The organism is Nonomuraea sp. NPDC049504, from assembly GCF_040676845.1.
Lineage (GTDB): Bacteria > Actinomycetota > Actinomycetes > Streptosporangiales > Streptosporangiaceae > Nonomuraea > Nonomuraea salmonea.
In genome coordinates this window covers 110845-224686 of sequence record NZ_JBFAPT010000010.1, presented here as the reverse complement: position 1 = coordinate 224686, position 113842 = coordinate 110845, and the positions used below count along the sequence as shown (strand labels likewise).

The 113842-nt window shown below is 71.5% G+C and carries 103 protein-coding genes (1 of these 103 cut by a window edge); 57 read left to right on the top strand and 46 right to left on the bottom strand.

Features of this window, described 5'->3' with window-relative positions:
- A protein-coding gene (locus AB0K28_RS20975; RefSeq protein WP_345405625.1) for a peptidase inhibitor family I36 protein crosses the window boundary here: on the top strand, positions 1 to 412 show its 3' portion. It extends 14 nt beyond the left edge of the window; only the last 412 of its 426 coding nucleotides appear in the window; its start codon lies off the left edge, out of view; its stop codon occupies positions 410 to 412.
- 50 nt (positions 413 to 462) lie between these two features.
- Here AB0K28_RS20975 and AB0K28_RS20970 read toward each other — a convergent pair whose 3' ends face one another.
- Both AB0K28_RS20970 and AB0K28_RS20965 read right to left on the bottom strand, forming a co-directional pair.
- A complete protein-coding gene (locus AB0K28_RS20970; protein WP_345405622.1) occupies positions 463 to 1029 on the bottom strand; it encodes a dihydrofolate reductase family protein in 567 nt (188 codons plus the stop codon).
- Positions 1030 to 1129: 100 nt separating this feature from the next.
- Positions 1130 to 1996, bottom strand: a complete 867-nt coding sequence (locus tag AB0K28_RS20965) for an SDR family NAD(P)-dependent oxidoreductase (RefSeq protein ID WP_364372357.1) — start codon at positions 1994 to 1996, stop codon at positions 1130 to 1132.
- Between the two features lie 56 nt (positions 1997 to 2052).
- Between AB0K28_RS20965 and AB0K28_RS20960 the strand changes: the two genes are divergently transcribed.
- On the top strand, positions 2053 to 2637 hold the full coding sequence (locus AB0K28_RS20960; RefSeq protein ID WP_345405616.1) for a TetR family transcriptional regulator: 585 nt from the start codon (positions 2053 to 2055) through the stop codon (positions 2635 to 2637).
- Positions 2638 to 2701: 64 nt separating this feature from the next.
- Here AB0K28_RS20960 and AB0K28_RS20955 read toward each other — a convergent pair whose 3' ends face one another.
- The gene (locus AB0K28_RS20955; protein WP_364372354.1) at positions 2702 to 4993 is read right to left on the bottom strand and encodes a polysaccharide lyase 8 family protein; all 2292 of its coding nucleotides are present in this window, start codon (positions 4991 to 4993) and stop codon (positions 2702 to 2704) included.
- Between the two features lie 107 nt (positions 4994 to 5100).
- Here AB0K28_RS20955 and AB0K28_RS20950 point away from each other — a divergent pair, with 107 nt between their 5' ends.
- From AB0K28_RS20950 to AB0K28_RS20925, 6 genes are all read left to right on the top strand, one after another.
- On the top strand, positions 5101 to 5886 hold the full coding sequence (locus tag AB0K28_RS20950) for a FadR/GntR family transcriptional regulator (RefSeq protein WP_345405610.1): 786 nt from the start codon (positions 5101 to 5103) through the stop codon (positions 5884 to 5886).
- 115 nt (positions 5887 to 6001) lie between these two features.
- Complete coding sequence (locus AB0K28_RS20945) at positions 6002 to 7315, top strand: sugar ABC transporter substrate-binding protein (protein WP_364372351.1); 1314 nt, start codon at positions 6002 to 6004, stop codon at positions 7313 to 7315.
- Complete coding sequence (locus AB0K28_RS20940) at positions 7315 to 8259, top strand: sugar ABC transporter permease (RefSeq protein ID WP_364372348.1); 945 nt, start codon at positions 7315 to 7317, stop codon at positions 8257 to 8259. The genes AB0K28_RS20945 and AB0K28_RS20940 overlap by 1 nt, the downstream gene beginning before the upstream one ends.
- Complete coding sequence (locus AB0K28_RS20935; protein ID WP_345405598.1) at positions 8256 to 9083, top strand: carbohydrate ABC transporter permease; 828 nt, start codon at positions 8256 to 8258, stop codon at positions 9081 to 9083. Before AB0K28_RS20940 ends, AB0K28_RS20935 begins: the two co-directional genes overlap by 4 nt.
- Positions 9084 to 9111: 28 nt before the next feature.
- On the top strand, positions 9112 to 10311 hold the full coding sequence (gene manD / locus AB0K28_RS20930; RefSeq protein ID WP_364372345.1) for a D-mannonate dehydratase ManD: 1200 nt from the start codon (positions 9112 to 9114) through the stop codon (positions 10309 to 10311).
- A 96-nt stretch (positions 10312 to 10407) separates the two neighbouring features.
- Positions 10408 to 11166, top strand: a complete 759-nt coding sequence (locus AB0K28_RS20925) for an SDR family oxidoreductase (RefSeq protein ID WP_364372342.1) — start codon at positions 10408 to 10410, stop codon at positions 11164 to 11166.
- On the opposite strand, the gene AB0K28_RS20920 is transcribed toward AB0K28_RS20925, so the two are convergent.
- Both AB0K28_RS20920 and AB0K28_RS20915 read right to left on the bottom strand, forming a co-directional pair.
- Positions 11163 to 11555, bottom strand: coding sequence for a hypothetical protein (locus tag AB0K28_RS20920; RefSeq protein ID WP_345405589.1), 393 nt, complete (start codon positions 11553 to 11555; stop codon positions 11163 to 11165). The genes AB0K28_RS20925 and AB0K28_RS20920 overlap by 4 nt on opposite strands.
- Before the next feature lie 124 nt (positions 11556 to 11679).
- Positions 11680 to 12612: a transcriptional regulator gene (locus AB0K28_RS20915; protein WP_364372339.1), complete on the bottom strand. Its 933-nt coding sequence runs from the start codon at positions 12610 to 12612 to the stop codon at positions 11680 to 11682.
- A gap of 235 nt (positions 12613 to 12847) precedes the next feature.
- On the opposite strand from AB0K28_RS20915, the gene AB0K28_RS20910 reads away from it, so the two are divergent.
- Positions 12848 to 14026: an MFS transporter gene (locus tag AB0K28_RS20910; RefSeq protein ID WP_364372336.1), complete on the top strand. Its 1179-nt coding sequence runs from the start codon at positions 12848 to 12850 to the stop codon at positions 14024 to 14026.
- Here AB0K28_RS20910 and AB0K28_RS20905 read toward each other — a convergent pair.
- The 5 genes from AB0K28_RS20905 to AB0K28_RS20885 all read right to left on the bottom strand — a co-directional run bounded on the left by AB0K28_RS20905 (position 13968) and on the right by AB0K28_RS20885 (position 18863).
- Positions 13968 to 15437 (bottom strand): HAMP domain-containing sensor histidine kinase, encoded by a 1470-nt coding sequence (locus AB0K28_RS20905; RefSeq protein WP_364372333.1) that lies wholly within the window; start codon positions 15435 to 15437, stop codon positions 13968 to 13970. The genes AB0K28_RS20910 and AB0K28_RS20905 overlap by 59 nt on opposite strands.
- Positions 15434 to 16114, bottom strand: coding sequence for a response regulator transcription factor (locus AB0K28_RS20900; RefSeq protein ID WP_345405577.1), 681 nt, complete (start codon positions 16112 to 16114; stop codon positions 15434 to 15436). Before AB0K28_RS20900 ends, AB0K28_RS20905 begins: the two co-directional genes overlap by 4 nt.
- A gap of 90 nt (positions 16115 to 16204) precedes the next feature.
- Positions 16205 to 16723: a hypothetical protein gene (locus AB0K28_RS20895; protein WP_364372329.1), complete on the bottom strand. Its 519-nt coding sequence runs from the start codon at positions 16721 to 16723 to the stop codon at positions 16205 to 16207.
- Between the two features lie 11 nt (positions 16724 to 16734).
- Positions 16735 to 17874 (bottom strand): acyltransferase, encoded by a 1140-nt coding sequence (locus AB0K28_RS20890; protein ID WP_364372553.1) that lies wholly within the window; start codon positions 17872 to 17874, stop codon positions 16735 to 16737.
- A gap of 167 nt (positions 17875 to 18041) precedes the next feature.
- Complete coding sequence (locus tag AB0K28_RS20885; RefSeq protein WP_364372326.1) at positions 18042 to 18863, bottom strand: SGNH/GDSL hydrolase family protein; 822 nt, start codon at positions 18861 to 18863, stop codon at positions 18042 to 18044.
- Positions 18864 to 18962: 99 nt separating this feature from the next.
- Here AB0K28_RS20885 and AB0K28_RS20880 point away from each other — a divergent pair, with 99 nt between their 5' ends.
- A complete protein-coding gene (locus AB0K28_RS20880) occupies positions 18963 to 19955 on the top strand; it encodes a pyridoxal-phosphate dependent enzyme (RefSeq protein ID WP_364372324.1) in 993 nt (330 codons plus the stop codon).
- A gap of 5 nt (positions 19956 to 19960) precedes the next feature.
- Here AB0K28_RS20880 and AB0K28_RS20875 read toward each other — a convergent pair whose 3' ends face one another.
- Genes AB0K28_RS20875 through AB0K28_RS20865 form a run of 3 tightly spaced genes read right to left on the bottom strand, consistent with a single transcriptional unit; the run spans position 19961 to position 21986 of the window.
- A complete protein-coding gene (locus AB0K28_RS20875) occupies positions 19961 to 20755 on the bottom strand; it encodes an ABC transporter permease (RefSeq protein ID WP_364372323.1) in 795 nt (264 codons plus the stop codon).
- Positions 20752 to 21633, bottom strand: a complete 882-nt coding sequence (locus AB0K28_RS20870; protein ID WP_364372320.1) for an ATP-binding cassette domain-containing protein — start codon at positions 21631 to 21633, stop codon at positions 20752 to 20754. Before AB0K28_RS20870 ends, AB0K28_RS20875 begins: the two co-directional genes overlap by 4 nt.
- Positions 21630 to 21986 carry a hypothetical protein gene (locus AB0K28_RS20865; RefSeq protein WP_345405555.1) on the bottom strand — a complete coding sequence of 119 codons (357 nt, stop codon included), beginning with the start codon at positions 21984 to 21986 and terminating at the stop codon, positions 21630 to 21632. The genes AB0K28_RS20870 and AB0K28_RS20865 overlap by 4 nt, the downstream gene beginning before the upstream one ends.
- 56 nt (positions 21987 to 22042) lie before the next feature.
- Between AB0K28_RS20865 and AB0K28_RS20860 the strand changes: the two genes are divergently transcribed.
- Genes AB0K28_RS20860 through AB0K28_RS20850 form a run of 3 tightly spaced genes read left to right on the top strand, consistent with a single transcriptional unit; the run spans position 22043 to position 23573 of the window.
- Positions 22043 to 22201: a hypothetical protein gene (locus AB0K28_RS20860; RefSeq protein WP_364372317.1), complete on the top strand. Its 159-nt coding sequence runs from the start codon at positions 22043 to 22045 to the stop codon at positions 22199 to 22201.
- Positions 22198 to 22431, top strand: coding sequence for a hypothetical protein (locus tag AB0K28_RS20855; protein WP_364372314.1), 234 nt, complete (start codon positions 22198 to 22200; stop codon positions 22429 to 22431). Before AB0K28_RS20860 ends, AB0K28_RS20855 begins: the two co-directional genes overlap by 4 nt.
- Positions 22428 to 23573, top strand: a complete 1146-nt coding sequence (locus tag AB0K28_RS20850; RefSeq protein WP_364372311.1) for a hypothetical protein — start codon at positions 22428 to 22430, stop codon at positions 23571 to 23573. The genes AB0K28_RS20855 and AB0K28_RS20850 overlap by 4 nt, the downstream gene beginning before the upstream one ends.
- A gap of 157 nt (positions 23574 to 23730) precedes the next feature.
- On the opposite strand, the gene AB0K28_RS20845 is transcribed toward AB0K28_RS20850, so the two are convergent.
- On the bottom strand, positions 23731 to 24408 hold the full coding sequence (locus AB0K28_RS20845; RefSeq protein ID WP_364372308.1) for a TetR/AcrR family transcriptional regulator: 678 nt from the start codon (positions 24406 to 24408) through the stop codon (positions 23731 to 23733).
- Between the two features lie 98 nt (positions 24409 to 24506).
- On the opposite strand from AB0K28_RS20845, the gene AB0K28_RS20840 reads away from it, so the two are divergent.
- On the top strand, positions 24507 to 25361 hold the full coding sequence (locus AB0K28_RS20840) for an NAD(P)H-binding protein (protein WP_364372305.1): 855 nt from the start codon (positions 24507 to 24509) through the stop codon (positions 25359 to 25361).
- On the opposite strand, the gene AB0K28_RS20835 is transcribed toward AB0K28_RS20840, so the two are convergent.
- The 3 genes from AB0K28_RS20835 to AB0K28_RS20825 form a co-directional block, all read right to left on the bottom strand.
- Positions 25362 to 29543 carry a trypsin-like peptidase domain-containing protein gene (locus AB0K28_RS20835; RefSeq protein WP_364372302.1) on the bottom strand — a complete coding sequence of 1394 codons (4182 nt, stop codon included), beginning with the start codon at positions 29541 to 29543 and terminating at the stop codon, positions 25362 to 25364.
- Positions 29536 to 29871, bottom strand: a complete 336-nt coding sequence (locus tag AB0K28_RS20830) for a CU044_2847 family protein (RefSeq protein WP_364372299.1) — start codon at positions 29869 to 29871, stop codon at positions 29536 to 29538. Before AB0K28_RS20830 ends, AB0K28_RS20835 begins: the two co-directional genes overlap by 8 nt.
- Positions 29872 to 30082: 211 nt before the next feature.
- Complete coding sequence (locus AB0K28_RS20825) at positions 30083 to 30949, bottom strand: sigma-70 family RNA polymerase sigma factor (protein ID WP_345405520.1); 867 nt, start codon at positions 30947 to 30949, stop codon at positions 30083 to 30085.
- A gap of 82 nt (positions 30950 to 31031) precedes the next feature.
- On the opposite strand from AB0K28_RS20825, the gene AB0K28_RS20820 reads away from it, so the two are divergent.
- The 6 genes from AB0K28_RS20820 to AB0K28_RS20795 all read left to right on the top strand — a co-directional run bounded on the left by AB0K28_RS20820 (position 31032) and on the right by AB0K28_RS20795 (position 34907).
- Entirely contained in the window at positions 31032 to 31481 is a 450-nt protein-coding gene (locus tag AB0K28_RS20820) for a carboxymuconolactone decarboxylase family protein (RefSeq protein WP_364372296.1), read from the top strand.
- A gap of 62 nt (positions 31482 to 31543) precedes the next feature.
- A complete protein-coding gene (locus tag AB0K28_RS20815) occupies positions 31544 to 31810 on the top strand; it encodes a YciI family protein (protein WP_345405514.1) in 267 nt (88 codons plus the stop codon).
- 133 nt (positions 31811 to 31943) lie between these two features.
- Entirely contained in the window at positions 31944 to 32255 is a 312-nt protein-coding gene (locus AB0K28_RS20810) for a hypothetical protein (RefSeq protein ID WP_364372292.1), read from the top strand.
- Between the two features lie 293 nt (positions 32256 to 32548).
- Entirely contained in the window at positions 32549 to 33484 is a 936-nt protein-coding gene (locus AB0K28_RS20805) for an oxidoreductase (protein ID WP_364372289.1), read from the top strand.
- Positions 33485 to 33524: 40 nt separating this feature from the next.
- Positions 33525 to 34355 carry a toll/interleukin-1 receptor domain-containing protein gene (locus tag AB0K28_RS20800; RefSeq protein ID WP_364372286.1) on the top strand — a complete coding sequence of 277 codons (831 nt, stop codon included), beginning with the start codon at positions 33525 to 33527 and terminating at the stop codon, positions 34353 to 34355.
- Between the two features lie 93 nt (positions 34356 to 34448).
- Positions 34449 to 34907: a hypothetical protein gene (locus AB0K28_RS20795; RefSeq protein ID WP_345405499.1), complete on the top strand. Its 459-nt coding sequence runs from the start codon at positions 34449 to 34451 to the stop codon at positions 34905 to 34907.
- 49 nt (positions 34908 to 34956) lie between these two features.
- Here the strand turns inward: AB0K28_RS20795 and AB0K28_RS20790 are convergent, their stop codons facing one another.
- From AB0K28_RS20790 to AB0K28_RS20780, 3 genes are all read right to left on the bottom strand, one after another.
- On the bottom strand, positions 34957 to 36255 hold the full coding sequence (locus AB0K28_RS20790; RefSeq protein ID WP_364372283.1) for an AI-2E family transporter: 1299 nt from the start codon (positions 36253 to 36255) through the stop codon (positions 34957 to 34959).
- 214 nt (positions 36256 to 36469) lie between these two features.
- On the bottom strand, positions 36470 to 38296 hold the full coding sequence (locus AB0K28_RS20785; protein WP_364372280.1) for a sugar-binding domain-containing protein: 1827 nt from the start codon (positions 38294 to 38296) through the stop codon (positions 36470 to 36472).
- Between the two features lie 23 nt (positions 38297 to 38319).
- A complete protein-coding gene (locus tag AB0K28_RS20780; RefSeq protein ID WP_345405490.1) occupies positions 38320 to 39357 on the bottom strand; it encodes a LacI family DNA-binding transcriptional regulator in 1038 nt (345 codons plus the stop codon).
- Between the two features lie 183 nt (positions 39358 to 39540).
- Between AB0K28_RS20780 and AB0K28_RS20775 the strand changes: the two genes are divergently transcribed.
- On the top strand, positions 39541 to 40554 hold the full coding sequence (locus AB0K28_RS20775) for a DUF4331 family protein (RefSeq protein WP_364372277.1): 1014 nt from the start codon (positions 39541 to 39543) through the stop codon (positions 40552 to 40554).
- A 6-nt stretch (positions 40555 to 40560) separates the two neighbouring features.
- Here AB0K28_RS20775 and AB0K28_RS20770 read toward each other — a convergent pair whose 3' ends face one another.
- From AB0K28_RS20770 to AB0K28_RS20745, 6 genes are all read right to left on the bottom strand, one after another.
- On the bottom strand, positions 40561 to 41445 hold the full coding sequence (locus AB0K28_RS20770; RefSeq protein WP_364372274.1) for a carbohydrate ABC transporter permease: 885 nt from the start codon (positions 41443 to 41445) through the stop codon (positions 40561 to 40563).
- The gene (locus tag AB0K28_RS20765; RefSeq protein ID WP_355424502.1) at positions 41442 to 42296 is read right to left on the bottom strand and encodes a sugar ABC transporter permease; all 855 of its coding nucleotides are present in this window, start codon (positions 42294 to 42296) and stop codon (positions 41442 to 41444) included. The genes AB0K28_RS20770 and AB0K28_RS20765 overlap by 4 nt, the downstream gene beginning before the upstream one ends.
- A gap of 171 nt (positions 42297 to 42467) precedes the next feature.
- Positions 42468 to 43862 carry an extracellular solute-binding protein gene (locus tag AB0K28_RS20760; protein ID WP_345405481.1) on the bottom strand — a complete coding sequence of 465 codons (1395 nt, stop codon included), beginning with the start codon at positions 43860 to 43862 and terminating at the stop codon, positions 42468 to 42470.
- 152 nt (positions 43863 to 44014) lie between these two features.
- Positions 44015 to 46138, bottom strand: coding sequence for an alpha/beta hydrolase-fold protein (locus AB0K28_RS20755; protein WP_364372269.1), 2124 nt, complete (start codon positions 46136 to 46138; stop codon positions 44015 to 44017).
- Between the two features lie 184 nt (positions 46139 to 46322).
- Positions 46323 to 47339 carry a LacI family DNA-binding transcriptional regulator gene (locus AB0K28_RS20750; RefSeq protein ID WP_364372267.1) on the bottom strand — a complete coding sequence of 339 codons (1017 nt, stop codon included), beginning with the start codon at positions 47337 to 47339 and terminating at the stop codon, positions 46323 to 46325.
- 96 nt (positions 47340 to 47435) lie between these two features.
- Positions 47436 to 48476 (bottom strand): substrate-binding domain-containing protein, encoded by a 1041-nt coding sequence (locus AB0K28_RS20745; protein ID WP_364372264.1) that lies wholly within the window; start codon positions 48474 to 48476, stop codon positions 47436 to 47438.
- Between the two features lie 169 nt (positions 48477 to 48645).
- Here AB0K28_RS20745 and AB0K28_RS20740 point away from each other — a divergent pair, with 169 nt between their 5' ends.
- The 4 genes from AB0K28_RS20740 to AB0K28_RS20725 are packed head-to-tail and all read left to right on the top strand — an operon-like array spanning position 48646 to position 53409.
- Positions 48646 to 49953 carry a sugar ABC transporter substrate-binding protein gene (locus tag AB0K28_RS20740; protein WP_364372261.1) on the top strand — a complete coding sequence of 436 codons (1308 nt, stop codon included), beginning with the start codon at positions 48646 to 48648 and terminating at the stop codon, positions 49951 to 49953.
- A 30-nt stretch (positions 49954 to 49983) separates the two neighbouring features.
- Positions 49984 to 50883, top strand: a complete 900-nt coding sequence (locus AB0K28_RS20735) for a sugar ABC transporter permease (protein WP_364372258.1) — start codon at positions 49984 to 49986, stop codon at positions 50881 to 50883.
- Positions 50867 to 51763: a carbohydrate ABC transporter permease gene (locus AB0K28_RS20730; RefSeq protein WP_364372255.1), complete on the top strand. Its 897-nt coding sequence runs from the start codon at positions 50867 to 50869 to the stop codon at positions 51761 to 51763. Before AB0K28_RS20735 ends, AB0K28_RS20730 begins: the two co-directional genes overlap by 17 nt.
- Positions 51764 to 51786: 23 nt before the next feature.
- Complete coding sequence (locus tag AB0K28_RS20725; RefSeq protein WP_364372252.1) at positions 51787 to 53409, top strand: beta-xylosidase; 1623 nt, start codon at positions 51787 to 51789, stop codon at positions 53407 to 53409.
- On the opposite strand, the gene AB0K28_RS20720 is transcribed toward AB0K28_RS20725, so the two are convergent.
- Entirely contained in the window at positions 53406 to 54200 is a 795-nt protein-coding gene (locus tag AB0K28_RS20720; protein ID WP_364372249.1) for a FadR/GntR family transcriptional regulator, read from the bottom strand. The genes AB0K28_RS20725 and AB0K28_RS20720 overlap by 4 nt on opposite strands.
- Before the next feature lie 136 nt (positions 54201 to 54336).
- Here AB0K28_RS20720 and AB0K28_RS20715 point away from each other — a divergent pair, with 136 nt between their 5' ends.
- The 5 genes from AB0K28_RS20715 to AB0K28_RS20695 all read left to right on the top strand — a co-directional run bounded on the left by AB0K28_RS20715 (position 54337) and on the right by AB0K28_RS20695 (position 60487).
- Positions 54337 to 55596: an extracellular solute-binding protein gene (locus tag AB0K28_RS20715; RefSeq protein ID WP_364372246.1), complete on the top strand. Its 1260-nt coding sequence runs from the start codon at positions 54337 to 54339 to the stop codon at positions 55594 to 55596.
- 2 nt (positions 55597 to 55598) lie between these two features.
- Positions 55599 to 56495 (top strand): sugar ABC transporter permease, encoded by an 897-nt coding sequence (locus AB0K28_RS20710; RefSeq protein ID WP_345405446.1) that lies wholly within the window; start codon positions 55599 to 55601, stop codon positions 56493 to 56495.
- On the top strand, positions 56495 to 57322 hold the full coding sequence (locus AB0K28_RS20705; protein ID WP_345405443.1) for a carbohydrate ABC transporter permease: 828 nt from the start codon (positions 56495 to 56497) through the stop codon (positions 57320 to 57322). The genes AB0K28_RS20710 and AB0K28_RS20705 overlap by 1 nt, the downstream gene beginning before the upstream one ends.
- A gap of 35 nt (positions 57323 to 57357) precedes the next feature.
- Positions 57358 to 58449: a mandelate racemase/muconate lactonizing enzyme family protein gene (locus AB0K28_RS20700; protein ID WP_364372241.1), complete on the top strand. Its 1092-nt coding sequence runs from the start codon at positions 57358 to 57360 to the stop codon at positions 58447 to 58449.
- Positions 58450 to 58519: 70 nt separating this feature from the next.
- Entirely contained in the window at positions 58520 to 60487 is a 1968-nt protein-coding gene (locus AB0K28_RS20695) for a right-handed parallel beta-helix repeat-containing protein (protein WP_364372238.1), read from the top strand.
- Between the two features lie 190 nt (positions 60488 to 60677).
- Here AB0K28_RS20695 and AB0K28_RS20690 read toward each other — a convergent pair whose 3' ends face one another.
- Together AB0K28_RS20690 and AB0K28_RS20685 are read right to left on the bottom strand one after the other, a co-directional pair.
- Positions 60678 to 61985: an MFS transporter gene (locus AB0K28_RS20690; RefSeq protein ID WP_364372235.1), complete on the bottom strand. Its 1308-nt coding sequence runs from the start codon at positions 61983 to 61985 to the stop codon at positions 60678 to 60680.
- Positions 61986 to 62318: 333 nt separating this feature from the next.
- Positions 62319 to 63101, bottom strand: a complete 783-nt coding sequence (locus AB0K28_RS20685; RefSeq protein WP_364372232.1) for an MBL fold metallo-hydrolase — start codon at positions 63099 to 63101, stop codon at positions 62319 to 62321.
- Positions 63102 to 63188: 87 nt separating this feature from the next.
- Between AB0K28_RS20685 and AB0K28_RS20680 the strand changes: the two genes are divergently transcribed.
- The gene (locus AB0K28_RS20680) at positions 63189 to 63776 is read left to right on the top strand and encodes an ABATE domain-containing protein (RefSeq protein WP_364372229.1); all 588 of its coding nucleotides are present in this window, start codon (positions 63189 to 63191) and stop codon (positions 63774 to 63776) included.
- Positions 63777 to 63947: 171 nt separating this feature from the next.
- Here the strand turns inward: AB0K28_RS20680 and AB0K28_RS20675 are convergent, their stop codons facing one another.
- Positions 63948 to 65261, bottom strand: coding sequence for a PHB depolymerase family esterase (locus AB0K28_RS20675; protein ID WP_364372227.1), 1314 nt, complete (start codon positions 65259 to 65261; stop codon positions 63948 to 63950).
- Between the two features lie 479 nt (positions 65262 to 65740).
- On the opposite strand from AB0K28_RS20675, the gene AB0K28_RS20670 reads away from it, so the two are divergent.
- The 9 genes from AB0K28_RS20670 to AB0K28_RS20630 all read left to right on the top strand — a co-directional run bounded on the left by AB0K28_RS20670 (position 65741) and on the right by AB0K28_RS20630 (position 79903).
- Positions 65741 to 67213 carry an endo-1,4-beta-xylanase gene (locus tag AB0K28_RS20670; RefSeq protein WP_364372224.1) on the top strand — a complete coding sequence of 491 codons (1473 nt, stop codon included), beginning with the start codon at positions 65741 to 65743 and terminating at the stop codon, positions 67211 to 67213.
- A 319-nt stretch (positions 67214 to 67532) separates the two neighbouring features.
- A complete protein-coding gene (locus AB0K28_RS20665) occupies positions 67533 to 69563 on the top strand; it encodes an RICIN domain-containing protein (RefSeq protein WP_364372221.1) in 2031 nt (676 codons plus the stop codon).
- Between the two features lie 64 nt (positions 69564 to 69627).
- Positions 69628 to 71049, top strand: a complete 1422-nt coding sequence (locus AB0K28_RS20660) for a non-reducing end alpha-L-arabinofuranosidase family hydrolase (RefSeq protein ID WP_364372550.1) — start codon at positions 69628 to 69630, stop codon at positions 71047 to 71049.
- Between the two features lie 109 nt (positions 71050 to 71158).
- Positions 71159 to 72235 carry a LacI family DNA-binding transcriptional regulator gene (locus AB0K28_RS20655; RefSeq protein ID WP_364372218.1) on the top strand — a complete coding sequence of 359 codons (1077 nt, stop codon included), beginning with the start codon at positions 71159 to 71161 and terminating at the stop codon, positions 72233 to 72235.
- Between the two features lie 35 nt (positions 72236 to 72270).
- On the top strand, positions 72271 to 73326 hold the full coding sequence (locus AB0K28_RS20650; RefSeq protein ID WP_364372215.1) for a LacI family DNA-binding transcriptional regulator: 1056 nt from the start codon (positions 72271 to 72273) through the stop codon (positions 73324 to 73326).
- A gap of 62 nt (positions 73327 to 73388) precedes the next feature.
- Positions 73389 to 74399 carry a LacI family DNA-binding transcriptional regulator gene (locus AB0K28_RS20645; RefSeq protein WP_364372212.1) on the top strand — a complete coding sequence of 337 codons (1011 nt, stop codon included), beginning with the start codon at positions 73389 to 73391 and terminating at the stop codon, positions 74397 to 74399.
- Positions 74400 to 74494: 95 nt separating this feature from the next.
- Positions 74495 to 75259 (top strand): hypothetical protein, encoded by a 765-nt coding sequence (locus AB0K28_RS20640; protein ID WP_345405395.1) that lies wholly within the window; start codon positions 74495 to 74497, stop codon positions 75257 to 75259.
- A 100-nt stretch (positions 75260 to 75359) separates the two neighbouring features.
- Positions 75360 to 76688: an SWIM zinc finger family protein gene (locus tag AB0K28_RS20635; protein ID WP_345405392.1), complete on the top strand. Its 1329-nt coding sequence runs from the start codon at positions 75360 to 75362 to the stop codon at positions 76686 to 76688.
- Entirely contained in the window at positions 76685 to 79903 is a 3219-nt protein-coding gene (locus AB0K28_RS20630) for a hypothetical protein (protein WP_364372207.1), read from the top strand. Before AB0K28_RS20635 ends, AB0K28_RS20630 begins: the two co-directional genes overlap by 4 nt.
- A 143-nt stretch (positions 79904 to 80046) precedes the next feature.
- Here the strand turns inward: AB0K28_RS20630 and AB0K28_RS20625 are convergent, their stop codons facing one another.
- The 9 genes from AB0K28_RS20625 to AB0K28_RS20585 all read right to left on the bottom strand — a co-directional run bounded on the left by AB0K28_RS20625 (position 80047) and on the right by AB0K28_RS20585 (position 88696).
- Complete coding sequence (locus AB0K28_RS20625; protein WP_345405384.1) at positions 80047 to 80739, bottom strand: aspartate/glutamate racemase family protein; 693 nt, start codon at positions 80737 to 80739, stop codon at positions 80047 to 80049.
- Between the two features lie 13 nt (positions 80740 to 80752).
- Positions 80753 to 82114 (bottom strand): UDP-N-acetylmuramoyl-tripeptide--D-alanyl-D-alanine ligase, encoded by a 1362-nt coding sequence (gene murF, locus AB0K28_RS20620; protein ID WP_364372547.1) that lies wholly within the window; start codon positions 82112 to 82114, stop codon positions 80753 to 80755.
- Positions 82115 to 82119: 5 nt separating this feature from the next.
- Positions 82120 to 83076, bottom strand: a complete 957-nt coding sequence (locus AB0K28_RS20615) for a D-alanine--D-alanine ligase family protein (RefSeq protein ID WP_364372204.1) — start codon at positions 83074 to 83076, stop codon at positions 82120 to 82122.
- Between the two features lie 113 nt (positions 83077 to 83189).
- A complete protein-coding gene (locus tag AB0K28_RS20610; protein ID WP_345405375.1) occupies positions 83190 to 84416 on the bottom strand; it encodes a cytochrome P450 in 1227 nt (408 codons plus the stop codon).
- The gene (locus AB0K28_RS20605; RefSeq protein WP_364372201.1) at positions 84320 to 85645 is read right to left on the bottom strand and encodes a cytochrome P450; all 1326 of its coding nucleotides are present in this window, start codon (positions 85643 to 85645) and stop codon (positions 84320 to 84322) included. Before AB0K28_RS20605 ends, AB0K28_RS20610 begins: the two co-directional genes overlap by 97 nt.
- Complete coding sequence (locus AB0K28_RS20600) at positions 85642 to 86220, bottom strand: ATP/GTP-binding protein (RefSeq protein ID WP_345405368.1); 579 nt, start codon at positions 86218 to 86220, stop codon at positions 85642 to 85644. The genes AB0K28_RS20605 and AB0K28_RS20600 overlap by 4 nt, the downstream gene beginning before the upstream one ends.
- Positions 86201 to 86551 (bottom strand): DUF742 domain-containing protein, encoded by a 351-nt coding sequence (locus tag AB0K28_RS20595; protein WP_364372198.1) that lies wholly within the window; start codon positions 86549 to 86551, stop codon positions 86201 to 86203. The genes AB0K28_RS20600 and AB0K28_RS20595 overlap by 20 nt, the downstream gene beginning before the upstream one ends.
- A complete protein-coding gene (locus tag AB0K28_RS20590) occupies positions 86548 to 87000 on the bottom strand; it encodes a roadblock/LC7 domain-containing protein (protein WP_345405362.1) in 453 nt (150 codons plus the stop codon). The genes AB0K28_RS20595 and AB0K28_RS20590 overlap by 4 nt, the downstream gene beginning before the upstream one ends.
- Before the next feature lie 7 nt (positions 87001 to 87007).
- Complete coding sequence (locus AB0K28_RS20585; protein WP_364372194.1) at positions 87008 to 88696, bottom strand: hypothetical protein; 1689 nt, start codon at positions 88694 to 88696, stop codon at positions 87008 to 87010.
- A gap of 587 nt (positions 88697 to 89283) precedes the next feature.
- Here AB0K28_RS20585 and uppS point away from each other — a divergent pair.
- From uppS to AB0K28_RS20540, 9 genes are all read left to right on the top strand, one after another.
- Positions 89284 to 90006 carry a polyprenyl diphosphate synthase gene (gene uppS, locus AB0K28_RS20580; RefSeq protein ID WP_364372191.1) on the top strand — a complete coding sequence of 241 codons (723 nt, stop codon included), beginning with the start codon at positions 89284 to 89286 and terminating at the stop codon, positions 90004 to 90006.
- Positions 90003 to 91412 (top strand): oxygenase MpaB family protein, encoded by a 1410-nt coding sequence (locus tag AB0K28_RS20575; RefSeq protein ID WP_364372188.1) that lies wholly within the window; start codon positions 90003 to 90005, stop codon positions 91410 to 91412. Before uppS ends, AB0K28_RS20575 begins: the two co-directional genes overlap by 4 nt.
- Positions 91413 to 91729: 317 nt before the next feature.
- Positions 91730 to 91819 carry a potassium-transporting ATPase subunit F gene (locus AB0K28_RS20570; RefSeq protein ID WP_364372185.1) on the top strand — a complete coding sequence of 30 codons (90 nt, stop codon included), beginning with the start codon at positions 91730 to 91732 and terminating at the stop codon, positions 91817 to 91819.
- A complete protein-coding gene (gene kdpA, locus AB0K28_RS20565; RefSeq protein WP_364372182.1) occupies positions 91819 to 93468 on the top strand; it encodes a potassium-transporting ATPase subunit KdpA in 1650 nt (549 codons plus the stop codon). Before AB0K28_RS20570 ends, kdpA begins: the two co-directional genes overlap by 1 nt.
- Position 93469: 1 nt before the next feature.
- Positions 93470 to 95551: a potassium-transporting ATPase subunit KdpB gene (kdpB, locus tag AB0K28_RS20560; RefSeq protein ID WP_364372179.1), complete on the top strand. Its 2082-nt coding sequence runs from the start codon at positions 93470 to 93472 to the stop codon at positions 95549 to 95551.
- Positions 95552 to 96361 (top strand): potassium-transporting ATPase subunit C, encoded by an 810-nt coding sequence (locus tag AB0K28_RS20555; RefSeq protein WP_345405347.1) that lies wholly within the window; start codon positions 95552 to 95554, stop codon positions 96359 to 96361.
- A 1-nt stretch (position 96362) separates the two neighbouring features.
- On the top strand, positions 96363 to 98885 hold the full coding sequence (locus AB0K28_RS20550; RefSeq protein WP_364372176.1) for a DUF4118 domain-containing protein: 2523 nt from the start codon (positions 96363 to 96365) through the stop codon (positions 98883 to 98885).
- Entirely contained in the window at positions 98882 to 99577 is a 696-nt protein-coding gene (locus AB0K28_RS20545; protein ID WP_364372174.1) for a response regulator, read from the top strand. Before AB0K28_RS20550 ends, AB0K28_RS20545 begins: the two co-directional genes overlap by 4 nt.
- A 301-nt stretch (positions 99578 to 99878) precedes the next feature.
- A complete protein-coding gene (locus AB0K28_RS20540; protein ID WP_364372172.1) occupies positions 99879 to 100784 on the top strand; it encodes an NADP-dependent oxidoreductase in 906 nt (301 codons plus the stop codon).
- Positions 100785 to 100920: 136 nt separating this feature from the next.
- Here AB0K28_RS20540 and AB0K28_RS20535 read toward each other — a convergent pair whose 3' ends face one another.
- Together AB0K28_RS20535 and AB0K28_RS20530 are read right to left on the bottom strand one after the other, a co-directional pair.
- Positions 100921 to 101697 carry an SDR family oxidoreductase gene (locus AB0K28_RS20535; RefSeq protein WP_364372170.1) on the bottom strand — a complete coding sequence of 259 codons (777 nt, stop codon included), beginning with the start codon at positions 101695 to 101697 and terminating at the stop codon, positions 100921 to 100923.
- A 90-nt stretch (positions 101698 to 101787) separates the two neighbouring features.
- Positions 101788 to 102435 (bottom strand): class I SAM-dependent methyltransferase, encoded by a 648-nt coding sequence (locus tag AB0K28_RS20530; RefSeq protein WP_364372168.1) that lies wholly within the window; start codon positions 102433 to 102435, stop codon positions 101788 to 101790.
- A gap of 71 nt (positions 102436 to 102506) precedes the next feature.
- Here AB0K28_RS20530 and AB0K28_RS20525 point away from each other — a divergent pair, with 71 nt between their 5' ends.
- Positions 102507 to 103097: a TetR/AcrR family transcriptional regulator gene (locus tag AB0K28_RS20525; protein WP_364372166.1), complete on the top strand. Its 591-nt coding sequence runs from the start codon at positions 102507 to 102509 to the stop codon at positions 103095 to 103097.
- Positions 103098 to 103191: 94 nt separating this feature from the next.
- The gene (gene nhaA, locus AB0K28_RS20520; RefSeq protein WP_345405329.1) at positions 103192 to 104421 is read left to right on the top strand and encodes a Na+/H+ antiporter NhaA; all 1230 of its coding nucleotides are present in this window, start codon (positions 103192 to 103194) and stop codon (positions 104419 to 104421) included.
- A 15-nt stretch (positions 104422 to 104436) separates the two neighbouring features.
- Here nhaA and AB0K28_RS20515 read toward each other — a convergent pair whose 3' ends face one another.
- Both AB0K28_RS20515 and AB0K28_RS20510 read right to left on the bottom strand, forming a co-directional pair.
- A complete protein-coding gene (locus AB0K28_RS20515) occupies positions 104437 to 105816 on the bottom strand; it encodes a pyridoxal-dependent decarboxylase (RefSeq protein ID WP_364372164.1) in 1380 nt (459 codons plus the stop codon).
- Between the two features lie 173 nt (positions 105817 to 105989).
- Complete coding sequence (locus AB0K28_RS20510) at positions 105990 to 106373, bottom strand: VOC family protein (protein ID WP_345405325.1); 384 nt, start codon at positions 106371 to 106373, stop codon at positions 105990 to 105992.
- Between the two features lie 114 nt (positions 106374 to 106487).
- Between AB0K28_RS20510 and chrA the strand changes: the two genes are divergently transcribed.
- From chrA to AB0K28_RS20490, 4 genes are read left to right on the top strand one after another with little or no spacing between them, the layout of a single operon-like run.
- Positions 106488 to 107636, top strand: coding sequence for a chromate efflux transporter (gene chrA, locus AB0K28_RS20505; RefSeq protein ID WP_364372161.1), 1149 nt, complete (start codon positions 106488 to 106490; stop codon positions 107634 to 107636).
- 15 nt (positions 107637 to 107651) lie between these two features.
- Complete coding sequence (locus AB0K28_RS20500; protein ID WP_345405319.1) at positions 107652 to 108392, top strand: MarR family transcriptional regulator; 741 nt, start codon at positions 107652 to 107654, stop codon at positions 108390 to 108392.
- 44 nt (positions 108393 to 108436) lie between these two features.
- Positions 108437 to 108853, top strand: coding sequence for a MerR family transcriptional regulator (locus AB0K28_RS20495; RefSeq protein ID WP_364372159.1), 417 nt, complete (start codon positions 108437 to 108439; stop codon positions 108851 to 108853).
- A complete protein-coding gene (locus AB0K28_RS20490; RefSeq protein WP_364372157.1) occupies positions 108850 to 109329 on the top strand; it encodes a carboxymuconolactone decarboxylase family protein in 480 nt (159 codons plus the stop codon). Before AB0K28_RS20495 ends, AB0K28_RS20490 begins: the two co-directional genes overlap by 4 nt.
- A 157-nt stretch (positions 109330 to 109486) precedes the next feature.
- On the opposite strand, the gene AB0K28_RS20485 is transcribed toward AB0K28_RS20490, so the two are convergent.
- From AB0K28_RS20485 to AB0K28_RS20475, 3 genes are read right to left on the bottom strand one after another with little or no spacing between them, the layout of a single operon-like run.
- The gene (locus AB0K28_RS20485) at positions 109487 to 110371 is read right to left on the bottom strand and encodes a phosphotransferase (protein WP_364372154.1); all 885 of its coding nucleotides are present in this window, start codon (positions 110369 to 110371) and stop codon (positions 109487 to 109489) included.
- Between the two features lie 32 nt (positions 110372 to 110403).
- Positions 110404 to 111066: a response regulator transcription factor gene (locus tag AB0K28_RS20480; protein ID WP_364372151.1), complete on the bottom strand. Its 663-nt coding sequence runs from the start codon at positions 111064 to 111066 to the stop codon at positions 110404 to 110406.
- On the bottom strand, positions 111063 to 112250 hold the full coding sequence (locus tag AB0K28_RS20475; protein WP_364372148.1) for a sensor histidine kinase: 1188 nt from the start codon (positions 112248 to 112250) through the stop codon (positions 111063 to 111065). The genes AB0K28_RS20480 and AB0K28_RS20475 overlap by 4 nt, the downstream gene beginning before the upstream one ends.
- A gap of 192 nt (positions 112251 to 112442) precedes the next feature.
- On the opposite strand from AB0K28_RS20475, the gene AB0K28_RS20470 reads away from it, so the two are divergent.
- Together AB0K28_RS20470 and AB0K28_RS20465 are read left to right on the top strand one after the other, a co-directional pair.
- Positions 112443 to 112814, top strand: coding sequence for a DUF6223 family protein (locus AB0K28_RS20470; protein ID WP_345405304.1), 372 nt, complete (start codon positions 112443 to 112445; stop codon positions 112812 to 112814).
- A 75-nt stretch (positions 112815 to 112889) separates the two neighbouring features.
- Entirely contained in the window at positions 112890 to 113258 is a 369-nt protein-coding gene (locus AB0K28_RS20465; protein ID WP_364372144.1) for a DUF6223 family protein, read from the top strand.
- Positions 113259 to 113842 lie beyond the last annotated feature (584 nt).

The window sequence follows — 113842 nt, the reverse complement described above, 5'->3', positions numbered from 1 at the left end:
CACCACCGCCGCCCGCCTGCTGACCGGCCTGGCCGTCGCCGCCGCGGTCACGGCCACCGCGCTCCCCGCCCAGGCCGCGCCGCGCCTGGCGCTGCCGGAGGGCGTCTTCCGGCTCGCCGACGGCCAGCCCTGCCCGTGGGCGACGCTGTGCCTGTACCGGGACTACAACCGCAGCGGCCCCGCGTACGGCGTCCGCGCCGGCTACGACGTCGACCTGTTCGACCTGCCGATGCCCGGCGGCGTCGGCGGCCCGACGGCGGCGAACAACGTCTCCTCCTGGGTCAACCGCACCGGCTCCACCGCCGTCCTGGTCGATCTCCGGCGGCTCAGGATCAGGCTGCTCCTCCCCGGGCGGTCGATCGAGGAGCCGCCCGGCGACAACGACACGGTGGACTTCCTGCGCTGGCGCTGAGCCGCCCCGCGAGCCGCCGCCACCCAGGGACCGGCGGGCGGCGGCACCCCTCACCGCACGCGGTAGCGCATGTGGGCGGCGACGCCCCCGACGGGCGCGCCCAGGGGCTCCAGCTCGGCCCGCACGCCGCCGAACAGCGGCGTCCCCTCACCCAGCAGGAACGGCATGACGTGCAGGTGCACCTCGTCCAGCAGGCCCGCCGCGAGCAGGCTCCTGGCCAGGTCCGCGCCCAGCACCAGGACGTCCTTGCCGCCCGCGGCCTCCTTGGCGCGCCGCGCCGCCGCCTCCAGCCCGTCGAAGGAGAACCTGCCGCCGTTGTCGCCGGTGAAGTCCTCCTCGATCCGGTGGGTGACCACGAAGCCCGGCGCGTACGGCCAGGGCGTGCCGCCCCACGGGCGCAGGCCCAGCTCGAACGTGCGGCGGCCGATCAGGGCGGCTCCGACGGACGCGTCCACCTCCTGCCGGATCGCGAGCTCGGCCGCGCCGCCGGGGCCCTCGCCCGCCATCCACGCGTGCAGCCGCTCGCCGCCGTCGCCCATCGGCTCGTCCATCCGTACGTTGGGGCCGGCCGAGAAACCGTCGAGGGAGATCGACACGTCCAGCACGATCCTGCTCATGGTGCACCTTCTTCGCTCCGACCGGCGCCGCTTCTCGGCTCCGTCACCCTGTAGTCGGAGCCGTCCCAGCCGCCTCTACACGCCGGCCGAAGTTTTTTTCTCAGAGCGCGAGACTCACGGTCAGTTCCTCGCACAGCGCCCAGACGGCGTCCTGAGCCCGGCGGTCGAGCGCGGCGGCCGGCCAGTCCGTACGCCGGCACTTCGCGTCGAAGTACGCCCCGTTCACGCCCTCCACCTCGGGGCTCGACGCGAGGTGGATGCTGGAGCGGGCCGGTTTCGCCAGGTCGGCGAGGAGCCGGGGCGCGGCCAGGCGCAGGAGCGGGACGAGCGGGCGGTAGGCGTACGGGAAGCCGGCCGTGGTCATCGACCGGTTCATCGGGGTGTGGGCGTGGCCCGGGTAGGCGACGTTCACCGTGACGCCGGTGCCGGCCACCTGCTCGGCGAAGCGCAGGCTCATCGCCATCAGCATCGTCTTGGTGTGGTTGTACTGGCTGAACGTCCAGCCCAGGTAGCGGCGCTCGGCTTGCAGGTCGCCCGGGTCGATCGGGGTGCCGGGGATGCCGCCGGTGAGGTTGACCACCCGGCCGGTCAGCAGCGGCAGCAGCAGGCGGGTCAGCGTGTACGGCGCCAGCACGTGGGCGGCGAACGTGAGCTCCACGCCGTCCTCGGTGAGGGTGCGGCGCGGCGGGTGGGCGCCGACGTTGTTGACCAGCACGTCGAGGCGGTCGCAGCGGGCGGCCACGTCGGCGGCGAGCCTGGTCAGGTCGCGCAGGCGGGTGACGTCGGCGGCGATGGCCTCGGTCCTGCCGCCGATCTCGGCGGCGGCCTGCCGCGCCCGTGAGAGGTCGCGGCCGACCAGGATCACCCGGGCGCCCAGTGCGGCGAGGCCGCGTGCGGTCTCCTTGCCGATCCCGCCGGTGCTGCCGGTGATCAGGACGGTCTTGGGGGTTCCATCGCTTGAGAGCATGAGCCCAAATATGACACCGAGTGCCACACATGGCAACTGGTGTAGGGTGTGTGGTCATGGAAGGTCTGCGAGATCGCACCAGGCGTGCCGTCCGCGCCGAGCTGGCCGGGCGGGCGCTTGAGCTGTTCACCGAGCGCGGGTTCGACGAGACGACCGTCGACGACATCGCCAGAGCGGCCGGGCTGTCGAAGCGCAGCTTCTTCCGCTACTTCCCGGCCAAGGAGGACGTGCTGTTCGGCGGCGTCGAGGCGCTGGCCGAGCAGGTGGCCGCCGAGATCGCCGCGCGGCCCGCCGGCGAGGGGCCGTGGGAGTGCCTGCACGCGGTGCTGCGCGACTGGGAGGCGCGGATCAACACCCAGATCGAGGTGATGCGGCTGATCGAGGACACACCGGCGCTGCGTACCAGGCTGCTGCAGAAGCGCGACGAGGCGCGCGGCCGGATCATCGAGGCGCTGACCGGGCGCGGGGTGCCGGAGCTGGAGGCCGACCTGGCGGCGGCCGCGGCCGGGGCCGCGCTCGACACGGTGGCCCGCGAATGGCTGCGCACCGGCGGCTCCGCCGACAGGACCGCGCTGACGGACCGCGTCTTCACGATGCTCCGCCCCGCCTTCCTCGCCCCAGGCACGGATCGGCCGTCCTGAGCGCGCCTCACCGCACGGGCGCGCCCTTGCGGCGGCGTGCCTTCAAGGCCGCCTCCGAAGGCGGTCAGACGTTCAGGACCGCTGTGCGGGTGTGGCCGCGGGTGCCGGCGACCTCGACCTTGAGCGCGCCCTTCGACCGGCGCACGCCCCGGTCGGCCTTCCTGATCGACTTGATCCGCCAGGGCAGCGTGAGCTTGAGGTCGTCGGCGGTCCTGGAGGGGTCGGCGACGGCGAGGCGCACCTGGAACTGGTCGCGGCGCATCACCACCGCGCACGGCCCGTCGGCGCTCAGCGGGCCCTCGTCGGTCTCGACCGTCCCGGCCCGCCAGAACACGGCGGCCACCAGGTTGTCACGATAGATGGCCTGAACGGTGCCGGAGTTGGCGAGGATCTTGACACGGCCCTGGTAGGCGGCGGTCTGGTTGGCCGAGGCGTCGGGCAGCACGGCGTAGGCGTAGCGGGCCTTGCGCGGGTCCACGCCGTGGTCGAGCAGGATCGTCGTGTAGTGCCGGGTGACGGGCGTCGAGTCGCCGCCGGTCGTGGCGCCCTTGTCGATGTCGCGCCAGCGCCCGGTGCGCTTCTCGCGCAGCACCTTCGGCTTGGCGCCGTCGAGCAGCGCGTACCCGCCGACGCCGGCCAGGTGCACCCAGCCGTCGCCCTTGGAAAGGGCCGGGTGGGCGCCGTGGGTGTTGCGGTTCTCGACGACGGTCTCGACGCGGCGGCCGTCGGAGGCGGTGATGCCGGTGCCGAGCGCGATCACGGCGTCGTCGAGCAGGAACCAGGCCTTCTTGGCCCGCAGCGAGGATCCGTCGCCGATGAGCTTCATGACGGCCAGGCCGTACTCGCCGTCCAGCGCCACCCCGCCCGCCCACGGGGTCGCCGGGCGGCGGCGGGTGCCGTGGCGCAGGTCGCCGCGCTTGCGGCGGTCGACGGTCGTGCCGGGCAGCCGGTACGGGTCGATCGTCGGCCACAGCTCGTCGTTCCAGTGGGTGAGGTCGGCGGTGTAGAGGTAGGTCATGCCGTCGCCGGTGTACCAGCCGTGCAGGTTCTCCCTGTTCATGGCCTCGACGGCGCCGATCCGCCGCGAGCTCATGGCGATCGCGTACGCCCACGTGGGCCGCCGGTGCACGACCCGGTCCATGTCGGCGAAGACGTACGTGCCGGTGGTGCGCGGCCCGACCGGCACCGACGGATCACGCAGCAGGGCGTCCGCCCGCGCGATGCTCGCCAGCGGCGCGACCGCCTGGTACGGCACGGCCTGGTTACGGGTCAGCCAGCCCTTGACCAGGGGCCGCCACCGTTTCGCGTGCTTCTCGGGCGCCGTGTCCAGCAGGGTCAGGATGGCCTCGATCGTCTTCTGGCCCGAGTGGTGGTCGCGGTGGCCCTGCACGGAGATCTGCCGCCCGCGTACGCAGTCCATCATCAGCCCGTCGAAGACGAACGGCACGAAGGAGCGGTCCACGAGGTCGTACACCGCGTCGATGCGGCCGATCTGCCAGGGCGAGCGGGCGAGCATGGCGATCAGCCTGGCCACGCTCTCCAGATAGTCGACGCCGTAGCTGCCGGTGTAGGGGTAGATGTCGTGCTGGATGAACGACCCGTCGCGGTAGAACCCGTCGCCCGGCCCCCGGGTGAGGCGCAGCAGGTCGGAGACGGCGTCCTTGGCCTTCCTGACGAGCCGGGCGTCGTGGGTGAGCAGGCCGCGCATGGCGACGGCCATGGCCTTGCCGGCCCGGTTGGCGCCGGTCTCGATGACGCCGGGGTGACTGATGCGCCGCTCGGGGTCGGGGCACCAGCGGCGCAGCGGGCGCAGCCACCGGTCGAGCCGGTCCTTGGGCAGGCCGTCGTAGAGCAGGGCGCAGGTGTCGGTCAGGGCGCGGGGGACGCCGATCTCCCACCAGTACCAGTTGCTGCCGCGCCGGCCGATGCGCTCGTTGTAGGCGTGCTCGTACAGGAAGTCGAGCGCTTTGACGGCGGTCTCGGCGACCTGGGCGTCGTGGTGCAGGGCGGTGCCGGGGGTGGCCCAGCCGATCGCCAGCGTGCGCATGCGGTTGTAGGAGCGGTTGAAGTTGCCGCTGTTCGGGTCGCCGAGCGGCAGGTCGGGCCAGAGGCTGGGGCGACGCGCGTCGGGCTTGAGCTTGCGCAGCACGGCCCTGGCCGAGCCCTCGACGGCCCTGGTCTTGTCGGCGTACGCGGGGTCGTACGACGTGCCGGCCAGCAGGCTCACCCACCGGCGGCGGGCGGTGTCGAAAGCCGCCGCGTCCACCACGCTCGCCCCGGCTCTGCCCTCGAGAGCCAGGCCGGCCACGGCCGCGGCGCCGAGCAGAGCGGAGCGGCGGCTGAGCGGGTGGGTCATATGGGCCTTTCCGGGCAGCTTTCGAACGTAGCGATCATATGTCGTCATCAGGTCCGGCCGTTCCGGCTCCGTACGGGGTCAGGACGGCCTCCTGTATCCTCTGGTGCATGCCCGCCGACCCGCCAGCACCGATGGGCCAGGACATCGCACAGTCCTACCGGGGGCTGCTCACCGAGCGCATCGCACGCCAGCTGGAGCACGGCATCCGCTCCGGCGAGATCCAGGTGGGCTCCAAGCTTCCCTCCGAGCGTGAGCTGGCCGCCCAGTTCGGGGCCAGCCGCAACGTCGTACGCGAGGTGCTGCGCCGGCTGGAGGCCCAGCACCTGATCGAGGTGGCGCCGGGCCGTGGCTCGTTCGTCAGGGAGCAGACCTCCCAGCACGCCCGCCACTACGACGCCCTCTACCGCGCGGGCCGGCCGACGGTCCGCCAGCTCATCGAGGCGCGCATCCCGCTGGAGGTCGAGATCGTCGGGCTGGCGGCCGAGCGGGCCGACGAGGCGCAGCTCGCGGTCATCAAGCAGGCCAACGACGCGCTGCTCAAGGCCACCGACGTCGTCGACAAGGCCCATGCCGACCTCGACTTCCACGACGCGATCGCGCAGGCCAGCGGCAATCCGGTGCTGCGCATCATGCTGTCGTCGATCAGCGGCATGATGTTCGAGATGATGCTGCGCTCCCACTCCGACCCCGGCATCGGCGAGCCGGGCGTGCCGCACCACCCCGAGATCTACGCGGCGATCGCCGCCCGCGACGTCGAGCGGGCCCGCGACCACATGCGCGAGCATCTCACGCTGGGGCTGCGCACCTACGGCGCCGACCTCGACGTGAGCGTCGACGTGATGGCCAGGCAGCACATCGAGGCGCTGCTGAGCCAGGCCGCCCACCGCCGCTGACCTCCCCTGTCTCCCGTCACCGGGGGGTGGCGATCGGTGACGAGGGACTGCTATGGTCCGACTGGTCCTACCAGTTGGACCACGCAGAGGACGTACCGATGCAGAAAGCCGATCCATGAACGACCACCCCCTCAGCCGCCCTGTGAGCCGGCGGGCGTTCGGCAGGCTCGCCGCGGCGGCCGCCGTCTCCCTGGGCGGCACGGCGCTCGCGGGCTGCTCGTCCGGCGGCGGCAAGCCCTCGGCGAACACGCCGCTGCGCGTCATGGCGGTCAACCACGTCTGGTCGCAGGCCGTCGCGAAGCTGCTGCCCGAGTTCGAGGAGCGGATCGGGCGGCGGGTGTCGATGACGCTGCTCACCTCCGACCAGCTCGCCAACAGCTACAACGTCAAGCTCAACGCCTCGGCGGCCGACATCGACGTGATGATGGTCCGCGCGCTGCAGGAGCAGCTGCTCTTCGCGCACAACGACTGGCTGGCCGACCTCACCGGCCTGGTGACGGGCGACGCCGCCTTCGCCTGGAACGACTTCCTCCCGGCGACCCGCGAGCGCTCCGTCAGCGCGCGCAAGGTGCTGAGCGTCCCCGTGGTGACCGAGCGGCCCGCCCTCTACTACCGCAAGGACCTCACCTCACCGCCCGGGACGCTGGACGAGCTGATGGAGCAGGCGCTGCGCTTCGCCGGGCGCGGCGACGGGTTCTTCGGCTTCGTCGGCCGCGGCCAGCGCGCCGGCGCGGTCAGCATGTGGTCGAGCTTCCTGTACTCCTTCGGCGGCGACTTCACCGTCGACGGCCGCTCCGGCATCGCCACCCCCGAGGCCATCGCCGCGTACGAGTACTACGGCCGCCTGCTGGAGCAGGCCGGGCCGCCGGGAGCCACCAACATGAGCCTCGAACAGGCCATGCCGATCTTCGCCCAGGGCAAGGCGGCCTTCTACGTGGACGCCGACGCCATCTACACCAACTTCCTCGACCCCGAGATCTCGACCGTGCAGGACAAGGTCGGCTTCGCCCCCTTCCCCGCCGGGCCCGCCGGGGCGCGGCCGTTCAACATCCCGTCCTGGAGCCTCGGCGTCAGCCGGTTCTCCCGGCTGCGCGACGAGGCCTGGCAGTTCATCCGCTGGGCGGCAGGCCCCGAGATGGTCAGGCGCATGCAGGCCGACGGCATCCCCGGCGCCCGCCAGTCGGCCTGGTCCGACTCCGCCACGCTCGCCGCGTTCCCCGCCGACCTGGCCAAGGCCATGCGGCGGCAGGCGGAGATCGGGCTCGGCATCGACAGGCCCGACGTGCTGCAGGTGGGCAGGGCCCGCGACATCGTCGGCCGCCCGCTGGTGGCCGGCATCCTCGGCGAGCCGGTGGCGCCGGTCGCCCGGGAGGCGGACGCCGAGTTCGCCGACTTCCTCGTCCGCGACAACCGCCACAGGGAGGGCTGATGTCGGTCACCTCCGCCGCGGCACGCCGCCCCGCGACCGCTCGCGGCGCACGCCCGCAGCGCTCGTTCGAGCAGGCCAACCGGCGCCTGAAGTGGACGATGCTGACGCCGGCGCTCGCCTTCGTCGGCCTGATGATCGTCTTTCCGCTGATCTTCACGCTCAACCTGGCCTTCACCGACGCGTTCGGCGCGGTGAACGCCGGCAAGGGCTACGTCGGGCTGCGCAACTTCACCGACGCGCTCACCGACGTGCGCCGCTTCTGGCCGGCCGTCGGGCGCACCGCCGCCTTCACGGTGGGCGCGGTGATCATCGAGACCGTGCTCGGGCTGGCTCTTGCCATGCTGATGCGCAGGCCGTTCAGGGGCAGCAGGTGGGTGCGGACGATCCTCATCATCCCGCTGCTGACCACGCCGGTCGCGGTCGGCATCCTGTGGCTGCTCATCCTCGACCCCACCAACGGCATCGCCAACCACCTGCTGGCCTCCGTCGGGCTGCCGCCGCAGGAGTTCCTCGGCTCGGTCGGCCAGTCGCTGCCGGTCCTCATGCTGATCGACGTCTGGCAGTGGACGCCGATGATGACGCTGCTGCTGCTCGCCGGCCTCACCACGCTGCCGGCCGAGCCGGAGGAGGCCGCGCACGTGGACGGCGCGGGCCGCTGGCAGCGCTTCCGCTTCGTGGTGCTGCCGATGCTCTTCCCCACGCTGGCCACCGCCCTGATCCTGCGCGCCATCGACGCGCTGAAGACCTTCGACATCCTGTACGCCACCAAGGGGCCAGGCGGCGGCTCCGACTTCGAGGTCGAGACCCTCAACGTCTACGCCTACGGCCTGACCTTCGACTACCAGGAGTACGGCCTGGCCTCGGCCGTGCTGGTCCTGTTCACCCTCGCCATCGCCGGAGTGGTGGTCCTGCTCCGCCGCCGTCCGGGAAGGAAGTCCGCATGATCGCCGCCGGCTCCGGGCGCCGCGCCCTGCCGTGGCTGCGGGGCGCCCTCATCACGATCGTGTGCCTGATCTTCGTGCTGCCGATCGTGTGGTTGTTCGCCGCCGCGTTCAAGACGAACGTGCAGGTCACCGATCCCACGGTGGGCCTGATCTTCTCCCCCACGCTGGACAACTTCCGCAACGTCCTGGCCGACGGCGAGGTGGTGGCGGCGCTGCGCAACTCGCTGATCGTCGGCGTGGTCTCCACCGTGCTGTCGGCGATCATCGCGGTGCCCGCCGCGTGGGCGGTCGGCCGGTTCAGGATGCACCGCACCGGCTCGCTGGTGCTGGTCGCGCGGATCGTGCCGGCCATCTCGCTGCTGGTGCCCTGGTACTACCTGTTCGCGCAGGCCGGGCTGGTCGGCAGCTACACCGTGCTGGTGCTCAGCCACATGTTCGTCTCCGTGCCGCTGATCCTGTGGATCATGATCGGGTTCTTCGAGGGGCTGCCGATCGAGCTGGAGGAGGCCGCGCGTACCGACGGGCTGAGCGTCTTCGGCGCGTTCTGGCGCATCGCGCTGCCGCTGGCCGCGCCCGGCACCACCACCGCGTCGGTGCTGGCGTTCATCTTCAGCTGGAACAACTTCATGTTCGCGCTGATCTTCTCCGACGAGGACACCCAGACCGCGCCGGTGACCCTGTTCCACTTCATCTCCTACGCCAGCACCGACTGGGGCGGCCTGATGGCCGCCGCGTCCCTCATGACCGTGCCGGTCGTCATCGTCGCCGTGCTCGGGCAGAAGTACCTCGTCGCCGGGCTGACCGCCGGGGCCACCAAGGGCTGAGGCCCCCTCTTTCACGAAAGGCAGAGCATTGAAGATCGTCGACGCCAAGGTGGTCCTGACCAGCCCGGGCCGCAACTTCGTCACGCTGAGGATCGAGACCGACGAGGGCGTCACCGGCCTCGGCGACGCCACGCTCAACGGGCGCGAGCTCGCCGTCGTCAGCTACCTGACCGACCACGTCGTGCCGCTGCTGCTGGGCACCGACCCGCACCGCATCGAGGACACCTGGCAGTCGCTCTACCGGGGCGCGTACTGGCGGCGCGGTCCCGTCACGATGGCCGCCATCGCCGCCGTGGACGTCGCCCTGTGGGACATCAAGGCCAAGGTCGCCGGGCTGCCGCTCTACCAGCTGCTGGGCGGCGCGAGCAGGGAGCGGGTCCGCACCTACGGGCACGCCTCCGGCCGCGACCTGCCCGAGCTGTTCGACTCGATCAGGGCCCGCCTCGAACAGGGCTACCAGGCGATCCGCGTGCAGACCGGCGTACCGGGGCTCAAGCGGGTGTACGGCGTCCGGCACACCGTGGACACCGCCGCAGGGCCGCGTCCCGTGGTCGAGGACTGGGACACCGCCGCCTACCTGCGCAGCCTGCCCAAGGTCTTCGACGCCGTGCGACAGGAGTTCGGCCCCGACCTGCCGCTGCTGCACGACGCCCACCACCGCCTCACCCCCATGCAGGCGGCCCGGCTGGGCAAGGACCTGGAGCCGTACGACCTGTTCTGGCTGGAGGACTGCACGCCCGCCGAGAATCAGGAGGGCCTGCGGCTGGTGCGCTCCCACACCACGACGCCGCTGGCCATCGGTGAGGTCTTCAACACCGTCTACGACTACAGGACGCTGATCGGCGAGCAGCTCATCGACTACGTGCGCTCCGCCGTCACCCACTTCGGCGGCGTGTCACCGCTGCGCAAGCTGTTCGACTACGCCGCCCAATACCAGATCAAGACCGCCGTCCATGGGCCCGAGGACATCTCCCCCGTCGGCATGGCCGCCGCGATCCACCTGGACCTCGCCGTGCACAACTTCGGCATCCAGGAGTACGCCGGCTACACCGAGGCGACCGAGGCCGTCTTCCCGCACGCCTACACCTTCACCGACGGGCACCTGCACCCGGGCGAGGAGCCCGGGCTCGGCGTGAGCCTGGACGAGGAGCGGGCGGCGGCGCATCCGTACGAGGCGGCGTACCTGCCGATCAACCGGCTCCAGGACGGCACGATCCACGACTGGTGAGAGGATCAGGCAAGAACCGGCGAGGATCGATCTAGGGTTTCCCCTGGTCGCACCGCTTGAATGGAGTCATCCCAAGCAAGCGGTGAAAGGACCATCATGAAAGTCGCGATCGTCACGGGCGCCAGCTCCGGCATCGGCAGGAGCGCCGCGATCGAGCTCGCCAGGCGCGGCGCCGGCGTCGTCCTCACCTACGGCGGCAACGTCCAGGGCGGGCTCGACACCGTCGCCGCCATCGAGAAGGAGGGCGGCACCGCCGTCGCGCTGCCGCTCGACCTCGGCGACACGAGCACGTTCCCGGCCTTCCGCGAGAGCGTGGCCGCCGCGCTGCGCGACACGTGGGGCCGCGGCACGTTCGACGCGCTGGTGAACAACGCCGGTCAGGCCGAGGCGGCGCTGTTCGAGGACACCACCGAGGAGATGTTCGACCGGCTGACGCGGATCCTGCTCAAGGGCCCGTACTTCCTGACCCAGCAGCTGCTGCCCCTGCTCGCCGACGGCGGCGCGATCGTCAACACCGGCAGCAGCTCGACGGCGGCGGCCGGTCTCGAGCCCGGCTACTCGGTGTACGGCTCGATGAAGGGCGGCATCGACGTGCTGACCCGCTACATGGCCAAGGAGTTCAGCGTGCGCGGCATCAGGGTCAACTGCGTCTCCCCCGGCCCGACCCGTACCCGGTTCGCCGGCGACGCCTTCAGCCGCTTCCCCGAGCTGGCCGCGCCGCTCGCCGCGCGTACGGCCCTGGGCCGGATCGGCGAGCCCGGCGACATCGGCGCCATGATCGCCGCCCTTGCCTCCGAGGAGGGACGCTGGGTGACCGCGCAGGTCCTCGAGGTGTCGGGCGGATTCAACCTCTAGTAGATGCGGTACTTCTCGCCGCAGTTGTCGAACTTCCCGGCCCAGCAGGTGAAGGTGTAGACCTTCTTGATGCCCCGGCCGCTCCACGTGCCGACGACCTTGCCGTCCCACGCCTTGTTGAACTTGGTCCAGTGGCCGTTCTGGTACACCTCGAACCAGACCCAGCCCTTCTTGCCGCCGCGCTTGTCCACGCCGTACCACTTCGTGTAGACCTTGCCGTGCGACTTCCAGGTCTTGCCGAACGTGTACGCCTTGTGGTCGCTGGAGAAGACCTTCCCCCAGGACGTCCCGCCGGCGTGGGCCGTCGAGGCCTGGGCGGGGCTGCTCATCGCGAGGCCGGTGACGGCCATCGAACCGGCAAGGGCGGCGATCGCCAGGGTCTTACGCATTTCGGGTTCCTCCCCCGTCGTCGGTGTTCTTCGTTGACAGGGACATTACGGAGACCTGCGCGGATCAACTGTGGAGGAATCCACACAGCGCGTGTGATCGGCGCCACATGCCTTGTCCGGCTGGTCAGTGGCCTTGAGCACGGACGAGGACGTCGCCGGCGTCGGTGCGGTAGTACAGCACCGACCGCCCGGCGCGGCGGCGGCGGACCAGGCGGGCGTCGAGGAGCACCTTGAGGTGGCGGCCCACCGACCCCAGGCCCTGCCCGGTCAGCGCGACGAGCTGGGTGGTGCTCTTCGGGGTGGCGAGCAGCACCAGGACGGCGGCGCGGGCGGGCCCGAGCAGCCGCCCGAGCGCCTCGGGCACCGGATCGCCGTCCGGTTCGGCGAGGACGCCCGAGCACGGGTAGATGACGGCGTACGTGTGCGGCTCGTCCCACGTCACCCAAGCGCCACCCGGGGTGACGGGGACGAACAGCAGCCGCGCCCCCGACCGGATCGTCCTGGGCGGCCGGTCGTGAGCGTTGATCCGCAACCGTCCGTCGCCCAGCCACCGCATCCCGGGCCGCAGGTCGGCCAGTGCCGCGGCCCAGCCACCCTGGCCGAGCTGGGCCGTACGGGCGACGATGTCCGCCTCCATGACGCGGCGCCGCCGCACCCACTCGGGCTCGACGGCCCGCGCCCACACCCACTGCAGCAGGCCGGCCATGCGCTCGGCCAGATCGGTCCGGTCCAGCGCGGCCGGCAGCATGCCGTTCACCGCCACGGCCACGTCCGCCCTGGCGACATCCGGTGGGGTCCCACGCACGACGGCCAGCTCCTCGGCGAACGTCCGCGCCTCGGTGCTCGGGGGCGGGGCGCAGAAGTCCGCCATCCACGGCTGCTCGAGCGCACACCGTACGAGGAGTGCCGTGACGGGATCGAGCCGCTCGCGATAGGCAGGCAGGTGCTCGGCCAGCCACCGCCGCGCCGCCGGGTGGGTGGCCCGCCCCGAGGCGAGAAGGCACAGGCTCGCCACGGTCTCGGCCAGCGGCGACACCACGAACCTGCCCCCGGCCAACGTGTCAGCGTCAAGCTGCCACCACCCCACCGCCCCACCTCCCCGACCGAACACGCGGCCGACCCTCGTTCCACCTCCCCACAAGACCGCAACGACCGGCCGAGGGGGACCGTAGGCTGCCCGGCGTTTCGCCGCCCAGCGAAACCGTAAGCGGGGAGCACAGGCCGGCGGCCAACGTTTCGCCGCCCCGCGAAACTGTAACGCTCGCGCGAGCGGGGGCCGCAGGCTGCGCGGCATGCGTACTTATCGAGAACTGTTGCGCGCGCCCGAGTTCGCGCCGCTGTTCGCGGCGACCGCCGCGCACGTGGCGGCCTCGACGGTGAGCGGGCTTGCGCTCGGCGTGCTGGTCTACGGGGCGACGCGGTCGCCGCTGCTGGCCGCGCTCAGCATGTTCGGCCCGTCGCTGGCGCAGGTGATCGGCGCGGCGGCGCTGCTGTCGGCCGCCGACCGGCTGCCGCCCAGGGCCGCGCTGAGCGGGATCGCCCTGGTGTTCGGCGTGGGCACGGCGGTGCTGGCCGTCCCAGGGCTGCCGGTGGGGGCGCTGTTCGCGGTCGTGCTGGGGCTCGGGCTGGTCGCGTCGCTGAACGGCGGCGTGCGGTGGGGGCTGCTCAACGAGATCCTGCCGCGCGAGGGCTACCTGCTGGGCCGCTCGACGATGAACATGACCGCCGGTCTCCTGCAGATCTGCGGCTACGCGGTCGGCGGCGTGCTGGTGGCCGCCCTGTCGCCGCGCGGCGCGCTGCTGGCCGGGGCCGCGCTGTACCTGGCGGAGGCGGCCGTCGCCCGGTGGGGGCTCAGTGCCAGGCCGCCACGGGGCACGGGCCGTCCGTCGGTGACCGCGACCTGGCGGGCGAACGCGCGGCTGTGGTCGTCGGTGCCCCGCCGGTACGTGTTCCTCGCCCTGTGGGTGCCGAACGGGCTGATCGTCGGCTGCGAGTCGCTGTTCGTCCCTTACGCGCCCGAGCACGCCGGGCTGCTGTTCGCGGTCGCGGCGGCGGGCATGCTCGCGGGCGACGTCCTGGCCGGTCGTTTCGTCCCCGCCCGGTGGCGTGCCAGGCTCGGCGCCCCCATGCGCCTCCTGCTGGCCGCCCCTTATCTGGTCTTCGCGTTCCGTCCGGGCCTCACGGTCGCGGCGCTCGCGGTGGGCGTGGCCTCGGTGGGGTACGCCGCGAGCCTCCTGCTCCAGGAACGCCTGATGGCCCTGACCCCGGAGGAGCTGAGCGGCCACGCCCTCGGCCTGCACTCCTCGGGCACCCTCGCCATGCAGGGCGTCGGCGCCGCACTGGCGGGCGCGATCGCCCAGGTCACCTCGGCGACGACGGCCATGGCGGCGATGGCGGTCGTGTCGGTGGCGGTCACCCTGGCCCTGGCCGGCGGCCTCCGTCCGGCCCCTGCGACCATCGCGGCAGGGTGAGGGTCATGGTGGTGCCGCCCTCCGGTGGGGTGGTGGCGGTGAGGGTGCCGCCGTGGAGGCGGGCGTTCTCGGCGGCGATGGCCAGACCGAGGCCGCTGCCCTCGCTGCGGCTGCGCGCCGAGTCACCCTTGGTGAAGCGGTCGAAGACATGGGGCAGGAGGTCGGCGGGGATGCCGGGGCCGTCGTCGGTGACGATGACGGTCACCTGGCCGGGAGCCGACTCGACCCGTACGGTCACCGACACGTCGGGCCCGCCGTGCCGCAGCGCGTTGCCGACGAGGTTGGCGAGGACGACGTCCACGCGGCGCGGATCGAGCCGCACCCGCAGACCGGCCGGCAGGTCGGTGCGGACCTGCCCGTCCCAATGCCGCAGCGCCAGCGTCTTGCCGATCAGCTCGCCCAGGTCCACCTCGTCGAGGTGCAGCACGGCGGCGCCCGCATCGAAGCGGGAGACCTCGATGAGGTCCTCGATGAGGCGGGTGAGCTTGCGGGTCTCGTCGGAGACCAGGTGCAGCGCCTCGGCGGTGACCGGCGGCAGCCGTCCCGAGGCGGCGTCGGCGTCGAGCACGCCGGTTACCGCCGACATGGCGGCGAGCGGCGTACGCAGCTCGTGCGAGACGTCGGCGGCGAAGCGGCGGGCCCGCTCCTCCATCGCGCGCAGCGTGGCGGCGTCGGCCTGGAGCGTGGCCGCCATGCCGTTGAACGCCCGCCCCAGGTCGGCCAGCTCGTCGTCGCCGGTGACCGTGACGCGCGTGTCGAGCCCGCCCGCCGACATCCGTTCCGTGGCGGTACGCAGCCGGCGTACCGGCCGCAGCAACCGGCGGGCGGCGAGCAGCGCGGGGATGATCGAGGCCAGCGCGACGGGCACGGCGGCGGCGCGGGCGGCGGCGGCCAGGCCCTCGACGTCCTGCTGCTGGGAGGCGAGCGACATGGAGGCGTAGACGGTGAGCGGCGGCGGACCCTGGGGCCGGTCCGCCGCGGTGACCGGGACGGCGACGGCCAGCCACGGCGTCTCCCCGTGGTGGAACCGCTGGGCCAGCGCGGTCGCCGCCGTCGCCGCCTCGGCCCGCAGCGGCGCGGGCAGCGGCGGCGCCTCCCGTCCTGCGGCGACGAGCGCCCCGCCCCGGTACGACAGCGCCGTACGCCACCCGCGCGCCCCCGCCGCCCGGTCGAGCTGCACCGCCAGCGTCCGCAGATCCGCCGCCTTCGGCTCGGCCGGCAGGTCCGGCACCCGCGAGGCCAGGTGGGCGCGCAGCTCCTGCACCAGGTCGGCCTGGGCGCGCTCGGCGATCGCGTCCCGGCCCTGCCGGTAGGTCACGGCGGCGGCGGTCACCGCGCTGAGCGCCGAGACCAGCAGGAACGCCAGCACGAGCTGCGCGCGCAGGCCACGGGCGAGACGCGGGCGGATCACAGCGGCCCGAACCGGTAGCCGAACCCGCGTACCGTCTGGATGTAGCGGGGGCTGCGCGAATCGTCCTCGATCTTGGCCCGCAGCCGCATCACGCACGCGTCCACCAGCCGGTAGTCGCCGTGGAAGGCGTGCTCCCACACCTGTTCGAGCAGCTGCTGGCGGCTGAAGGTCTGCTCGGGCGCGGCCGACAGGAACAGCAGCAGCTTCAGCTCCGTCGGCGCCAGCGCCACCTCGGCGCCGTGCTTGAGCACCCGCAGCGCCACCCGGTCGATGAGCAGGTCGCCGTGCTCGGAGCGGGCGTTGCCGGTCGCGGCCTGCGTCGTACGCCGCAGCACCGCCCGCATCCTGGCCTCGATCACCTCGGTGCTGGCCGGCTTGATCACGTAGTCGTCGGCGCCGGCCTCCAGGCCCACCACCACGTCCACGTCGTCGTCACGGGCCGACAGGATCACGATGGGCACCTGGCTGAACGCCCGGATCCGCCGGCACGTCTCCAGCCCGCTCATGCCGGGCAGCATCAGGTCGAGCAGCACGATGTCGGGCGCGCTCGCGACCAGCTCGGCCAGCCCGTCCTCACCGGTGGCGACCAGCAGCGTCTCGTGCCCCTGGTGCCGCAGCCCGAGCCCCACACCACGCCGCACGGCCGGGTCGTCCTCGATCACCAGCACCCGAGTCACCACGCTCCCCCCGCCGTGCCGTTCCCGAACACCAGCATCCGCGTCACCACGTTCCTCCCGCCGCGCGGTTCCCGATCACCAGGGCGCCGGTCACGACGTCCCCCGCTCGCCGGCCGGGATCGCCGTGCCGTTCTCGTCGCATCGGACCTCCCACGGCCGGTCTCCCATGCCGGGCTCGTACACCTCGACGACGGGGTCACCGCCGGCGGCGGCCGTGCAGACGAGCTGGCTCACCGCCAGGTGCGGCAGGTCGCGTACCAGCCACGGCAGCCGCAGCTCCACCCGGCCGCCGGACGTCCTGGCGCGGACCTGCCCGTTCGTGGCGGGCACCTGGGAGGTCAGGCCGCGCGCCCGCTCGTCGGCGGTGGGGCCGCCGAGCAGCGCGTCCATCGCTTCCTGCACGCCACCGCCGGACCCTGCCGGACGCGACACCGGCCACGTGCCTTCGGTGGTGACGAAGTAGACCCGCATCAGCCGGCCGCTCTTCCCGGTCAGCCCGCCCTGGACCGGCTCGCCCGCGGGGCGCACGCCGGTGCCGGTGATCCCGCAGCCGGCCGCCAGCGCCGCCGCAGCGACGACGGCCGCGAGGCGGGCGGGCGTTCGCGGCATGTGTTCCCCTCTCATCCTTCGAGTCTGCTCACGTCGACGGTCCCCGCGCCGGGCTCCGGCTGGGGGATCGCCGCCCACACCGCCGCCGCGGCCGTGACGGCGGCGGCCAGTGCCGCCCAGCCGCGGCGGCCGGTGGTCCAGCGGGCGCGCCGGCGTACCGGATCCTCGACGACGGCCTTCGACACTACTGCAGCCGCCAGCGACAGCCCGGCGGCGACCGCCGTCCAGACCCAGCCGTCCAGCCACTCTTGACGGGGCAACAGCAGGTAGATCGGCCAGTGCCACAGGTACAGGCTGTAGGACAGCTCGCCGAGCCGGCGCGGCACGGCGCTGCCGGCCGCCCGGCCCGCCAGGCCGTCCGGCGCTCCGGCCAGCAGCACGATCAGCACGGCGCAGGCCAGCGAGTGGGCGAACATGCCGCCCTGGAACAGCCCAGGCGCCTGCTCCCCCGCCGTCACGACCCACGCGACGGCCAGCCCGCCGAGCAGCAGCGCGCACACCACGTCGACCCCCCTGCGCGGCAGGCGGGCCACGGCCTCGCGGACGGGCGCGGTCGCGGCGGCGGCGCCCAGCAGGAGGGCGAAGGCGCGGGTGTCGGTTCCCTCGTACGCACGCGTGGTGTCCACGGCCGCCCCGAACGTGACCATGAGCAGGAGCGACCCGAACGCACCGGCGAGCGTGACCACCGCGACCCGCCACCGCCCCTTCCCCAGCAGCGCCACGACCAGCGGCCAGACCAGGTAGAACTGCCACTCGACGGCGATGCTCCACAGGTGCGCGAACGGCCGGGTGCCGGAGGCGTTCCAGTAGCCGATCTGCTCGCCGATGTAGTGCCAGTTGACCACCTGCGCCAGCACCCACGGCGTGTCCTGCTGCACCGCCCTGAGCAGGTCGAGGCGTCCCACCGCCCAGGTGAGCAGCGGAACGACCACCACCAGAACGCCCAGCGCGGGCAGCAACCGGCGGGCCCGCCGCTCCCAGAACGCCCCCAGCCGGGGCCGCCCGGCCCCCTGCAACAGCAACCCGGTGATGAGGAACCCGGACAGCACGAAGAACAGGTCCACACCGAGAAACCCGCCACCCAGATGCCCGGCGTGAAACAGCAGCACGGCCACCACCGCGAACCCCCGCAATCCATCCAACGCACCGATGTGCGCCCGGCGCGCGATGGGTGCGGGATGGGAGGCGGCCGCGGTGGTGTGCCGGCGGCCGGGGGCGGGCGCGCCTTCAAGGGCGGGCGCGCCTTCGAAAGCGGGGGCGTCTTCAACGGCGGGCGCGTCTTCGGAAGCGGGCGCGCCTTCACGTGCCGTGTAGGGCATCAGCTGCAGCCGAGCTTGGTGAAGCGGTCGTCGCCGGTCCACGCCCCGGTGGCCCACTCGGCGGGTGCGGCCGGGGTGAAGCCGGCCAGCTCGCCGAGGCGCTTGGCGAACCAGGTGGCGAACGCGGCCGAGCCCTGCTGGCAGGAGTGGATGCCGTCCTTGGAGCGCTGGGCCTTGGCGGCGGCGTGGTCGGCGCCCCACAGCTCGGACGCGTCCAGGAAGCGGGCGTTGGTGCCGTCGGCGGCCTTGGCGGCCATCTTGGGAGCGCTCTTGATGGACGCCGCGTGCGGCTGGAAGAACTCGTCGATCTTGAACGGCGGCGCCGACACCAGCACCAGCCGGGCCCCGGCGTCCCCGGCCGTCCTGGCGAGCTTCCGGTAGGCGGTCAGCTGCTCGCGGGCGGTGCCCCAGTCGTACGTCGTGATCTGGTACGCGATCACGGTCGGCCGGAACGACGAGATGTGCTCCTTGAGCGCCTTCCAGGTGTCGCGAGCCGCCTTGGTGGTGACCGGATGGTCACCCGCGACGAGGTTGCCGCCGCCGTCCGACGTGGCGTTCTCGACCGTCACACCGGCGGCCTCCAGCGCCGCCCGCACGGCGGGAGCCTGCGCGCCCGCGATGGAGTCGCCCATCCAGAGCACCCGTACGCCGGTCTGGGAGGTGGCGGCGCTCTCGGCCCGGCCGGCCCGGTCGTCGGCCCGGTCGTCGGCCCGGTCGTCGGCCCGGTCGTCGGCTGAGGAGGCGGCGCCGCAGCCCCCGAGTACGGCGCCGGCGACCACGGCGAGGGCCAGACGTGCGAAGAGGTGAGAAGTGAGATCCATGGCCCTCAGGCAAACAGACGGATCACCGGCCGGGCCGCGTTGTCATCGTTCCATCACATAACGCGTGATCCGCCGTCACTTATGACAGACTCCGGCACCATGAGCGGTTTCGATCATGTCCGGCTCCGGCTCGACCGCGTCCGTGCGGCGGTGGGCGAGATCGACCCGGTGTTCCTGGACACGCCGGCCATGCCCTCCCCGTCGCTAAGCCGGGCGCTCGGCTGCTCGATGACGCTGAAGGTGGAGACGCTCAACCCCGTACGCAGCTTCAAGGGCCGCGGCACCGAGACGGTCGCCGCGGCGGCGGCGAGGGCGGGGGCGTCCCGGATGGTGTGCGCGAGCGCCGGCAACCTCGGCCAGGCCCTCGCCTACAGCGCCGCCCGCCGCGGGCTGGACGTCACCGTCGTCGCCGCCACCACCGCCAACCCGCTCAAACTCGCCCAGATCACGGCGCTCGGCGCCGACCTGCGGCTCACCGGCCAGGACATCGAGGACGCCAGGCTGCTCGCCCGCGAGATCGCCGAGACTGAGGACGCCTACTGGGTCGAGGACAGCCTCGACCTCGCCACCTGTGAGGGCGCCGCCACGATCGGCCTCGAACTCGTCCGCGACGACCCGGACCTCGACGTCCTCCTCGTGGCGCTCGGCGGCGGCGCGCTGGCCAGTGGCGTGGGCTACACCGTGCACGCCCTCGCCCCCGGCGCCGAGGTGATCGGCGTCCAGCCGTACGGCGCGCCCGCGATGTCCCTGTCGTGGCGGCGCGGGACGGTCGTCGAGACCGACCGCATCGACACGATCGCCGACGGCGTCGCCGGCCGCCGCCCGATCCCCGAGGTGCTGGACGATCTGCTCGTGGTCATGGACGACGTGCTGCTCGTCAGCGAGGACGCGATCAAGGCAGGCATGCGGGCCCTGTACGAGCACGCCGGCCTCGTCGCCGAACCCTCGGCCGCCCTCGGCATCGCCGCCCTCCTGGACCACCCGGCCCGCTTCACCGGCCGCCGCGTCACCACGGTCATCTGCGGCAGCAACACCTCCCCCACGGACTTCGCCCGCTGGGTCCTCGAACCCGCCGCGGACACCTTTCGCTGATCCGCTCACATGATGTCTCGCCGCAACGGGGCCGCGACGGCGATGGCGGCCGCGATCATGGCATAGCCGACCAAGACGCCACCACCGGCCGGCGCGGACAGCAGCTGGGCCGCAGAGGTGCCGGTCTGACTGGCCACGGCATCCGTCAGATAAGTGAAGCCGGTCAGCGCGGCAGTGGCGCCGCCCGGGAGATAGGGATAAAGCACTTTGATTCCCGGGACGAGCATCAACACGGTCTCGATCATGTAGAAGTAGGCGCCGACGACGACGAGGGCGGTCACCTGGTTGCGAAGCAGAGCGCCCACCGCCACGCCCAGCAGCGTGTAGACGGCCATGGTCAGCGCGATGCGGGCCAACAAGGCCGCGACCATGGCGGTCGGAAGACCAAGCGTGATGCCCTTGAGCATGACCGCCCCGAACAGAGCGCCGCCGGCCACGGCCGCGGCGATCGCGCCGTAGGCGAGCCCAGCCCCCGTGTAGACCCCCAGCTTGGCCACCAGCCAGGTCCAGCGTCTGGGAGCGAACAAGGTCGTGGTGGTGATGGTCCGGTGCCGATACTCCGAGGACACCGCGATGGCGCCCAGCAGAGCGGGGGCGAAGACGGTGAGGCCGAGCAGGCCCAGCAGCACGTGGGTGCCTTGGGCGGTGTCCAGTCCGGGCAGCGGAGGGGTGAAGTTCTCCGGCCCGACGAGGGCGAGCAGGCCCACGAGCGCTCCGCTGCCGAGCGCGGCCAGCAGACCCCACAGCCAGAGCCTGGTGCTGATCAGGCGCGTCCATTCAGCGGCGAGGAGCGCGGTCATCGGGAACCTCCGGTGAGGTGCAGGAACGCCTGTTCGAGAGTGGGGCGTTCGGGGGTGATCTCCTGCAGGGTGACGGCGTGGGAGGCGGCTGCGGTGGCGACCTCCGCGGCGCTGAGGCCGTGGATGCGCAGGAGGTCGGGTTGCGGATGTTCCACCCGGGTCCCGCGCTCCATCAGCCTGGCGGCGAGCAGGTCAGCTTGCGGGGAGCGGACCAGCACGACGGCTGTGCCGTACAAGCCGGTGATGGGTCCTGTGGTGACCAGCCGGCCGTCGCGGATCACCACCACATGGTCGGCCATGTGCTCGATCTCGCCGAGCACATGGCTGGAGATGAGGATGGTGCGGCCTTCGCCGGCCAGTTCGCGGACGAAGCGCCGTAGCCAGGCGATGCCTTCAGGGTCCAGGCCGTTGCTCGGTTCGTCCAGCAGCAGCACCGGGGGATCGCCGAGCAGCGCGGTGGCCAGGCTGAGGCGTTGCCGCATGCCGGTGGACAGGGTACGCGTGGGGCGATCGGCGAAGGCCGACACCCCGGTCACGTCGGCGACCTGCTTGACCCGGGACGTGCCGTACCGGCCCATGCGGGCGTAGACCCGCAGGTGGTCGCGGGCGGTGTGGGCGGGGTGGAAGCCCGCGCTGTCCAGCACGGCTCCAACGATGGCCGACGGGCGGGGCAGGTTCGCGTAGCGGCTGCCGCCGAACGTGGCGGTGCCGGAGGTCGGCGTGACCAGGCCCAGCATCATCCGCATGGTGGTGGTCTTGCCGGCGCCGTTCGGCCCCAGGAATCCGGTGACGTTCCCCGCTTCGGCCTCGAAACTGAGGTCGGTGACGGCGGTTATCGGCCCGAACGCCTTGGTCAGGCCATGTACCTCGATGTTCATGCCATCACCGCGATCAGCCGGCGCTGAAGCTGCTCGGCGTCCGGAACACTGAGGATCAGCTCGTCGTAGCCCGGCGCCCGGTTCTTCAGGGCGATCCGCAGGCCGGTGACCTCTCGTCGGGCGGCGACCAGACGCTTGACGCCGGTCAGGGACGTCCAGGTGCCGACCTTGATGACGCCGGAGACGAGCAGGCCGTGGTGCGTGCCCGTGGCAGCCGCGAGCGGCCGGTCGAGCAGGTGCACCTCGGCGATCTCCGCCAGCGGAACGCTCACCGCGCCGGTCCTGGTGAACAGCCGTGTCCACGGGGCGAAGCTGATGGTCAGCGTTTCCCGGTGAATCTCTACCTGCAGCATGACGTGTCCTCCATGACTATCTGTTCTATTAGTTGTATATCAGATAGAGTGATGGTGTGCAGCTGACCCTTGACCTCGACAGCGAGGTCCCGATCCACCAGCAGATCCGGGACCGGATCGTGGAGGCGATCGCCGAACGGCAGGCGCGAGAAGGCGGCCCGCTGCCCCCACGCGGCAACTCGCCGCGGATCTCGGCATCGACATCGATACCGTGAACAAGACCTACGACCTGCTACGACAGCAGGGCGTCATCCGGATCAACCGCAGGAGCGGCGCGGTCGTACGGCGCGATGCCGGCACCGGTCCGCCCGAGGCACCCTTCACCGACGACTGGGAGGAACACATGCGCGTGCTGCTGGCAGAAGCCACCGTCCACGGCATCGACCGGCAGGATGTGCTGCGCCGGTGCGAGGCTCTGGCGATCGCTTTCGAGGAGAGCGCGTGATCCCGCTCCTCGGCGCCGGCCTGATCCTCATCGCGCTGGTCACGTCCCTCATGCTGGCGCTTCCGGCGCTGGCCAGGCCCACACTGCCGTTCGGCGTACGCGTCGGCATCCAGCGGGTGGGCGATCCCGCCATCACCACTGCGCGGCGGTTCTACGCTCGCATGACCGGCCTGGTGGCCGCACTCGCCGCAGTGGTCTCGATCCTTGGACTGCTGATCACCGGATCTGCCGTCGCGATCGGCATCGCCACGACGGTGGTGATCGTCGTGGACCTGCTGTTGTTCTACCGCGCTCATCGCATGGTCCGCGCCGCCAAGCTCGCCGGCCGGTGGGCGGCCGAGCGGCGTCAGAGCGTCGCCGTGGACACCACCTTCCGCACCGACCCGGTCCGCGTGCCGTGGTCGTGGGGGTTGCCCGCTCTGTCCGTGCTGCTGCTCACCGCGGCCATCGGCTGGGCACGCTACGGCGGACTGCCCGCCACGCTGCCGTCATTTCTCGGGTACGGCACAGCCTCCGCCCAGCGTGAACCCACAACCGTGCTGCACGCCTTCCAACCGGTGATCCACCAGATCGTCGTCACCGTGACGGTCCTGGCCACAGTCCTGGCCGCGCTGCGCGCCCGCCCCGACCTCGATGCCGCCAGACCCCGAGGTTCAGCCCGCCGCTACCGCGTCTACCTGCGCGGCATCGCGGTGATGTCGTTGCTGTCCGCGGCCTGCCTGAACCTGGCTCTGTTCTTCGCGGCCCTGCAGCTGTGGGAGATCGTCACCCCCGCGATCGCCTGGCAGGTGGCCGTCTATGTCCCGCTCATCCTGCTGCTGGGCGGCTGGCTGATATGGGAGACCAAGGTGGGCCAGGCCGGGCACCGGCTCCCCGCCCTGCCAGGCGAGGAACTGGAGGACACCGGGGCCGGCCAGCGCGACGACGACCGCCACTGGTTCCTCGCCGGCACCGTCTACGTCAACCGCCGCGACCCGGCTCTGCTCGTGCACGCCCGTCTCGGCTCCTCCTCATGGACCCTTAATCTCGGCCATCCGATTGCCTGGCTCCTGCTCGGCGTCCTCGCTGTCGCCTTGATCGTGTTCGCGGGGCTGGCGCTGGCGGGCGTCGTTGATCTGCCGGAGAAGCACAGCCTCTTCTGATGATTCGCCGGTCCGGGCCTCCCTGCTGACGGGTGTCGGCGCTGGAGGGCGAGCGCCTGAAGCATCTGATCGGACGACGGTTACGGCCGCCTTCGTCGTGGGCTTCGTCTTCGGCTGCCGGTGCACAGTGGTGTCTTCGTCCGGGTGGTCGTCCACGTCAGCGGCGCAGCCACTCCTCGAGGAGGGCGGCCTCGGCCTTGGTGAGCGTGGACAGGGTTGGCAGCAGGGTGCGGAAGGTGGTCACCACGCCGGCCGGGTCGTCAGCGGGGGCGGGCTCGTCGGTGAGGATGGCGGCGGCGACGGCGTCGAAGGCGGCGTCGGACAACCGGAGGTCGCCCTGCTCGGGGGGCAGGCTCAGCAGCGTGTGGACGGTGCCGACGCCGGCCGCGTGGATGAGATGGACCGCGCGTTCCTCGCTCACCTTGAGCCGGCCCGCGGCGGCGATCGCGTGCACCCGCTCGGCCAGCACCCGCAGGCCCTCCGCCTGGGCCGGGGTGTCGCGCGGGCGGCTGAGCAGCAGCTTGAAGACGTGGGGGTTGGCCAGGCCGAAGCCGATCTGGGTGTCCCATCCGGCGCGCAGGTCGGCCACCGGGTCACCGGTGGGCGCGGTGGCCTGCTTGCCCGCCACGTGCTCGGCGAAGACGTGCTCGGCGGCGGCGTCCAGCAGGGCTTCCTTGTCGGGGAAGAAGCGGTAGAGGGCGGGCGGCTGCAGCCCGGCCTCCTGCGCCACGCGGCGGGTGGTCACCGCTCCCGGCCCGTGGTCGCGCAGCAGGCCGGCCGCCGTCGTCACGATGCGGTCGCGGGTGAGGTCTCGCCGCTGCTGGGTCTGCGCCATGCGAGCGATGATATCCGTACCACTGTTGTTGCCAATGGAAATATCAGTGTTAACGTTGTTCTCGTTCCACTGGAAACAGCCAGAACGGGAGTCCCTCCATGCTGATCGTCACGGGAGCCACCGGCCGCCTCGGGTCGAAGATCGTCAACCGCCTGCTGGAGCGCGTACCCGCGGAAAGGGTCGGGGTGAGCGTGCGGGACGTGCGCAAGGCCGCCGGCCTGGCCGCGCGGGGCGTACGTGTCCGGGCGGGCGACTTCACCGACCCCGCCACCCTTGAGCACGCGTTCGAGGGCGCCGAGCGCGTCCTGGTGATCTCCGCCGCCATCCGCGGCGACGCCGCCACGGCCGCCAACCTCGCCGCCGTCGACGCCGCCCGCGCGGCGGGCGTGCGGCGCATCCTCTACACCAGCCACCAGGCCGCCTCCCCCGGCTCGCTCTTCCCGCCGCAGAAGGTGCACGCGGCCACCGAGGAGCACCTCAAGCGGCAGGACATCCCCTTCACCGCCCTGCGCAACGGCTTCTACGCCTCCACCCTCGACCCCTACGTCGAGACGGCCCTCGAGACCGGCACGCTCGCCGTGCCGCAGGACGGCCCGGTGTCGTGGACCGCCCACGACGACCTGGCCGAGGCCGCCGCCCTCGCCCTGACCGAGGACGGCGCGTTCGACGGCATCACCCCGCCACTGACCGCCCCGCACACGCTGGACTTCGCCGACGTCGCCGCCATCGTCACCCGCATCACCGGCCGGCGCGTCGAGCGCGTCGTCGTGGACGACGAGGAGTGGGTGGCGGCGAGCGGGCTGCCCCGGCCGGTGGCGGAGTTCATGCTGACCATGTTCACGGCGTCCAGGAAGGGCGAGTTCGACGTGACCGGCCCGGCACTGGAGACCGCGATCGGCCGTCCGGCGACGTCCGTCGAGGAGGCGTTGCGGGCCGCTCTGAGCTCCCGCTGATCAGGCATCCGGGCAGACGGCGTCCGGCAGGTCGCGGGGCAGGCCGCGCCGCTCCTCGTCGTCGAGGTCGCGGCCGAGTACGCCGCACAGGTGGGAGCTCCACGACTCCGGGTCGAGCCGAATCACATCGATGTACTCGCCGCGGTCGCGCAGCAGCGCCCTCCCCTCGTCGGCCGACGCCCTGAACGCCTGCTTGCCGGCGAAGGAGTAGGAGGTGACGTCGACCTCGCCGGAACCGTTCACCCGCAGGAAGCGGACGGAACGTCCGAAAGCCAGGAAGAAGCCCGGATCGCCGTCGCCGTCCGGCCGCAGCACCCCGAGCTGGGATGTGCCGGCCTCCAGGGGCCCGAGCCCGCCGAAGATCTTGCGGGCACGCCGGCGGTCGGCGACCGACCACAGCTCGATCACCCCTCCGCTGGTCAGCACCATGGCGTAGCGTCCGCTGGGCTCGACCGTCGCGGTGACCAGGTCCTCTCCCAGGCGGATCCGCCGGTCGGGGTCCTCCGTGCCGGTCGCCAGGCGGACGGTGCGCAGGGTGTGGGCGGCGACGTCGGTGACCTGGACGTGGCCCGGCTCGTAGGACGACTGCACAAAGAAGCCGCCGAGGTCCTTGAAGGTGTCGCGGAGGTCGAAGGACTCGGACAGGCGGCGGCCGTCGCGGGCGTTCCAATGCTCGACCAGGCTGCCGGAGACCGTCACCAGCTCGTCGTCGGAGGTGAAGAAGAACGTCACCGGTTTCTCGTCGCGGCGAGCGGTGAACGCGCTCACCACCCGCAGGCCGGGCAGGGCGTACACGGTGATGTCCGCCGAGCCGGACACGTCGGCGACCAGCGTCTGCGACCGGTTGACGGCCAGCATGTGGTCCTTGGCGGCGGGCACGGGAGGGATGGGCGCGGTGCCGAGCGTCCGCCCTTCGCCTTCGACCTCTTGGACGACCAGCCGGTCCGCGGTCCCGCTCTTGGCTGCGCCGGCCCGGACCACGATGGCGCGACCGCCCTTGAGCAGCACCGGCGGGTTGTACGCGCCCAGCCCGGCGTCCTCGTGCAGCCGCTGGCCCGTCACGGCGGCCTGGGTGCGCTCGACGACGACGGGGGCGTCCGGCGGGCCGAGCAGCGGGCCTACCTTGCCGAGGGAGGAGATGTTCGGCCCGGTGAACCGTCGCGGGGGCGTGCCGGCGCTGAGGATCACCCACGCGCCGCTCCCCTCGTTGACCGCGACGCGATCGCCGGTCGCCGAGACGGCGGGCTGGTGACACACGCTGTAGGAGGCGGTGGAGACGTAGCGGATCAGTTCCCGCCTGTCGGCGACGCGGACGACCCGGTATACAGCCTTGTCGGCGTCGTACGGCTTCCTGCACACGGCCACCACGCTCCCGTCGGCCGAGACCGCGAAATCCTGATCACCCGCCGAGAGCCTGCCGCGTCCCTCCGGCCTGCGTACGGCTCCGCTGCGCAGGTCGAGCACCACCAGAGGGTCGCCGTCCCGCAACAGCGCACCGACGAGCGTGTGCTCGTCCGGGCCGAACCACAGCTGCCGAAGTGCGGGAAGGCGTGTCTCCTGGAGTCGCCGGGTCGCCAGGTCCCACACCTTCACCCGGCCATCGGAGTCCACGGTGGCGACCCGCCTGCCGCTCGGCGAGAAGGACACGATGCTGTGGCTGCCGTCCCTCCCCCCGAGGGTGAACTTCGCCAACCCGGCGCCGGGAAGCCGCTGCGCCGACCCCAGCACGATGTCGCGCCCGGTGAGGCGCACGTCGTGCCACTGCAGCGCGCCGGCGCCGTCCACCATGTACGCGATGCGCCTCCCGTCTCTGCTGACCAGCGGAAAGGTCAGGTTCCCCGGCAGGCCGAGATGCCGGCGCAGGACCTTGCCCCCGGCCTGATGGTGGAACAACGTCCCACGGCCGCCCGCGGAGACGCCGAACAGCAGGGAGCCGTCGGCGCTCACGGCCGTGTTCATGATCTGCCCCTGGAACCCCGACAGCATCCACGCGGTTTCCTTGAGCGCCTCGTAGCGCTGCAGCAGCGCGCTCACCGCCTCCTGCGTGGGCGCGACCCGGTAGGCGGCGATCGCCGCCAGGGCCGCCCGGCCCGGATCCTCCTCGACCATGTCCTCGATGGAGCTCGCCAGCACCCGTGACGTGTTCTCCTTCGCCCGTTCCGCGCTGACCTGTCCCTGGACGAGGCCGAAGGTGCCGAGAGCGACGATCAGCACGATCACCACTGCCCCCGAGATCCACGCCGCATGCGTCCTGCGCCGCATCGAGCGGAGCGCCTCACGGGACAGGGCCACGAACCGCCGCTGCTCCTGCGTCAGGTCGCCTTCCCGGCCGCCCGTCCACTGGTCGGTCGCGGTCAGCTGCGCGGCGGTCAGCAGCGGCCCGCCGCGTTCATGGCGGCGCAGGTCCTGCTCCAACTCGGCCTGCCCGATGAGGAACCTGCGGTCCTCGTCCACCTGGTCGCGCAGCGCGGGCCAGGCGGTGATCAGCGTCTCGTGGGCGAGTTCGGCGCTCTCCTGCTCGCCCTCGCCGCCGTGCAGCACCAGCAGCCGCGCGGCGGCCAGCTCGGTCACGATCTCCCACTGCCGCGCGTCCACCTCGTCGCGGGTGAGGCGGCGGCGCAGCAGAATCCCGCCGTCGGGGAGCATGCGGACGAGCTTGGTGAGCAGCCGCCGCGCCGCCTCCTCGTGTTCCTTCCTGCCGTCGAACAGCCGTTTCCAGGTCCGCTCCGCGTGCTGCCGCAGCGCGCCGGAGACGCCGCCGAGCTGCTCGTACGCCGCGTTCCGCAGGTGGCCGCTGTCCTGCCGGTCCCACAGCTGCTCCAGGACGAACCCCAGCAGCGGCAGGATGCCGGGCTCGTCGCCGGAGTCCTTGAGCATGCGGCTGACCAGGCCCGGTTCGTATGCCACGGCGGGCAGCCGGTCCACCGGCTTGGTGATCACCTCTTCAAGCTGGCCGGCGGACATGGGGGCGAGCGGCACCGTACGGCCGCCGAGCAGCGCGGAGCCAAGCCGGGGATGCCGCAGGACCGCGTCCACCAGGTCGGAGCGGAGCGTGACGAGCACCCGTACGCCGCCGGCCCTGGCGAACAGCACGTCGGTCAGCTCGTCGATCTCGGCCGGGGTGCGGTCGAGCAGCGCCTCGGCCTGGTCGAGGACGATGATCAGGTCCCCGGCCTTCCCTCGGACGCGGTGCAAGGTGTCGCCGAGCCCGTGGTCCCTGAGCCAGCCCTCGATCTCGCCGGCCGCGTGGGCGCCTCCGGCGGACAGCTCCGTGGCCAGCACGAACCGCATCGAGGAGATGTCCCCGGCGTTGAACACCAGCGTCTCGTACCCGTTCGCCCGGACCCTGGGCACCACGCCGGCGCGGGCCAGCGAGGACTTGCCGCAGCCAGACGGGCCGTAGACCGTCACCGTGCGGGAGGCGTACAGGGCGGTGATGACGGCGTCGATGTCCTCCTCACGGCCGAAGAAGACGTCGGCGTCGCCCTCCTGGTACGGCTTCAGGCCGCGGAACGGCGAGGGCGGGCGGATGACCGGGCCGAGCGCGGGCAGCTCGCGAACGATGGTCCTGGTGCGCACCGCGTACGCCTGCTGCGTCTCCCCCACCGGCTGGGCGGCCACCACGAGGCCGACCACCGCGTTGAGGGTGTCGTCCCAGACGGGGCTGCCGCTGAACCCGGGCCTGACGTGCACGCTCTGCCCGGTGGCCCGCGCCAGCTCCATCCAGCCCTCACCCGTGGGGCCGCCGAGCCGGCCCTCGAACCAGGTGCCGCCCGGCGCGTCGCGCGGAAACCCCACCACGCGCACCCGGCCGCCGCGTACGCCGTCGGGCTCGGCCATGGGCAGCGGCCGGGCGCCGGGGACGGGCTCGCGCAGGCGGAGTACGGCGAGGTCACCGGTGCGCTCGGCCCTGACCGGCACCCAGCTCTCGACCACGGCCTCCCACTTCGGCCGGGGGCCGCCGTCCGGCGGGGGCTCGGAGAGCGGGAATCCCAGCACGACCGGAGTGCCCTCCGCGAGGCTCTCCGACCTCGGCCTCCGCAGCGCGTCCGACACCACGTGGGCGCAGGTCAGCACCAGGTCGGGGGCGACGAGAAAGCCGGCGCCGCCCTCTTCGCCGACCTGGACGACCGCCGCGGCCAACGTGTCGTACAGGCTGCCCAACCATGCCGTATCACTCATCCGGTGCCTCCGGCCGCTCACCGCGTCTCCAGGTCAGGCTCACGGAGAAGTTGGCCTCGGTCGCCGTACTCGCAATCACGACATCCGCCTCGGCCGACAGCGACACCCCGAATTCCAGCACCATTTCGTCCGGCGGATTCTCCAGCCTTTGGAACCGCGTGACGAAACTGTCTGCGACCGGCCGCACGGTGTCGAGCATCCGCCCGAGCGAGCGCCCCGCCCGCTGCACGGCGCCGTCACCTCTGCCCACTCGGACGAGCGCCTCGTCCACCTCCCTGACCTGCACCCGGACCACGTCATCGCCAACGGGGACTTCCACCGTGTGCACAGGACGAACACTCACAGCATCCTCCAGCCGCCGGGGCCACACTTGTTTCACATGATGAGTTGACTGCGAAAGGCGCCGGTTGTATGGGCAAGTAAACAGCCGCTTATTCCGCCCGGCAATTGCCGCAGCTTAATCCAGAACCCATCGGCCTCGCAGGCGACTTACGGAATTTCTCAAACGCCTCCCACGAGCCGTTTTCGGGTATTCGCACTCAGGCCGATTTAGGCAAGTCGACTCGGGCGAGTTTCTCCGGGTCCGTAATGACGGAGATGGCGGTGATGCGGCCGTCGGTGACGGTGAAGGCCAGCAGGGACAGCGGGGTGCCGTCCTCGTGCCAGGCCACCACGCCGGGCAGACCGTTGACGAGCACCGCCCGGCTCGGGCCGACGCCTGCGGCCAGGCGGAGTCGGGCGCCGTTGGCCACCGCGGTGGCGCCGAGGACGACGACCGGGCCGCCAGGGGTGCCCACCGTCAGCTTCACGTCGGGGTCGAGGACGCGGAGCAGGCCCTCGAAGTCGCCGTCGCGCGCCGCCGCCAGGAAGGCGTCGACCACCACGCGCTGCTCACGTCCCGTGGCAGCGGGCCGCTCGGACGACTGCACCTTCCTGCGGGCGCGGCTGGCGAGCATCTTGGCGGCGGCGGTGGACTTGCCGAGGATGTGGCCGATCTCGTCGAACGGCACCGCGAACAGGTCGTGCAGCACGAACGCCAGCCGTTCGCCCGGCGTGAGCGAGGCCAGCACGACGAGGAGCGCGAGACCCACCGAGTCGGAGAGCGCCACGTCGTCCTCCGGTACGGCGCTGTCATCCACCACCACGGGCGCCGGGCCGTCGAGGAAAGTCTCGGGGTGGGACTGGCGCGAGCGCAGGACGTCCAGGCTGATGCGCCCGACCACGGTGGTCAGCCAGCCGGCGAGGTTGTGGATGGCGGCCGCGTCCTGGCGGGAGAGCCGCAGCCACGCCTCCTGGACCACGTCCTCGGCGTCGGCGTGCGAGCCCAGCATGCGGTACGCGACCGCGTGCAGCCGGTCGCGCTGCGCCTCGAACGTCTCGGCCACCGCCGGGCTGATGTGGGACATGTCGTTACCTTCCTCGGATCCGCTCCGTCATGGGGATGACGAGCCCGGAAGGGCACAGGTAACCGATGAAGGAGCAAGAGCCATGCAAGCACGTATGAACCGGACGCCGAACCAGGACGTGACCACCGCCGTCCAGCACCTCTACAAGGCCGTCCACGCGGGCGGCGCCGATGCGCGGGTGCTGGAGCTGGTGCACCTGCGGGCCAGTCAGATCAACGGCTGCAGCCCCTGCGTGTACGCCGGGGTCGTGTCGGCGAGGAAGACCGGGGAGAGCGACGAGCGCCTGCACAGCGTGGTGGCCTGGCGCGAGACGCCGTTCTTCACCGACGCCGAGCGGGCGGCGCTGGCGCTGGCCGAGGCGGCGACCCGCATCCAGGACGGCGCGCCCGGCGTGACCGACGAGATCTGGGACGCCGCCGCCGCGCACTTCGACGAGGACCAGCTGTCGTCGATCATCTTGCACATCGCCCTGACCAACTTCTTCAACCGGATCAACCACACGGTCCGGGAACAGGCCGGCAAAACCTGGTGAACGGGTAGAAACCCGCGCCGCCACCTCCGCCCCGAAGATCGTTCAGTACTAATCTGACGGCCATGGCGAGATTTGTGCTGTACATGGAGTTCAAGAACGAGGATGACCGCTTGAGAGCGCGCCCGGCGCATCGTGAGCATCTGCAGGCGCTGTTCGACCAGGGCCGGTTGATCACCGCGGGGCCATGGGCCGACGACAAGGGTGCGATGCACGTCTATGAGGTCGCGGACGAGGCGGAACTCCGGGAGATCTTGGACGATGACCCGTACACGGCGGTGGACGCGTACGACATCGCACTGCTGAAGGAGTGGACCCCGATCCTCCCGTGACGGGCGGCGTACTTCGTGTCAGGGCCGGGCGCCCGGCCCTGACACGAAGCAAGACCCATCAGTGCCGGCATGTGCGCTGACCGCCGGCACATGCTTACATGACTACGCACAGCCCGAACGGCCGAGGGGGTTCGTGAAAAGGATCATCCGGCTGACGCTGCTCCCGGCGATGATTCTCGCCCTCACCGCCTGCCAACCACGCGTCAGCAGGTGGGTGGACGTCGAAAACCGTACCGGTGAAACCGTGACGGTGAAGTGGGTCGGCGACACGACTCACCACCGGCGACTCCCATCCGGGGAGTCGGTCCAGATTCCCGTCGCGTCCGGTGGCTGCCTGCGCAACGGAGCCGAGGACACGATCATGGCCGAGACGACCAGCGGACGCCGCTTCACCTTCGGCCCACCCGCCTGCGAGGGCGGAAAATGGACGCTACCTGCCCGCTGACCCCCTGGAAGCCGAGCACACCTCGGGACAGTCCGTCGCCACCTGCTCCGGCAACCGCAACGCGACCGGCCACTCCTACCAGATCAAGAAGTACTGAGGCTCCCCGAGCGCAACGATCGCAGCCCGGGTGCAGGCCGTGAGCGCCGCATCCGGGCCCGCGACGGAAGAGAGCACTGATCGGCCGGTACAGCGGCACGGGATCGCGTGGGCGCTGGACTTTGCGGGTCACTACAAGATCGGGAATCGGGCATGCTCTCTCGTACGTACCGGTATCCCCCCGCGAGGTGACGAGCATGGGCATCCCCCGTTCTTGGAGCTTGACCGATATTTCCGACCAATCTGACCGCATCGTGGTCGTGACCGGCGCCAACAGCGGCATCGGGTACGTCACCGCGCGCGAGCTGAGCCGCCGTGGCGCGCACGTCGTGCTGGCCTGCCGCGATCCCGAGCGTGGAAAGGCCGCGCTCGGGCGGATGCGGGACGAGGTGCCCGATGCGCGGCTTGAGCTGCGCTCGCTCGATCTGGCGAGCCTGGAGTCCGTACGTGCCTTCGCCGCATCGTGGGATCACGACCGGCTCGACCTGCTGGTCAACAACGCGGGGATCGCGATGGTGCCGTACGCGCGGACCGCCGACGGGTTCGAGTCGCAGTTCGGCGTCAACCACCTGGGGCCGTTCGCGCTGACCGGGCTGCTCCTGCCGCACCTGCTCGCCGCGCCCGCCGCCCGCGTGGTCTCCGTCGGCAGCATGGCGCACCGGTTCGCCCGCTTCGACCTGGGCAACCTCAACGCGGAACGCTCCTACCGCTCGGCCTTCCACTACGGGCGCACCAAGCGAGCGGTCCTCTACTTCGCCATGGAGCTCCAGCGCCGCGCCGAGGCCGCCGGGCTGCGGCTGCGCAGCATGGCCGTCGAACCCGGCTTCACCAGGACGAACGTCATGACCGGCGGCGCCAACAGCACGCGCAGCCGGCTCTACTTGGCCACCATGCGCCTGGCCGAGCGCGCCGCCTTCCGCCCCGCGCCCGAGGGGGCCAGGACCTCCCTGTACGCGGCCACCGTCCCCGACCTGCCCGGCGGCTCGTACATCGTGCCCGACGGCCCCCTGCAGATCCGCGGCGAACCCACCCGCCGCACCCGCGAGCGCGCCCTGTACGACACCACCACGGCCGCCCGCCTCTGGGACCTGTCGGAACGCCTCACCGGCGTCACCTACGACCTCCCCTCGTGAACGGCTTGCCGCTCCCCGCCCGGGACGCTCCAATGAGGAGGTGACACGCGTCTTCGTCACCTACGCGGCCGGCCCCGACCTCGAACGCGCCCGCCGGCTGGCCACCGACCTGCGCGCGGCCGGCGTCACCGTGTGGATGGCGCCGGACAGCATCGCCCCCGGTACGCCCTTCGCCGCCGCCATCGACGCGGGGCTGGAGGGCAGCGACTGCTTCCTGGCGCTGCTCTCTCCGGCGTCGCTGACGAAGGAGTGGGTGAAGCTGGAGGTCGCCGCGGCCGTGGACCGGGCCGCGCAGGGCAAGATCAGGGTGCTGCCCGTCGTGCTGAGCCCGGTGGCGGTGCCGCCGCTGCTGTCGGTCTTCCAGCAGATCGACCTGACCGACTACGAGCGGGGGCTCGCGGCGCTCGGGGCGGCGATCGGCGTCCCGCTGCACACCCTGCCGCCGTCCGGCGATCAGCCTGCCGAGGCGCCGGGGCTGCGCAGGCCGGACATGGACGAGTTCTCCGCGACCGTCACCGGCGACCTGGAGAGGGGCGCCCGGCGCTTCGGCTACCTCGTCCAGCGCACGGGTGGCGGGCTGGCGTGCGTGGTGGAGGTCGCGCTGCTGCGCATCGGCGTCGCGGTGTGGCCGGACCCCTCGACGACCGAGGGGCACATCCTGGGCCAGGCCGAACGCGAGCTCCGTGCCAACGAGCAGCGGGTCGCCGTGGTGCTCGCCGTCCACCGGGGCCCGCACACCCGGATGACGCCGTACCAGCTGCTCGGCGCGGAGGCGCCGAACACGTTCCTGATGACCTGGAACGAGGCGGACGGCGCGGACGCGCTGGGTGCGTGCGTGGACGTCATCGTGCGGCATCTGGGCGGCGGCTGACGTCCGGCGCTTCGTCATCGTGCGGGAGCGTCCCGGGCAGCACGCGGCAGCGGCGCGCGCATCCTCCGCGCGGCAACGGGTAACGCTGAGTGCATGGCATACACACCCGATCAGAACCACCGCCGGCCGGACGACGCGGACGACCAGGCGGTACGCGCCGCCGGTCTGGTGTCGGAGGCGCTGGAGACGGTCGAGCGCGCACGGGGGCACCTCTACTCCTTCCACCAGCTCACCGGCTCCGCCCACGCGACCCTGCACGAGGCCGTGGGGCTGCTGCGCGAGGCCGGGCAGGACGAGCTGGCCAGGCTCCTCGCGGCCGAGCTGGTCGGCCGCGACGTGCTGCCCGGGCGCTGGACGTTCCAGATCGTGGAGGCGTACGACGACGACTACTACGCGACGTTCCGCGCGGTCGAGAAGGAGGTGCGGGACCGGCTGACGGGCGGTCGGCGGCACGTGTACGAGGCCGAGCTCAAACAGCGCTCCCAAGCCGCAGGGGAAGCCGCCGAGCTGGAGGCCCGCTCCCCGGTGGGCGGGGAGGCGAAGCTCACCTAGCGCCGCGCGGCTGCGCCGAGGCCCACCTGGCGCGCGGCTGCGCGGACGCTCACTTGGCGCCGCCCAGCGGGCGGGGCGGCGCGGAGCCGACGGCGGGCCGGGTGTCCTTCGCGCCCGCCGTGTCCGCTCCCGCCCCCGCTTCCGGCTCCGAGCCGGGTGGCGGGGGGTCGGCGGGGCCCTCGTCCTCGTCCAGGTACGCCTCCGGCACCTCGGGCATGACCGGCATCATCTCCTTGCGCGAGACGAAGGTGTCGACCAGCGACAGCAGCATGGCCAGCACCGGCACCGCCAGCAGCGCGCCCACCGCCCCGAACAGCTGCGCCCCCAGCAGCACGCCGGCGAAGGCGACCCCGGGATGCATGTTCACCGACCGGCCGCTGATGCGCGGCTCCAGCGTCAGGTTCTCCACCTGCTGGTACAGGATCCCCCAGGCCAGCGCCGCCACCCCGATCCAGGGGCTCGGCGAGGCCAGGCCGACCACCGTGGGCAGGGCGATCGCGATGTACGTGCCGATCGTCGGGACGAACTGCGCCACCACGCCCGTCCACACGCCGAGCGCCAGCCATGACGGCATGCCGATCAGCGAGAACACCAGGGTCGAGGTGCTGGCGTTGATGGTGGCGAGGATGAGCCGGGCGGAGACGTAGCCGCCGGTCTTGACCAGCGACACGTCCCACACGGTCAGGAAGACCTGCTGGACGCGGCCCGGCAGGAGCTGGGCGAGCCAGCGCCGCAGGCGGGGGCCGTCGGCGGAGAAGTAGAAGGTGAGCAGCAGCAGGGCGAAGGTGTTGAACACCGCGGCGGTGATCGTGCCCAGCAGGCCCAGCACGCCGCCGACCAGGTCCTGGGCGTAGGTGGCGGCTTGCTGCGGGGTGAGGTTGATGGAGCTGAGGATGGTGGAGATGTCGTAGCGCGTACCGAATCGGCCGTTGACCCAGTCGATCGCGCCGGTGACCACCTCCGGCAGCGCCCGGACCAGCAGTGCGGCCTGCTCGACGAACAGGTTCCCGAACAGGTAGAGGAACAGCCCGGCGAACAGCGCGAGGCCGATCATCACCAGGACGGCCGCGGCGCCGCGCCGCATGTGCCGCGACAGGCGGCCGACGGCGGGCTCCATCGCCAGCGACAGGAACCAGGCCATCACCACCACCACGACCAGCGATCCGGCGTCGGTGAGGATGAAGCGGATCAGGTACACCACGACGACGACCGCGACGACGGCGAACCCGACCCGCCACACGTTGGCGGGTGAGAGCAGCACCTGGACGCGGCGCGGCTCCCCGGGGCGCTCCTCGGCGCGGGACTCCCCGTGGCGGCGGGGGCCGCGCGGCTCTGCGGGCTTGGTCATGGCGTTCTCCTGACCGGACCTTGGTTTCACCACCAGTCTCTTCCCAGATCCAAGCTCCCATGCACGATCACCGCCATGGGTTCGCATCGGGGACCGGTGTGCGGGCCGGGGGGTCGCGATCGCCGCAGCGGGCTCAGCAGGCGGATGGGGCCCTCCGCTCCGTCGCGATCGCCGCAGCGGGCTCGGCGGGCGGGATGGGCCCCCGGCTCGGAGGTCAGCCCGCCGACGGGCGTTCCGCCTGTTCGATCGCGGCCGGGCGCTGCTGGGCGGCGCGGATGCGGGCCACGTCGAGCTTCGAGGTGCGGTCGAAGCGGTAGATGCCGTTCTGTTCCTGGAAGACGTCGGTGAGCTGCGTGTAGCAGTAGCCGAACATGCGGGGGTCGTCCAGCAGCATTTCGGCCAGCCCGGCGAAGCGCCGCTGCAGCTCCTCCTCGGTGGCGGGACGCTCGCCGTAACCCCAGGACGACTCGCCCTGCCGTACGCCGGGGTTCCACCAGATGCCTCCGAACTCGCTGCAGAAGTACGGCTGCCCCTGGTACGGCACCGACCACGGCGTCCCGTCGGCGTCGGCGTTGACGTACGGGCGGCCCTCGGCGAGCCCGTCCATCATCTTGCCGAACAGCTCGGGATCCTGCTCGTAGCAGTGCGAGTCGTAGACGTCGGCGCCGGGCACGCGGTGGGAGTAGCCGGAGGCGTCGAGGACGGGACGGGTGGCGTCGGCCGCCTTGGTGGCGAGGTACATGGCCTGGGTGACGTCGTCCAGCACGGTGATGCGGTCGTGCCACCGCTGCGCGGTCTCGTTGAGCGGGCACCAGCCGACGATGGACGGGTGGGAGTAGTCGCGCTCGACGGCCTCCAGCCACTGGGTGACGAACGACGCGGTCGGCTGCTGGTTGTCCCCGGGCGGGCCGCCGACGTCGGCGCCCCAGTCACCGAACTCGCCCCACACCAGGTAGCCCATCCGGTCGGCGTGGTAGAGGTAGCGCTCCTCGAACACCTTCTGGTGCAGCCGGGCTCCGTTGAAGCCGGCGGCCATGCCCAGCTCGATGTCGCGGCGCAGGGCCTCGTCGGAGGGGGCGGTCATCAGGCCGTCGGGGTAGTAGCCCTGGTCGAGCACGAGCCGCTGGAAGACGGAGACGCCGTTGATCAGGATGGCGTGCCCGTCGATGGAGACCGAGCGCAGCCCGGCGTAGCTTGCGGCGGTGTCGGCGACCGCGCCGGAGGCGTCGAGCAGGTCGATGCGCAGGTCGTACAGGTGGGGGTCCTCGGGGGACCACAGGCGTACCCGGTCGGAAGGCAGCGGCAGCCACAGCTCGGCGGCAAGGTCGAGGTCGGCGCGGACCTGCGCCTGGACGACCTCGCCCGCCGCGTCGGAGACCGTGACCCGCACCCGGTGCCCCGGCCGGTTGGCCGAGACGGGGACGGTGACGCGGAACGCGGACGCGGCGACGTTGGGCGTGATGCGCGGCCGGCCGAGGTGGACGTCGGGCACCGGCTCGCACCAGACCGTCTGCCAGATGCCGGTGGTGCGGCCGTACCACGGGCCGTGCCCCTCGTACGTGCGGACCTGCTTCCCGCGCGCCTGCGGTCCGGTGCGCGGGTCCCTGGCCCTGACGACCACCGTGTACGTGTGCTCGGGATCGGCCGCGGCGGCCAGGTCGCAGCTGAACGGCGTGAACCCGCCCCGGTGCCGGCCCGCCTCGACGCCGTCCACCCACACGGTGGCGTCGTGGTCCACGGCCTGGAAGTGCAGCAGCACCCGCCGGCCCGCCCACTCCTCCGGCACCCGCACGGTGCGGCGGTACCACACGGCCGGGTGGAAGTCGGGGTCGCCGATGCCGGACAGCGGCGCCTCGGGGCAGAACGGCACGACGATCTCGCCGGACAGGTCCCGTTCCAGCAGCCCGCGCTCCAGCCCTGAGTCGCCGGCGTCCCGCTCGAACTGCCAGGTTCCGTTCAGGCACTGCCACTCGGTACGGACGAACTGCGGGCGCGGGTACTCCGGGCGGGGCACTTCGGGGGTGTCGGGCACGATGCTCACTTTCTCGTGGAGGGTGATCGACGTCATGCGCTTCGGCGGCCCGCGGTGCTGGCGTTGACCGCCAGCCGCCAGGGCGCCTCCAGGTGGACGGGCTCGCTCGCGCCGCCCTCGACCCGTTCCAGCAGCCGGGTCACGGCCAGCTCGGCGATGCGCCGCTTGTCGGGCTCGACGGTGGTCAGGGCGGGGTTGGCGTACCGGCCCTCCTCGATGCCGTCGAAGCCGGCGACGGCGACGTCCTCGGGGACGCGCAGCCCGGCGGCGAGGACGGCGTGCACGGCGCCGATGGCGAGCAGGTCGTTGGCGCAGAAGACGGCGTCCGGCGGCTCCGGCAGGGCGAGCAGCTCCTCCATCGCGCGCCGGCCGTCCTCGCGCTGGTAGTGCCGCACGCGTACGGCCAGCTCGGGCCGGTAGGGCAGCCGGGCGTCGGCGAGCCCCTGCTCGTATCCGGCCGCGCGATGCACCGAGGTCTCCCGTCCGGCCGGCGCGTCGAGGGCGTCGGCCGGCGGCGGGTGCGGCACGCCGATGACGGCGACCCGGGTGCGGCCCAGCGAGGCGAGGTGGGCGGTGACCGCGCGGGCCGCGGCGGTGTCGTCGATGCCGACGTGGTCGACGCCCGGCACCCGCAGCTCCCCCAGCAGTACGGCGGGGCAGTCGCCGGCCCAGCGGCGCAGCTCGTTCCCGGTCAGGCCGATGGGGCTGAAGATGAACCCGTCGAACAGCGCCGACCGGTCGCGCCGCATGAGGATCTGCCGTTCGCGCTCGGCCATGCCCTCGGTGCCGTCGATGAGCACCGTGTAGCCGCGCTCTTCCGCCTGGTCGACGACGTGGCCGGCCAGCTCGGTGAAGTACGGCACGTCGAGCGGCAGCACGAGGGCGAGCAGCCGGGACCTGCCCAGGTTGAGGCTGCGGGCGGCGACGTTGGGCCGGTAGTCGAGCTCGTCCAGCACGCGCTGCACCTGCGCGCGGGTCTGCGGCGAGACGTGCGGGAAGTCGTTGACGACGTTGGAGACGGTACGCACGGAGACTCCGGCCAGCCGCGCCACGTCCCGCTGGGTGACCACGGCCGCCCACCTCCTCCAGAGACGCTCTTTGCCGCGTGGCAAAGCCCACTTTGCCACGCGGCAACATCGCTCCTCAAGACCCGGCAAGCGGCCGACTGCGGCTTTCGCCACCGTTTGCCACCTCTGACCTAGCGTGACAGGGAAGGTCTCGCGACGAACCAGCAGCCGCTGGGAGGGTCAGCCATGTCCAACCACTTCACCGGCCTCAGCCTCGGGCCGCCACTCGGCGACCAGCGCCTCGACCTGTGCGACCTGTACGCCTTCCAGGCGCCGGGCGACCCGGGCAGGACGGTGCTCATCCTCAACGCCAACCCCAACGCCGACGCCCTGCACCCGGACGCCGTCTACCGCCTGAACATCGACAACGACGGCGACTACCTGACCGACATCGCGTTCAGCTGGGTGTTCGGCGAGCCGGAACCGGACGGCTCCCAGACCTACAGCGTGTACCTGGCGACCGGCGAGCAGGCCCGCGACCCTGAGCCGGGCGGCACCGAGATCGTGAAGGACGCCCGCGTCTCGTTCGGCCCCGAGGCGAACGTGGTGACGGCCGGGCACCACACGATCGCGGCCGGCAGCCGCAGCGACGCCTTCTTCTTCGACTACGACGGCATCAAGAACCTGTTCGACACCAGCGGCAAGCGCAACTTCACCGCGCCGCACCTGGGCGGGACGTCACCGTGGACGGGCGTCGACTCCAACGTCACGGCGAACGTCTTCTCCATGGCCGTCGAGCTGCCCACCGACGCGCTGGCGCCCCGGCCCGAGCTGCACGCCTGGGGCCGGTGCAGCGTGCGGCGCGACGGCCGGCTCGTGCACGTGGACCGGGCCGGGCACCCGTCGATGAGCAGCTTCTTCAACACCGACGACACCAAGGAGGAGTACAACGCGAGCGAGCCGGCCGGCGACCGGGAGCGGTGGACCGACCCGTTCGTGCACCTGCTCGGCCACACCGGCGGCTACTCGCGCGAGGAGGCGATCGCCGCGATCGACGAGCACGGCCTGCTGCCGGACGTGCTGCACTTCGACCCGGCGAAGCCGGCCGCCTATCCGAACGGCCGGACGTTCACCGAGGACGTCATCGACATCCGCGTCGCGTTCCTCACGAAGAACGAGGCGCCGCCCACCGGCCTGAGCCCGCACACCGACACGCTCGACCGGTTCCCGTACCTCGGCGACCCGCACCCCGCGTCCTGAGAGCTCCTAGCGCAGGCCGCCGACGGACAGGCCGCCGCGCCAGTGGCGTTGCAGGACGAAGAACGAGATGACGAGCGGGATGATCGACACCAGCGCGCCGAGGATGATGAGGCTCCACAGCGAGGTGGTGCCCGCGTTGTTGGCCGAGGCGATGCCCTGCCAGAGCCCGAGCCCGACGGTGACGGGGAAGAGCCGGTTGTCCGACAGCATGGCGAGCGGCAGGAAGTAGTTGTTCCACGAGGCGACCGCCGACAGCAGCAGCACGGTGACCACGGCCGGCCGCATCAGCGGGAACGCGACCCGGAGGAACGTGCGGATCTCGCCCGCGCCGTCGGCGCGGGCGGCGTCCAGGATCTCGTTGGGCACCGCGTCGCGCGCGTAGACGTGCATGAGGTACACGCCGAACGGGTTGAGCAGCGACGGCAGGATGACCGCCCAGATCGTGTTGGTCAGCCCGAACTCGGAGAACATCATGAACGTCGGGATCACCAGCGCCGTCGCGGGCACCATCAGCGCGCCGAGGACGAGCGAGAAGCTGAAGCGCCGGCCCGCGAAGCGGTACTTGGCGAACCCGTAGCCGGCCATGACGGCCAGGACGGTCGCGCCGATGCCGCCGGCCAGGGCGTACAGGGTGGAGTTGAGTATCCACCTGGCGTAGATGCCGTTGTCGTAGGTGAACAGCTGCTGCAGATTGCCGAGGTAGTCGACGTTGCCCGAGAACCAGAGGGTGTTGCCACCGGAGAACAGGCCGGCCGCGTCCTTGGAGCTGTTGACGACGACCCACCAGAACGGCACCAGGAAGTACACGACCAGGAAGGCGAGCAGGAGGTGCAGGGGCAGGTTGCGGTTCGGCCGGCGACGGGTGCCGGCGGGCGAGCGGTCACTCGTCACAGGAAGGTCCTCCGCTTGCGGGTGAAGAACAGGAAGGCGTAGACGCCGGCGAAGATGACCCCGCCGAGGGCGAAGGAGATCGCCGATCCGTAGGTGAAGTTCGCCAGGCCGAAGGCCTGCTGGTAGGCGTACATGTTGGGGGTGAAGTCGGGGCCGATGGTGCCGGCCGCGAGCGAGCGCAGGATCTGCGGCTCGTTGAAGAACTGCAGGGTGCCGATGAGCGAGAAGACCAGGATGAGCAGCAGCGCGGGCGCGATCAGCGGGATCTTGATGCGCAGCGCGATCTGCCGGCCGCCGGCGCCGTCCATGCGGGCGGCCTCGTACAGGGCCGGGTCGATGCCCTGGAGGGCGGCGTACAGGATGATCATGTAGTAGCCGGCCCACTGCCAGGTGACGATGTTGACCAGGCCGTAGAAGATCAGGTTGCTGCTGAGGAAGTCCGGCGCCGTGGTGCCGAACAGGCTGAAGATGTCGGTCAGCGGGCCGAAGCTCTTGCTGTAGAGGAAGCCCCACATGACCGCGCCGATGACCGTCGGGATCGCGTACGGCAGGAAGATCATCAGGCGCGAGAAGCGGGCGAACCGCGAGGTGACCGAGTCCAGGATCAGGGCCATCACGAGCGCGACGATGATCTGCAGCGGGATGGAGACCAGCGAGAAGCGGATGACGAACCAGGTGCCGGACAGAAAACTGGGGTCGGTGAACGCCTTAACGTAATTGTCGAGGAAGACGAAGCTGGTGCCGCCGATCAACCGCTTCTGCCACAGGCTGAGATAGAAGGCGTAGCACAGCGGCGCGATGAGCAGCGCCAGGAAGACGAGCCCGAACGGCCCGACGAAGAGCCACCCCATCAGATGCTCGCGAAGGCGCACCTTGCCGCGACTGCTCGATTTCCTGTCCTTGGCGCTTGGCGCACTCTTCTCCATCATGAGGGTCATTTCTGGCTCCGGGAAAACAGGGGATGCGGGGAGGTCGGGTACGGGCCGGCCGCCGCGCGTGGGCGGCGGCCGGTTCCCGCGGCGTCACTGGACGGTGAAGCCTTGTTCCTTGGCGTAGCCGGCCACGTCCTCCTGCAGCTTGTCGGCGGCCTGCGCGGCGTTGACGGAGCCGTCGATGAGCGCGCTGACCTGCTTCGTCATGGCGTCGAAGTAGTACTGGCCGAACGGGCTGTAGGTGACGCCCTGGTAGGCGTTCGCCGCCGGGACGTACACCTCCTTGTTCGCCTGCTGGCCGTCGAAGAACTCCACCTTCAGCTCCTCGAACGCCGGGTCGTTCAGCGCCTTGAGGTTGAGCGGGAAGATGATCTGGTTGGTCCAGCCGTCGGTGAGCGACTCCTTGTCGGCGTAGAGGCCGTAGGCCACCTTCGCCGCCAGCTCGGGGTTCTTGGCCTGGGTCGTCACCGAGAACGCCGACCCGCCCCAGTTGACCTGCACCGGGTTGGCGGGGTCCCACTGCGGCAGCGGCGCCACCGCGAACTTGCCGGTGTCCTCGCCCTTGCCGACGCCGGCGCCGGTGAGGTAGCCGGGCGCCCAGGCGGCCGAGATGTACGTGGCGTACTTGCCGTTGATGACGCCGGAGATGTACTCGGGCGTGAACTGGTCCTGCGTCCCGACGAGGCCCTTGCTGGCCAGCCGGCCCCAGTACTCCAGCACGTCCTTGGACGCCTGGTCGTTCAGCTTGATGCCGATCGTGTCCTTCTGCGCCGGGTCGTAGGTGAAGGGCTTGGCGCCCTTCTGGATCTGCAGCGCCATGGTGAGCGCCGAGACGTTGGCGGCGAAGTCGCCGAACGCGGGGCCTCCCTCGTCCTTCACCTTCTGGGCCGCCTCCTCGTACTCGGCCCACGTCGTCGGCGGCTTGATCTTGTACTTGTCGAAGATGTCCTTGCGGTAGATCATCGCCAGCGGGCCGCCGTCGACCGGCACGCCGTAGATCGCGTCGCCGACCGAGACGTCCTTCCACGCGCCCTCGCCGTAATCGGCCTTGACGGAGTCGTAGCCGTACTGCTTGATGTCGACCAGCGCGTTCTGGATCTGGAAGGTCGGGATGCGGTCCATCTCGATCATGATGACGTCGGGTGCGCCGGTGCCCGCCGCGATCGCGGTCTGGAACTTCTCGTACTCGTCGCTGCCCTGGCCGACGTTGGTCCAGCAGACCTGGACGTCGCTGCTCTGCTTGTTGAAGTTGTCGACGACGAGCTGCGTGTTCGGATACCAGCCCCACATCGTGACGACCGGCAGGTCCTTCTTGGGGATGGTGTTCGTGCAGTTGCTCGCGCTGTTGCCGCCGCCATCGTTCGTGGCGGCCTTGGTCGCGTTCGCGTCCGTGCCACCGCCGCCGCCCGGGTCGGGAGCGCAGCCCGCGAGCGCGGTCGCGGCGGCGAGGAGGAGCGCCGCGGTGGAGAGCCGTGTCTTCTTCATGGTGTTTTCCTTGCGATCGCGGCGCACGCGGGGATTCGTGCGCCACCGGTGGGGCCGAGTGATCGGCGGACGGGGCACGGATGGCTCCCGTGCCCCGCCGCCGATCCTCATGTGAGCGCTAACACGGCTCTACCGGGGCAGAGCCGCCGGGCTCAGCGCTTGAACAGGCGGGGTGCCAGGTCGATGAGGTTCTTCTGCCAGACGTCCCAGCCGTGCGGTCCCGGGGTGACGCCGTCGAACTCGTAGCGGATCCCGAGGTCGTCCAGGGTGGCCAGGGTGGAGGCGAACCCCGGGTAGACGAAGTCCGTCTGGTCGCCGATGTAGAGGCGCAGCAGCTTGGTGCCGCTGTTGATCGCCTCGGCGTCGACGCCCGCGCCGCTGCCGAAGCCGGCCGAGAACGCCGCGATGTAGGCGAACCGTCCGGGGTGTGCCTTGAGCATGCCGAACGTCTGGCCGCCGCCCATCGACAGCCCGGCGAGCGCCTGCTGCGACGGGTCGTCGGAGATGTTGTAACGGGCCTTCGCCGCCGGGGCGATGTTCTCCAGCAGCTCGCGGTTGAAGTCGGAGACGTTGCCGTTGCCCATCACCACGACCATCGGCACGATCTTCCCGTCGAGGAAGTGATGGTCGAGGATCTGCTTGGCCCGCCCCATCTCGGTCCAGTCGGTGTAGTTCTGGCCACCGCCGTGCTGGAGGAAGAAGACGGGGTACGGCTCCGCGCGGTCGGGGTCGTAACCCGGCGGGGTCCACACCAGCGCGGTCCGCTCCTGGTTCGCGACCGTGCTCTGGTACGTCAAGGGCTCCACCTTGCCGCCCTGGCCCTCGGGAACGTCCGTGAGCAGGCGGGCCTGCTCGCCGTTGACGAGGAAGGTGCTCCAGGTCTGCTCGGTGGTGACCTTGGTCGGGTTCGACGCGTCCTTGAGCGAGACGCCGTCCACCATCAACTTGTAGTAGTAGAACCACGGGTCGAGCGGGCCGACGGTCCCCCGCCACCGGTCCCCCGCCTTGGTCAGGTGGATGCGCAGCCAGCTGCCACCGGGCGCCCAGTTCGCCCACACCTTGACCTGCTTGGCGGCGGCGAACTCGGTGGTGGTCTCGAACGTGACGAAGCCGTCGTCGGTCACGAACGGCGTCGGCGTCGTGCCAGGAGGCGGCGGGGCGAACTCGCCCTTCAGCCTTCCGTGCCCGTCGCTCGGGCCGTGGTCGCGGACGTCGCGGAACAGGCGCGGCAGGAAGTCGATCAGGTTCTCCTGCCAGGCATTCCAGTTCGCTCCCGCGTCGGGGTTGACCCCGTCGAACTCGTAGGAGACGCGGGCGCGGTCGAGCGCCTTGGTGAGCTTCACGGTCGCGTTGTACGCCGGGTCCGTCACGTTGCCGGTGTAGAGGCGCAGCAGCTTGAGGTGCGGCTTGTGCTTGCCGGCGGCCTCGGTCAGCAGGCCCGAGAACGAGCCGGCGTAGGCGTACTCGGCGGGGTGGCCGAGCGCGGCGCGCAGCGCGTTCGTCCCGCCCTCGCCCGCGCCGGCGATCGCCTGGTGGGCGGGGCCGCGGTGGACGCGGTAGCGGCCGGCGACCGCCTGCTGCAGCTCCTTGCCGGTCTCGCCGATCACGACCACCATCGGCTCGATGGCCTTGCGGGCCGACAGGTTGTCGAGGATCTGCTTGGCGCGGCCGAGGTCCAGCCAGTCGCCGGCGGCGGCACCCGCGGTGTCGAGGTAGAGCACCGGATACTTCTTGGCGCCCTTGCCGGTGTAGCCGCGCGGCGTCCAGACCAGGGCCGAGCCCTTGGCGTAGGCGAGGGTCTCGACCGTGCCGCCCTGCCCCTCGGGCACGTCCGCCAGCGGGGCGGCCTGCTCGCCGGCCACGAAGAACGTGCTCCACAGCGGCTTGGAGGCCACGGTGGTGGCGTTGGTCGGGTCCTTGACGCCCTTGGTCTCGTCGGCCGTGACCTGGTAGGCGTACAGGCCGGGCTTGAGCGGGCCGAGCACGCCGGAGAAGGCGTCACCGCGGCGGGTCAGCCCGAACTCCGCCCACGCGGCGGAGGGCCCGAAGTTCCCCTCGATGAGGACCGACGACACCGAGCCCCCGATGGCGGCCTCGACGGCGGAGACGGGAACGGTGAACGAGGCGTAGCCGTCCTCCGAGACGGCCAGCCACGGAGTGTCGGCGATCGCCGGTCGCGGGGCGAGCACCGCCACCGCGAGCGCGACGAGGGCCGCGGTGATCGCGGCGGTGAGCCGGAGCACGCGTGACCTGCCGTGATATTCTAAAGAAGGCATGCAAAAACTCCCTTGATGGCCGGCCACGGTTGCAGCCCGGGTGGTCGGCCTGATTCATGCGGTGGACTCTGTGTTGTGGGTGTTTCGCACCTCCATTCCGTCGTGGGATCCGCTTGCCCGCCTGACGCCCGTTGCCGCGGGTGTCAGGTGCGGCGTGACGCCACTACATCGCGTGGCTTCACGATCACATGGCGCTCCTCGGCGGCGCGGTCGAGCCGCGCACGATCAGCCGGGTCGGGAGCACGATCTGGCCGGGGCCGTCCCAGCCGCCGCGCACCAGCGCCTTGAGCATGCGCGCGGCCTCGAGGCCGAGCCGGTACACCGACTGGTCCACCGTGGTGAGCCCCGGCTGGGCCAGCGCCGACTCGGGGATGTCGTCGAAGCCGGCGATCGACAGGTCGCCGGGGACGCTGAGCCCCAGCTCCTTGGCGACCTCCAGGGTCTTCAGCGCCATCCCGTCGTTCGCCGCGAAGATCGCGGTCGGCCGGTCGGGCCGCGCCAGCAGCGCCCGCGCGAGCGGCGCCGCCGAGTCGGGGTTGAAGTCGCCCTGCGCGATCAGGGAGGGGTCGGCCGGTACGCCCGCCCGGGCCAGCGCCTTGCGGTAGCCCTCCTCGCGTGACCACGAGGCGGCCAGCTCGGCGCGGCCAGCGATGAACGCGATGCGCCGGTGCCCGAGGCCGAGCAGGTGCTCGACCACCGCGGTGGCGCCCTCGAAGTTGGCGGCCGTGACCGACGGCACCTGCGAGTCCTTCGCCGGGTCGATGGCGACGACCGGGATGCCGCTGCGGATCTCGCCCGAGGGCGTGACCACGATGCAGCCGTCGGTCAGCGTGCCCGCGAGGCGGGCCAGGTGCCGCTGCTCCCAGCCCTCCGCGTAGGTTCCGTACAGGTCGCTGTCGGCGTAGATGATCAGGTCGAGACCCGATCGGCTCAGCGCGTCCATCACGCCCTTGAGCACTTCGGCGGTGTAGGACTGGAAGCTGTGCGTCACCAGGCCGAGCACGTCGGTCCTGCTGCGCCGCAGGCTGGTCGCCACCAGGCTCGACTCGTAGCCGAGCCGCTCGATCGCGGAGCGGACCTGGGCGATGGTGTGCGCACTGACGCCGTACCGCCCGTTGACCACCCGGGAGACCGTCGTGGTCGAGACGCCCGCGAGCCGGGCGACGTCGCTCATGGTCACGGGCGAGCCGCCCAGGGCCATACCGCCTCACTAGGGGGAATCGTTATCGGTTACGTTTGCAGCAGCAACGTAAGCGATAACGTTCACAGAAAACAAGAGTAACTTTCGGCTACTTGATCAGGCGGGGGCCGGGCCCGTCGAGTCGCGAACGCTGAGGCTGGTCGCTAGCTGCAGATGCCGGGAGGCGGGCTGGACGCCCTCGGCCATGCCGAGCACCGTCTCCACCGCCATCCGGCCCATGCCCTCCAGGGGCTGGCGGACGGAGGTGAGGCGCGGCGTCGTCCACTGCGTCTGCGGCGTGTCGTCGAAGCCGGTCACCGACAGCTGCCCCGGCACGGGGACGCCCAGGTCACCCGCCGCGGCGAGCACCCCGACCGCTATCTCGTCGTTGCCCGCGACGATCGCGGTGGGCCGGTCGGCGAGCGCGAGCAGGTCGCGGCCGTGGCGCCGCCCCGCCTCGACGGAGAACGCCTCGTGGCGGACCAGCGCGCGGTCAGGGGTGATGCTGGCCGAGTCGAGCGCGGCCTGGTAACCGTGGAAACGTTCGAGCGAAGGGGCCGAACCCAGCGGGCCGCCGATCCAGCCGATCCTGCGGTGGCCGAGCTTGATGACGTGTTCGGTCGCGGAACGGCCGCCCGCCCAGTTCGTGGAGCCGATGCTGACCAGGCGTGACTCGGTGGTGTCGATGGGGTCGATCGTGACGATGGGCAGGCCGAGGTCGTCGGCGGCGAGCAGCACCGGGTCGGGCACGGCGACGGCCAGCGCGATCACGCCGACGACGCCCGACGCCTGCTGCTCCTCGACCCAGGTGCGGGCCGCCGTACGGCTGGTGCTGACCGGCTCGTCGGGCGGCAGGCGCAGCAGCAGCTCGGCCCGCGCGGTCGTCGCGGCCAGCAGGATGCCCTGCAGCACCGTTCCGGCGTAGCGGGACTCGACGATGTCGAGCACGGTGACCAGCGTGTTGTCGCGAGGCTGCTCGTGCCGGACCGCCGTCGGCTTGTAGCCGATCTCGGCCATCACGCCCAGCACCAGCTCGCGGGTCTTGGCGCCCACGTCGCTGCGCCCGTTGAGCACCTTCGAGGCCGTCGTCGGCGAGACGCCGGCCAGCCGCGCGACGTCGGCCAAGGTGACGCGCTCAGAACGACCTCGTCGTCCCATCAAGGCTCCTCCCGGGCTTCCAACGAAATTGTTTCGTAAACCTACCACGGCCCCGATCCCGCAGGATCAACCGTTGACATCGAACAGAAACGACACCTATGGTCCTCCGCAACACCGAACATGTTGCGAAATAATTTCGTAACCGGCTCAGGACGAGAGGCGAGACCCCATGCGGCTCTCCCGGAAGGTCAAACTCCTCTGCGCGGCACTCGTGCCGATGCTCGCGCTGACCGCGTGCTCGGGCGGCGGCGGACAGGCAGGCGCGGACGGCGGCGAACAGGTGAAGATCACCGTCTGGAGCTGGGACGGCACCGTCGAGCAGGCCGTGCCCGGTTTCCAGGCCGCGCATCCGAACATCAAGGTCGAGGTCGTCAACGCGGGCTCGTCACAGGACGAGTACAAGGCGCTCGACAACGCCATCCAGGCCGGCTCCGGCGTGCCGGACCTGGTGATGTTCGAGTATTTCGCGGTGCCGTACTTCGCGGTCCCCGGCAAGCTGGCCGACCTCGGCGAACTCGGCGCGGACAAGCTGAAGGCCGACTACGTGCCGGCCGCGTGGAACGACGTGACGGTCAACGGCAAGGTGTACGCGCTGCCGTCCGACTACGGGCCATCGGCGATGTTCTACAACGAGGCCACACTGAAGAAGGCCGGCATCGACGAGCCCCCGGCCACGTGGGACGCGTACTACGAGGCGGCCAAGAAGATCCGCGAGCTCGGCGACGACTACTACATCGCCCAGGACACCGGCGACATCTTCTTCCTGCTCTCGCTCATCTGGCAGGCCGGCGGCCGCCCGTTCAAGGTGGACGGCACCAAGGTGCACATCGACTTCACCGACCCCGGCACCACCAAGGCCGTGGCCTTCTGGCAGAAGATGCTGGACGAGGGCCTGATCAACACCAAGGTCACCGGCTGGTCGGACGACTGGAACAGGACCCTCAACGACGGCACCCTCGCCACCCAGACCATGGGCGGCTGGCTCACCTCCACGCTGCCCGAACGCGCGCCGAAGGCCGCGGGCGACTTCAAGGTGGCCCTGATGCCGCAGTGGCAGGAGGGCGAGAAGGTCGGCGCGGCGAACGGCGGCAGCTCCTTCGGCATCCCCGAGGCGGCCGAGCACAAGGAGGCGGCCTTCTCCTTCCTCGAATACTTCGCGCACGGCGGCGGCCTGCAGACCCGCGTCGACGCGGGCGCGTTCGTGCCGAACCTGTCGGTGCTGGAGAACGAGACCTTCACCGGCAAGGCCAACGAGTATTTCGGCGGCCAGAAGGTCGGCGGCGTGCTGGCCGAGGCCACGGAGATCGTCGCCGACGACTGGCAGTATCCGCCGTTCTTCGAGTGGGCGCGCTCGATCTACGGCGACCTCGCCTCGCCGTTCTACACCACGGGCAAGGGCTCGCTCGCCGAGGTGCTGGAGCAGTGGCGGCAACGCTGCATCCAGTACGGCAACGAGCAGGGCTTCCAGGTGGACTAGCGGGCCTGCTTCCAGGAAGGAACTCCGACTATGACCCACGCACCCGCGCCGGTGCGCAGGCGGGGCAGGCCGCAGACCGGGCTGGCGTTCATCGCGCCCTTCGCGGCGCTGTTCGCCCTGGTGTTCATCGTGCCCATCGCGTACGCCGCCTACCTCAGCCTTTTCCAGGACAAGCTGGTCGGCGGCAACGTCTTCGTCGGCCTGGACAACTACACCAAGCTCATCGCCGACCCACAGTTCTGGGACGGCGTGGGACGCGTCGTGCGGTTCACGCTCGTGCAGGTGCCGATCATGCTGCTCCTCTCGACGGCGCTGGCGCTCGCCCTCGACAGCCTGCGCCTGCACGGCGCCCGGTTCCTGCGGGTGACGATCTTCCTGCCGTACGCGGTGCCGGCGATCGTGGCGACCCTCATGTGGGGATTCCTGCTCGGCGTCAAGTACGGCCTGTTCGGCAGCCTCAACGACGCCCTCGGCACCGACTTCGACCCCTTCTCCCCCGGCACCACGCTCATCTCCATCGGCGTGATGGTGACGTGGGCGTTCACCGGCTTCAACATGCTCATCTTCTACGCCGCGCTCAAGGCCATCCCGCGCGAGCTGTACGAGGCGGCGGCGATCGACGGTGCGAACGAGTGGCAGATCGTGCGGGCCATCAAGCTGCCGGCGCTGCGCGGCTCGCTGGTCGTGACCGTCATCTTCTCGATCATCGGCACGTTCCAGATGTTCAACGAGCCGCAGATCCTGCCGACGATGGTCGCCAACAGCGGCGTCACCAGCTTCTACACGCCGAACCTGTACGCGTACAACCTGGCCTTCACCGGCTCCCAGCAGGGGTACGCGGCAGCGCTCGCGCTCGTCATGGCGGCGATCACGATCGCCGTCGCCTACGCCGTCCAGATCAGAGGGCTGAGGAATGCGACCGACCAGTAGCCTGCGGCCCTACCCGCGCCTCTACACCGTGGACAATCCGCGCAAGAGCAAGACCCTCACCTTGATGACCGGGCTGTTCACGCTGTACTGCCTGCTGCCGCTGGTCTGGCTGGTCATCAACGCGACCAAGTCGCAGGAGGACTTCGTCTCGACGTTCGGGCTGGCGCCGGGCCGCGAGTTCGCGCTGTGGGACAACGTCGTGCAGGTCTTCACCTACCAGGACGGCATCTTCTCCCGGTGGCTGCTCAACACCGTCCTCTACGTGGTCGTCGGCGCGACGGTCTCGACGTTCCTCGCCGCGCTCGGCGGGTACGCGCTGGCCAAGCTGCACTTCACCGGCAAGCGGGTGTTCCTCCTCGTCATCCTGGGGTCGATCTCGGTGCCCGGCATCGCGCTGGCGATCCCGCAGTTCCTGCTCTTCGCGGAGCTGGGCCTGACCGACACCCCGTGGGCGATCCTCATCCCGTCCTTCATCAATCCGTTCGGGCTGTACCTGATGTGGGTGTTCACGGCCGAGGCCGTGCCGACCGGGCTGCTGGAGGCGGCGAAGATCGACGGCGCCGGCGAGTTCAGGACGTTCCTGCAGATCGCGCTGCCGCTGCTGGCCCCGGCGGGCGTGACCGTGCTGCTGTTCTCGCTCGTGTCGATCTGGAACAACTATTTCCTGCCGCTGATCATGCTGAAGAACCCCGACTGGTATCCGCTGACCGTCGGCATCAACCAGTGGAACAAGCTCGGCTCGTCGGCCGGCAACGGCGCCCTGGTGCAGAACCTGGTGATCACGTCCTCGCTGCTCACCATCATCCCGCTGATCATCGCGTTCCTCTGCCTGCAGCGGTACTGGCAGTCGGGCCTGACCATGGGCGCCGTCAAGGGCTGACGCTCCCTCAAGAAAGAGAGATCATGACGAGATCCCTGCTGCGCATCGACGGGGAGCCGCGCGAGGAGAGCGCGTTCCCGCACGTCTGGAGCGCCTGCATCGGGGCCGGGCGGGCCAACGAGGCCCTGCGCGCGGACTGGCAGCGGCAGTTCGCCGAGGTGGCGGACACCCTCAAGGTGAAGTACGTCCGCTTCCACGGCCTCTTCCACGACGACATGTTCGTCTACCGCGAGAGCTACGGCGGCGGCTTCGGCCCGAACAGCCCGCTCCCCTCCCCGGTGCACACCTTCTCCTACGTGGACAAGGTCTTCGACTTCCTGCTGGAGCAGGGCGTGCGCCCGTTCGTCGAGCTGGGGTTCATGCCGCGCGAGCTGGCCACCCAGACGGAGACGCTGTTCTGGTGGGGCGCGCACTGCAGCCCGCCCAAGGACATGCGGCGCTGGAGCGACCTCGTCACCGCGACCGTCGAGCACTGGATCGGCCGGTACGGCCTGGACGAGGTGCGGCAGTGGCGCTTCGAGGTGTGGAACGAGCCGAACCTCGTCCCCCACTTCTGGACCGGCACCAAGACCGAGTACTTCGAGCTGTACGAGGCGAGCGTGCGGGCCATCAAGGCGATCGACCCCGAGCTGAAGGTGGGCGGCCCGTCCACCAGCGTCTTCGTGCCCGACGACCGCTACAAGGGCGAGGTCGAGGACCGCTCGGCGATGCTGGAGACGGCCGCCGCGACCGACGTGGACGCGCTCGACTGGCGGCCGGTGTGGATCGAGGACTTCCTGTCCTGGTGCGCGGAGCGGAACCTGCCGGTGGACTTCGTCTCGACCCATCTCTACCCCACCGACTACGCCTACGGCGCCGACGGCCAGGCGGTGCAGATCACCCGGTACGCCGACGCCACGTACGACGACCTGACCCTGCTACGGGCGCTGCTGCGCGAGAGCGCCTACCCGGACGCGGAGATCCACATCACCGAGTGGTCCACGTCGCCGTCGTCGCGCGACTTCATCCACGACACGGTGTTCGCGGCCACCTCCATCACCCGCTCCTACCTGCAGTGCGCGTCCCTGGCCGACTCCATCTCCTACTGGACGTTCACCGACGTGTTCGAGGAGGGCGGGGCCGGCATCGGACCGTTCCACGGCGGGTTCGGGCTGGTCAACGAGGACGGCATCCACAAGCCGACGTTCCACGCGTTCACCATGCTGGAACGGCTGGGCGACCGGCTGCTGCTCGCCACGCCCGACGGGGTGGTGACCCGCGACAGCCGCACCTCGGCCGTGTCGGCGGTGTTCTTCAACTATCCGGACGGCATGGGGCTGAAGGGGCTGAGTGCCCGCGGCACGTACGAGGCGACCCGCGAGCTGGCGGACGTCGGGCCGGGCCGCAGGATCCGCCACACGATCGAAGGGCTGGAGCCGGGCACCACGTTCCTCGTCGAGGTGCTGGACTGGGAGCACGGCAACGTCGCCGAGGCGTGGCACGCTCTCGGCGGGCCGCTCAACCTGTCGCCGGCGCAGCGCGACCACCTGCGCGCGGTGGCCGACGCGCTGCACGCGTCCACGCTGACCGTGCCCGGCGACGGCGTGCTGGAGCTGGACGTCGAGCTGGCGCCCTGGGCGGTGCTGTCGCTGCGGCAGTCCGCTTAGCGTTGCAGGCGCACCGGGGCGGTGGGGGCCTTGCGCCTGACCAGCCACGCCTCGGTGATGTGGGTGAACATCGCCGCGCTGGCGCCCTCGGGGTCGTGCGCGGCGATGCGCTCGTAGATACGGCGGTGGCCCTGGTTGGACGCCACGCACAGCGCGCGCTGGGGCTCGCCGAGGTAGCGGGCGGTGTTGACGACCTGGCTCTCCAGCGAGCGCACGACGCCGCGGGCGATGCGGTTGCCGGAGGTCTGCATGATCACGTCGTGGAAGGCGCGGTCGTGGTCGGCGTAGGTGACGTGGTCGCCCACCAGCTCGTCCATGCGATCGACCAGCGCGAGCAGGCGCCCGATGGTCTCGTCGTCGGCCAGCCGGGCGGCGAGGTAGGCCATGTCGGACTCGAGCAGGCGGCGCGTGACGACGAGGTCGTCGAGGATGGCCAGGCTCTCGTCCATGTCGATGGTGGCCGCGAGCACGAGCTCGTCGAGCATGTCCCACATCGTGGGCGGGGTGACGGTGGTGCCCGCGCCCTGCCTGACCTGGACGAGGCCCTTCTCCTGGAGGATCTTCACGGCCTCGCGGACGACCGTGCGGCTCACCGAGAACGTCTCGCACAGCACGGGCTCGGGGGGCAGCGGGGAGCCGGGCGGGTGGACGCCTCGCACGATGCGCTCCACCAGCTCCGCGGTCACCGCCTTGGCCAGGCTGGCCGGGCGGCGGACCCAGTTGGGCGGTCCAGTAGGCGGCCCAGTGGGCGGCACCGAGACGCTGCCGGGCGATTCCTGCGATGCCGTCATGTCCTCCTCCACGCTGCGCTGCCGCCGGGGCGGCGCCCCGCCAGTATAGGGCACCCCCGTTGACGTAATACGTCATACGAGTTACGTTTTCGGGCACTGCGGCCGGGGACGTCGGCCGCGCTCTGGGAGTGAAGCCATGAAGCAGCGAAGCCTTTGGGCTGCCGTCCTCGTCACCGGGCTGGCCTTGTCGGGCTGCGGCAGCGCCGCACCGACCCAGCCCTCGTCGAAGGGCGCACCGAGCAAGATCGTGGTCTGGGACTGGAAGTCCGGCGAGCCGGGCGTGGCGTCCTACCTGGAAAAGGCGAAGGCCGACTTCGCCGCGCGACATCCCGATGTCACCGTCGAGTTCGTGGCCCAGCCGTTCGACCAGTACTACACGCTGCTGGGCGCGGCGGCGCAGTCGGGCAAGGGCCCCGACGTCATGCTGTTCAACGGCGGCGGCCAGCTGCGCGACCGGGTGGACCTGCTGGTGCCGCTCGACGAGTACGTGGCCGCCGACCGGCAGCGGCTGGCCGGCTGGGACGCCTTCAGCAAGGACGGCAAGGTCTACGCCGCCCCGGTGACCTTGCAGGGCCACCCCATCTACTACAACAAGACGATCTACCAGAAGGCCGGGGTGGAACCGGCGAAGACCTGGGACGACTTCGTCACCGGCTGCGCCGCGATCAAGAAGGCCGCCGGCGCCGACTGCCTGGCGCTCGGCAACAAGGAGGGCTTCGGCATCCAGTTCTTCATGTCGGGGCTCGGGCCTGGCATCCTGACGCCGAAGGAGTACGACGACTGGATCGCCGGCCGGCGCGACTGGACGTCCCCGCACGTCAAGGAGATCTTCCGGCTCTGGAAGAAGGCCGGCGACGACGGCCTGAACAACGACGGCGCCAACTCCACCGCCCTGTTCAACGACGCCTTCGCGCTCTTCGACACCGCCAAGGCCGCGCACGTCATCGGGCTGATGTCGGACGTCGGCCACTGGAAGGACTTCGGCGAGTTCCTCGGCCCGGACAACGTCGGCGTGATGGCCGCGCCCGTGGTCACCGAGGGGGCCGAGCCCGTCCTGCCGTACGACGGCGGCATCGGTTACGGGGTCGCCAAGACGGCGAAGGATCCGGCGCTCGCCGCCGACCTCGTACGGTCGCTGACCTCGACCGCCGCGCTGACCGCCTTCTCCACCGGCGCCGGCGCGATCACCTCCGACACCACCATCGACGCCTCCGGCGGCGCGCCCGCGGTGGCCGCGATCGTGCCGCAGATCAAGAGCGGCAAGCCCGCGCTGCACGTCGCGCTGTCCAGCAAGGTCCTCGACCTGATGGGCCGGCTGTCGCAGCAGCTGCTGAGCGGATCGGCCGAGGTGGACGACGTCGTACGGCAGCTCGCCGCCGCGGACGAGGCGAGCTGATCGTGCCGATCGGAAACACGCTCGGCCTGCCCCGGGGGGCGCGGGCCGAGCGGCTCGCGCCCTTCGTCCTGGTGGCGCCGGCCGTGCTCATCATCGTGGCGCTGCGGCTGTGGCCGCTGGTGCTGGGCGTCAACTTCTCCTTCACCGGCGACGGCGAGCGCAACGGCACCCCCGTCGGCCTCGACAACTACGCCGAACTGCTGGCCGACCCGCTGTTCAGGACCGCGCTGGGCAACGTCGGGCTGCTCGTGCTGCTGCTGCCCGTCGCGGTGGCGATCCCCGGGCTGCTGGCCACCTTCATCTACCTGCGGGTGCCGGGACACCGGTTCTTCCGCAGCGTCTACTTCTTCCCCGCCGTGCTCTCCCCGGTGATCGTCGGCGCGATCTTCAACCTGATGCTCGGCTACGACGGCCCGCTGAACACCGCGCTGGCGCTGATCGGGCTCGGGCCGATCGACTGGCTCGGCGACCCCGGCCTGGCGAAGTTCACGGTCGTCGGCGTGCACGTCTGGGCGACGTTCGGGATGGCGCTGGTGGTCTTCCTCGCCGGGTACTCCACCCTGGACGCCGCGCTCCTGGACGCCGCCAAGATCGACGGCGCGTCGCTGCCCCGGATCATCTGGCACGTCATCATCCCCGGCCTGTCGCGCACCATCCAGTTCGTCGTCGTCACCACCATGATCGGAATGCTGACGTCCATGTTCGGCCTGCTGTACATCATGACCAGCGGCGGCCCGGAGGGCTCGACGTACCTGCCGGAGTTCTACGTGTGGATGCAGCAGGGGCAGATGAACCGCCCGGCGCTCGCCTCGGCGGCGTCCACGGTGCTGTTCCTCATCATGCTCGTGGTCGGAGTCGCGCAGGTGGCGCTGCTGCGCCGCGCGGGGAGTGAGGACTGATGCGCGGCCGGCGTCTCGGCCGGTGGGTGGCCGCCGTCCCCATGGCGCTGCTCGCCCTCGCCACCATCTATCCCCTGGTGTTCACCGCGAACGTCGCCATGAAGACCCGGCGGGAGTACATCCTCGACCGCTTCTCCCCCGCCGGCGGCCTGCACCTGGAGAACCTCACCGCGGCGTGGAGCAGCGTCGGCATGGCCCGCTACTTCGCCAACTCGCTGCTCGTGGTGACCGTCTCGGTGGTCCTGCTGCTGCTCATCGGGTCGATGGCCGGGTTCGCGCTCAGCCAGCTGCGCTTCCGCGGCTCGACGGCGTTGTTCCTCGGCTGCCTGGCGGCGCTGTTCATCCCGTTCCAGGTGATCATGGTTCCGCTGGCGCGGGTGATGGCCGACACCGGGCTCATCGACACCTATCCGGGGCTGATCCTCGCGTACGTCGCGCAGTTCCTGCCCTTCACGATCTTTCTGATGACCAGCCACTACCGGACGATCCCGGCGGACATCGTGCACGCGGCCCGCATCGACGGCAACTCCACCTACGGCGTCTACCGGCGGATCATGATCCCGCTCGGCGCTCCCGCGCTGCTGTCCGTCGGCATCCTGGACGCGCTGTTCTGCTGGAACGACGTGCTGATCGCGCTGCTCATGATGCCGTCGCCCGAGCACCGCACGCTCATGGTCGGCGTCACCTCACTGCGCGGGCAGTACTCCGACAACATCCCGCAGTTCGCCTCGGGCGTGCTCATCGCCGCGATCCCCGTGCTGCTCATCTATCTCTTCCTCCAGCGCCAGATCGCCGACGGGGTCACCGCCGGCTCCACGAAGGGCTGACATTGCGAATCTCGGGGTATCGGACACTGACCACGGTGCAGGCGTGGGGCCGCCCCGTCGGTGACGCCAACGGCGTGCACGCCGACGGGAACGTTCCCGTGCCGATCGTCCTGGTGGACACCGATGAAGGGATCACCGGCGTGGGCCTCGGCGCGCACGCCCACCTCGACGCCGTCTTCCCGGCGATCGAGGGCGAGGACCCGCGCGCCGTCACCGCGCTCCACGACCGCATGGTGCGGCGGACGTTCAAGGCCGGGCACGCGGGCGCGGTGTTCGGGGCGATCGGCGCGCTCGACACCGCGTTGTGGGACATCAAGGCGCAGGCGGCCGGCGAACCGCTGTGGCGGCTCCTGGGCGGGCGCGACCGGCGGATTCCCGCGTACGCGTCGGGCCTGGACATCGCGCTGACCGACGCGGAGCTCATCGCCGTGCACCAGGAGTACGCCACGCGCGGGCTGCGGGCGGCCAAGCTCAAGGGCGGGCTCGACATCGACCGCGACCGGCGGCGCCTGGAGCTCGTCCGCGAGGTGCTGACCGAGGCCGGGCACGGAGCGCGGCCCGCCCTGATGCTCGACGTCAACGAGTCCTGGACCCGCAAGCAGGCGGTCAGGCACGTCGGCGAGCTGGAACGCGCGCTCGACCTGGTGTGGATCGAGGAGCCGGTGCGGCGGTGGGACGCCGAGGGGCTGGCCGCCGTCGGACGCGGGATCCGCGCCTCGGTCGCCACGGGCGAGAACCTCACGGGGCTCGAACAGTACCGCCCGCTGCTGGCCGCGGGCGCGGTGGACGTCGTGCAGGCGGCCGCCGTCTGGGGGGTCACGCACTTCCTGCGGGTCTCCGCGCTGGCGCACGCCCACGACCTGCCGGTGAGCCCCATCGGCACCACGCCCGTCGGGCTGCTGCACGCGGCGGCCTCCGTACCGAATCACCTGGTCAGCGAGCTGCAGGACCTGCGGCCGCCGCTGGGCGTCTCCGTCGATCTGACCATCGAGGACGGCGCCTTCGTGCTCGGCGACGCCCCCGGCCTCGGCATCACCGTCGACGAGGGCGCGATCGCCACGCCCGCGCCCCGCTCGGACGGCACCCCCGACGTACGGCCGGAGCGGGCCGGGCTGCGGCTGCGCTGACCCACCCCTGATCGTCAGAAATCACGAATGAAAGGGAAACTTCGTGCGCCCATCGTTCAGGACATCTGTCGTGGCGGCCGCTGCCTTGATGACCGCCGGCGGGCTCCTCGCGAGCCCGGCCGAGGCCGCGCCCGCGCGGACCATCGTGGTCGCCCCTACCGGTGCGAAGAACGCCGACGACCAGGGTCCGGGCAGCGCCGGCCGGCCGCTGGCCACCCTTGAGGAGGCGCAGCGCAGAGCCCGCGCGGCCGCGGCCGAGGGCCGGCACGACGTCACCGTCGAGTTGCTCGGCGGCACCTACCGGCTGAGCGAGCCGCTGCGGTTCGGCGCCGCGGACTCCGGCAGGAACGGGCACGTGGTGACGTGGAAGGCCAGGCCAGGAGCGAAGCCCGTGCTGAGCGGCGCCCGCCCCGTCACCGGCTGGACGCCCGACGAAGACGGCGTCTACAAGGCGCAGGCCGGCGCCGGCGCCGACAGCCGGCAGCTCTACGTGGACGGCGCCCTGGCCCAGCGGGCCCGCGTCGACGTGCCGCGCGACGCCATCACGCTCACCGCGACCGGCTTCACCCTCGACGACCCCGGCCTGGCCCACCTCGCCGGCCTGCCCGACCAGCAGCGCATCGAGCTGCAGGCCAAGCTGTCGTTCACCAACCGGTTCGCGCCGGTACAGAGCATCTCCGGCACCACGGTCACCATGCAGCAGCCGGCCTGGGACAACAACACCTACGGCTACGACACCATCCAGTCGCCGCTGCGCACGCCCACCTTCTCCCTGCTGAACTCCCGGGCGTTCCTCGACGAGCCGGGCGAGTGGTACCTGGACCGCAGCGCCGGGACCCTCTTCTACAAGCCGCTCGCCGGGCAGGACCTGTCCCGCGCGCGGGTCGAACTGCCCCGGCTCGAGCGGCTGCTGGAGATCGGCGGCACGTACGACGAACCGGCCCGCAACCTGCGCTTCGAGGGGCTGCCCTTCACCGGCACGACCTGGCTGCAGCCCGGCACCTCGGAGGGATACGCCAACCAGCAGACCGGCGTGTTCATCGCCGGGGTCCAGGAACACCGGCCGGCCGACGCGTTCACCTCGTGCGACTTCGGCTGCAAGGGCTTCGAGGGCTCGCGCAACAACTGGTCGCAGACGCCCGCGGCGGTGCAGGTGTCGGCCGCGGAGAACATCACCTTCACCGGCGACACGTTCGTCAACCTCGGCTCCGTCGGGCTCGGCATCGGCAACGACGCCAACGCCCACGCCACCGGGGTCGGGCTGGGCGCGCACGGCGTGACCGTCAAGGACAGCACGTTCACCGCGAGCGCCGGTGGCGGCATCGTCGTCGGCGGCGTACGGCCCGACGCGCACCACCCCTCCGATCCGCGCATGGTCAACAAGGACATCAGGATCAGCGGCAACCGCATCTACTCCACCGCCCGCGAGTACCTCGACCAGGACGGCATCTTCGCCAGCTACGTCACGCGGCTGACCATCGAGCAGAACGAGGTCGCCGACCTGCCGTACACCGGGATCGGGATCGGCTTCGGCTGGGGCGCCAACGACCCGGGCGGCAGCCCCGAGTACATCAACCGGGGTCTGTACGACTTCCAGCCGATCTACGACACGCCGACCACGTCCACCGAGGTCCGCGTCGTGGGGAACCACGTGCGCGACGTCGTGCACACGATGTTCGACGCCGGCTGCATCTACACGCTGTCGGCGATGCCGCGCAGCCACATCGACCAGAACTACTGCGAGAAGAGCGGACAACCCGGCGTGTACTTCGACGAGGGCTCCCGGTACATGTCCGCCAGTGAGAACGTGTTCGTCGGCACCGCCGCCCAGTGGGCACACGCCAACAACCAGAACGGCAACCACACCGGCGACATCACGCTGACCGGCAACTACACCACGAACCCCGCCATCACGGGGCTGGTGGACGGCGAACGCGGCAACACCGTCCGCGACAACACCACCGTCACCGCCGACGACCTCCCGGCGGAGGCCAAGAGGGTCATCGACCAGGCGGGCCCACACGGCAAGACCCCCTGACCACCCGGCCGGCCTCGCTGCGAAGCGGGGCCGGCCACCCCGGTACCCGACGAAGGACCGGCCCTGACCAGCAGCGCCGAGACAGCCGGGGTGGGCCGAGACAGCCGGGGTGGCCGAGGCGGCCGGGGTGGCCAATCGGGCAGGGTGGGCCGATGACGCACCCACCGGGCGCGCCGTGGCGGGCCGGCGCTCACCGGCCGCGCGCTGCGGCGACCGTCGCCGGCACGACGGCCAGCGCCAGGATGCCGCCGCAGATGGCGAGGAAGGGGTAGCCCGCGACGGCGACGACGAGGCCCGAGGCCATGCCGCCGGTGGCGCCGGCGACGGAGACGAGGACGTCGGCCGAGCCCTGGGTCCTGGCGCGAACGGCCGGCGGGACGGCGTCGGTGATGATGGCGGTCCCGGCGATCAGGCCGAAGTTCCACCCCAGCCCCAGCAGGACGAGGGCGATCGCGAACGCGGTGGCGGAGCCGGCGGGCGCGGTGGCGGCGACGACCCCGGCGGCCAGGAGGACCGGCCCGGAGGCGGCGGCGACCACGAGGCGGCCGTAGCGGTCGACGAGCCACCCGGTCAGCGGCGAGGGCAGGTACATCGCACCGATGTGGACGGCGATGACGAGCCCGGCGGCAGCGGTGCCGTGTCCGTGGTCGCGCATGTGAACGGGCGTCATCGTCATGATCGCGACCATGACCAGCTGAGTGAGGGCCATGATCCCCGCACCCACCAGCACACCGGGACGTCGCCGCCCCTCCACCGGCCGCGACCCTCCATCCACATCGCCCTCAGCCGACGCGACGACACCCTGCGCCACCGGCCGCCACCCTTCAACCACATCGCCGTTGCCGGATCCGGCAGCACCCCCGGCCGCTGCGGGCGGCCGGTCATCGGCCTCGTCACCGTCTCCGTCCCCATCGCTGTCGCGTTCGGGCTTCAGAGCGCGGGCCAGCAGCAGGGGGTCGGGGCGGAGGTAGACGGCCAGGACGGCGGCGGCCAGCGCGTACGCGGCTGCGGCGAGGAGGAACGGTCCTGCCAGTGTGGGAATACCCAAAGACCGGGCGAGATCGCCGGCGGGGGCGGCGAGGTTGGGGCCGGCGACTCCTCCCAGGGTCGTGGCGACCAGCACGGTGGACACGGCGCGGGCCCGGTTGCCCGGAGCGGCCAGGTCGGCGCCGGCGTAACGAGCCAGCAGATTGGTGGCCGTGCCGGCGCCGTAGCAGAACAGGGCGAGGAGCAGCAGGAACGGGCTGCCGGCGATGGCGGCGACGACGACGCCAGCGCTGCCGGCGGCACCGGCCAGGTAACCGGCGGCCAGGCCGGGCCGGCGCCCGCGGGCCTGGGACACGCGCCCGACGGCGACGGCCGCGACCGCGGAACCGGCGGTGCCCACGGCACTGGGCAGCCCGGCGAGGCCGGTGGAGCTGAAGACGTCCTGCGCCAGCAAGGCTCCGACGGTCACACCGGCCGCGAGCCCGGCACCGCTGAGGATCTGCGCGGCCACCAGGACGATCAGGGAACGGCGCTGTACCCGGAGGCGGGAGACATCCCCGTTCCGAACAGGCGCGTTGGTTGTCACGATGAAGGCTCTTCTCAGAAAAGGACACGGGCCCAGAAGCCACCGGCGACGGTTCCGGCAAGCCAGACACTCACCCCGCCGACCCAGGACCAGCCGATCGGCCGGCTCGGCGGCGGTCCCGGCGAGCGGAAGTCACCCCCCACCAACCGGAGACCAGGCGATCAGCCAGGCTCGGCCGGGCTGGGGGCATCCCCACCAGCCCGGGACCAGGCGATCGGCCAGGCTCGGCCGGGCTCGGCGAGTCCGGCGGGGCGGGGGTCAGCCGCGCCGGCCCAGGTCCAGGTGGTCGGTCAGGCCGGCGGTGGTGAAGGCGGCGAGCAGGGCGTCGCGGCCCTCGGTGAAGTGGGCCCAGCCCTCGTAGTGGACGGGTACCACGCGGCGGGCGTGCAGGATCTCGGCAGCCGTGACGGCCTCCGCGCTGCTGAGGACGATCTGCTCGCCGCCGAAGAGGATGTCGAACCGGGGCGCCCCGGCGAAGAGGATGGCGGTGTCCACCGGGCGGTAGCGCTCGGCTACCTGTCTGACCGCGTCCAGCGAGGCGTTGTCACCACTCACGTAGACCGTGGGCAGCCCCTCGCCGGTCAGGACGAACCCCGTGACCTCGCCGAGGATCGCTTCGACCTGCTCGCGCGGGCCGGGCCCGTGCACGGCGGGCACGCCGGTGACGGTCACGGTGCCGCCGCCGGAACGTTCCACCTCGATCGACTCCCACTCGCCGAGCCCTCTGGCACCGCCTCCCAGGCGCCGGGCTCCCCCGGGCGTGGTGAGCGTGAGGGGGACGTCGGCGAGCAGCGCCCGCCCGGCGGCGTCCAGGTTGTCCGGGTGCTCGTCATGGGAGAGCAGGACCACGTCGATCGGGCCGAGGTCGGCCGGTGCGGCGGCGGAGTGGGCCGTCTTGGTCAGCCGGCCTCCCGGTACGTGGTAGTCACCGGGCGCGTCGAAGGTCGGGTCGGTCAGAAAGCGCAGGCCGCCGTAGTCGAAGAGGGCGGTGGGGCCGCCGATGACGCGGACGGGGAACGGCTCGGGGGCCGGATCGGTCATGTCGAATACCTCACGGATAGAAAGCGGTTCATCCGTGATGAAGGTAGAGGAGCCTCACGGATGAGCGCAAGCCGTACCATGAGAGGTATGAGCGAGACCCCGACCGCAGAGCCCGTCCTGCCGCCCGCGCCAGGGGCGGCCGACTACGTCGCTCTCGACTTCGTCAACAGCGCGATCGCGCTGCCGGGCGGGCAGTTCATCGACCTCCTCGGCACCCCGGCGTCGACGAATCAGTGGCTCGCCGAACGCGGCCTCGCTCCGCCCGACGCCGGGGTGCAGGAGATGTGCGCCACGCAGCTGCGCTCGCTGCGCGAGCACGTCAGGGCGCTGTTCGCCGCCCGGGTCGCCGGGCTGCCCGCGTTGCCCGCGGCTCTGTCCGCCGTCAACGACGCGCTGACCAGGGCGCCGACGGCCGCCCTGCTGTACTGGGACGAGAAGACCGGCCCCTATCGTGCGGCGCCGTGCCCCGTCAACGAGGTCCTCGACCACGCGCTCGCGGCCCTCGCCGCCGACACCGCCGACCTGCTCACGGGGCCGGACGCCGAACGCCTCACCGGCTGCGGTTCCACTCCCTGCAACCGCTACCTGCTGCGCCACGGCCGCCGCCATTGGTGTTCCACCCGGTGCGGAGACCGCGCCCGCGCCGCCCGCGCCTACGCCCGCCGCACCCGCTGACGCCCCTGATGCCGGCGGCTGCGGCGATGCCGGAGCGCGGGACGGAGCGCGGGACGGTCCGCGCTACCGCCGGACGTGAGGCCGGAGCGCCCGCGCCGGAAGTCGTCCTCTGCTTCCGGCGCGGGCGGGTCTGCGGCTACGGCCCCCAGCCGCGGGGCCGGACGGTGGCGGTCAGCTGTGGGTCCAGCGCTGATTGGCGCCGCCGTGGCAGGAGTAGAGCTGCAGGCGGGTGCCGTTCGCTGTTCCCTGGCCGACGGCGTCGAGGCAGAGGTTCGACTGGACGCCGGTGATGCTGCCGTCGGAGTTGAGGCGCCACTGCTGGTTGGCGCCGCCGTGGCAGGCGTAGATCTGGATGCGGGCGCCGTTGCCGGAGCCGGCCGCGTCCAGGCACTTGTTGCCGTAGACACGCAGCTCGCTGGACGAACTCTGCGTCCACTGCTGGTTGGCGCCGGTGTTGCAGTCCCAGAGCTGGACGGCGGTGCCGTCGCTGGTCGCGTTGTTCGGCACGTCGATGCAGCGGCCCGAGCCCACTCCCCTGATCTGCCCCTCACCCTCCGGGTCCGGTGGCGGGGTCGTGCCGTCGCCGTCGAGGCCGAAGAAGCGGATGGCGTGCGCGGCCATCCCGTTGTGCGGCAGGTCGTGGCCGGCGCCGTTGATCGTGTACGCCTCGACCTGCCCGGAGCCGTAGACGCGCCGGGTCCAGCCGGACTGCGGGCTGTCGGTGGAGGTCGGGGTCTGGCTCAGCCCGTGCACGTTGGTCCACTGGTCGATCTCCTCCTGCAGCATCGAGTACGGCAGGACGGAGTCGTTGGTGCCGTGCCAGGCCGTCACGCGCGGCCGGGCTCCGGTGTAGCCGGGGTAGGCGTTCCTGACCAGGTCACCCCACTGCTGCGGCGACTTGTCCCCGCAGCCGGCCGGGCCGAGGCACGCGTACGGCACGCCCGCGAACGGAGCGCCGGCCTTGAACACGTCGGGGTACGTGGCGAGCAGGTTGAGCGTCTCCATCGCGCCGGAGGAGAAGCCGGTGGCGAACACCCGCTCCGGGTCTCCCGAGTGGCGCTGGAGCACGTAGTTGACCATGGAAACGATCGAGACGGGGTCGCTGCCGCCGCCGTGCCGCAGCGCCTCGTTCGACCACACGTCGAAGCAGTTCGACATGCCGTTGGCGCTCTTGTTGGCCTGCGGGTAGATGACGATGAAGCCGTGGCGGTCGGCCAGGGAGGCGAACTCCGTCCCCTGGTGGAAGCCCTGGGCCCAGCCGTTGCACCCGTGCATCGCCACCAGCACGCCCGGCCTGGCGGCGGGACGGTCGGGGACATAGAGGTACATACGCAGGCCGCCCGGGTTGTTGCCGAAGTTCGTCACCTCGGTCAGCGCCGCCGCCGACGCTTGCGGGGCGGTCAGGGACAACGACAGCCCGGTCGCGATCGCCGCGATGAGCGCCACCAGGCCGGCACCGATGCCGGCGTACCTTCGCGTTCTCATGCTGCACGTCCTTTCTGGGGGCCGGACGCTTGCTGTTAGCGCTAACAAGGGGTGTCCCCGAGTGTCCTCGGGCCTGTTCGGTGGTGGCGCACGGAGCAAATCCGAGCAGAAACGTTGTGTCAAGAGTCCCCGTGCGGCCATGGGCCGCGCCGCAGGCGCTCACCAGCCACGATCGGGATCCGCGCCGTGAAACTTTCATTCCCATCGGCGGGCCGCCGAAAGTTTCAAATACGCTGATCAGGTGTTCCGGGACGATGTCACGGACACCGCGAAGACGCCCTGACCGAAACTTTCACTAAATCCTTGACAACTTTCGGAGCGATTCCCAGACTGAGACCGCACGACGATCTCCCCTGTCAGGAACGGTGGTGTGCGGCAGGGGGCGCCGTCACGACCGCCGTGGTGCGCACCGCGGCGTCGCTGCCGCGGGTGTCCCCCGCTGGCTTCCTTCCCCCCGACACGTACATGGAGGCTCAGGCATGGGCGAGAACGCCATGTCCCCACCCACCTTCCCGCCCGCGCCCGGCAGGCGCAAGCGGGCGCTGATCGCCGGCGTGGTGAGCGCCATCGCCGGGATCGGCGTGATCGCGGCCATGACGGCGCCCTTACCCGCGCAGGCGGCCGAGAGCACGCTCGGCGCGGCGGCCGCGCAGACCGGCCGCTACTTCGGCACCGCCATAGCCCAGGGCAAGCTCGGCGACGGCCAGTACACCTCGATCGCCTCGCGCGAGTTCGACATGATCACCGCCGAGAACGAGATGAAGATCGACGCCACCGAGCCCAACCAGGGGCAGTTCAACTTCAGCGGCGGCGACCGGATCTACAACTGGGCCGTGCAGAACGGCAAGCGGGTCCGCGGCCACACCCTGGCCTGGCACAACCAGCAGCCGAACTGGATGCGGTCGATGGAGGGCGGCTCGCTGCGCCAGGCCATGATCAATCACATCAACGGCGTCATGAACCACTACAGGGGCAAGATCTACGCCTGGGACGTGGTCAACGAGGCCTTCGCCGACGGCAACTCCGGCGGCCGGCGCGACTCCAACCTGCAGCGCACCGGCAACGACTGGATCGAGGTGGCCTTCCGCACCGCCCGTGCCGCCGACCCGAGCGCCAAGCTCTGCTACAACGACTACAACATCGACAACTGGAACTGGGCCAAGACGCAGGGCGTCTACAACATGGTCAGGGACTTCAAGGCGCGTGGCGTGCCGATCGACTGCGTCGGCCTGCAGTCCCACTTCAACAGCAACAGCCCGTACAACAGCAACTACCGCACGACCATCTCGAGCTTCGCTGCACTGGGTGTTGACGTGCAGATCACCGAGCTGGACATCCAGGGCGGCTCGGCCACCACGTACGCCAACGTCGTCAACGACTGCCTGGCCGTGTCGCGCTGCACCGGCATCACGGTCTGGGGCGTGCGCGACACCGACTCCTGGCTCGGCAGCGGCGCCCAGGCGCTGCTCTTCGACGGCAACGGCAACAAGAAGGCCGCCTATACCGCGGTCCTCAACGCGCTGAACGGCGGCGACACCGGGACGCCCGGCCCCGACCCGGAGGGTGAGGGGCAGATCAGGGGCGCCGGCTCGGGCCGCTGCGTGGACGTGCCGAACGCCTCGACCAGCGACGGCACCGCGGTCCAGCTCTGGGACTGCAACACCGGCACCAACCAGCAGTGGAGCCAGACCTCGTCCGGTGAGCTGCGCGTCTACGGCAACAAGTGTCTCGACGCCGGAGGCAGCGGCAACGGCGCCCGCATCCAGATCTACTCCTGCTGGGGCGGCGACAACCAGAAGTGGCGCGTGAACTCCGACGGCAGCATCACCGGCGTCCAGTCGAACCTCTGTCTCGACGCCGTCGGCCAGGGCACCGCCAACGGCACGGGGCTGCAGCTCTACACCTGCCACGGTGGCGCGAACCAGCGGTGGACCTACAACTCCGGGTCCTGACCGCGGCTTGAGCTCTCGTCCCGGTCCCGGACGGGCGGGTACCGGGACGAGACAGCCGCGCTCGTAACGTAACTCGATCAGCGCATGAAATTTTCATGACCTCGCTCCGCGCACAGCGGTCCTTCTGACGGCGTGAAACGCCAGGCAGGAGCGCCGCGCCCCGCCCGGCGGCGGGGCGTCCTTCGTTGACGTTCGTTGACGGCGGGCCGGACCGTCGGATGTACTCCCCGACAACGCACCCTGAGAAGGAGTGACATCTCATCATGCGGAGCGAAATGTTAGCGCTAACAGCCCGGTTGCGTACGTGCTGGAGGTCCCCGTGAGGCGTGCGCTCGCGATCCTCTCGGCCCTCACGCTCATCGGCGTGCTGCTGACGCCGACGACTGCTCAAGCGGCGACGGTCGACACCAACGCCTGGTACGTCCTGGTCAACCGCAACAGCGGCAAGGCGCTGGACGTCTACAACCTGGCCACCAACGACGGCGCCCGCATCACCCAGTGGAGCCGTAACAACCAGAACCAGCAGCAATGGCAGTTCGTCGACTCGGGCAGCGGCTACTACCGGATCAAGTCCCGCCATTCCGGCAAGGTCCTCGACGTGTCCGGCTTCTCCACCGCCAACGGCGCGTCCGTCGTCCAGTGGAGCGACCACAACGGCACCAACCAGCAGTGGCGGCTGGCCGACAGCTCCGACGGCCACGTCCGCTTCATCAACCGCAACAGCAACAAGGCCCTCGAAGTGCAGAACGCGTCGACCGCGGACAACGCGAACATCGTGCAGTACGACGACTGGGGCGGCGCCAACCAGCAATGGCAGCTCGTCAAGGTCGACGGCACCGACCCCGGCAACCCCGGTGACACCTACGGCAACCCCGTCGTCTGGCAGGACTTCGCCGACGGCGACATCATCCGGGTCGGCGACGCCTACTACTACTCGGCCTCGACCATGCACTACTCCCCCGGCGCGCCGATCCTGCGCTCGTACAACCTGGTCGACTGGGAGTACGCCGGGCACTCGGTGCCGCGGCTCGACTTCGGCTCCGGCGCGTACGACCTGAGCGGCGGACGGGCGTACGTGAAGGGCATCTGGGCCTCGACGCTCAACTACCGGCCGAGCAACTCCACCTACTACTGGATGGGTTGCATCGAGTTCAACCGCACGTACGTCTACACCGCCTCCGCCGTGGACGGCACCTGGACCAAGCGCTCGCAGATCAACAACTGCTACTACGACGCGGGCCTGCTCATCGACACCGACGACACCATGTACGTCGCCTACGGCAACGGCACCATCAGCGTCGCCCAGCTCTCCGCCGACGGGCTGAGCCAGGTGCGGGCGCAGCAGGTGTTCCAGACGCCGAGCAGCGTCGGCACCCTCGAGGGCGCCCGCTTCTACAAGCGCAACGGCTACTACTACATCTGGCTGACCAGGCCCGCCAACGGCCAGTACGTGCTCCGTTCCACCTCCCCGTGGGGCCCGTACGAGATGCGCCAGGTCCTGCTCGACCTGCCCGGTCCCATCTCCGGCGGCGGCGTGCCGCACCAGGGCGGGCTCGTCCAGACGCAGAACGGCGACTGGTACTACATGTCCTTCGTCGACGCCTACCCCGGCGGCCGGGTCCCGGCGCTCGCGCCGATCACGTGGAGCGGCGACTGGCCGGTGCTGCAGACCGTCAACGGACGCTGGGGCGTGACGTACCCGAAGCCGAACATCCAGACGTCCAAGACCGTGGCGTCCATGATCGGCCCCGACACGTTCTCGTCGGGCAGCCTCGGCCACCGCTGGGAGTGGAACCACAACCCCGACACCAGCCGCTACTCCACCGGCAACGGCCTGCGGCTGCAGACCGCGACCGTCACGAACGACCTCTACAACGCCCGCAACACGCTGACCCACCGCATCCAGGGGCCGCAGTCCACGGCGACGATCGAGCTCGACTACGCGCAGATGGCCGACGGCGACCGCGCCGGCCTGGCGATGCTGCGCGACCAGTCGGCGTGGATCGGCGTCCGGCGCGACAACGGGGTCACCCGGGTCGCGATGACGGACGGGCTGACCATGAACAGTTCGTGGCAGACGACCGGCACCGGTACGGAGGCGGCGAGCGCTCCCGTCTCGGGCGGCCGGATCTGGTTGCGGGTCACCGCCGACGTCCGGCCGGGGTCGGGCCGGCAGGCGCGCTTCTCGTACAGCACGGACGGCAGCACGTACGTGAGCCTCGGCCGGGCGTTCACGCTGAACAACGCCTGGCAGTTCTTCATGGGCTACCGCTTCGGAATCTTCAACTACGCCACCAGGTCGCTCGGCGGCGCGGTGACCGTGCGCCGCTTCGACCTCACCGCACCCTGATCGAACCCCCCTCTCGAGAAAGGCATGCTTCGTGAATCGCAGACTCCTGGCCGTCCTCGCGGCGCTGGGCTCGTTATTGGCGGGCCTGCTCGTCGCCCTACCGGCCCGCGCGGCCACCGTGGACACCAACGCCTGGTACATCCTGGTCAACCGCAACAGCGGCAAGGCGCTGGACGTCTACAACCTGGCCACCAACGACGGCGCCCGCATCACCCAGTGGAGCCGTAACAACCAGAACCAGCAGCAGTGGCAGTTCGTCGACTCCGGCGGCGGCTACTACCGCATCAAGTCCCGCCATTCCGGCAAGGTGCTCGACGTCTACAACTTCTCCACCGCCAACGGCGCGTCCGTCGTCCAGTGGAGCGACCACAACGGCACCAACCAGCAGTGGCGGCTGGCCGACAGCTCCGACGGCCACGTCCGCTTCATCAACCGCAACAGCAACAAGGCCCTCGAAGTGCAGGGCGCTTCCACCGCCGACGGCGGCAACATCGTGCAGTACGACGACTGGGGCGGCGCCAACCAGCAGTGGCAGCTCGTCAAGGTGGACGGCGGCACCGACCCCGGCAACCCCGGACAGTGCGACCTGCCGTCGAGCTACCGCTGGACCTCGACGGGGCCGCTGGCGCAGCCGCGGTCGGGCTGGGTGTCGCTCAAGGACTTCACCGTCGCCCCCTACAACGGCCGGCACCTGGTCTACGCGACCACGCACGACACCGGCACGCGCTGGGGGTCGATGAACTTCAGCCCGTTCACCAACTGGTCGGAGATGGGCTCGGCCAGCCAGAACGCCATGAACTCCGGCACCGTCGCGCCCACCCTGTTCTACTTCGCGCCGCGCAACATCTGGGTGCTGGCCTACCAGTGGGGCAGCTCGGCCTTCTCGTACCGGACCTCCACCGACCCCACCAACCCGAACGGCTGGTCGGGCGAGCAGCCGCTGTTCACCGGCAGCATCTCCGGCTCCGGCACCGGCCCGATCGACCAGACGCTCATCGGTGACGGCTCGAACATGTACCTGTTCTTCGCCGGGGACAACGGCCGGATCTACCGGGCGAGCATGCCCATCGGGAACTTCCCCGGCAACTTCGGCTCGTCCTCGACGATCATCATGAGCGACTCGACGAACAACCTGTTCGAGGGCGTGCAGGTCTACAAGCTGCAGGGCCAGAACAAGTACCTGATGCTGGTCGAGGCGATCGGCTCGCAGGGACGCTACTTCCGTTCGTTCACGGCGACCAGCCTGAACGGCACGTGGACGCCGCAGGCGGCGAGCGAGGGCAACCCGTTCGCCGGCAAGGCCAACAGCGGCGCGACGTGGACCAACGACATCAGCCACGGCGAGCTGGTCAGGGCGAGCGCGGACCAGACGTTCACCGTGGACCCCTGCAACCTGCAGCTCCTCTACCAGGGCCGCAGCCCGAACAGCGGCGGCGACTACGGCCTCCTCCCCTACCGCCCCGGCCTGCTCACCTTGCAGCGCTGAGGCCGTGAATCCAGGCCGGGGCCGCCCAGCGGCCCCGGCCTCCCGCTGTCATCGATGCCGCCGAAAACTAAGGTCCGAAGTCCCGAAAACTGCTGGCTAGACTTTCGGCATGAGCATGGTCGCAGGGCCACCCGACGACGGCGCCACGCAGCCACGGCCGCTGACCATCGCGCAGCTCGCCGAGCTGGCCCAAGTCTCCACGGCCACCGTCTCGAAGGTCGTCAACGGCCGTACGGAGGTCAGGCCGGAGACCCGCGCGCTCATCGAGCGGCTCATCCACGAGCACGGCTACCGGCCGCAACGGCGCCGCGCCCCCTTCGCGCCCCTGGTGGAGCTGGCCTTCGACACGCTCGACGGCGAGGCGCCCGCCGAGGTCGCGGCAGGCGTCGAACGGGTGACGCGCGAGCACGGCATGGCCGTGACGCTGTCGCGGCTGCGCTACGGCGACGACCGGGGCAGAGACTGGATCGAGGGGGTGCTCAGCCGCCGTCCCACGGGCGTGATCTCGGTGTTCTGCAGCCTCACCGGCACCGAACGCGAGCAGCTCGCCACCCGCGGCATCCCGCTCGTCCTGCTCGATCCGCGAGACGAGCAGCCGGCCGAGGTCGCCTCGGTGGGCGCGAGCGACTGGAGCGGCGGCCTCACGGCCACCCGCCACCTGCTCTCACTCGGTCACCGCCGCATCGCCGCCGTCGCGGGCCCCGCCGACGCCCTGGCCGCCCGTGCCCGCCTCGACGGCTACCGCACCGCGCTCGACATGGCCGGCCTGCCCGTCGACCCCGGGCTGATCGCCGGCCCAGGAGACGCCCCTGAGCGCCTCCTGCGGCTGCCGTCCCCACCGACGGCCATCCTCACCTGCGACGACGGCCAGGCCGCCGGGGTCTACCGCATCGTGCACCGGCTCGGCCTGCGCATCCCCGACGACGTCAGCGTGATCGGCTTCGACGCCCCGCTGGCCGGCCGGTGGATGGACCCGCCCCTCACCACGATCCGCCGCCCGCTCCCCGAGATGGCCGCGACCGCCGCCGACCTGGTCCTCGCCCTGGCCCGCGGCGATCGCCCGGTCCGGCACCGCGTCGAGCTGGGCACCGACCTCATCCTCCGAGGAAGCACCACACCTGCCGAACGTTACTGTCGAATCACCGAAAACAATCTTGACGCTCGTCGGCGGGGAGGCTTAGCCTGACGCCGCATGCTGCCGTACGCCGGAAGAGGGACAGATTGCGGCCACCCGCCGAGCGCCACCTCCCGATCATGGCCGACGTGGCCAAGCTGGCGGGCGTCTCCCAGCAGACCGTCTCCCGCGTGCTGAACAAGCACCCGAGAGTGCGCGAGGCGACGCGGGCGCGCGTCCTGCACGCCATCGGCATCCTCGGCTACCGCCGAAACCTGGCCGCGCGAGCGCTGGTCACCAGACGCTCCCACCGGCTCGGCGTCATCGGCTTCAACACCACCCTGTACGGCCCCGCCAGAACCGTCCACGGCATCGAACAAGCGGCCAGAGAAGCCGGCTACTTCGTCAGCGTCCTGAGCCTGCGCACCATCAACGCCCCCACCGCCATCAGCAGCCTGGTGGAGCAGGGCGTGGACGAGGCCATCGGTCACCTGGTCGAGCAGGGCGTCGACGGTGTCGTGGTGGTCGCGCCGCAGCACGCCGCCGCGCGAGCCCTGGCCGGTCTGCCTGCCGGCCTGCCCGCCGTGGCGATCGAGTACCCGCACCACGGCCACGTGCCCGTGGTCCGCGTGGACCAGGCCGAAGGCGCGCGGCAGGCGACCGCTCTCCTCCTCGCGCTGGGCCACGAGACCGTCTGGCACGTCAGCGGCCCGGACGGCTGGCTGGAGTCCGAGGGACGACGCGAGGGATGGCGAGCCGCCCTGTCGGCGGCGGGACGCGAGATCCCCGAGCCGCTGACGGGCGACTGGACGCCCAGATCCGGATACGTGGCCGGCGGAGAGCTGGCCCGCGTCCCCGACCTGAGCGCGGTGTTCGTGGCGAACGACCAGATGGCGCTCGGCCTGCTGCGGGCGTTCAGCGAGGCGGGGATCAGGGTGCCCGAGCAGGTGTCCGTGGTGGGGTTCGACGACGTCCCCGAGTCCGCGTACTTCACCCCCGCCCTCACCACCGTCCGGCAGGACTTCGGTCAGGTCGGCAGGCTGAGCATCGAGCTGCTGCTCGGGCGGATGGACGCGGCTCGGCCGGCCGCTCACGAGGTGCTGGTCGTCCCGCCCCAGCTCATAGCCCGCGACAGCACCGCCAGGGCGCGGAACGTACGCTGAAGGCCTGATCTTGGCGGGCCGGGACCGCCCTGGTTCGGGCTTCGCCTGGCTAGACTGCGGCCATGACCACGGAGTCGTCTCCACTCACCATCGCCCAGCTCGCCGAGCTGGCCGGCGTCTCCACCGCGACGGTCTCCAAGGTCGTCAACGGCCGTTCAGAGGTGTCCTCCGAGACCCGCGCCGCCGTCGAAGAGCTCATCCGCCGCCACGGCTACCGCCGCCAGCGCCGCCGCTCCACCCCCACGGCCCTGGTCGAGCTGGTCTTCCACGCCCTCGAGGGCGACTACCCCGTCGAGATCACCAAGGGCGTGGCGCAGGTCGCCCGCAAGCACGAGCTGACGGTGGCGGTCTCCGACGTCCACCGTGACAGCGCCGAGGGCGACGCCTGGCTGGAGGGCGTGCTGCGGCGGCGGCCGAGCGGCGTGATCGCGGTGTTCTCCGGCCTCACCCTGGCCCAGCACGACCTGCTGGCCCGCCGCGAGATCCCGCTCGTCCTGCTCGACCCCGCCGACACCCCCGGCGGCGACGTCCCGTCCGTCGGCGCGGGCAACTGGCACGGCGGCCTGACCGCCACCCGCCACCTCCTCGACCTCGGCCACCGCCGCATCGCCATCATCACCGGGCCCGACTCCGCCCTGTCCAGCCGCGCCCGCCTCGACGGCTACCGCACCGCCCTCGACATGGCCGGCCTGCCCGTCGACCCCGAGCTGATCGGCCGCGGCGACTTCCTCATCCAGGGCGGCCTGACCGAGGCCCTGCGCATGCTGCGCCTGCCCGACCGCCCCACGGCCGTCTTCGCCACCAACGACGGCCAGGCCATCGGCGTCTACCACGCCGCCCACCAGCTCGGCCTGCGCATCCCCGACGACCTGAGCGTCATCGGCTTCGACGACCTGCCCTCCGTCCGCTGGGCCATCCCGCCGTTGACCACGATCCGCCAGCCGCTGGCCGACATGGCCGCCGCCGCGACGTCCATGCTCCTGACCCTGGCCCAAGGCGAACAACTGGCGCAAACCCGCGTCGAACTGGCCACCGAACTCATCATCCGCGCCAGCACCGCCCCACCCGCCTGACCCGGCCCCGCGGAATGCGCCGGCGACGAGGCGGCTCCAGAGCGCATGCACATTTCCCGCACTGCCGGTGAGACCGCTCATGAGAAAGTGGAAAAGTGACCACGCCACCCACCAGTGATGAGGACGCCGAGGACCTTCAAGCGGTTCACGACCTATTGGGCGCTCAGGATGCCGGGAAAGACGCGCGGACTCTCCTGGGCGAGCAGTACGCCGCCATAAAGCACAAGGACCCCGATCCTCACCTGGACATCGACTATGTTCTGATCTCCATGGCGCTGCAGTGGGGCGCTGAGGCGGCCATCGCAGGGGTGATGGGAAACGCCATCTACGATGGCGCCAAGAGCGCCGTGCGCGCATTCGTGCGCAGGCGTCGCGGGGACCGCGACACGGGCCTCGATGCGGACGAAGCCAGAGCGTTCGCACTTTATGTACTGGCTTATCTGGTCGTATCCAAGAAGGCGGACTCGTCCATGTGGCGCGACTCGCCGCCTCAGCCGATCTCCATCGAGCGAGAGAACGGCCACTGGATCTGCCGCTTCGAAAAGCAGTCATTGACACGGCATCGGGAGAAGAAACGCCTGGCGCGGGACCGGATGCACGAAGCCATGTGGATCGAGGCGATCGAGCTCAGAGTCGCCGCGGCCCATCCGAGCATTCCCGACTCCCACTACAGAAGAAGCACAGAGTTGCGATTGGCGACGTCCGCGGAGGCGAGACTGGCCAAAGAGCGCCTTCTCGCGTCGACCTTCAGCACCCGGATAGACGAGCACGGTCTGGGGAGACGCCAGGAGACGGAGTGGAAGCAGGTGGGTGCCCCGATGCCGCCGCTTGCCGACCAGGGCGGTGGATGCGGGATCTAGTCAAGCCCCGAGCGGGCCGCCGGCGTTGATCGGGCAGCGTCCGAGATCGGCCTCGGGGCCCCGGTGGAATCTGTCGGTGGGGCGATCTATCGTCCCCGCCATGACTGCAGCGACGCAGGCGTACACGTACGCCGCGCCTTCCTCCCTTGTCGACGGTCGCCTCGGGCTGGCGACCTCCGGTGGCAGGGCCCTGTCCGGGCCCGCCCTCGCTCCGCGCTTCTTCAGTGGCGTGGTCACTCAGGCGGCTCCGGCCGCCGCGGCGCTGCTCGGCGTCGCCGATGTGGCGCTCGCCCGCTACCACCAGCCGCAGTCGCGGCCCGGCTGGGTACGCGACCCGGTCGTCACGTGCAACGGCGACCGGCTGCGCTTCGAGTCGTTCTCGGCCTGCGGCGGCGTCTACGCCCGGCTCGACCTGCTGGGCGGCGCGCTCGACGGCGAGGTGTTCGACCGGGGCACCACCAACGTCGACGTGAACGCGCCCCTGCGCGAGGCGCTGGCCCGCATCGGCGCGCGCGACCCGCTGCACCTCGGGGTGGGGCTCGACGAGCTGGTGGTGACCACGGGCGACGGCGCGGTGGTGGAGAAGAAGGTGCCGCTGCCCGAGCGCTGGCTGCGCGGCTTCGCCGAGGTGCAGGTGATCGCCTCGGGCATGGACCAGCGGGGCGAGCTGGCGGGCATGGCGGCGGTGCGGTTCCTGCGCGGGCTGCCCAAGCGCGGCACGCTGTGGGTGACGCAGGCGGGGCGCGAGCTGAAGGCGTCGGAGCGGCAGACGCCGGGGTCCGTACGCCTGGCCGGCCCCAACCGGCTCGCCACCCTGCTGCCGCTGCTGCGCTTCGCCAAGACCCTGCGCGTCTACGGCGCCGCCGACGCCGCGTCCAGCGCCTGGGAGCTGGAGCTGCCCGGCATGCGCTACACGCTGACCCTCTCCCCCGAGGGCTGGCGCGGCTTCTCCGGCGAGGGCGCGGTGCTCCACGACCTCGCCACCGACGAGGCCGAGAACGACGCCGACGTGGTGGGCATGCTGCTCAACTTCGAGCCCGAGGTCGAGATCGGCCTGCTGGCCGACCGGGCGGGCATCCCGGCCGACCGCGTACGCGCCGCGCTGACGCAGCTCGGCGTCGCCGGCCGGGTCGGCTACGACCTGGCGGAGGCCGCGCACTTCCACCGCGAGCTGCCGTACGACAAGGACAACGTGCTGCTGCTCAACCCGCGCCTGGCCAAGGCGCGCAGGCTGGCCGAGGCGGGCGCGGTGCGGCTGGAGGGCGAGCTGGCGACCGTGCGCACCTCGGGCGGCGAGCGGCGGGTGTCGCTGACGGACGGGTCGTGTACGTGCGAGTGGTGGTGGGACCATCGCGGCTCCCGTGGGCCGTGCAAGCACGTGCTGGCCGCCAGGATCGTCGCCCGCGCCGCCGTGGAGGTCTCCCGATGAGTCTCTGGACGGAGATCCGTACGCTGATCAGCGAGAAGCGGACCGCCCGGCTGGCGGACCGCCTGGTCGCGCTCACCGACGAGGAGCGCGCGGAGCTGGCGGGCCGGTTGCCCGGCCTGGTCAAGGAGCTGCGCGAGGCGTTGACGGAGAAGCTGCGCGCCGAACACCACGAGAGCCACGTGGACATGATCTCCTGGCAGGTCGCCGACGGGATCAGGATGGTGGCCGGTGGGCTGCTGCTGGCCGGGGTGGGGGTCATCGGCGGGCCCGCGGCGACGGTGTCGTGGGTGACCAGCCGCGACGTCAACCGCCGCTGGGCCCGCGACATCGACGTCGCCCAGGTGTGCCGGGTGGCCGCCCCGCGTTCGCCGGAGTGGCGTCGCGACGTCGCGGCCCGGCTGGCCCTGCGGGTGCGCCGTCCGGCCGATCGCATCGCGCCGCTGGCCGTGGCGCTGCTGCGCGCGTCCGGCGTCACGCCGCCCGACCACGACCCGCTGGTGGCCGCCTGGCTGGCCGCGCCGAGCGTGCCCAATGATCCCCTGCTGCCGGTGCTGCTGCCCCGGATCTTCACCGCCGACGGCGCGGGCCGCGTCCTGCGTGAGGAACGCCTGGATCCCCGCCCGACCCACTGGCTGGCCACCGCCGCGCGCGGGCTGCCGCGGCAGGAGGCGCTCGACGGGTGCGTGAGCCGCTTCCTGCGCGGCGGCGACGTCCAGGATCTGCGGTTCTTCGTCCGGCTGCACACACTGCTCGAACCGACGCCCGCCGAGTCCGCCGCCCGCCTGCGCGACTACCTGCGGCTGCTGCCGTCGGCGCCCGGCACGGTCGCCGAGCTGGCGGCCGGGCAGGTGCGCGCGGCGCCGCCGCTCGGCCACGCCGACCTGGTCGAGGCGGTGGAGGCGCTCACGTTCAGGGCGGAGGCCAAGCTCGCGGTCATGGGCCTGCGCTGGCTCGACGAGGGGCTGCGGGCCACACCCGACGCAGCCGGTGACTTCGTTCCGGCGCTGACGACCGCGTACGCGCACACGTCCTTCGAGGTGCGCAACCGCGCGGTGGAGCTGACGCTCAAGCATGCCGGGCTGTTAGCCGATCACGCCGAGGCCGTCGGCGACGGCTTCGAGCACCTGCCCGCCGACCAGCGGGCGCGGCTGGTCGCGCGGTTCGGCGGGGAGGTCCCGGTCGAGGAGCAGGAGCGCAAGGTGTTCCCGCCGCTGCCCGCGCCGCGTCAGGCGGAGCCGTTCCCCGCGCCGTCGATCCATCCGGACGCCGGCGAGTTCTGGGTGCGCAGGGAGTGTTGGCTCGCGGCCTTCGTCGCCGGGGTCGCCGACGACCGGGCCCGCCTCAGCGGCGAGCTCAAGCCGGAGGTCGAGCGCCGGCACTGGCATCCCAGGAAGGTGCTCGACGAGCCCGACCGCTGGCAGCTGGCGCTGGCGCGCGAGCTGGTGAGTCCCGGCAGCCTGCCGGAGGTGCCGCCGGTCCAGCCGCGGAAGGCCTGGGACAACTCCAGCCATTCCGTACGGGTACGCGCCATCCCGCGCGGCGAGGAGCCCCCGCCGGAGCCGCGTCGCCGGGCCAGAGGGTTCGCGGTGTTCGGCGGTTACCGTCCTGGCCGCTACCTTGACGACGACAGCCCGCTGCGCGTCATCGACATCACCTGGACCAGTGACGAGGGTCCGGGCGCCGCGGTGGCCCGCGAGCACGGCAAGGAGGTCGCCTTCAGCGGCGGCCGGGTCCACCTCGACTCCCCCGCTGGCCACCGGCAGCCGGAAGAGGAGGCTAGGTGGGACGTCCTCACCGGCCCGGCCCCCGCGGACGACGACGTGTTCTCCGGGCCGCCTGATCACCGCCACGCCTTACGGTCGCGGCCCGGCGTCCGCTACGACGCCTCCGATGAGGCCATGCCGTCCCACATCCTCGAAGACGTCTACGAGCGCATGGCCGAGCTGGGCGTCGCCCCTGACAGAATCGCGGCGATGCGCGCCGGGCAGCCGGTGCCCGTGCCGGCCCCGGACGAGCCGCTGGTCGAGGTGACCGTCTCCTACATGCCGGCCCGGCTGCGGTCGTTCATGCCGGAGGAGCTGCCCGAGCCGGAGGAGTGGCGTCGGGTCAACCGGCTGCCGCGTGGCGGCTCGGTCGCCCCGCTGCACGACTTCCTGCTGCACCGCTACGCCGAGCTTGCCGCGGCCCTGCGCGCCGACGCGTTGCCGCCGGTGCTGCTGGCCACGCCGACCTCGACGAGCGGTCACCTCGACCCCGGCGTGCTGGTCGATCGGCTGGCGGTCTGCGCCGCCGCCGGGGTGGAGCCGCTGCCCGCCGACCTGGCCCAGGCGCTGCTGCGGCTGCCGCGCGGAACGCACCCCGCGGCGGCCGCGCGGGCCGCCGAGATCGGCTCGGAGGCGGCGGGCTCGGCCGCCCGGTGGCTCGCCGAGGGCGGCATGACCGACCCCGAGTGCGGGCCGGTGTGGCAGCACATGGTCGGCGCGTCCATGGTGGACTTCGGCGACAGCGAGCCCGAGCATTTCACCGAGGTCAAGCTGCGGCCCGTGGTGCGGGTGACGGCGCCCAGCGGCCATCGGATGATCGACGAGGTGCTGCTGCGGGAGCCGGACTACTGGCGGCGGGACGACTTGCGCGGCCAGCTTCCCGCCTGGGCGGCGATGGTGCCCTCGCACCCCGAGATCGTGGCCGTCAGCGCCCTGCCCGCCCTGCTCCACGACTACTGGGGTGCGGGGCTGTTCCCCGCCGACGTCGCCGCTCTGGAGCTCTCGGACGGTCCCTTCGGCGAGGCCACGGGGGTGATCATCGCGTTCATGCTGGGCGGTGAGCTGCACGGCACGCTGCCGCTGGTCCTCTGCCTGGCCGCGCGGGGCACGCTGCCGTGCGAGGCGATCGGCCGGCAGCTCGCGCTGGTGCTGCGCCGCACCTGGCGGGAGACCAAGGCGGCCATCGCGGCGCTGACCGAGCTGGCCGAGGCCGGCGGTCACCACGAGGTGTGGCGCATCCTGCGGGGCCTGCTCCCCGAGCTGGTTCCCGGTGCGGGGACGGATCGGCGCATCACCGCCCACACCACCTGGGTCGCCTTCGCCGCCGAGGTGGCCGCGTGGACGGACGCCCGCGGTGAGATCCCGGTGATCGCCGGCCATGCCGGCACCCGCAGGAAGTCGCGCTTCGCCCACGAATGCCGCAACCTGCATGCCCTCCTCACCGCCCCCTGACCGCCTCAGGGCGCCCGCGCTCACGCGTGGCGCCCTGAGGTCAGCCCCGTCAGGAAGGGAAGGCGGCGCCCTGGGGCCGGCCCATCGAGGCGAAGGCGGCGACGGCCGGGGCCATCCCGCCAGAGCCAAGGCGGCCCCCGGCGTCAGCCCGACAGGGCGAAGGTGGCGGCGGCTTCGGCGTGGAGGCGGGCGGTGGGGAGCAGCGGGACGGTGGTGTCCTTCTCGGTGATCAGGAGCTCGATCTCCGTGCAGCCGAGGATGACGCCCTCGGCCCCGGCGGCGGCGAGCCCGTCGATGATCTCGGCGTAGGCGTCCCTGGACGCCTCGCGGATCACGCCGCGCACCAGCTCACCGAAGATCACGTCGTGCACCAGGTCCCGCTGCTCGCGCGGCGGGACGATCACCTCGAAGCCGTGGGAGACCAGCCGGTCACGGTAGAAGCGCTGCTCCATGGTGAAGCGGGTGCCGAGCAGGCCGACCTTGCGCATCCCCCGGGAGCGGACCTCGGCGCCCACGGCGTCGGCGATGTGCAGCACGGGCACGCCGGTGGCCCGCGCCACGTCGTCGCTGACCTTGCTGAAGGTGTTGCTGCAGACGAGCAGCACGCCGGCGCCGAGGTCCTCCAGCTTGCGGCCGGCGTCGGCCAGCAGGGCGCTCACCTCGTCCCAGCGGCCGGCGAAGATGAGGTCCTCGACGGTGGTGTAGTCGACGGACCAGATGAGGCTGTCGGCCGAGTGGCTGCCGCCGAGCCGCTCGCGTACCCGCTGGTTGATGATCTGGTAGTAGATGGCGGTCGATTCCCAGCTCAGCCCGCCGATGAGGCCGATCGCGCGCATGTGCGTTCTCCGTTCAGTGGGTGAGGGCGCGGGCGCAGGCGCCGAGCCCGATCTCGCTGGACGCCTTGACGAACACCACGTCCCCCGGCCGCAGCAGCTCAGTGGCCAGGGCGGCGGCCTCGGCGGGGTCGGCGACGGTGTGGACGTGCACGCCGCGGGATGCCGCGGCCTCCGCCATGGCGTGCGGGTCGCCCGCGCCGACCGCGATCAGCACGTCGAAGCCGAGCAGCGTGACGAGCGCGCCCACGTCGGCGTGCCGGGCGCGGGAGGCGTCCGCCTGCTGCCCCATGGCGCCGAGCACGGCGACGGTACGGCGGTCGCCGGCCAGGGCCCGGACCGCCCGCAGCCCGGCCCGCATGGACTCGGGGTTGGCGTTGTAGGCGTCGTCCACGACGGTGACACCGTCGGGCCGTTCGACGATCTCCAGCCGGCCGGCCGAGCGGCGGCGGGCGGCGGTCAGGCCGTCGGCGATCTCGGCGGCGTCCAGGCCGAGCGCGGTGGCGACGGCGGCGGCCGCCAGGGCGTTGGCGACCTGGTGCGCGCCGATGAGGTCCAGCTGGACCGGGGCCCGGCCGGTCGGGGTGATCAGGTCGAAAGCGGCACGTGCCCGCCCGTCCAGCCGCACGTGCTCGGCCCGCACCTCGGCCTGCGGCGCGCGCCCGTACAGCAGGATCGGCGCACGGGTACGACCCGCCATGCCCAGCACGTACGGATCGTCGGCGTTGAGCAGCGCGCACCCGTCGGCGGGCAGCGCCTCGACCAGCTCGCCCTTGGCCGCGGCCACGTCGGCGAGCCCGCCGCCCATGCGCTCCACGTGCGCGGCCCCGACGTTCAGCACCAGCCCGAGCCCGGGCGGCGCGATGCCGGTCAGATAGGTCAGATCGCCCTTCCTGCTCGCCCCCATCTCCAGCACCAGGTAGCGGGTGCCGGCGTCGGCGCGCAGCACGGTGAGCGGCAGCCCCAGCTCGTTGTTGAACGACCGGTCGGTGGCCACGGTCGGCCCGTGCCGTTCGAGCACCTGGGCCAGCAGGTCCTTGGTCGTGGTCTTGCCGACGGACCCGGTCAGGCCGATCACCGCCGGGCGGAGCCGCCGGAGCACGTGCCCGGCCAGCCGCCCGAGCGCGAGCTGGACGTCCTCGACGACCAGCGCGGGCACCCCGACGGGTCGCGCGGCGAGCACCGCGACGGCGCCGCCCGCGACGGCGGCACCGGCGAAGTCGTGCCCGTCCACGTGGGCGCCGGCCGTGGCGGCGAACAGCCCGCCCCGCCGCACCTCGCGGGAGTCCACCGCAGCGGGACCCGACACCACCGTCCCGGGGCGGGCCACGTCGTGCAGGCGCGCGCCGACGACCTCGGCGATCTCGCGCAGCGTCATGGGGATCACGCGCGGCTCCGCGCGAAGGCGAGGTCGATGAGGCGGCGCAGCATCTCCGGGTACGGGACACCGCTCGCCTCCCAGCACCTGGCGTACACGGACCGCGCGGTGAAGCCCGGCATCGTGTTGATCTCGCCGACGTACAGGCGGCCCGTCGCCTCCTCGTAGAGGAAGTCGACCCGGGCCAGCCCGTAGCCGCCGATCGCGCGGTAGGCGCGCAGGGACAGCTCGCGCATGTCGCCCGCGATCCGGTCGGGCAGGACGGCGGGGATGGCGGCGATCTCGGACCGGCCGAGGTACTTGGCCTCGTAGTCGAGCCAGTCGCCGGGCACGAGCAGCTCGCCGGGCACCGAGACGTCCGGCTCGTCGTGGCCGCCGAGCACGCCGCACACGAACTCCCGCGCGCTCACGCCCTGCTCGACGACCACCACCCGGTCGTGGGTGAGCGCCAGCTCCACGCCGGCGCGCAGCTCGTCCACGGAGGTGACGCGGGAGATGCCGATGGAGGAGCCCATGTTGGCCGGTTTGACGTACATCGGCCAGTCGAGCGGCTTCACCAGCGCCCACGGGTCGGTGGTGGCGCGCCACTCGCGGGCGGAGAACCACACGGACGAGGTGACCGGCACGTCCTCCGCGACGAACGCGCGCCGCATCGCGACCTTGTCCATCGCGACGGCCGAGGCCAGCACGCCGCACCCCACGTACGGCAGGCCGAGCGCCTCCAGGTGCCCCTGGACGACGCCGTCCTCCCCGTACGGGCCGTGCAGCACGGGGAAGACCACGTCCACCACGTCGCGCCGCAGCTCCACCGGCCACCGGCCGCGCCGGTCGATGATGACCGGGACAGGCTTGTAAAGGTCGGCGGGCAAGGCGTCGAGCACGGCCTGAGCCGACTGCAGCGACACCTCGTGCTCGGCGGACGGCCCGCCTCCCAAGACGGCCACGCGTACGCGTTCTGTCACGATCCATCAGCCTTCCTGCAGTGATTCGGAGCCGGCCCGGGGGCGGCTCCGAATCACTGTGGTGCGGCGATGTCCGCGCGCCGTCAGCGCGATGTCATGATCGTGTCACGGCGTCAGGACGGGTCGTCGAGCAGCAGCGGCAGCTCGCTCCAGCCGTGCGCGATGAACGACGGCACGTGCGGCGCCTCACCGCTCGGCTCGGCCAGGCGCAGGTGGGGGAAACGGGCGAACAGGGCGGGCAGCGCGGTGAGCGCCTCCTGCCTGGCCAGCGGCGCGCCGATGCAGCGGTGCACGCCGACGCCGAAGGCCAGGTGCTCCGCCTGGTCCCGGGCGACGTCGAACCGGTCGGCGTCCTCACCGTGCTGGGCGGGGTCGTGGTTGGCCGCCAGGTACGTGGTGATGATGGCGTCGCCGGCCGGGATCCGCGTACCGGCGATCTCGATGTCCTCGATCGCGAACCGCAGCGGCAGGTTGGCGATGGACGGCGCCCAGCGCAGCGTCTCCTCCACCGCCGCCTCCCACGTGATCTCCCCGGCCAGCACCCGGCGGAGCTGCTCGGGGTGGGTCAGCAGGGCGTGCACCGCGTTGCCGATCAGGTTGACGGTGGTCTCGTGCCCGGCGGCGATGAGCAGCAGCAGCGTGTCGCGCAGCTCGTCGTCGCTGAGCCGGTCGCCCTGGTCGCGGGCCTCGATCAGCTCCGTGGTGAGGTCGTCGCCGGGGTGCTCGCGCTTGTAGGCGACCAGCGCGGGCAGGACGGTGGCGATGCGCTGCAGGTTGGCCGCCGTCGCCTCGGGCGTGGCCGTGGTGTCCATGACCGCTTCCATGATCTCGGCCATGTCGGTCCGCATGTGCTCGGGCACCCCGAACAGCTCGCAGATCACCCGCATCGGCAGCGGATGCGCGTACGCCGACCGCAGGTCGACCGGCTGCCCTGGAGGCGTGGCGGCCATGTCGTCGAGCAGTTCGGCGATGATGCGCTCGATGACGGGCTGCAGCGCCTTGCTGCGGCGGGCGGTGAAGCTCGGCGCGATGAGCTTGCGCAGCCTGCGGTGATCGGCGCCGTACGTGCTGAGCATGTTGCGCACGCCGATCCAGCCCGCGATCCACATCCACTCGGGCCGGCCGCCGACCTCCTCCCACAGCCGCCAGTGCTGCTTGTCCTTGCTGACCAGCGGATTGAGCACGAGCTCCTTGAGCAGGTCGTGCCGGGTCACCGCCCAGGCGGGGATGCCGCCGGCGAGCTCTACGAGGACCAGGGGGCCGAGGTCGCGTAGTCGGCGGGACTCGCCGGGAAGGTCGGTTCCGAAGGGGTCGAGGGCGACGCGCTCTGCGCTGACCAAGGGGACTCTCCAGGCTGGTCGGGGCGGATGGGGGTGAAACTGACCGGAAGGGTGGCCAGCGAGCGGATGAACGGCCCCGGCCGCCACTCGAGCTCCTCGCGCGGCACGTCCAGCTCGAGGTCGCTCAGGTACGAGGTGAGCCGCTCGATGGCGGTCATGGCGATGAGCGTCGCCGGGTCGGAGGCCGGGCAGCGGTGCGCGCCGGCGCCGAAGCCCAGGTAGGAGCCGCCGTCGGAGCGCAGCTCGTCCGGTACGTGGGTCGGCTCGGTGTTCGCCGCGGCGTACGACACCAGGACCAGCTCGGCCGGCTGGATCCAGGTGCCGTGGAAGTCGACCGCCCGCGTGGTGAAGTAGGGGCCGTAGTTGGCCATGGCCGGCTCGGCGCGCAGCGCCTCCATGAGCGCGTCGTACGTGCTGAGCGCGCCGTTGGTCAGCGAGCTGTAGTAGCGGTCGTCGCTGACCATGCGGGAGATCGTGTTGGAGATGAGGCTCGCCATCGGGTCGAAGCCGGCGGCCAGCGTGACGACGAGCGCCTCGATGACCTCCTGCTGGGTCAGCCCGGCGGGGTGGTCGATGAACCACGAGGTCAGGTCGTCGCCGCGGCTGGCGTACTTCGACTCGATCAGCTCGATGATGTAGCGGTAGTAGTTCTCGGAGCCGCGCGCGCCCGCCTCGGGGTCGGCCTCCATCATGTCGTACAGGGCCGAGATGAGCGCGGCGCTGTCGGAGTCGGGGCGGCCGAGCAGCAGGTTGAACACGCGCAGCGGGATCGGCCTGGCGAACTCGTGCACCAGGTCGGCCGAGCCCTTGGCGGCGAAGCCGCGGATCAGCGAGTCGGAGACCTCGATCACCATGTCGCGCAGCTTGTGCGGCTGGATCATGCTGTAGCAGTCGATCACCACCCGGCGGTAGCGGGCGTGGTCGGCGCCGTCGGAGAACAGCACGTTGTCGCGGTGGGCGAGCATGCCGAGCGCGGCCGCCGCGCCGGGCGTGTCCGGCAGCCTGACCTGCCACGGGCGCGAGTCCTTGCTCCACGCGCCGTCGGCATTGGTCAGCACGTCGAGCGCGGCCTGGTAGCTGATCACCAGGTGCGCCTGGATGCCGGGGGCGATCTCCACGGGCGCGACGGCCCCGTGCCGCTCCCGCAGCCGCGCGTAGACCGCCTGCGGGTCGTTGGTGAACTCGGGCCCGTACAGCTTGCCCGCGTCGGGCAGATAACGCAGGGTCATGTCGACATCAGTTCCTTGATGTGTTCCACCAGCGCGATGAGGGAGGCGCGGGCGGAGACGGGGTCGCGGGCGTCGCACACCAGCAGCGGCGTGCGCGGGTCGAGGTCCAGGGCCTGCCGCAGCGCCTCGGCCGGGTACTCGGGCGAGTCGGGGAAGTGGTTGACGGCGACCGCGTACCGGATTCCGGCGTTCTCGACCAGGTCGAGCACGGCGAAGCTGTCGTCGATGCGGCGGGTGTCGGCGAGCACCAGCACGCCGAGCGCGCCGCGCGCCAGCTCCTCCCACAGCACCTGGAAGCGGGTCTGCCCGGGAGCGCCGAACAGGTACAGCACCACGCCGGGCAGGGTGAGCCGGCCGAAGTCGATCGCGGTGGTGGTGGTGGTCTTCTCGTTGACGCCGGTGAGGTCGTCGACCAGCGTGCCCGCCTGGGTGAGGACCTCTTCGGTGTTGAGGGGCTCGATCTCCGACAGGGCGCTGACCATGGTCGTCTTGCCCACGCCGAAGGGTCCGGCGATGATCAGCTTGACCGGGATGTGGTCGGCGCTGATCCGGCTATCAGAGAGCGCGGAGGCCACTGAGTACCAACTCCAAGATTTCTATGTCGGGTCCGTCCGCGCGCGGCGGATCCCGGGTCAGCAGCGTGCCGGAGGCCGCCAGCCCCGCCACCAGCAGCCGTACCACGCAGTACGGCAGGCCCAGGTGCGCCGCGCACTCATAGACGGACAGCGGGCCCTCCTCCAGGAGGTTCACCAGGTGAGAGCCCGGTGGGTCCAGCGCGCCGTGGACCGCCTCGGGGGCGACGTAGACGAGGGTCGTCCGTTCGACGCTGATGTGTTCTGGCACGGCCAGCTTGGCGGCGGCCATGAAGTCGGGGACGACACGCCGCCGCTGCCGTCCGGAGGTCATGCCGGGGCTTCCGGCGTCCTGGCGGCGCTGGCGTCGTTGAGCGCCTTGATGAGCTTCTGCACCTGGAGCTGCACCTCGTACGCGAGTGACCCGATCTGGACGGCGCCGGTGGCGGCCACGACGATGGCGGCGCGGTCACCGGCGGGAGCGAGGTAGTAGTAGCCGGTGCCCGCGGAGATGACGATGTCCACGACCTCGCCGTCGGCGCCGTTGCTGAGCCCCTCGCACAGGGCGCGGGCGGCTCCCAGCACCGAGCTCGTCATCGCGGCCGTACGCTCTCCCGCCTCGACGCTCACGTTGGCGGAACCGCCGAGGATGAGCCCGTCGCGGCTCAGCACCACGCCGCTGGTGACGCCGGGCAGCGCGAGGAGCGGTGACAGGACCCAGGAGACGTCGAGCGTCAGCGGCCGGCGGCGCGGGCGGGGGGTGGCGGCGGGGGTGTGGTCCATGGAGGGTTCAGTTCCCTTCGGTCGCGTCGTCGTGCTGAGACGGCAGCGCTTCGCGGCGGCCCGCTTCTGCGCCCGTCTGGAAGTCGCCCCACCGCTTCTGGGCCTCCTCGGGGGTGGTGAGCGGGGTGGTGGCGGGGCCCGTGGGGGCGCGCCGCGGCGTCTGGCGGCGGCGCTGCGGCAGCCCTGGCAGGCCGTCGATCCCGGTGTCCGAGAGGGCCGCCGGGCCGGTGCCCGGGTCGGTGCCCGGGTCGGTGGGCGCGTCCGTCAGGGAGGCCGTGCGCACCGGCCGCGGCTCGGGCGGCTCGGCCGCACGCATGGGGCGCGGCTCGGGCGGCTCGGGCGCGCGCATGGGGCGCGGGGCGATCGCGGCGGGCACCGGCGCCGCCTCGGGCAGGCGCTGCTGGTACGGCGACGTCGCGACGACGGCCCTGACCGGCTCGGGCGCGAGCACGGACGGGCGGGTGTTCTCCGGCATCTCCACCAGCAGTCCCGCGGGGACGCTCACCACGGCCTGGACGCCGCCGTAGGCGCTCTTCTTCACCGTGACCTGCATGCCGTACTGCGCGACCTGCCGGCCGATGGCGGCCCACCCGGTGTGGGGCGGGTTGCCGAGGTCGACCAGGCGTACGGAGTGCCGGCCGCTGAGCAGCCGCCCGGCGCGGGCGTACTGTTCCTCGTTGAGGCCGACGCCGGCGTCGTCGATGACGATGGCCGCGCCGGTGTTGGTCTCGTGGAGGGCGATGGTCACCTTGAGCGTGCCGTGGGAGTGGTGGACGGCGTTGGCGAGCAGCTCGGAGGTGACGAACAGGATCGGCTCGGCGGCCCTGGCGGCCACGCCGACGCGGCGGCGCAGGTGGTTGGCGGGCCCGTCGATGCGCTGGTCGAAGTTCTCGACGCGGGCGACGGCGCCGACCACGAGGTCGACGAGGTAGGTGTCGTCGCGCGACAGCCCGGCGGTGGCGCCACAGGCGATGCCGGTGGCCTGGGCGCGGCGGATGATGAGTTCGTTGAACATGTCGAGGCCGAGCACCTCGCGCAGCAGGTCGGTGTGCTCGTCGCCGCTGTAGCGCTGCTGGACGGACGACAGCAGGTCCTGGGCGCGCAGGGCCTGGGTCTGCACGCGCGACATCGCGCCGCGCACGATCGCCTGGGCGGCCTCGTCGATGCGTACGGACTCCTCGCGCACCGCGCTGGAGATCGCGTCGAGCACGGCGAGGTGCTGGCGGTCGATGTCGGTGCCGGCCAGCTTCGCGTTCTGCAGCCCTGGCACGGTGACGTGGGAGGCGCGCAGGTGGGAGACCAGGGCGGGGATGCGGGTGGTCAGCAGGTGGTCGGTCTCGGCGCGGGCGAGGTCGTGCTGGGCGCGCAGCTCGCGGGCCTCCTCGGCGGCCTCGCGGGCCTGCCGTTCGACCTCGCGGGCCTGCCGTTCGACCTCACGGGCCTGGTGCTCGGCCTCACGAGCCTGATGCTCGGCCTCCCTGGCCTTGTGCTCGGCCTCCCTGATCTGGCGTTCGGCCTCTCTGGCCTGGTGTTCGGCCTGCCGCAGGCGCTGCTCCCACTGGCCGCCCTCGCGGGACAGGCGTTCGTGCGCGCGCCGGGTTTCGGTCAGCTGCGCGCGGGTCTGCGCGAGCTCACGGCCGGCGCGGTTTCGGTAGATCAGCACGGCGGCGAGAGCGATGGCGACGACGCCTGCCACTATCGCGACGCTGACAAAATCTGACGGCATGACAGTCCTGAGCTAGGAGGAAAGGGCGAACCGGCGCCGTTCGCCCACCCAGTATTCCGGGGAGACCAAGATAGTCAAATAGCGTGGACGGCACTCATGAATGCCCATAAATGCCCTTAAAACGGGATGAAAAGGGCTTGGTAGCGTTCCCATGATCACGTTCCGTGACCGTTTCCGGGCTTACCGGCCTGACCTGCGGATATATCAAACCTGGCCCATTGGCCCGTAAGAACCTAATCTCCTGAAATGGCGACCCGGATCCCCTTCGCCAGCCATCTCGTGGATGAACGTCACTCCATCTTCACGTTGCGTAGTTGTTCGGGTCCTCGATGGAACAGGGCCGCGCCGAGCGAAGTCGTCGACGCCCTCAAGACTCTCGACCCGAACCTCGGCCCGGACCTCGGCCCGGACCTCGGCCCGGACCTCGGCACGACCCGTTCGCTCCATGTCGAACAGGATGCTCTTCGTGCCGAGCGGCAACCGGGACCTGCCACTCCCACCCACGAAGTGCATCGCTTAGAGTATTGGAACAGTAACGGTCAGCTATGGAGGTGGTCATGGCCGTACCGCGTCACGTGGCCTGCGTGATGGATGGGAACGGCCGCTGGGCCGAGCAGCGCTCGCTGCCGCGCACCGCGGGTCACGAGGCCGCCGAGGCCGCCGTCATGGACGTCATCGAGGCGGCCCGCGCCGCCGGCGTCACCTGGCTCAGCCTGTACGCCTTCTCCACCGAGAACTGGCGGCGCCCGGCGGGCGAGATCGACATCCTCATGCGGCTCGTGCGCCGCGCCATCCGCAAGCACGCGCCCGCGCTGCACACCCGCGGCATCCGCTGCCGCTTCCTCGGCATGAGCGACCCGCGCATCCCAGCCCCGCTGGTCCGCGACATCACCGACCTGATGACGCTCACCCGTGACAACACCCGCATGACGCTGACCGTCGCCTTCGACCACGGCGGCCGCCGCGACATCGTGCAGGCCGCCCGCTCGCTGATCAGGTCCGCGACACCCGCCGACGAGGTCACCGAGGCCGGCTTCGCCGCCCACCTGCCCTATCCCGACACCCCCGACGTCGATCTCGTCATCCGCACCTCGGGCGAGCAGCGCATCTCCAACTTCATGCTCTGGCAGGTCGCCTACGCCGAGTGGGTGTTCCCCCAGGTGCTCTGGCCCGACTTCCGCGCCGCCCACTTCGCCGAATGCCTCGACGCCTACCTGCGGCGCCGGCGCCGCTTCGGCGACGTCCACCCCACCACCGTCACAGGAAAGGGCCTTCGTTGAGCCACACCGACCCGCAGCAGGACGTCTTCGGCCCCGACTCGCTCCTGCGCCCCGTGACCTCCGAGGCGCGCTGGGGGCTCGCGGTGACCAGGGCCACCCTGCTGGAGGCCGCCCATCCGCAGATCGGCGCGGCGCTGATGGAGAACTCCACGTTCCTGACGCATCCGTGGCGGCGGCTGCGCAACACCGTCACGAGCGCGCGGCGGCTGCTCGACCCCGACCCGCGCGTACGCGACCGCGAGGCGGCCCGGCTCAACCGCCTGCACTCCCGCATGTCCGGCACCGACGCCCAGGGCCGCCCCTACGACGCGACCGATCCCGAGGCGCGCGCGTGGGTGGTGGCCACCCTGTTCGACTCGACGGTGACGATGTGCCGGCTGAGCGGCGACGCGCTCGGCGCCGACGCGATGCGCCGCCTCTACGACGAACACCGTACGTTCCTCGCGCTGATGGAGGGCACCGCCGACCACCTGCCCGCGACGCTGCCCGAGTTCTGGCCCTACTTCGACGACATCGTCGAGCACCGCCTGGAGAACAACGAGGCGGTCGGCGTCATCCTCTACCGGCTCTTCGCGAACGTGCCCGCTCCTCCCGTGCTGCGCGCCCACCCGGCGTTGTGGACGGCGGGCCGGGCCGTGGCGAGCCCGCTGGCCACGGCGATCACCATCGCCTCGCTCCCCGAGGCGTTCAGCAGGCGGGTCGCGCTGCCCGACCTGCCGGGCGCCCGCACGCTCATGCAGAGCGCCTACCTGGGCGCCGCCCTCGCCACCCGCCACCTGCCGGAGAGCTGGACGCGGGTGGACTTCTTCATGAACCTCCTGGACGGCCAGGGCGAAGCCCCGTTGGAGACCGTACGCAGGCAGGCCCGCAAGGCCGCGGCCCTCGTACGCCTGCTCACCCCTGCCGGCGACGACGAGGGCGAGCAGGTGACCCGCTCGGCCGACCGGTTCTTCACCGAGGTGCTCGACCAGACCGGCGACGGCTGCCTGCGCTGGCCCGACCTGGCCGCCATGGCGCGCGAGATCGCCACCCGGCTCGACCTCGGCGGGCAGGAGGAGGAGCGGCTGTTCCAGGCGTACGCCGCGTGGTGGTCCGAGCTGCAGGCCGCGCTCGACCGCGACGGCGACGGGCGGGTCACCCGCGAGGAGTACGCCGCCGCGGCGGCCCGCCTGCCCGGCACCGGCCTCATCAGGATCGCCGACGTGCTGTTCGACGTCACCGACACCGACGACGACGAGAAGATCGACGCCGGCGAATACCGCGACCTGTTCCGCACGGCCTTCCACCGCGACCTGGCGGGCAGCGGCGACGCCTACTCGCGCAGCGCGTTCGTCCGGCAGTTCGTCTCCTTCATGTCCGGTCAGCAGCACTCCAGCGCCTACACCTCGCTGTTCACGTCCGGATAGAGTCGCGCGCCGGTTTCGTCCCGATCAGCCCGGCCGCCCCTGAGGACGTCGGTGACAAGCCCGGCGCCTGGTACCCGCGCGACCCTCCAGCCGTAGGCGTAGCGAGGCCGTCAATATCCGCGCCATAGCCGTATGAATCCCGTCAAGAACGGCGAAACACCCATATTTCCGACGTTTGCTTGATCTGCGCCGCTCATCCAGGGGCGGCGCTCTGATCATCCGAGCTGAGGAGTGGGGATGGCCGACGTCATCTTCGTCGCCATGACGATCGCGATCTTCGCGGTCTTCGGGCTGGTCGTACGGGCGGTGGAGCGGCTGTGAGCGCCGTCGACGCCACCGGCCTCATCGTGGCCGGCGCCCTGGTGGTCTTCATGGTCGCGGCCCTGCTGTTCCCGGAGCGCTTCTGATGGCCGCCACGCTCTTCGCCGGCTCCCTGATCGCCGCGCTGGCGCTGGCCTGGAAGCCGCTCGGCGACCACATGTACCGCGTCTACGCGACGTCCCGGCACACCGCGGCCGAGCGCGGCGTCTACCGCCTGCTGGGGGTCCGCGCGGACGCCGAGCAGAGCTGGCCCGTCTACGCCCGCGCCCTGCTGGCGTTCTCGCTGGTCTCGGTCCTCGTCGTGTACGGCATGCAGCGCCTGCAGGACCGGCTGCCGCTGAGCCTCGGCATGGAACCGGTGACCGGCCACATCGCCTGGAACACCGCGATCAGCTTCGTCACCAACACCAACTGGCAGGCGTACGCCGGCGAGTCCACCATGGGACACCTGACGCAGATGGCCGCGCTGGCCGTGCAGAACTTCGTCTCGGCCGCGGCCGGCATGGCGGTCGCGGTCGCCCTGGTACGCGGCTTCGCCCGCCGGGAGTCGGCCACGATCGGCAACTTCTGGGTGGACCTGGTCCGCGGCACGCTGCGCATCCTGCTGCCGCTCGCCTTCGCCGGCGCGCTGGTGCTGGTGGCGGGCGGCGTGGTGCAGAACCTCTCCGGCGTCCAGCACGTGACGACCCTGACCGGCGGCACGCAGGCCATCACCGGCGGGCCTGTCGCCTCCCAGGAGGCCATCAAGGAGCTGGGCACCAACGGCGGCGGCTTCTACAACGCGAACTCGGCCCACCCGTTCGAGAACGCGACGAGCTGGACGAACTGGTTCGAGATCGTCCTGATCCTGGTGATCCCGTTCGCGCTCACCCGTACCTTCGGCCGCCTGGTGGGCCAGGTCAGGCAGGGGTATGCGATCCTGGCGGTGATGGGGGTGCTCGCGGTGGCGAGCGTGCTGCTCACCAACGTCTTCGAGCTGTCCGGCGCCGCCACCGTGCCGCAGGCGGCCGGCGCCGCGATGGAGGGCAAGGAGCTGCGCTTCGGCGTTTCAGGCTCGGCCACGTTCGCCGCCGCCACCACGCTCACGAGCACCGGCGCGGTGAACTCCTTCCACGACTCCTTCACCCCGTTCGGCGGCATGATGACGCTCCTGAACATGATGCTGGGCGAGGTCGCGCCCGGCGGGGTCGGCGCGGGCCTGTACGGCATGCTCGTGCTGGCCGTCATCACGGTGTTCGTCGCCGGGCTGCTGGTCGGGCGCACCCCGGAATACCTCGGCAAGCGGATCGGCGCCCGCGAGATCAAGCTGGCCTCGCTGTACTTCCTGGTCATGCCGGTGCTGGTGCTGTCCGGCAGCGCCGCCGCGCTGGGCTCGGGCGAGGGGCGAGCGGGCATGCTGAACGCCGGCCCGCACGGCCTGTCCGAGGTCCTGTACGCCTTCACCAGCGCCTCGAACAACAACGGCTCCGCCTTCGCCGGCCTCACGGCCGGCACCCCCTGGTACGACGTGGCGCTCGGCCTGTGCATGGCCTTCGGCCGTTTCCTGCCGATCGTCCTGGTGCTGGCCCTGGCCGGGTCGCTGGCCGCGCAGGCGCCCGTCCCCGAGGGCGCGGGCACGCTGCCGACGCACCGGCCGCTGTTCGTGGGCCTGCTCATCGGCGTCACCGTGATCCTGGTCGCCCTCACCTTCCTCCCTGCCCTCGCGCTCGGGCCCCTCGCAGAAGGGCTGTCCTGACATGCCAACCTCTGTGCTGAAGGGCGGCCTGCTCGACCCCCGTCAGCTGGCCGCCGCGCTGCCGGACGCGCTGCGCAAGCTCAACCCGGTCACGCTGTGGCGCAACCCGGTGATGTTCGTCGTCGAAGCCGGCGCGGCTCTCACCACCATCCTCGCCGTCGCCGATCCTTCGTTCCTCGCCTGGGCGATCGTGGTGTGGCTGTGGCTGACCGTGCTCTTCGCCAACCTGGCGGAGGCGGTCGCCGAGGGCCGCGGCAAGGCGCAGGCGGCCACGCTGCGCCAGGCCAAGGCCGGCACCCGGGCCCGCCGGCTGCGCAGCCCGCACGACCCCGGCACCTGGGACGTCGTCCCGGCCGCCGAGCTGCGGCCCGGCGACCACGTGATCGTCGAGGCCAGCGAGGTCGTCCCCGGCGACGGCGACGTCGTCGAGGGCATCGCCAGCGTGGACGAGTCCGCCATCACCGGCGAGTCCGCCCCGGTCATCCGCGAGTCGGGCGGCGACCGCTCCGCCGTGACCGGCGGCACGAAGGTGCTGTCCGACCGCATCATCGTGCGGATCACCCAGAAGCCCGGCGAGAGCTTCATCGACCGGATGATCGCGCTGGTCGAGGGCGCGAACCGGCAGAAGACGCCGAACGAGATCGCGCTCAACATCCTCCTGGCCGCGCTGACGATCATCTTCCTCGTCACCACCGTCACCCTGCAGCCGGCGGCCGTCTACTCCGTCGCCGCCAACCCCGGCGTCCCCGGCTCCCTCGCCATCGGCCGCGACGGCGTCACCGGCGTCGTGCTGGTGTCGCTGCTGGTCTGCCTGATCCCGACCACGATCGGCGCGCTGCTGTCGGCCATCGGCATCGCCGGCATGGACCGCCTCGTGCAGCGCAACGTGCTCGCGATGTCGGGCCGCGCGGTCGAGGCGGCCGGCGACGTGTCCACGCTGCTGCTGGACAAGACCGGCACCATCACGCTCGGCAACCGGCAGGCCGCCGCGTTCGTCCCGGTGGACGGGGCCGGCGAGACCGAGCTGGCCGAGGCGGCGCAGCTGTCCAGCCTGGCCGACGAGACCCCCGAGGGCCGCTCGATCGTGGTGTTCGCCAAGCGGCGCCACGGCCTGCGCGAGCGCCCTCCGGGCGAGCTCGCGCACGCGACCTGGGTGCCGTTCACCGCCCATACCCGCATGTCCGGCGTCGACGTGGACGGCCGCCAGGTGCGCAAGGGCGCCGCCGCCGCGGTGCTGGCGTGGGTGCGCGAGACGGGCGGCCGCCCGTCCGGCGAGGTCGGGCAGGTCGTGGACGGCATCTCCGCCTCCGGCGGCACCCCGCTGGTGGTCGCGGAGGCCGGCCGCGTGCTCGGCGTGATCCACCTCAAGGACGTCGTCAAGGAGGGCATGGGGGAACGCTTCGCCGAACTGCGCCGCATGGGCATCCGCACCATCATGATCACCGGCGACAACCCGCTGACCGCCGCGGCCATCGCCGATGAAGCCGGCGTGGACGACTTCCTCTCCGAGGCCACCCCCGAGGACAAGCTCGCCCTCATCAAGGCGGAACAGCAGGGCGGCCGCCTGGTCGCGATGACCGGCGACGGCACCAACGACGCCCCCGCCCTGGCCCAGTCAGACGTCGGCGTCGCCATGAACACCGGCACCTCCGCCGCCAAGGAGGCCGGGAACATGGTGGACCTCGACTCCGACCCGACCAAGCTCATCGAGATCGTCGAGATCGGCAAGCAGCTGCTCATCACGCGGGGCGCGCTCACCACGTTCTCGATCGCCAACGACCTCGCCAAATACTTCGCGATCATTCCGGCCATGTTCGCCGCGGTCTACCCCGGTCTCGACGCGCTCAACGTCATGCGCCTGTCCAGCCCGCAGTCCGCGATCCTGGCCGCGGTGATCTTCAATGCGCTCGTCATCGTCGCGCTGATCCCGCTGGCGCTCAGAGGCGTCAGATACCGGCCGTCCAGCGCGTCCAAGCTGCTCAGCCGCAATCTGTACGTCTACGGCCTCGGCGGCGTCGTCGCGCCGTTCTTCGGCATCAAGGCCATCGACCTGCTCGTCAGCCTCCTTCCAGGGATGGGTTAAATGGAACGTATGCCCAGCTGGGTTCGCCGGCACGTGGCCGCGCTGAGAGCGGTGGCCGTTCTCAGCGCGCTGCTCGGCGTCGTCTATCCGCTGGCCGTCACCGGCGTCGCGCAGGCGCTGTTCCACGGCCGCGCCAACGGCTCGATCGTCACCGCGCACGGCAGGGCCGTCGGCAGCGCGCTCATCGGCCAGTCCTTCACCGGCGCCGGCGGTGAGCCGATCCGCGCGTACTTCCAGTCCCGCCCGTCGGCGACCGGCTACGACCCGGCCGCGAGCGGCGCCTCCAACCTGGGGCCCGAGGACGTCGTGGACGCGGGCAGGCCGTCGCTGCTGACCCTGGTCTGCGCCCGGTCCAAGGCGGTGGGCGAGCTGGAGGGGGTCAGCGGCGCGCGTCCGTACTGCACGGCGGACGGGGTCGGCGCGGTGCTCAAGGTGTTCCCCGGCCGGGTGGTGAGCGTCAACCAGGTCTGTCCGGCCGTCCCGTTCGTGCGCACGTACCAGGGGGTGACGGTGGAGTGCGCCAGGAGGGGCGAGGACTACGCGGCCGGACGTACCGTCCCCGTCCGCGGTGACGTGACCGCCGTGCGGGTGCCGGCCGACGCGGTGACGGCGAGCGGCTCCGGCCTGGACCCGCACATCTCCGTCGCCTACGCCGAGCTTCAGGCGCCCCGCGTCGCCAGAGCGCGCGGGCTCCGCCTTGCCGAGGTCGAACAGCTCATCAGGCGGCACACCATCGGCCGGGCGCTGGGCTTCATGGGCGAGCCCGCCGTGAACGTGCTCGCGCTCAACCTCGCCCTCGACGGGAGGTGACATGAGGGGACGGCTGCGCATCTACCTCGGGGCGGCGCCCGGGGTCGGCAAGACGTACGCGATGCTCGGCGAGGGCCGCCGCGCGCGCGAGCGCGGCAGGGACGTGGTCGTGGGCCTGGTCGAGACCCACGGCAGGCCCCGTACCGCCGCCCTGCTGGAAGGGCTGGAGGTCGTCCCGCGCAGGCGTGTCGTCCACCGCGGCGCCACCTTCACCGAGCTGGACGTGGCCGCCGTGATCGCGCGCCGGCCGGCGGTGGCGCTCATCGACGAGCTGGCCCACACCAACGTGCCCGGCTCGAAGAACGTCAAGCGCTGGCAGGACATCGACAAGCTCCTGGACGCCGGCATCGACGTCGTCTCCACCGTGAACATCCAGCACCTGGAGTCGGTCAACGACGTCGTCCAGGAGATCACCGGCGTGCCGCAGCGCGAGACAGTGCCGGACGAGGTGGTGCGCCGCGCCGACCAGATCGAGCTGGTCGACATGTCGCCGGAGGCACTGCGCCGCCGCATGGCGCACGGCAATGTGTACGCGCCCGAGAAGGTCAGCGCCGCCATGGCGAACTACTTCCGCGTCGGCAACCTCACCGCGCTGCGCGAGCTGGCGCTGCTGTGGGTGGCGGGCAAGGTGGACGAGCAGCTCGACCGCTACCGCGCCGACCACGGCATCGAGGGCACCTGGGAGACCCGCGAACGCGTCGTGGTCGCCCTCACCGGCGGCCCCGAGGGTGACACGCTCGTCCGCAGAGCCGCCCGCATCGCGGCCCGCACCAAGGGCGCCGACCTGCTGGCCGTCCACGTCACCAGTTCCGACGGGCTGGCCGGCGCCGACCCGGCGAACCTGGCCAGGCAGCGCACGCTGGTCGAGGACATGGGCGGCAGCTACCACCAGGTCGTCGGCGACGACGTCCCCCGCGCGCTGCTCGACTTCGCGCGCGGCGTCAACGCCACCCAGCTCGTCCTGGGCGCCTCCCGCAGAGGACGGTTCGCGCAGATCCTCTCGCGCGGCGTCGGCGTGGAGACGACCTCGCTGTCCGGCTCCATCGACGTGCACCTGGTGCCTCACGAGGAGGCCAAGAAGGGCCGCAGGCGGCCGGAGCGTGCCCGCGCCGCGCTCACCCGTACGCGCCGGCTGGCCGGATGGGCCGTGGCGCTGGCCGGGATGCCCGCGCTGACCGCCGCCCTGTCGCCGTTCCGCGGCGTGCTCTCGCTACCCAGCGAGATCCTGCTGTTCCTTTGCCTCGTCGTCGGCGTCGCCCTCGTCGGCGGCATGTGGCCGGCGATCGTCACCGCCGTCGGCGGCTCGCTCCTGCTCAACTGGTTCTTCACCTCGCCCACCGGGCGGATCACCATCGCCGCGCCGGAGAACCTGTTCGCCCTGGTGGTGTTCGTCCTGGTCGCGGCGGCCGTCAGCACGATCGTGGACCTGGCGGCCCGGCGCACCCGGCAGGCCGCACGCGCGGGCGCGGACGCCGAGGTGCTGTCCGCACTGGCCGGTCACGTGCTGCGCGGCGAGGCAGCGCTGTCCTCGCTCCTCGGACGGCTGCGCGAGACCTTCGGGCTCGACGCGGTCACCCTGCTCGAACGTGCCGGCGACCGGCAGGACCCCGGTGCCTGGCGCATCGTCGCCACCTCGGGCGCCGCCCCCTGCACTGCGCCCGCCATGGCCGACACCGACGTCGCCGTCGGGGAGGACCTGGTCCTCGCCGCCCGCGGCCGGCTGCTGGACGCCAGCGACAGGCGGGTGCTGGAGGCATTCGCCGCCGAGGCCGCCGTCGCGCTGCGCCAGGAACGCCTCCAGGAGGCGGCGGAACGGGCCGAGCCGCTGGCCGCTGCCGACAAGATGCGCACCGCCCTGCTGGCCGCCGTCAGCCACGACCTGCGCACCCCGCTCGCCGCCGCCAAGGCCGCCGTCGAGAGCCTGCGCAACGACGAGGTCGCCTGGACGCCCCAGGACCGCGACGAGCTGCTCGCCACCGCCGACGAGTCCCTGACCCGGCTGCACCGGCTGGTGGAGAACCTGCTCGACATGAGCCGTCTGCAGGCCGGCGTCCTCGGGTTGTCGCTGCAACCCGTCGCGCTCGAGGAGGTCGTGCCCCGCGCCGTGGACGACCTCGGCGCCCTGCGCGACCGCATCGAGGGCGACCTCGCCGCCGACCTGCCCGACATCGTGGCCGACCCCGCCCTGCTGGAGCGGGTGCTGGTCAACCTGATGGCCAACGCCGTACGCCACAGCCCGCCCGAGCACAAGGTGCTCATCACCGGAAGCAGGCACGACGACAAGGTGGAGATCCGGGTGATCGACCGCGGCCCCGGCATCCCGCGCGCCGACCGCGAGCGCGTCTTCCTGGCCTTTCAGCGACTCGGCGACCGCGACAACGACACCGGCGTCGGCCTCGGGCTCGCGCTGTCGCGCGGCCTGACCGAGGCCATGGGCGGCGCCCTCACCCCGGAGGAGACGCCGGGAGGAGGGCTGACGATGATGGTGAGCATGCCCGTCCACGACGCGGTGGAGCCGTCATGACCAAGATCCTCGTCGTCGACGACGAGCCGCAGATCCTGCGCGCCCTGCGCATCAACCTGGTCGCCCGCCACTACGAGGTCGAGGTCGCCGCCGACGGCTCATCGGCGCTGCGCCAGGCCGCCCGATGGCACCCCGACCTCGTCATCCTCGACCTCGGGCTGCCCGACATCGACGGCACGGACGTCATCCACGGCCTGCGCGGCTGGACCCGCGTGCCCATCGTCGTGCTGTCGGGCCGCGCCGACAACCAGGACAAGATCGACGCCCTGGACGCCGGAGCCGACGACTACGTGACCAAGCCGTTCAGCATCGAGGAGCTCTTGGCCCGCATCCGCGCCGTCTCCCGCCGCGCCGCGGTCCACGACGCCGCCCAGGACGCCGAGCCGGTCACCGTCCGCATCGGCGAGCACGTCGTCGACCTGGCCGGCAAGACCGTCTCCGGCGGGCTCCGGCTCACCCCCACCGAATGGCACATCCTGGAGATCCTGCTGCGCAATCCCGGCAAGCTCATCTCGCAGCGCTACCTGCTCACCGAGGTCTGGGGCGGCCAGGCCGTCAAGGAGACCCACTATCTGCGCCAGTACATGGCCCAGCTGCGCAAGAAACTCGAACCCGACCCCGCCCACCCCCGCCATCTCATCACCGAACCCGGCATGGGCTACCGCTACACCCCGTCGGCTTCTCGGCCGTGAACGACCGAGCTCGCGGCTCCTCACCGTCGACGGCTTCGACGGTCCGGTCCGCGTCAGGCAGCGTGACTCACTGCCCAGCCGCAGTGCGAGCACTGCTGTGAGGTGTGGACCGTGTCGCGGAAGGCTCAAGGCATAGCTGAAACTCCACACTGTTGGCGGCAATGGCATCGCCGGGGCCCCAGGACTGCAGGATCCCCTTACTGAACCCGGAGCCATCACCGCACAGGGCGCCGGTCTGCCACCGGCGCGAAAGGGGCCACCGTTAATGTTGGACGTTCATCGGACAGTTTGGGAGTTGGGTATGCGTGCTCTTCAGATCGACCGCTTTGGAGATCTCGATGTGTTGGCGCTGGTCAACGTACCGGAACCGCAACCGGCCGATGGCGAGGTGCTGGTGCGGGTCATCGCCTCGGCCATCAACCCGGTCGATGACAAGACGAGGGAAGGGGCCATCGGTGAGGGCACGCCACCGTTGCCGATGACGCTGGGCTGGGAACTGGCGGGGATCGTCGTCAACCCGGGCACGAGCGGGCTGTCCGTCGGCGAGCGGGTGTTCGGCATGTCGCATCAGCTGGCGACCGGGCGGGGGTCATGGGCCGACCTCGTCGTCATCCCGGCTGCCTCCATCGCCCAGGCGCCCACGTCGGTCAGCCTCGTCGAGGCGGCGACCCTGCCCCTGCCGGGACTGACCGCGTTGCAGACCATGGACTGGCTGCGGGTCGGCCAGGGAGACAAGTTGCTGGTGGCAGGCGCGGCAGGAGCCGTCGGCGGACTGGCAGTGCAACTCGCGTGTGCTCGCGGAGCGCAGGTGGACGCGCTGGTGTCCAGACAGGCGCACATCAAGGTGGTACAGGAGCTGGGAGCCGACCACATCACCGCCGACAGGACCACCCTGCCGGTGGGCGGCTACGACGCCGTCTTCGACACCTTCGGCGCCTTCGTCACCGACGCCGTGGCCGATGGCGGCAGGTACGCCTCGATCGCCACCCAAGCCGGGCCCGTACCCGACCTGTCGCATCGTCGGGTGCGCACCACGGTCAACCAGGTACGCGAAGACGGCCGCGGGCTCGCCGAACTTGCCGCAGCCGTGGACGGCGGGCGACTGAAGATCCGGGTAGACGCGCAATACGCCATGCAGAACGTGAAAGCCGCGCACGAGCATTTCCAGCGGGGGAGCTTGAAGGGCAAGGTCGCGCTGATCTTCTGAACGGGCCGTCCCGGGAAACGATCAACCTCAAGGCGGGAAGCGATCTCCTCCACCTGCGTCTGGCCGTTTCTGGTGCCAGGAGGTAGGGCTTTGACGATGGAGCGAGGTCATCCGCGAGCTGGCTCCATCATCACGCTCAACCGTGGGCGGGCAGGCCGCCGACGGCGCTGAGGGTGGTGCCGTTGACGTAGCTGGCGGACGGGGAGGCGAGGAAGGCGACGGCCGCGGCGATCTCCCCGGCGTCCGCGAGGCGTCCCAGGGCGACCGACCGTCCCGCGGCTTCGAAGGCGTCGCCGAACGCGGCCGTCCCCTCCGTGCGAGTGGGACCGGCCGCGACGGCGTTGACCCGGACGCCCGCCGGGCCGTACTCCGCCGCCCAGGTCCTGGTGAGGGATTCCAGGGCGGCCTTGGTGGCGCCGTAGACGCCGGTGCCGTGGCCGGGGGTGGTGGCGGCGCCGCTGCTGACGTTGACGATCGCGCCGTGCCCGCGCTTCGCCATGGCGGGGGCCAGGGCCTGCACGAGCAGGTAGGGGGCGCGCAGGTTGACCTCGACGTGCGTGTCGAAGGTCGTCTGGTCGGTGTCGGCGGTGTGGGCGAAGTGGAACACGCCGGCGTTGTTGACGAGGATGTCGACGTCCCCGGCGCGTTCGGCCAGCGCCGTCACCTCGGCCGGCCGGGTGAGGTCGGCGGGTTCGAAGCGGGCCGAGCCGCCCGCCTCCTCGATCCGGCGCAGCGTGGCCTCCGCACGCTCGCGGTCGCGGCCGTGCACGATGACGCGGGCGCCGCGCCCGGCCAGGGCCAGGGCGGTGGCGCGGCCGATGCCCGCGGTGGCTCCGGTGATCAGCGCTGTCCGGCCGGCGAGGTCGGCGGCTCCGGTGACCGGTGCGGTGGGGCCGGCGAGGTCCTTGTTCACTGTGGCTTCCTGTCGGTAGGGGTTGCTCAGTGACCAGGGTCGGGGCGGCGGCGCGTGGTCCGCAAAGCCGTTTGCCGCATCGGCAAAGCGCTAGGGGCGGCAGCTGATCTCCATGCCGTCCTCCACGGGGAAGGCGACGGAGACGTAGCCGTGCGCGGGGTCGCGGACGTAGGCGAGATAGTCGGCCATGCTCGCGAACGTGATGTCGTCCGCAACCACGAGCGCCCCCGGGGCCAGGCGGTCTTCGAGCAGCCGCAGCACCGGCAGGCACAGCTCCTTCCAGCCGTCGAGCAGCAGCAGGCCGATCGGTCCCGGCACCTCGGCCAGCGTCTCGAAGGCGTCGCCGGGCAGGATCGTCACGTGCTCGGCCAGCCCCGCCTGCTCCAGGTTGGCGCGGGCGGCCTTGACCTTGACGTCGCTGAGCTCGGTCGTCCAGACGTGGCCCGTGCCGTTGTCGGCGACCGCGGCCGCCAGGTGGAGGGTGGAGATGGCGTACGAGGTGCCGAACTCGACGATCGTCTCGGGGCGGCCGTTGCGCGCCAGCGCGTACAGCAGCCGGCCGCCCGCCCTGGAGATCGGCATGTACTCCCCCGCCAGCGCGTCGGCACGCTGCCGCGCGGTCGCCTCGGCGTACGGGATGTCGAGCGGCCAGGGGGCGGGGTCGGCCTCTTCGCGGTCGGCCGCAGTGAAGAGGCGGTCGAGGAGTCGCGCGGTTTCGGGCTTCGTCAAGGTGTTCATGGCGCCTACCGTAGACTCACCGTTGCGTCTAGACAACCTGCTAAGGTCGGACGCGTCGAAGGAGGGAGCCCATGGGCGGCACCGCGCAGAAGCACCGCGGCAACCGGTACGGCCGCAGCGAGGAGGCGCGCCAGAGCGTGCTGGAGGCGGCCGACGACCTGCTGGTGGAGGTCGGCTACGCGCGCCTGACCATCGAGGGCATCGCCGAGCGGGCGGGCGTGGCCAAGCAGACGATCTACCGCTGGTGGACGTCCAAGAACGACATCCTCATGGACGCCTTCGTCCAGGACGCCGCCGAGGCGCTCATCCCGTCCGACACCGGCGACCTGCGGCATGACCTGCGCACCCACGCCCGCAACGTCGCCGCCTTCCTCACCGCCTCCGACGCCGGCGCCGTGTTCCGCGCCCTCACCGCCCAGGCCCAGCACGACCCGGCGCTCGCCGCCCGGCTGCAGGCCGAGCACCTCGGCAAGCAGCGCGGCCACGACCGGCTCCCCTTCGAACGCGCGCATATCCGGGGCGACCTCGACCCCGGCGTGGACATCGACCTGGCCGTCGACCAGATCATGGGGCCGATCTACTACCGCGTCCTGGTCACCGGCGAGCCCGTGACGCGGGAGTTCACCGACACGCTGGTGGACGCCGTCCTCTCCCGGGGCTAAGCGATGTTTGCGTAGTTTGATAGGTTTTAGGTGGTGTGCCGGGAAGTCTGGTCGGCGAGCGTACGTCCTGTTCCCCGACCACGAGCGGAGCTTCATGCCCGGCACCTTCACCACGCCATCTCGTCCTGCCCGGAACCTGTTCTACCGTTCCGAGGCCCGCCGCATCGCCGGCATCCTGCGCAAGGAGACCATCGGCGGCGCGCTGCTGCTGGCCGCCGCACTCGTCGCGCTCGTCTGGGCCAACTCGCCGTGGGCGCAGACGTACGAGGACCTGCGCGCCTTCGAGGTGGGCCCCGCTACGCTGCACCTCGATCTGGACCTGGCCACGTGGGCCGCGGACGGCCTGCTGGCGATCTTCTTCTTCGTGGCGGGCCTGGAGCTGAAGCGCGAGTTCGTCGCGGGCGACCTGCGCGACGTGCGGCGGGCCGCGGTGCCGGTGGCCGCCGCCGTCGGCGGGGTCGTCGTGCCCGCGCTGGTCTACCTCGCGATCGCCGGCGGCTCTGGCGGCGCGCAAGGCTGGGCGATCCCGACCGCCACCGACATCGCGTTCGCGCTGGCGGTGCTGGCCGTGATCGGCCGCTCCCTGCCGGAGGCGCTGCGGACCTTCCTGTTGACCCTGGCCGTGGTGGACGACCTGATCGCCATCGTGGTCATCGCCCTCTTCTACACCGCACACCTCGCGGTGCTGCCGCTGCTGGGCGCCCTCGTCCCGCTGGCGGTCTTCGCGGTGCTGGTACGACGCGGCGTACGGGCCTGGTGGCTGCTGCTGCCGCTCGCGTTCGCCACATGGGCGCTGGTGCACGCCTCCGGGGTGCACGCCACCGTGGCGGGGGTGCTGCTGGCGCTGACCGTTCCCGTCGCGGCGCACTCAGGCGAGAACGCGACCGGGCTCGCCGAGCACTTCGAGCACCGGTTCCGCCCGGTCTCGGCCGGGGTCGCCGTGCCCGTGTTCGCGTTCTTCTCCGCCGGGGTGTCGCTGGGCGGGCTGAGCGGGCTGGCCGGCACGCTGACCGAGCCGATCGCCGCCGGCATCCTGGCCGGGCTGCTGATCGGCAAGCCCCTTGGCATCCTGGGCGCGACGTGGCTGGTGGCCAGGTTCACCCGCGCCACGCTGGACGAGGGGCTGGGGTGGATCGACATGGCGGGGCTCGCCGTGCTGTCCGGGATCGGGTTCACGGTGTCGCTGCTGATCGGCGAGCTGGCTTTCGGTGCGGCGGAGGTCGCGCAGGTGAAGGTGGCCGTGCTGACCGGGTCGGTCGCGGCGGCGCTGGTGGCCATGGTGATCCTGCGCCTGCGCGCCCGTACGCACGCCGCCGCTCGCTAGACCCGGCCGGCTGGCTCAGCCGGCCGCGCGTTCCAGGGCCTTGGCCGCGCGGTCGACGTCGGCCTCGGTCGTGCGCCAGTTGGAGAACGCCGCCCGCAGGGCCGGAACGCCCGCGTACTCGGTGGTGGTGACGAACGCCTCGCCGGACTCCGCGACCGAGCGGGCCACCTCGGCGGCCCGCTCGGGGGCGTCGGCGAGGGTGAAGCAGACGACGTTCAGCCGGACCGGGGCCAGCAGCCGGTACGCGGGCATCGCGGCCAGGCGCTCACCGAGGCGGGCGGCGAGCGCGATGTCCCGCCGGACGATCTCGGCGTGGCCCTCCCGCCCGTACGCCGCCAGCGTGAACCAGGCCGCCAGCGCCCGCAGCCGCCGCGAGTTCTCCGGCGTGAGGTGCAGGAAGTCGGGCCGGTCGCCGAGCGAGCCGAGGTAGGCGGCCGAGTTCTGGAAGACCCGCGCTTGGAGGTCGCGGCGGCGGGTGAACTGCGCGGCGCTGTCGTACGGGACGTTCAGCCACTTGTGCAGGTCGAGACAGATCGAGTCGGCCTCTCCCAGGCCGTCCACGAGGTGGGCGTGGCCGGGCGAGAGCGCGGCGAAGGCGCCGAAGGCGGCATCCACGTGCAGCCAGAACGGGTACCGCTCGCGCAGCGCGGCGATCGCCCGCAGGTCGTCGTAGTCGACGGTGTTGACCGTGCCGGCGTTCGCGACCACGATCGCGGGCTCGCCGTCCAGCTCGCGCAGCGCCGCTTCGAGGCTCTGCACGTCCACCGCCTCCCTGCCGGGCAGCACGCCGACCCTGCGCAGCGCCGCACGGCCGAGCCCGAGCATCGACAGCGCCTTGCCGATGCTGGAGTGCGGCGTCCCGGACAGCACCCGCACCGGCCCCAGCGCCGCGAGCCCCTGATCGGCCACCGAGACGCCGCGCCGCTCCCCGACCCACTCGCGGCCGATGGCCAGGCCGGTGGCGTTCGACATGGTGGCGCCGCTGACGAACGCCCCCTCGTGCGCGCCAGGAAGCCCGAACAGGTCGCGCAGCCAGCCGACGGCCTCACGTTCGAGGTCGGCGACCGAGGAGTCGACACCGCTGTCGGCGTTCTGGTCGTAGGCGGCCGTCAGCCAGTCACCGGCGAGCGCGGCCGGCGTACTGCCACCGACGACGAACCCCAGGTACCGGGGACCGGCACCACCCGAGAACCCGGCTGCCCAGCGCCGCTCGAACACCTCCAGCGCACCCCTCGCCCCGGCTCCGCGCTCCGGCAGCGCGACCGGCTCGCGCGGGCCGGGCGGCGGCCCGACCGGCCGCTCCCCCAGCCCCGCCAGGAACCGGGTGGCGTGCTCGCGAGCCTCGTGCAGCAGGCCGGGCAGGTCGGCGAGATCGTCCCTGAGTCGTGGGTGCATGGAGCCAGCGTAGAGAGCGCGGCCTAGGCGCGGCCCCGCGGGTGAGAAGTCAGCCCGCACCACCCACGGACGCGTGCGAGCCCGTGCAGGCCCAGCACCCGCCAGAGCGATAAGGGGGCCCTCGTCACCCCCGCGCCGGCGTGAACGGGCGTGCCTCTGCGCGGGCCGGTGGTTCAGTGCGGGGTGGCGGGCTCGAAGAGTTCGACGAGGTTGCCGGAGGGGTCTTCGAGGAGGATCTGCCGGCCGCCGGGACCCGAGACGACCTCGCTGCGGAACGACAGCCCGGCGGCCCGGAGCCGGTCGATCTCCGCGTCCAGGTCCTCGTAGAGGAGGTGGACGCGGTTACGGCCGGGCGGGGTGCCCTCGGGGGTGGCGCGGGCGCCGGAGCTGGGCGGGCCGGACAGCAGGAGCCGCAGGGGGCCGCGTACGACGTCGGCGAAGGCGGGCGCGACGGCGGTGCGGACGGTGAAACCGAGGTGCGTCGTGTAGAAGTCGACGGCGGCCTGGACGTCGTCCACGAGGTAGCGGACGCCGGCGTACTGGTCGGATGTGGCCATGATGGGAGCCTCCTGTCGCGGCGGCGTCGCTACCCGGGGGCCGCCGTGAGGCGATGGTACATCAATCTGGTTTGATGTACCCGTACAAGCGAGGGCGAGCGGAAGGACGGCGGGGTGGACGATCGCCAGGGCGGCGCGGCGCGGGAGGTGGCGCTGCTCTTCCTCAAACTGGGCACCATCGCGTTCGGCGGCCCCGCCGCGCACACCGCGATGATGCGCGACGAGCTGGTACGCCGCCGCGGCTGGGTCACCGACGAACGCTTCGCCGACCTGATGGGCGCCACGAACCTGATCCCCGGCCCCAACTCCACCGAACTCGCCATCCACCTCGGCCACGACCGCGCGGGACGGCGCGGCCTCATCCTGGCCGGTGCCTGCTTCATCCTGCCCGCCGCCCTCATCGTCACCGCCCTGGCCTGGGCCTACGTCACCTACGGCAGGACCCCGGCCGTCGAGGGCATCCTGTACGGCATCGTCCCCGTGGTCATCGCCATCATCGCCCACGCCCTGTTCGGCCTGCTCAGGGCCGTGATCAAGTCCTGGTGGCTCGCGGCGGTGGCGGCCGGGGCGCTGACGGCGTACCTGCTGGGCGTCAACGAACTCCTCATCCTGGCGGCGGGCGCGCTCCTGGCCGCGGCCGCCCACCTCCCGCGCCGCCCCGGCGGCGTGCACGGCCTGCTCGGCGTCCCCATGCTCGGCGTCCCCATGCTCGGCGCACCCGTCTTCCCCGACCCCACCGGCGGCCAGCTCGCCCAGCTCTTCCTCACCATGCTCAAGATCGGCTCGGTGCTGTACGGCAGCGGCTACGTCCTGCTCGCCTTCCTGCGCGGCGACTTCGTCGACCGGCTCGGCTGGATCACCTCCGCCCAGCTCATCGACGCCGTCTCCATCGGCCAGGTCACTCCGGGGCCGGTCTTCACCACCGCCACCTTCATCGGCTACCTCGTCGCCGGCCCCATCGGCGCGTTCCTCGCCACCGTCGCCATCTTCCTGCCCTCCTTCGTCTTCGTCGGCCTGCTCACCAAGATCACCCACCGGCTCCGCGCATCCCGGTGGACCTCCGCCCTGCTCGACGGCGTCAACGCCACCGCGCTGGCGCTCATGGCCGGCGTGTCGTACCAGCTCGCCCGCACCGCCCTCATCGACGTGCCGACGGTGGCCATCGCCGTGATCAGCCTGGTGCTGCTGTGGCGTACCCAACTCAACAACGCCTGGCTCATCGCGGGCGGCGCCGCGATCGGCATTCTCATCAATTTGATTTGATGTATCGTGGTGAGAGTGAGCGACACTCTCTCGCCGCCCGAGGTCCTGCGCCTGACCGGGCATCCGGTGCGGTGGCGGCTGCTGAACGAGCTGGCGCGCAGCGATCTGCAGGTACGTGAGCTCACGGCCCTGGTAGGCCAGAAGCAGAGCCTCACCTCGTACCATCTGGGCCAATTGCGCACCGGCGGCCTGGTCACCATGCGCCGCAGCTCGGCCGACAAGCGCGACACGTACTACAGCCTCGACCTCGCCGCCTGCCGCACCCTGCTCATGCAGGCCGGCGCCGCGCTGCATCCCGGCCTTCGCCTGATCCCCGCCGCGCCGCCCCCGCCCCAGGTCGGCTCCGCTCCCCTCCGCGTCCTGTTCCTCTGCACGGGCAACAGCTCCCGATCGCAGATGGCCGAGGCGCTCCTGCGGCACCTGGCGGGGCCGCGGGCCGAGGCCGCCAGCGCGGGCAGCGCCCCCAAACCGCTCCATCCCGACGCGATCCGTGTCATGCACGAACGCGGCCTCGACATGAGCGCCCACCACCCCAAGCACCTGGGCGAGTTCACCGGCCGCCGCTTCGACCGGGTGATCACCCTGTGCGACCGGGTCCGCGAGGTATGTCCCGAGTTGCCCGGTGCTCCCGAGACGACGCACTGGAGCCTCCCCGACCCGGCGGCCCCTGATCAGGGCGGCTACCCGGCATTCGTCCGTACGGCCGACGACCTCACCACCCGCATCCGGTTCCTGCTGCACACCCTGAGCGTCTGACCCGGCTTGACTTGGAGCGCGCTCCAACTTCTACCGTTCGTCCCATGAGTGACGGACATGCCCGGCCAGAGGAGCAGCCGACCCTCACGATCGCCCAGGTCGCCGCGCGCACCGGCCTCACCCCGGACACCCTGCGCTACTACGAGCGCGCCGGGCTGATCGAAGGAGTCGGCCGCACCCCCGGCAACCAGCGCTGCTACGCGGCCTCCGACCTGGACTGGCTGGAGTTCCTGCTGCGGCTGCGCGAGACCGGCATGTCGATCAGCGACATGCAGCGGTACGCCCGGCTGCGCGCCGCCGGCGACGCCACCCTCGCCGACCGGCTGGCCCTGCTCCGCGAACACCAGGCCGAGCTCGACGAGCGCATCCGCGGCCTGCTCCGCAACGCCGCCGCCCTGGGCGACAAGATCAAGCACTACGAGACGCTGCTCGACCAGCAGCCGGAAACGGACCAACCATGACCACCGGCCCCACCACGGAACCCACCACGGGACCCACCGACCTCACCACGGGACCCACGCACCCCACCTCGGACAGCACCGCCGAGACCCGTCAGGAGCGTTTCGAGCGCGGGATGGAGGTACTCAACCGCGTCGACGGCGAGAGCGGGCAGCGCGTCATCGACGCACTCGCCGACGTCAACCCCGAGCTCGGCCACCAGGTCGTGGCCTGGGGCTTCGGCGAGATCTACAACCGGCCCGGCCTGTCGCCACGCGACCGCCAACTGGTCACCCTCGGCATGCTCACCGCCCTCGGCGGCTGCGAACCCCAGCTCGACGTGCACATCAACGCGGCGCTCAACGTCGGCCTCACCAGCGACGAGATCGCCGAAGCCCTGCTGCACACCGCCGTCTACTGCGGCATGCCCAAGGCCATCAACGCCACGTTCGTCGCCAAGAAGGTCTTCGGCGAACGCGGCCTGCTGAAGGACTCTTAGACGGCGATGCTCGCGCAGCCCGAACCCGCCCGCCCGGCCGCCTGGGTGGCAGCCTTCCCGCGCTGGACCTGTCCGCCATGGTCCTACGCCTGGCGGGGCCCGGACCTCCGCCCACCTTCCGATGATTCCCGGGCTTCCGCCTGCCGTCGTGGCTGCGTCAGGGGCGCAGACGGTGGAACAGCTCCACCCGGGCGCGGTGGTATTCGCGGTCCTCCTCATCGTGCGCGACTCCGGCGCGGGCGGCCTTGTGGAAGTAGGCGTACTCCCTGCGCAGCTTGTGCCTGACGAGCTGGGTCAGCGACTCGTCGTCCAGGTGCCCCGCCGTGCCGCCCTCCTCGTGGTACGCCGCCACGAACTCCTTGCTCGGCCCGGCCACGTCATCACCCCACTCCAGAGCGGCGGCGGCCAGCTCCAGCTCAGGGGCACCGACGAAGGCCTCGTCCCAGTCGAGAACCGCCACCAACCGGCCGTCCCGGGCCAAGGTGTTGCCGGTGTAGTAGTCGCCGTGCAGGGGGTGGCGCACGGGATGCCTGGCGTGGAAGTCGGCCAGCCAGCGGTCCAGGCCGGGGTCGGCCAGCTCGGCGGCGTCCTGGGGCGGATCGCCGTACAGACCGGACTCCTGGAAGGCGGCCACCGGCCGCGGACCAGGACGACACCCGGAGAGCGACCTGTGCAGCCTGGCGAGCAACCGAGCACCGGCCTCGCGCTGAGCCGGGACGTCGGAGTCCGGCCAGCCACCCTCGACGTACGGCCAGCAGGAGACCGGACGGCCACCCACGACGACGACCGTCGCCCCTTCAGGAGTCGCCAGCGGCGCAACGGCCTCAGGCAGACCAGCGGCGCCATGCCGCGCGACCGCATGACACCACTCCGCCTCGGCGACGCTACGCCCCACAGGACCGAGCCGGACCACGTGCCCGTCGAGACGGTAGGCGGCCGACTCCTCACCACCGTGCAGCCGCTCCCCCTCCCCCATGACACCCCAGGCCAGCGCGACGGCTTCGCGGATCTCCCGGGTGAAAGGCGTCTGGACGTAAATCATCCGCCCAACCTATGCCTCGGCCGCTCCCGGCCTCACGCCGAAGGGCTGACCAGGCCCGTCTGGTAGGCGATCACGACCAGTTGCGCACGATCACGTGCCCCCAGTTTCGTCATCGCGCGGCTGACATGCGTCCGCGCGGTCGCCGGGCTCAGGAACAGCCGGGCGCCGATCTCCTGGTTGCTGAGCCCCTCCCCCACCAGGGCCAGCACCTCGCGTTCGCGCTCGGTCAGCACCGCCAGCCGGTCTTCCGCGACCCGTACGGCCGTCCGCCGGGCGGTGAACTGACCGATGAGACGCCGCGTGATCCGGGGTGCGAGCAGCGCGTCGCCGGCGGCGATCACCCGGATGGCATGCAGCAGCTCGGCCGGCCCCGCGTCCTTGAGCAGGAACCCGCTGGCTCCGGCCTGGAGGGCGTCGAAGACGTACTCGTCGGTGTCGTACGTGGTCAATATCAGCACGCGGACCTGCTCCAGCCCGCGCGTCCGGGCGATCTCGGCGGTGGCCTCGATCCCGTCCACGTGGGGCATGCGGATGTCCATGAGCACGACGTCGGGACGCGTGGCCAGGGCCCCCTCGACGGCTTCCGCGCCGTTCCTCGCCTCTCCGACCACCGTGATGTCGTCCTCAAGGTCGAGCAGCACCTTGAACCCCGACCGTACGAGCCCTTCGTCATCGGCGAGCAACACCTTGATCACAGCCGCACCCCCGTCGGCGCGAGAGGCAGCCGAGCCCTGACCTCGAACCCACCGCCCGGCCTCGGCCCGGCAGCGAGCTCCCCACCCAGCAACCGGCAGCGCTCCCGCATCCCGACGATCCCGCGCCCGGACTCGTCAGGCGGCTCCACGACGGTGCCCCGGCCTTCATCGGTCACCCGGACCTCCAAGGCTTCGGGCCCAGGATCGAGCACCACCGTCACCCGGGTCGGACCGACGTGGCGGACGACGTTCGTGATCGACTCCTGCACGATCCGGTACGCCGCACCGCCCACCGCGCTCGGCAACGGCGTCGCGGGCGAGCTCTCCTGGACCTCGACGTCGAGCCCGGCCGCGCGGGCCTTGGCGACCAGCTCCCCGACCTGCTCCAGCCCCGGGTACGGCTCCCGCCCCTCCTCATCGTCATCCCGCAGCACCCCGAGAATGGCCCGCATCTCCCGCAACGCCCGCGAACTCGTCTGCTCGATCGCGCGCAGCGCCTCCCGCGCGACGTCCGGCCGCTTGTCGAGCACGTGCGCCGTCACCCCGGACTGCACGTTGATGATCGCGATGGCATGCGCGACCGTGTCATGGACCTCACGCGCGATCCGCAGCCGCTCGGCGTCCACCCGTGCCCGCGCCTCCTCCTCACGCGTCCGCTCGGCCAGCTCGGCCCGCCGCTGCGCGTCGGCGGCGATGACCTGCCGGGACCGTACGGACTCACCGAGCGCCACGCTCATGACGGAGGCACCAATCCGGAAGTACACCCACCCGATGGCCGCCCGTGGCTCGACATCAGCCGCGGCGACCAGCCAGACAGCGGACAACACCGCCACACCCACGCCGGCGATCACCAGCGACCGCCGCCCGTCCCCATAGGCGGCCAGGGTGTAGAGCGCGAGAAAGAGCCCAAGCCACCCAGGCCCATCGGGAAAATCGAGCACATAGTAGATCACGCTGGCCAGCGCCGTGACGACGAACACCGGCACCGGCCACCGCCGGCGAACCGCGACGACCAGCCCACTGACGACGAGCAGGACGTACCCGAGATCGCCGAGGTCGGTGAGCGGCCGCGGCACCACCTCACCGGCATTGCGCACGATCGTGCCCTGAACCTGCATGACGGTGATGAAGAGCGCGATCAACGCATCCTGCACCGCCACCGGCAGACGCCACGACTGTTTCATGCCGCGATCCTACGATCGCCGCCGCTGGAACCACCTCCCCCCGCAGTCCCGTCCGCCTACGCCAACCGACGTACCGACCGCGCACCCACCTACGCGCACCTGCGTAGCAGCCGCCATCCACTGCCCGAAGCGACACCCCTCTCATCGGCGCGACGCTCGATGGGCAACAGAACTTCGGCGAAAGGACGTCCCATGTCCCTCCTGCTCGCGCTGGCCTCACCCGTCTGTACGTCGGCCGCAGAATGCGCCGGCCAGGGCGTCGACACCTTCCTCGGCACCCCCGAACGAATCTGGGCCAGCGTGGCCGCCCTGGTGGCGGTGGGCAGCACCATCATCGGCTGGCTGGCACTACGCAACGCCGGGCGGTGGAAAGCCCTCACGGCCCTGACCCTGGGGATCGTCGGCGCCCTCAACGGCGCAGTGAAACTGGCGATCGCCGACGGCGGCCTCGGAACCGGCAACGGCGTGTTCGGCGCGGCCATGGCCCTGGCACTCGGGCTGCTCGGCGCCCTCCTGGGCCGCTTGGCCCTGACCCGCGGCCGCCGCCCCGAAATGAGCCGCTGACCTCGGCAAGGACCCGACCGAGACGCTGCGATCCGAAAACTCTGCTTCGGCATTCACTCGACTGAAGGAACCCTCATGTCCATCCTTGCCACGCTGACGCTCGAGACACCAGCGGCACATCTCCTGGCCCAGCCCGTCGACGCCTACGCCCTGACCACGGGACGCGTCTGGTCCGTGGTGGGCGCAGTGCTGGGCCTGGCCGGCATCGCCATCGGCGGCCTGGCCCTGGCCCGCCCCACCGGCCGCCTCGGAAGGCGGGGCGCAGCCATCGCTCTGACGGCGGGGCTCGCCACCGCGGTCATCGGCGGCTGGATCATCGCCGCCGCAGAAGGCGGACCTGGCACGGGGTACGGCATCGTCGGCGGCTACGTGGACCTGGCGATGGCCCTGATCGCCCTCCTCCTCGGCGTCTTGGCGTTGATCCGCTCCCGCCGGACCACCTGACCCGCAACTGGACCATCGGATGTCGTGCGTAGCCTGCGGACTCATAATCCGTGGGTCGTGGGTTCAAGTCCCACCCGCCCTACTCTTCAATACCGCATCCGACCTGGGGTTTCTCGGATTTCGCCAACCTCCGAGATCGCTGTTGATCATGGTTGGTTGCTCGCTGGTTGCTCTTGTGTACGGATCGTGTATCCCGGTAGATCATTTGGGCTGCCATTGCCAGTTCAGACCTCAGAGAACACAATCTGAAGGTCAACTCGGAAGACCTGCCAAGCACCGCTGGTCAACGTGCTCCCATGGCCCGTCAAGGCTTGTCCAAGCCGGCTCGTCTTGCACACCAGGCCGCGGATGACCAGCAGATAAAAGATCCGCTGCTTCTCGCAGCGATCCGCTGGGCCCCTGTCACAGCGCGGGTTCGGGATTCATCGGCTGCACCGTCTGCACGATGGCGGCTGAGGACAAGGCCACAACCCTGCCGGAAGATCGGCGGCCCTGCCCGGCGTGACGAGCCGTGCACCTCCAGAGGCACGATGGCCATGCCCCGTACCCGGGTACACACCGTCGGCTTCCGCACCGACCACACC

Excerpts from the sequence above, each read along its gene's own strand:
- AB0K28_RS20970 (WP_345405622.1), bottom strand. The coding sequence starts at position 1,029 with ATGAGCAGGATCGTGCTGGACGTGTCGATCTCCCTCGACGGTTTCTCG.
- AB0K28_RS20965 (WP_364372357.1), bottom strand. The coding sequence starts at position 1,996 with ATGCTCTCAAGCGATGGAACCCCCAAGACCGTCCTGATCACCGGCAGC.
- AB0K28_RS20960 (WP_345405616.1), top strand. The coding sequence starts at position 2,053 with ATGGAAGGTCTGCGAGATCGCACCAGGCGTGCCGTCCGCGCCGAGCTG.
- AB0K28_RS20955 (WP_364372354.1), bottom strand. The coding sequence starts at position 4,993 with ATGACCCACCCGCTCAGCCGCCGCTCCGCTCTGCTCGGCGCCGCGGCC.
- AB0K28_RS20950 (WP_345405610.1), top strand. The coding sequence starts at position 5,101 with ATGCCCGCCGACCCGCCAGCACCGATGGGCCAGGACATCGCACAGTCC.
- AB0K28_RS20945 (WP_364372351.1), top strand. The coding sequence starts at position 6,002 with ATGAACGACCACCCCCTCAGCCGCCCTGTGAGCCGGCGGGCGTTCGGC.
- AB0K28_RS20940 (WP_364372348.1), top strand. The coding sequence starts at position 7,315 with ATGTCGGTCACCTCCGCCGCGGCACGCCGCCCCGCGACCGCTCGCGGC.
- AB0K28_RS20935 (WP_345405598.1), top strand. The coding sequence starts at position 8,256 with ATGATCGCCGCCGGCTCCGGGCGCCGCGCCCTGCCGTGGCTGCGGGGC.
- AB0K28_RS20925 (WP_364372342.1), top strand. The coding sequence starts at position 10,408 with ATGAAAGTCGCGATCGTCACGGGCGCCAGCTCCGGCATCGGCAGGAGC.
- AB0K28_RS20920 (WP_345405589.1), bottom strand. The coding sequence starts at position 11,555 with ATGCGTAAGACCCTGGCGATCGCCGCCCTTGCCGGTTCGATGGCCGTC.
- AB0K28_RS20910 (WP_364372336.1), top strand. The coding sequence starts at position 12,848 with ATGCGTACTTATCGAGAACTGTTGCGCGCGCCCGAGTTCGCGCCGCTG.
- AB0K28_RS20895 (WP_364372329.1), bottom strand. The coding sequence starts at position 16,723 with ATGCCGCGAACGCCCGCCCGCCTCGCGGCCGTCGTCGCTGCGGCGGCG.
- AB0K28_RS20885 (WP_364372326.1), bottom strand. The coding sequence starts at position 18,863 with ATGGATCTCACTTCTCACCTCTTCGCACGTCTGGCCCTCGCCGTGGTC.
- AB0K28_RS20880 (WP_364372324.1), top strand. The coding sequence starts at position 18,963 with ATGAGCGGTTTCGATCATGTCCGGCTCCGGCTCGACCGCGTCCGTGCG.
- AB0K28_RS20875 (WP_364372323.1), bottom strand. The coding sequence starts at position 20,755 with ATGACCGCGCTCCTCGCCGCTGAATGGACGCGCCTGATCAGCACCAGG.
- AB0K28_RS20870 (WP_364372320.1), bottom strand. The coding sequence starts at position 21,633 with ATGAACATCGAGGTACATGGCCTGACCAAGGCGTTCGGGCCGATAACC.
- AB0K28_RS20865 (WP_345405555.1), bottom strand. The coding sequence starts at position 21,986 with ATGCTGCAGGTAGAGATTCACCGGGAAACGCTGACCATCAGCTTCGCC.
- AB0K28_RS20845 (WP_364372308.1), bottom strand. The coding sequence starts at position 24,408 with ATGGCGCAGACCCAGCAGCGGCGAGACCTCACCCGCGACCGCATCGTG.
- AB0K28_RS20840 (WP_364372305.1), top strand. The coding sequence starts at position 24,507 with ATGCTGATCGTCACGGGAGCCACCGGCCGCCTCGGGTCGAAGATCGTC.
- AB0K28_RS20835 (WP_364372302.1), bottom strand. The coding sequence starts at position 29,543 with ATGAGTGATACGGCATGGTTGGGCAGCCTGTACGACACGTTGGCCGCG.
- AB0K28_RS20825 (WP_345405520.1), bottom strand. The coding sequence starts at position 30,949 with ATGTCCCACATCAGCCCGGCGGTGGCCGAGACGTTCGAGGCGCAGCGC.
- AB0K28_RS20820 (WP_364372296.1), top strand. The coding sequence starts at position 31,032 with ATGCAAGCACGTATGAACCGGACGCCGAACCAGGACGTGACCACCGCC.
- AB0K28_RS20815 (WP_345405514.1), top strand. The coding sequence starts at position 31,544 with ATGGCGAGATTTGTGCTGTACATGGAGTTCAAGAACGAGGATGACCGC.
- AB0K28_RS20805 (WP_364372289.1), top strand. The coding sequence starts at position 32,549 with ATGGGCATCCCCCGTTCTTGGAGCTTGACCGATATTTCCGACCAATCT.
- AB0K28_RS20795 (WP_345405499.1), top strand. The coding sequence starts at position 34,449 with ATGGCATACACACCCGATCAGAACCACCGCCGGCCGGACGACGCGGAC.
- AB0K28_RS20790 (WP_364372283.1), bottom strand. The coding sequence starts at position 36,255 with ATGACCAAGCCCGCAGAGCCGCGCGGCCCCCGCCGCCACGGGGAGTCC.
- AB0K28_RS20775 (WP_364372277.1), top strand. The coding sequence starts at position 39,541 with ATGTCCAACCACTTCACCGGCCTCAGCCTCGGGCCGCCACTCGGCGAC.
- AB0K28_RS20765 (WP_355424502.1), bottom strand. The coding sequence starts at position 42,296 with ATGGGGTGGCTCTTCGTCGGGCCGTTCGGGCTCGTCTTCCTGGCGCTG.
- AB0K28_RS20760 (WP_345405481.1), bottom strand. The coding sequence starts at position 43,862 with ATGAAGAAGACACGGCTCTCCACCGCGGCGCTCCTCCTCGCCGCCGCG.
- AB0K28_RS20755 (WP_364372269.1), bottom strand. The coding sequence starts at position 46,138 with ATGCCTTCTTTAGAATATCACGGCAGGTCACGCGTGCTCCGGCTCACC.
- AB0K28_RS20750 (WP_364372267.1), bottom strand. The coding sequence starts at position 47,339 with ATGGCCCTGGGCGGCTCGCCCGTGACCATGAGCGACGTCGCCCGGCTC.
- AB0K28_RS20745 (WP_364372264.1), bottom strand. The coding sequence starts at position 48,476 with ATGGGACGACGAGGTCGTTCTGAGCGCGTCACCTTGGCCGACGTCGCG.
- AB0K28_RS20740 (WP_364372261.1), top strand. The coding sequence starts at position 48,646 with ATGCGGCTCTCCCGGAAGGTCAAACTCCTCTGCGCGGCACTCGTGCCG.
- AB0K28_RS20735 (WP_364372258.1), top strand. The coding sequence starts at position 49,984 with ATGACCCACGCACCCGCGCCGGTGCGCAGGCGGGGCAGGCCGCAGACC.
- AB0K28_RS20730 (WP_364372255.1), top strand. The coding sequence starts at position 50,867 with ATGCGACCGACCAGTAGCCTGCGGCCCTACCCGCGCCTCTACACCGTG.
- AB0K28_RS20725 (WP_364372252.1), top strand. The coding sequence starts at position 51,787 with ATGACGAGATCCCTGCTGCGCATCGACGGGGAGCCGCGCGAGGAGAGC.
- AB0K28_RS20720 (WP_364372249.1), bottom strand. The coding sequence starts at position 54,200 with ATGACGGCATCGCAGGAATCGCCCGGCAGCGTCTCGGTGCCGCCCACT.
- AB0K28_RS20715 (WP_364372246.1), top strand. The coding sequence starts at position 54,337 with ATGAAGCAGCGAAGCCTTTGGGCTGCCGTCCTCGTCACCGGGCTGGCC.
- AB0K28_RS20705 (WP_345405443.1), top strand. The coding sequence starts at position 56,495 with ATGCGCGGCCGGCGTCTCGGCCGGTGGGTGGCCGCCGTCCCCATGGCG.
- AB0K28_RS20685 (WP_364372232.1), bottom strand. The coding sequence starts at position 63,101 with ATGACCGATCCGGCCCCCGAGCCGTTCCCCGTCCGCGTCATCGGCGGC.
- AB0K28_RS20680 (WP_364372229.1), top strand. The coding sequence starts at position 63,189 with ATGAGCGAGACCCCGACCGCAGAGCCCGTCCTGCCGCCCGCGCCAGGG.
- AB0K28_RS20675 (WP_364372227.1), bottom strand. The coding sequence starts at position 65,261 with ATGAGAACGCGAAGGTACGCCGGCATCGGTGCCGGCCTGGTGGCGCTC.
- AB0K28_RS20670 (WP_364372224.1), top strand. The coding sequence starts at position 65,741 with ATGGGCGAGAACGCCATGTCCCCACCCACCTTCCCGCCCGCGCCCGGC.
- AB0K28_RS20655 (WP_364372218.1), top strand. The coding sequence starts at position 71,159 with ATGAGCATGGTCGCAGGGCCACCCGACGACGGCGCCACGCAGCCACGG.
- AB0K28_RS20645 (WP_364372212.1), top strand. The coding sequence starts at position 73,389 with ATGACCACGGAGTCGTCTCCACTCACCATCGCCCAGCTCGCCGAGCTG.
- AB0K28_RS20635 (WP_345405392.1), top strand. The coding sequence starts at position 75,360 with ATGACTGCAGCGACGCAGGCGTACACGTACGCCGCGCCTTCCTCCCTT.
- AB0K28_RS20630 (WP_364372207.1), top strand. The coding sequence starts at position 76,685 with ATGAGTCTCTGGACGGAGATCCGTACGCTGATCAGCGAGAAGCGGACC.
- AB0K28_RS20625 (WP_345405384.1), bottom strand. The coding sequence starts at position 80,739 with ATGCGCGCGATCGGCCTCATCGGCGGGCTGAGCTGGGAATCGACCGCC.
- murF (WP_364372547.1), bottom strand. The coding sequence starts at position 82,114 with ATGACGCTGCGCGAGATCGCCGAGGTCGTCGGCGCGCGCCTGCACGAC.
- AB0K28_RS20605 (WP_364372201.1), bottom strand. The coding sequence starts at position 85,645 with ATGACCCTGCGTTATCTGCCCGACGCGGGCAAGCTGTACGGGCCCGAG.
- AB0K28_RS20595 (WP_364372198.1), bottom strand. The coding sequence starts at position 86,551 with ATGACCTCCGGACGGCAGCGGCGGCGTGTCGTCCCCGACTTCATGGCC.
- AB0K28_RS20590 (WP_345405362.1), bottom strand. The coding sequence starts at position 87,000 with ATGGACCACACCCCCGCCGCCACCCCCCGCCCGCGCCGCCGGCCGCTG.
- uppS (WP_364372191.1), top strand. The coding sequence starts at position 89,284 with ATGGCCGTACCGCGTCACGTGGCCTGCGTGATGGATGGGAACGGCCGC.
- kdpA (WP_364372182.1), top strand. The coding sequence starts at position 91,819 with ATGGCCGCCACGCTCTTCGCCGGCTCCCTGATCGCCGCGCTGGCGCTG.
- kdpB (WP_364372179.1), top strand. The coding sequence starts at position 93,470 with ATGCCAACCTCTGTGCTGAAGGGCGGCCTGCTCGACCCCCGTCAGCTG.
- AB0K28_RS20555 (WP_345405347.1), top strand. The coding sequence starts at position 95,552 with ATGGAACGTATGCCCAGCTGGGTTCGCCGGCACGTGGCCGCGCTGAGA.
- AB0K28_RS20550 (WP_364372176.1), top strand. The coding sequence starts at position 96,363 with ATGAGGGGACGGCTGCGCATCTACCTCGGGGCGGCGCCCGGGGTCGGC.
- AB0K28_RS20545 (WP_364372174.1), top strand. The coding sequence starts at position 98,882 with ATGACCAAGATCCTCGTCGTCGACGACGAGCCGCAGATCCTGCGCGCC.
- AB0K28_RS20540 (WP_364372172.1), top strand. The coding sequence starts at position 99,879 with ATGCGTGCTCTTCAGATCGACCGCTTTGGAGATCTCGATGTGTTGGCG.
- AB0K28_RS20530 (WP_364372168.1), bottom strand. The coding sequence starts at position 102,435 with ATGAACACCTTGACGAAGCCCGAAACCGCGCGACTCCTCGACCGCCTC.
- AB0K28_RS20525 (WP_364372166.1), top strand. The coding sequence starts at position 102,507 with ATGGGCGGCACCGCGCAGAAGCACCGCGGCAACCGGTACGGCCGCAGC.
- nhaA (WP_345405329.1), top strand. The coding sequence starts at position 103,192 with ATGCCCGGCACCTTCACCACGCCATCTCGTCCTGCCCGGAACCTGTTC.
- AB0K28_RS20515 (WP_364372164.1), bottom strand. The coding sequence starts at position 105,816 with ATGCACCCACGACTCAGGGACGATCTCGCCGACCTGCCCGGCCTGCTG.
- AB0K28_RS20510 (WP_345405325.1), bottom strand. The coding sequence starts at position 106,373 with ATGGCCACATCCGACCAGTACGCCGGCGTCCGCTACCTCGTGGACGAC.
- AB0K28_RS20495 (WP_364372159.1), top strand. The coding sequence starts at position 108,437 with ATGAGTGACGGACATGCCCGGCCAGAGGAGCAGCCGACCCTCACGATC.
- AB0K28_RS20490 (WP_364372157.1), top strand. The coding sequence starts at position 108,850 with ATGACCACCGGCCCCACCACGGAACCCACCACGGGACCCACCGACCTC.
- AB0K28_RS20485 (WP_364372154.1), bottom strand. The coding sequence starts at position 110,371 with ATGATTTACGTCCAGACGCCTTTCACCCGGGAGATCCGCGAAGCCGTC.
- AB0K28_RS20475 (WP_364372148.1), bottom strand. The coding sequence starts at position 112,250 with ATGAAACAGTCGTGGCGTCTGCCGGTGGCGGTGCAGGATGCGTTGATC.
- AB0K28_RS20470 (WP_345405304.1), top strand. The coding sequence starts at position 112,443 with ATGTCCCTCCTGCTCGCGCTGGCCTCACCCGTCTGTACGTCGGCCGCA.
- AB0K28_RS20465 (WP_364372144.1), top strand. The coding sequence starts at position 112,890 with ATGTCCATCCTTGCCACGCTGACGCTCGAGACACCAGCGGCACATCTC.